Below are 115,343 nucleotides of genomic sequence, written 5' to 3'. Positions count from 1 at the left end.
CCCAAATGGCGCTTCCCAGCCGCCAAGCTGTAACGCTTGAATCCCGCTGTTACTCACGCGACTGACTAGCATTACAGCTACGACAGTAGTTAAGCATAAAGCGATCAGACTAAGCGTGCGTTGAAGATAAATATTTTTTTGAAAAATGATAAGGGCCATTCCCGCTAATAAAGGGATAACGACCGGAGCAATTAACAAATTATTCATACTCATTTCCCCTTAACTGTTCCATGTCATCACTCCCAAAGCTTTGATAAGCTCGATAACCTAGAACTAATACTAATGCGGTGACCGCAAAGTTGATCACGATCGCCGTCAAAATTAAGGCTTGTGGGATCGCATCAGTAAATTGCTGTGTTTTCTCACTCAGCAAGGGAGCTGCACCTGTCTTGAGACCACCAGAGGTAATGAGCAACAAGTTAACAGCATGGCTGATGAGAGAAGCTCCGAGTACGATTCGTAGCAGCCGTCTGGATAAAATCAAATAGGTTCCGATCGATACAAGTACGCCAACCAACAAAATAATTAGAGTCTCCATATCAGCGGTCCTCACTTATACTCAAAATAATATTTACTGCAGTACCGATTACCGCTAAAGCAACCCCAGTGTCAAACACCATAGCTGACGCAAGCTCTGTATCTCCGAAAATCGGTAAGTTTACATGCCCAAACGTTTGGGTTAGAAACGGTTGACCATAGACGATACTTACAAGACCTGTACCTACGGCGATAAATACGCCAACAGCAGCAAGTTTTTTGAAGTCGACAGGAATATTCTCCCGAACTTTCTCAATCCCAAAGGACAAGTAAAGGAGTACAATTGCTGCCGCAGTACTAAGTCCACCGATGAAGCCACCACCTGGCTGATGGTGACCGCTCATAAACAAATAGATGGAAAAGGTGAAAATAATAAATACAGCTACACGGGTTACCGTTTGTAAAATAACATTATTCGGTTTCATCCTGTTTCCTCCTTTTAGAGCGTTGATGGATTAGTACATATACACCCAATCCCGCAATAGTTAGAACGGAGATTTCAAGCATCGTATCAAATCCACGGAAATCAACTAAAATTGCATTGACGATATTTTTAGCGCCAGCCAGCTCATAAGCCCTTTCGAAGAACTCAGTAATAGGCTCAAACAATTTGTGACCATTCGCAGACAGAGCTAGCAAGGTGACGGTTAGGCCAACAGAAATTGAAATGATGAGATTACTCAGCTTAAACGGTATTCGTTCAATATCCTTTTTGAGCTTCGGCAAATGATAGAAGCAGAGTAGGAAAAGCACGGTAGTTACTGTCTCTACAACCATTTGGGTTAAGGCTAAATCAGGTGCTCTGAAGATAACGAAAAACATCGAAACCATATAACCAACTGCCCCTAGAGCGACAATGGCTACAACACGGTGATTCGTAAGTAAGACCGTTAAGGCTGCTATCACCATCACTAGCACAAGTCCAGCATCAAATAATGAAATGCTTGCATCGTTAGAAAAATCAAATTTAAGTCCGTAGTTCAATAGAAGTGAGCCTAATAGCAACATGACAAAGAAAGAAAAAATATAGCTTAAATAATGTCTTAATGAACCTGTCATGTAACGGTTAGTTAGCGAAGCAGCTCTCTTTTCCATACTTGGTAGTGATTTATTAAATAGATGATTTAGAGTTAGCGTTTGTGGATAATTACGGAAAAGCCGAATCCAACGTTTCGCTGTTCTAAATAGTAGGAAGCCAAGCACAACCACGCCAATCGTCATCAGCAATTCAGCATTTACACCATGCCATGCACTGATTTTTAGATCAGTTGAAGAGATTGGCATCATTGGCAATACTGAGGTCAAAGCAGGAATTAAAATGTACTTTCCAAGCACATTTGGGAAAAAGAAGGTTAACACGACAAACAAGCACAGCACGATGGGTGCAAATAACATGCCAAATGAAGCCTCATGTACTTTACGCGTTAACTTTTCAGGGTGAAATTTCCCACCAAACGTTTTGAATACAAAAATCATACAGTATACAAACGTAAATACGCTGGCGATCCAAGCGATGACAGGGAATATTACACCTAAACGGTCTAGACCAAATGCGCTAACATGCGTTAGCTCTGTCATTGCGGCAAAAAACATTTCTTTACTTAAAAAACCGTTAAATGGTGGTAATCCAGCCATTGAAAAGGCACCAACCATCGCAATGGTAAATGTCACTGGCAATACCTGCATTAGCCCACTTAAATAACGAATATCACGCTTTCCTGTCTCATGATCAATAATTCCTACTACCATAAACAAGCTTCCTTTAAAGGTAGAATGATTAAATAGATGGAACAAGGCAGCGAAGGTCGCTACAGTAAAGAGACTACCGTTTTCGCCAGGTCCAAAATACACGGCAAGTGAACCTACGCCAAGCAAACTCATAATTAAGCCCAATTGGCTAATCGTTGAGTAAGCAAGCAATGCCTTTAAATCAGTCATACGTAATGCAGATAATGAACCGTATAAAAGTGTAATGATACCTACACCAGTGACGAGCCAAAACCATACAGAGCTGCCCCCAAAGATAGGGGTTGTGCGTGCAACTAAATAAATCCCCGCCTTCACCATCGTCGCAGAGTGCAGGTAGGCACTCACTGGAGTTGGTGCTTCCATCGCATCAGGTAACCAGATGCCAAACGGAAATTGTGCAGATTTCGTAAAAGCTCCCAGCAGGATACACAGCATAGCAGGAATAAATAAAGCATGACTCTGAATCACGTCCACTTGGGCAATGATTTCCCGAATGCTGTAAGTATCAGCCATCATAATTAGCATAATAAATCCGGCAAGCATCCCGAATCCGCCAATTACGGTAATGAGCATGGCTTTTAAGGCACCCTGACGCGAGCTCTTACGCTCATACCAATACGCAATTAATAAGAAAGAGGACACACTCGTTAACTCCCAGAATCCATATAAAACTAGAAGGTGATCAGAGAATACGAGTCCAAGCATTGCTCCCATAAATAGAAGCAAATAGACATAAAACTGATGAAGTGCCTCACGGGTTTTAGACATATAAAAAATAGAGTAAATAATGACAAGTACTCCGACACCTGAAATGAGTAAGCCAAACAGTAAGCTTAATCCATCCACATAAGTAACGATATTAATGCCAAGGGTTGGAATCCAGGATAAAGTATATTGGTACGTTTCACCCGCCGCTATTGAAGGTATATATTGAAGTAAATAGATCAATATGAATAAGGGGGCGAGTAATACGAACCACCCTGTATGTACAAGGCGATTGAGATATTTATACAAAAATGGTACAAGTATGGCGCTTAAAAATGGAAGGAAAATGAAAATATAAAATATAGCCAAGCGACCTCCTCCTTACTTTACGGGTAATGTTGTCCTGTTGTTGACTCTTTATGAAACTTCAATTATAGTCTTACGTAGTTTAATTTAACGATCTACTATTTAACCCTGAGGTGAAGTATTAAAAAATGGATATTACAATGATGAATGAAAGTATTCTTGTCTGCGTTTATTATGGACCTAACGGCGAAAGACTAATCAAACGCGGTTGTAAAATTGCGAATATGATGAAGGCTCCCCTTTACATTTTAACGATTGATCCCAAGCCCTTTGATGAACTGGATGCCGAGAAAATATTTTATATCGAAAAATGGAAAGAGTATGCAAACTCTCATAGTACAGCACAATTTATTATGAAAGATAATGAAAGTCGTCCTGTCACAAAAATTATTGCTGAGGTTGCTAGAGAAAAAAATATTACGCAAATTATTTTAGGTCAGACGGCACAAAGTCGATGGGAGCAAATTACTAAGGGCTCCATTGTTAATGCTTTGGTGCGTGAAATTCCTTTTGTTGATCTACACATCATTTCGGTCTCCCGCTATATTCGTGATGGGGAAGGGATGTATAGAAATGGAACAAGAGCTTACTTAATTAAGGAAGATCAGCATTATAGATTAAGCTTTAATCATGAAAAGGATACGGAATTTGAAGGCATCTTCTTTAAAGAAGTTGATACGGATTTTGATAATGGAATTTTCCGTTTTATGAAGGATGCCGAAACTTTGCAGGTCCTGGTTGACGATGGAATCGTCACTGAACTAAAAAACGTAGAAATTGATACCGCATTGGGTCTGGAAGACACCGATGAATAATTAGGACCACATATATAGAATGTATTTAATACTCTCCATCTTTATAGGAGGGTATTTTTTTATAAATTCACATCTACTTTAATAGGTAAATCTGCATTCTTGTCAATTCCTAAATACTTCAAGGTTTCCGAAGTGGAGTGGTGATTCAAAACGGATTTAATAATTGAAATGGCAATACCTCTTTGATACGCATGATACCCAAATGTTTTGCGAAGTGTATGGGTGCCGATCTTTTCTGTAATTCCTACCTCCCTTGCCGAATGGTTAATAATACGGTATGCCTGTTGACGGGTGATGGGGCGACGATCCTTTTTTGATTTAAATAAATAATCATCTCCGCTCCAGTCCTCGCTAGATAAATACTCAATCAGGATTTGCCGGATTTTGCTATTTAAATAATACGCCTTCTCTTCCCCAGCGTGTGCATCCTTTAAATAAAGGAACTGCTTTGGCTGCTGACCATCCCAGACGTCTTGTATTGTTAGGTTCAGCATATCAAGAAGACCAATTCCAGTGTTGATTCCGAGTACAAACAGCAACACATCTCTGAGTGATTGCTTTCTCAGTACTTGCTTCATGGCTTGTATCGTTTCAATATCTCGAATCGGATTTACATATTGCACAAAATATCCCTCCCGACATGTTACTTAATAATACATTAACATATATTGAGTAACATCACAATTGAAAAAAACGTTTTTTTGGATAAATAGGCTAGTATGTATTTGTAATTTAGCGTGCAAATAAATATAGCTGAAGAAGGCATAAAAAAGGATAGCGAAATAGGGATTAACCTATACTCACTATCCTTTTTGTTCTCAATCATTCATTCAAAATACATTCTAAATAAATAACTCAGCTCATTATTATGTTGTTTTGTATCGTACTTTTCTTCGAGATTGAAAACGGAAGATCTCCCTCTTCATAGTTTCGATAGGTGGGGGCAAGCCCCAACGCGAAGTTTAATGCTTTACCTTCTATAATATCATCATGCGTAATAAACAACTTAGTATATTGCTCTCCATTTAAAGTGAGCTTGCTGACAAAGTTAGATTGTGGGTTGTTGTTATCAGTTTGAATTTGCATCTGCTTGCCGTTTGGAAGCTCAATCGTAACAGTATCAAATAATGGAATACCAAGCACATACTCTTTACTTCCAGGGCAGACTGGATAGAAGCCCATCGCACTAAACACGTACCAACCTGACATGCTGCCATTGTCCTCATCCCCAGGGTAACCACTAAAGCCATTATTAAATAACTGAGTCATGATTTGCTTGACGACAATTTGCGTGGAGGCAGGTTGCCCGACGTAATTAAATAAATAAGGAATATGGAAGCTTGGCTGGTTCGAGATTGCCACTTGTCCAAAATCTACAGCCGACATTTCGCTCATCTCATGAATTTCAAAGCCGTAACCTAGCACATCATAGTGGGGAGGAGTATTGCATAGGTCAGTGATCTTTTGAAAAAACTGCTCCTGCGAACCGTAGGCTTGAACTAATCCTCCAAAATCATGAAAGACCGCAAAGCTATTTTGCCATGCACTACCTTCAGCATAATCCTCACCCCATGTAAAATGGTTAAAATCTGCACGGAACTCACCATGACTATCCTTTGCTCGCATAAAACCGGAATTTGGATCAAAGATGTTACGGTAATTGAGGGCATTTTTACGATAATGCTCCGTCACTTGTTCATTACCCAGCACTTCTGCTACAACACTAATACAATAGTCGCTATATGCGTAATCAAGCGTATGGTTAACGCTTTCATGATAGTGGTTTGGAACATAACCATGCTTAATATAGTCTAATGTACCTCGTCTACCGTAGCAGTCCTGCTCACTTTGTGTCGTTGCCCCGGTCAGCATAGCTGTAAGCAATTGGGGCATGAGCTTCATTCCGATTCCTTTGGATGCGGCGTCAGCTATAACTGCATCTATGAGTGTACCTGGCATAATGCCACGCTCATCTGGCGATAACCATTTTGGCAAAAATCCTGTTTCAATATAACTGTTCAAATATCCTTCTAGCATTTCCTCATATTCTTTTGGCGCGATGATGGAATACAGCGGATATACCGTCTTATATGTATCCCAAAATCCATTGTTTGTGTACAATACTCCACTTTTAACCGCTTTTGCTGTTGTGTCATAATGAATAGGTTGCATAGCATCGTCTAGCTCATAAAACTTTTGTGGAAAGAGGAACATTCGGTACAAACAATTGTAAAAGGTTCGTATATATTGCTCGTTTGAATGCGTTACTTTTATTTTATTTAAATAATAATTCCAGTCGTTAGCCGCTTGCTGTTTGAGCGTATCAAAGCTGTCATTTGCCTCCCGGCTATAATTAAGCTCTGCTTGCTCTAAGCTAATAAACGAAGTAGCCAGCTTCACCTCTAGTAGCTCTTGTTCGCAATCTTTAAATCGGATAACAACATGCTGATCAAGCCCACTGATATCAGTTTCATTACATAGCTGTCCGTCCACATCATAGTAACCAGAGCCACCTAAATCGATCTCCTTACTAAATTGCATCACGACATACATTTTAAACTGATCATCATGACAGCCTGAGAAATTACTAACATAACCTGTGACGCGACGTCCCGTAGCATCAATGTGAAATTCACTACGATTTTTAATATTTAATACAAATCCTGCTTGCTGCCTTGAATTGTATTGGATCTGTAATGTAGCACCATAAGTAGAAGGGACAAGCTCTGTGACAATATTGTATCGTTGTTGCTTTACCTTAACGTGATGTGGTTTAAAGATCGCTTCCTCAGGGCGATAAGAGCTTTGGCAAGAAAAGAGGGAGCCTTTAATTTTGTCGTCCGCTATGGGTGTCATCACAAAATGAGAGAAATCTCCCATCCAAGGACTTGGCTGATGACTTAGACGTATCCCTTGAAAAATCCGATCATAGGGATTAAAAAACCAACTACCCTCATCACTGCTTTGGACTACAAAATGATTCATGCCAAACGGAACAGCTGTAACGGGTAATGTGTTGCCATTTGAAAATGTATATTTGCTGTTGGTGCCTTGTCTAGTATCAATATAATCTAGCATGTAAAACCTCCAACGTTTTTTAAAAACGGGTTTAAAGTTTTTTGACTGTCTGTCGTTCAATGAGCTGAACGGGAACAACTATATTTTCCTTAGGTAAATCCTTAGATAAGTCTTGTTGCTGGTTTTCAATCGCTGTAACTAGCTGTTGCGCCGCTAAATAACCCATCCTTTCAAAATCCTGAGAGATGGTTGTTAATTTAGGCTCAACAAAGGTAGACAGATGAATGTTATCAAAACCAACGATGGAAAAGTCCTTAGGAATGGATAAACCCATTTCCTTGGCGATTTGTATAACCTCGATCGCAATCAAATCATTTTCAGCAACAATCCCTGTAATACCTTGCTCCATAATGGACTGAATAAACTGCGAATAATAATCCCTGCCGTTATCACTATCATGGGTTAAGAAACGTGCTGTTAAATCATGGACGCTATAATCGATTAGGTTATGGTCATATAGTGCACTCAAATAACCAAAGTATCGCTCGCGAATAGAAGAAGAGGTTTCAACCTTCAACGAGGAGAGATAGGCAATTTTTTTATGGTTATTGTCAATTAAATGCTTGCAGGCCATATAAGCACCGTTCAAATTATCCGATACAACGGATGGAAACGGAATGCCATCAATCGTTTTGTCCATCGTAATCAGCGGGTATTTCAATAAGTGATATTGATATAACATACCTAGGTCGGAATTGCTGCTGACTGGGTACAAAATTAAACCTGAGTTCGAGCTTTGTAATGCACTTTGCAAAAGCTTATGTTGGCTAATTCTCGTATTCGACTGGATGTTTAACGTATAATCTGTAGTTGCTAAAAATTCATTAATGCCCTTTTCGTAGTCACCAAGCCCAGGGTTATGCGTAAAGGGAAGAATGAGCAAAATTTCCTTACTTGCTTTTACTACTGGCCGAAGAAACGGTTGAACCTCATTTACAAAGCTCCCCTTTCCTTGTATTCGGTAAATTAAACCTTCATTCTCTAGCTCTGTTAAAGCTCTTTTTGAAGTAATACGGCTAACCTTAAATTGCTTCGAAATTTCAGCTTCGGTAGGAAGCTGGTCCCCAGGGTGAAGCTCTCCTGAGTTCATCTTTTGCTTAAGCGTGTTTACAATGTGTTGATATAGAGGAATTTGTTCCATTTTTGATTCTCCTTGCAAATATGATATATCATTTATTGATTGATTATGTCAAGTTTCATGGATAGTGTTTAAATTTGGATTATCGACAAACATTACGTTGAATATACGATAGATTCACTTAATGAGCAATATAAATAAATACAATGGACTACTTCATGTAAATCAGGAGCCTTATCGCTATTGATACTGTTGCTATACTACGAAATTAGTTACAGAAATCTATGAAAGTTTGAAAAATAAAAAGGACTATGCATAATTTGTAAACGTTTTCTTTTCTTTGATTATAACTCTTGACAAATAATATGGTATACCTCAAAATATGTTTTGTTTAGATATTTGGTATATCAAATTAGAGGGAGGTTGATCAAATGAATCATTTTAGAAAAAGAGGGCTTGCAATCATTAGTATTTTAGCATTGGTTTTAATTGTGACAGCCTGTGGTGGTAAAACAGAAAGCTCAAAAAATGATAATGGACAACAATCTGAAAATATGAAAGCGATATCAATGCTTAGACCTAGCTGGAATAATTTACGACCTGCATCTAAAGATTTATGGATGTGGAAGGAATACGAGAAAATGACAGGCATTAAGGTGGAGTGGGAAGAGCTTAGTGATATTGGGGAAAAGAAAAATGTCATACTTACCCGTAGCAAGCTACCAGATGCCTTTTACCAAGTGGATTGGAATAATGGAGAGTTGTTGAAATACGGACAGCAGGGACTCTTTATCCCATTAGAGGATTTAATTAAAGAGCATGCACCCAATTTGCAAAAATATATGGATGAGCATGAGGACGTGCGTAAAGGGCTAACAAGTGCGGATGGGCATATCTATGCGACACCTTATCTTGATCCATATCCAGAGGGCAATCGCACCATTCGTTTATATATTAATAAAAAATGGTTGGATAAGCTGAAGCTAGACGTCCCTAAGACAACAGCAGAGCTTGAACAAGCATTAAATGCGTTCGTTACCCAAGATCCAAACGGCAACAATGTGAATGACGAACAAGGTTGGTATATGCCAAGTGGTTCTTTAGGCTGGACATTTGAACAAATGCTGATGGGTTCCTTCGGCATTGGTAATGGCGGACGGAAGGCATTAGGAAACTTTATTTATGTGGATGACAGTGATGAAATTCAGCTTACGATCATGTCTGATGGCTATAAAGAGCTTTTAAAGTATGAAAATCGTTTATATAAAAGTGGTGCCATTCATAAGCAATCTTTTAGTGGAATTGATTATGACAAATGGACCGCAGATGCTGCTAAGGATACGGTGGGTGCTTGGAACTGGGCGGCACCTGATTATATCGGACAACAAGTAAAGGATGATTTTGTTCCAATTAATGTGCTTGCAGGACCTGGGGGACATACTGCTTCACTAACAGATTCACAGGTTGCGGGTGCATCTAGCTTAGTCATTACGAAGGATGCCAAAAACCCTGCAATGATTCTAAAATGGGTGGATTATTTTTATAGTGAAGAAGGAAGTGTATTTGGATATTTAGGGAAGGAAGGCGTCACCTATAACGTTGAAAATGGCAACAAAGTATATATTGATGACATTTTAAATTACAAAGATGGGGTTGGACTTGGTGCATTCCAATATGTAGATAACGTATATGGCGGTTATTTCCCTTACATTGAATTGTCGCCAGAAATTCGGGCAGCCGCAGGACGGCAGAAAGCGCCTGTGTATACCGACCTAAATGAGAACACATTACCACGTGTCATTTTACCAGATCTACCTGCAACGATTCAGGAAGCCAATGAATCCTCTTCGATTATAGCGGATATCGGTAACTATGTTGGGCAGATGCGAGTGGAGTTTGTGACAGGGACTAAGGATATTGATCAGGAGTGGGACAATTACATCGCTCAGCTTAAAAAAATGGGTGCAGAAAAATATTTGGAAATCAAACAAACACAATACAAACGCTATAAAGATAGCTAATGCTTAAAAAGCGATAATCAGTCGATAGGGGATTCTTATGAATCTCCTATCCGTTTATAGAGAGGAGCATAGTATGGGACGGCTTGTAGCGAGGAAGCATTTTACAAAGTCAAAGGGTCAAGCTGTGATGAGACACAAGTGGTTGTACATTATGATGCTGTTGCCACTAGCCTCGTTAATCATTTGGAATTATATCCCGATGTATGGGGTTATTATTGCCTTTAAGGACTACTCCCCAGCGTTTGGAATCTGGAATAGCCCTTGGGTGGCGTTTAGCCATTTTGAGCGGTTTTTTAATGCGTTTTATTTTAAAGATGTCATTATTAATACGTTAAGAATAAGTCTATATAGCCTGTTGGTGGGCGTTCCACTGCCTATCATTTTAGCGCTGATGTTTAACGAGCTTAGGAATAAGAAGTTTAAATCCATCGTTCAGACGATTTCATATATTCCAAACTTTATTTCTGTTGTCATTATTGTTGGGATGGTTATGTTTTTTACTTCACCCGTAGATGGTGTAATAAACTCGGTCATTCAATATTTTGGTGGCACACCGATTGATTTTATTGGCAATCCCAATCTATTTGCTCATGTTTTTGTATGGTCAGGAATTTGGCAATCTGTCGGGTGGGGCACGTTGATTTATACAGCGGCGATGTCTGGGATTCCTCAAGATCAATACGAAGCTGCAGCGATTGAAGGAGCGTCACGGTTGAAATGTATTTGGTATATTACGATTCCTGCCATTATGCCAACGATTGTGATTTGTACAATATTAGCGACTGGCTCTGTCATGTCCGTTGGCTTTGAGAAGGTTTTGCTGATGCAAAACGATGCAAATCTAGCCACGTCTGAGGTTTTATCTACCTATATGTATAAAGCAGGGATTTTAAATGCTGAATATAGCTTTTCCGCCGCCGTTGGACTGTTTAACAATTTAATTAACTTTATCGTGCTGTATCTTGTCAATAAATTTGCTCAGAAATTCAGCGAAACAAGTCTGTGGTAGGGAGGGGAAGCGCATATGCAATTTCAGTTAACGAAGGGCGATAAAATATTTAATTGGGCGAATATAATCATCGTGAGTATATTTACGCTACTTGTATTATATCCACTATTATTTGTGGTGTTTGCTTCCCTTAGTGACCCAAGGCAAATTTTTGATGATGTTTTGCTGTTATGGCCAAAAGGGTTTACACTTGATGGTTACAAACGGGTGTTAGGCAACATGGATATTTGGATGGGCTTTAAAAATGCCGCTATCTATACAGTGTTAGGTACTGCCGTAAATGTGATAATGACGACACTAGCGGCATATCCGCTATCACGAAGGGACTTTAGAGGACGTCATGTCATCACAATTTTGTTTACATTTACGATGTTTTTTTCAGGTGGCCTTATTCCTACGTATATCGTCAATCAATCTCTTGGCATTGTAAACACTGCATGGGTTATGATTATTCCTGGGGCAATTAGTGTATATAATATGATTATTATGCGTACTTATTTTCAGCAAAATATTCCGCTGGAGCTGGAGGAAAGCTCGTTTATCGATGGGGCAACAGATTTACAACTATTGCTTAAAGTTGTTCTTCCATTATCTACACCTATCATTGCCGTCATGATGATGTTTTATGGTGTAGGTAGATGGAATAGCTATTTTGATGCAATGATCTATTTGTCAGATCGCGAGTTATTTCCGTTACAGTTAATTTTAAGAGAAATACTTGTGCAAAATCAGATGGGGGACGCTGTAAACCAAAGTATGATGAACGCCAATCAAAGTGAAGTGAATGCACTTAAGCAATCTATTAAGTATACGGTCGTTGTCATCTCAAGTGTTCCAGTGCTCATTTTTTATCCAATTGTCTCTAAATACTTTGAAAAAGGGATTATGGTTGGTGCGATTAAAGGTTAATATATAACAGTAAGGAGGCGTGTGGATGATTCGTGTGACAGTATGGAATGAATTCCGTCATGAGCAAAGTAACCCTGTCGTACAGGAAATGTATCCAGATGGGATTCATGGACAAATCGCTAACTTTTTAGTTGAAAGCAGTCTTCTCGCTAGTAGTGAACCTAAGGTTAACATGTTAGCGCACGAGCAATTTAAGGTAAGTACAGCCACCTTGGATGAGCCGGAGCATGGCTTGACACAGCAGGTGTTAGAGGAAACTGATGTTTTAATCTGGTGGGGACATATTGCTCACGACGAAGTCGAGGATAGCATTGTAGAACGTGTGCAAAAGCGGGTTTTAGAAGGAATGGGTTTAATCGTACTTCATTCCGGACACTTTTCTAAAATATTTAAAAAGCTAATGGGCACCTCCTGTGATTTAAAGTGGCGTGAGGACGGACGAAACAGTGTGATTTGGAATGTGAATCCTAGTCATCCGATTGTTGAAGACATTGGAGATTTTATTGAATTGGAGCAAGAGGAGATGTATGGGGAGCATTTTGACATCCCAACGCCCGATGAATTGATTTTTGTGAGCTGGTTCCCTGGCGGTGAGGTATTTAGAAGTGGTTGCACGTTTAGACGGGGCAAAGGCAAAATCTTTTATTTCCAGCCTGGTCATGAAACGTATCCAAGCTATTACAATGAAAAAGTACAGCAGGTTATTAAAAATGCTGTAAAGTGGTGTGCACCAACACAAAACATAACGCCAACCTATGGACATTTTGAAGCCAGACAAAATTAGAAACCTAAAGACAAATAATTAAGTATTATTTTCAAGACAAGTCTTGTTAGATTGAATGATTTTTTAAGAAGAGCTAATTTATCACTTTGGGGTGATGAATTGGCTTTTTTAGGTTTTTCCCTAATAGTAGCGACTTTTTGTATATGTTACGGTTATATTGCAATGTAAACAATATCCAATGGGAATAGTCGTTTTAATTTTGGCTCCAGCTACGATCCAGAGAGTTCTTGCGATTGTTGTTAAAATCAACTTCCTTTTATCAAAGTAATTTTATGGATGGAATTTGATTTTAAGAGACAACCTTCAGAATCTCTCTGTTTCTTCGCAAGTTGGGTTAGTGGTCAAGCACTGATTTCAAGATAGAGCCTTAATTTATTATTTTTTTAGGGAGGAAGTTTGTAATGGAGAAGGTCAAAGTAGACTATAAAAAAATGTATTATGCTTTTCCTGTTTTACTTATTAGTTTTTATGACGAGCAAGGAAATGTGGGGATCACGCCAATTTCATCTTCTTATTCTTTAAAAGATATGGTGATGCTTGGCTTTAATAGTGGCGGATATGGTGTTAATCAGCTGAAGAAAGTAAAGGATTTTGTTATTAACATTCCTAATCGTGAAATAGAGGAGCAAGTAGTTGCAGCAGGCTCGGTATCTGGTCATGAGCATAATAAGCTAGAGCACGGGCAATTTACACTTGAGTCAGCATCTGCCGTTCATGCTCCCATAATTAAGGAATGTCCAATCTCGTTTGAATGTACTGTATCAGAGGTGATAGAAAGTGCCAATCATCCTGGGATTACAAATGTGATTGCCACAGTGAAGGAAAGATGGATCACTCCTGATTTGATGAACGATGAAGGCCTGCTGATTGCAGATAATTATAATCCAATTCTAAATGTTAGTGATGGCATTAAGCGAACCTTTAAATATATTAAATGAGCTTGATTAGAAAAAATGATTAGAAAAATTTCCCTTACTAAATTCCTATATGTGGTATACTAGTGTTAAATTTCACAGTAAAGGAGAAATTTTTTTGATCGGACGTAGTGGGAATCCAACATTAAGAGAAAGAACCTTTGAAAGACCTGAGTCTTATCAAGGTGGCAACACGATGACATTAGGTGGTACAGTGAATAAATCTTTTATTACACTGATCATTTTGTTAGCTAGTGCATTTGCTACGTGGATGCGGTATTTTGAAGGTTATGAAGTAGTACAATTAGCTTACATAGGCGGGATAGCAGCATTTGTTGTAGCATTAATTGTTTCTTTTGCTCCAAAGTCTTCACCATTTTTAGTTCCTGTTTATGCTGTTTTAGAAGGGATGTTTTTAGGAGCAATTTCAGCCACCTATGAATCGCTTTTTGATGGCATTGTAATGAAGGCAGCTTTACTGACAGCTTGCGTATTTTTGGCGTTATTGCTCATTTATAAGTTTCAAATTATTAAAGCAACGGAGAACTTTAAGTTAGGTGTTTTTGCCGCTACTGGTGGTATCGCACTTGTATACTTAGCTTCCATGGTATTACGGTGGTTTAACATTGAAATGCCTTATTTACATGAAGGTAATTTGATTGGGATTGGGATTTCTGTTGTTATTGTTATCGTAGCAGCCTTAAACCTAGTTCTGGATTTTGATTTCATTGAAAAAGGTGCTGAAAATGGCTCACCTAAATATATGGAATGGTACGGTGCGTTTGGTTTAATGGTTACTTTAGTTTGGTTGTACTTAGAGCTATTGCGCTTGTTAGCCAAAATTAATAGTCGTGATTAATCTGATCGCATAACTATTGACTTTTAATTAGATTTTATGAATAATGCAATTAAAGAAGTGCTTCGTAAAAGGGCTGCCTTTATGTCTATTGTGACTTAGAGGACAGCCCTTTAAGTGCTGATTAAAATAAAAATAGGTTTTATTGATATAAAATGGTTTTTATTGTTATAATTTCAATTGAAGTGGGGATAATGAAATGGAACATATTTATTTAGACCACGCCGCTTCAACACCGGTTCATCCTGATGTTGCAGCCGAAATGGTAAAGATAATGACAGGCCATGTTGGGAATGCATCTAGCATTCATGCTTATGGTCGTGATGTGAAGAAGCTAATCCAAAATGCGCGTGATCGTATTGCAAAATTTGTGGACTGCTTGCCCGAAGAGCTTGTCTTTACAAGCGGGGGCACTGAAAGCGATAATTTGGCACTGTTTGGGGTTGCGACAGCTTTTGCTCATCAAGGCAAGCATATCATTACAACCCAAGCAGAGCATCATGCCGTCTTACACGCCTGTGAGCAATTAGAGGCTAAGGGTTATGAGGTTACTTATTTACCTGTAGATCATTATGGTCGTGTGACACCTACAGGGGTGTTAGAGGCAATTCGTAAGGATACAATACTCATTAGCATTATGTACGCGAATAATGAGACCGGCACGATCCAACCCATCGAGGAGATTGGAAGGATTGCAAAGGAACATCACGTTTTATTTCATGTTGATGCGGTTCAAGCGATGGGTATTTTACCGATTTCCTGTAGTCAGCTCCCAGTAGATTTGATGAGCTTTTCTTCACATAAAATGAATGGTCCTCAAGGGATTGGAGCACTATATGTTCGTCAAAAGCTACAGCTTACCCCACTGCTATTTGGGGGCTTGCAAGAAAAAAAACGACGTGCAGGAACTGAAAATGTTGCAGGTATTGTTGGCTTTGCTACAGCAGCAGATATTGCATATCGGGAACAAGGCGAAAGATACCAACATTATGAGTTACTACGTGCTTTATTTTTAGCCGAGCTGGATGAACGAGTTGGACATGAGCGGTATATCATTAATGGACATCCAGAGCATAGATTGCCTCATATTATAAATATTAGCTTTCCTGAGTGTGGAACAGAGACCATGCTTATGAACTTAGATATGGAAGGAATTGCAGTAGCAAGTGGTTCTGCTTGCACTTCAGGTTCTTTAGAGCCATCTCATGTTTTAAAAGCAATGAATTTGTCAGAAGAAACTTTATCGTCTGCGATTCGTTTTAGTATGGGAATGGGTAATACTACTGATAATATAAAATTTACGGCGCAAAAAATTGGAACCATCTTGGAGCGACTTCGTAATAAAAAATAATAGTTTACTTTTGTGTTGGGGAGGAGGCTCTCAGTTTATATCGAAGTTAGGACAAGGAGGACTAGCCTATGAGATTTCACGAAATGATCGGTTTGCCTGTATATGATGTAGAGACAGGTAAACGTGTTGGTAAAGTCCTCGATTTAATGTTAAACGATGAGTGGGTTTTGCAAGGGATTTTATTAGAAAGAAAGCATCTGTTTTCTTCAACTAAAATCGTGCTATGGCAAGATATTGTAGCCTATGGCGAAGATGCTGTAATGATAAGTAATCAACAGGCGATCCATAAACAAGATGCCGACAACATAAACTTAACTTTTTTGACAGGCAAAGAGAAATTGAAAGAACTTTCCGTGTTAACCGAAGATGGATTAATGATTGGACATGTTAGTGATGTTTATTTTGACCAAAAAAAGGGAAATACAATTACAGGAATTGAAATCAGTGATGGATTTTTTGCCGATCTGATGGAAGGTAGAAAGATGCTACCTTTAATACCGGGTATGTCAATGGGCGAGAACGTAATCATGGTGCCCTCTCTGAGTGAGCAGCGACTAGAGAAACCCATGAATTATTCTGATGGATAGGTGATGTAAATATGATGAAATGTCCAAACTGCAATTCCAAGGATATCGGTAAGATTGGTTCACATCAATTTTATTGCTGGGGTTGCTTTATCGAGCTAACTGTAAACGGCGAAAAAATGTCAGTTTATCAAGTCGAAGAAGATGGCACATTAAGTTCATTGGATGATTTGTTTTTTAATGAAAACTTACCAGAAGATTTTTCTTCTATTCAAGCATCCTCTTAATAAACATGATATGCAAAGGGCAATCTTATTCACTTCAAGTTGAAAGTGAAATAAGATCGCCCTTTTCTGTGTTTTTAAACATAAATCCCCACTATTTAGCGCATACTTAGTTTTATCTTGTTAATTGAAGGTTAGGAGGGCAGAATGGATGCCTATACATAAAACTAAGCTCTTTCAGACTACGCTATGGATTTTATTAGCGATGCTTATTTTGTTTTTTGGCTGGATGCTTCGTCCAATGTTTGGGCATGTTTATGATTTTTTCAAGGCGATTCTTGCCCCTTTTATCGTTGCTATGATTATTTCTTATGTACTCAATCCGATCGTAAGGACATTAGGAGGTCGAAAAGTTCCAAGAACCATCGCAGTATTACTTATTTATGCGGTTTTCCTCGTCATTGTTGCTGTCATTTTAATCAACTTAATTCCGATGATTATTAAACAGTTAGGTGAATTAGATGAGCATCTTCCTAAGCTCACCATGCACACGCAGCAGGTTATTAATGAAATTGATCATAGCAGTATGCCAGGTGGAATCCGCATGGGCTTAACGAATTGGTTTTTTGGTCTAGAGCAAAAGTTCGCCAAAGGGTTATCTGATTTCATGAATAATATTGGAGCAACCATTGAAATTGTGTTTAATGCATTTATTGTCCCGTTTCTTATTTTTTATATTTTGAAGGATTTTCAGTTTTTTGAAGATAAAATGATGCAATTTTTGCCTCGTGCACATCGGAAGCCAATCGTCCGTTTGATGAAGGAAATCGATGATGCGTTAGGAAGCTATGTAAGGGGGCAATTGTTAGTTTGTGTCATAATCGGGGTGTTTGCCTATATTGGTTATATTATTATCGGAATGCCATTTGCACTGCTATTAGCAGGCGTTGTATCCATTTGTAACATCATTCCTTATATTGGCCCCTTTCTAGGTGCCGCACCTGCCTTAGTAATGGCAGTAACGATGTCATGGAAGCAAGTCCTGCTTGTCATTGTTGTTAATTGTATCTGTCAAACGGTGGAAAGTAACATTGTATCACCACAGGTGGTTGGGCGTAGCCTTCAGCTTCATCCGATGATGATTATATTTGCCTTGCTTGTTGGTGGTGAAGTGGGTGGTGTTGTGGGGTTAATTTTGGCTGTTCCTTTCTTCGCTGTATGCAAGGTTGTGATCCAGCATGTTTTTGTATATTATATTCGGCGAAAGTCGGTATAAATAAATAAACGGAAATAAAACTTGGATTTCAAAATTGTGACGTTCGCCAATGGAAAGGTTGTTCAATATTCTAATTAAGTAACAATGACATTGACAGCCTCTGTTGTGCCTTATATACTTGAATTAATTTGTCTATAAAACAAAATCGGTGATGAAATAAAGTAAGTTTTAGACGGTTTTTAAAGAGACGGGTTTCCGTTGTACTTATATTTTTAACGATAAAATAAGTACATAGGCTGAAAGAAACCTGATGATCGCTTAAGCTGAATGCTAATTTCAGAGTGTGAATGCTAAATTCAACGGGTTGCCACCGTTATCGGGCTTTCAAGGAGATCGCGATAAGCAAAAGTTTTAAATACTTAGCTTGCAAGATGGCGATAACCAGGGTGGTACCGCGATTGATTTCGTCCCTGATTTTCAGGGACTTTTTTGCGTTTTTTTAATTTTAGGAGGGTTAATGATGAAATCGAATCAGATTCGTGAGAAATGGTTGCAGTTTTTTGAAGGGAAAGGACACAAAATTGAGCCAAGTGCTTCTTTAGTTCCGCACGATGATCCTTCTTTGTTATGGATTAGTGCTGGAATGGCGCCACTAAAGGTTTATTTCGATGGACGAGTGAAGCCTGAAAACCCTCGATTAGCGAATGCTCAAAAGTGTATTCGTACAACTGATATTGAAAATGTAGGAAAAACACGACGTCACCATACCTTTTTTGAAATGCTAGGTAACTTTTCTTTCGGTGATTATTTTAAAGAAGAAGCAATTACGTGGGCATGGGAGTTTCTGACGGGTAAAGATTGGATTGGGTTTGATCCAGAGCGCTTATCCGTGACTGTATACCCTGAAGATGAAGAGGCTTTTAAGCTTTGGAACGAAAAGGTTGGTTTGCCAGCAGAGCGCATCATTAAGCTAGAAGATAATTTCTGGGATATTGGCGAAGGACCATGTGGACCATGTTCAGAGATTTTTTACGATCGTGGTGAAGCTTATGGTTCTGATATGTCTGATCCTGAGATGTATCCAGGTGGGGAAAATGAGCGTTATCTTGAAGTGTGGAACCTTGTATTCACGCAATTTAATCATAATAAAGATGGTAGCTATACACCGCTACCGAACAAAAATATTGATACAGGCGCAGGGCTTGAACGGTTTGCTTCTATATTACAGGATGTTAATTCTAATTTTGATACAGATTTATTCCAACCGATCATTCAGCAAACGGCTAAGCTTGCTAACGTGACCTATGGAACAAATGAAGAAATAGATGTAGCTCTAAAGGTTATTGCAGACCATATTCGCACTGTCGTATTTGCTGTCGCAGATGGTGTATTGCCATCAAATGAAGGACGGGGTTATGTAATCAGACGTTTACTTCGTCGCGCAGTACGTTATGGGAAAGTATTAGGTCTAGACAAGCCATTTATGTACGATCTTGTAGATGTGGTGGGTGTCATTATGGGTAACCACTATAGTGATGTGTTAACGAAACGTGATTTTATTGTGAAGGTCGTACTAGCGGAAGAAGAGCGTTTCCATGAAACATTAAGCGATGGACTGACTATTCTTGCTACGATTGCGGAAGAAGCGAAGGCAGAAGGCCGTACAGTACTGACTGGGGTAGAAAGCTTTAAGTTATATGATACGTATGGTTTCCCACTAGATTTAACCGAGGACTTTGCTGCTGAGCATGGCTTGACAGTGGATCATGAAGGCTTTGAGCAGGAAATGCAAGCACAACGTGAACGTGGCAGAGGTGCAAGCAATAAAGGCGGTAGCATGGCGGTTCAAGGTGGTGTATTATCTGACTTTACGACTAAAACGTCATTTGTTGGATATAATGAGCTTGTTCAGACTACTACAATTGTTGCGATAATTGCGGATGATCAGTTTGTAGATACATTGTCTGAGGGTCAGCAAGGACAAATTATTTTGGATGTGACGCCGTTTTATGCGGAAAGTGGTGGTCAAGTAAGTGATGCTGGCCATATTCATGGTGAGCAAGGTAGTGCAGAGGTGCAAGGCTTGTTTAAAGCACCACATGGTCAATTTGTTCATCATGTTGTTGTGACATCTGGCGAATTGGTGAAGGGCGCAACGGTTACTGCTCGTGTAGATGAAGGTAATCGAAGCAAAATTGAAAAAAACCACTCTGCAACACATTTGCTGCATAAGGCATTAAAGGAAACGTTAGGTGAGCATGTTAACCAAGCAGGTTCATTAGTTGATAGTCAACGACTACGTTTTGACTTCTCTCATCTAGGCAGCATTTCGGATGAAGAATTGGCTATCATTGAGAAACGTGTGAATGAACAGATTTGGAATGCTTTACCGATCATGATCGACAACAAGCCGATTGATGAAGCGAAAGCGTTAGGAGCTATGGCACTATTTGGCGAAAAATATGGTGACATTGTACGTGTTGTGCAAATGGGTGGCTATAGTCTTGAATTGTGTGGGGGTTGTCATGTCAATAACACTTCAGAAATTGGTTTGTTTAAGCTGATTAGTGAAAGTGGTATTGGTTCAGGTGTACGCCGAATTGAAGCAGTGACAGGCCAAGGTGCTTACGAGTTTATGGATAGTCAGCTTGAATTGCTGAAGGTATCGGCAGGTCTCCTTAAGAGTCATGTGCAGGATGTACCTAAACGGATCGAAGGCTTGTATCAGCAATTAAAGGAATTAAGTAGGGAAAATGAATCACTTCAAGCTAAGCTTAGCAACATTGAGGCTGGTCAGCTTACAGATCAGGTAACACAAGTAGGCAATACGAAATTGCTTGCAGCTAAAGTTGACGTCAATCATATGGATGCTTTACGTGGACTTGCGGATGAATTAAAGGTGAAGTTACCTGATGTTGTATTGGTGTTAGGTGCAGTGATGGAGGATAAAGTTAACTTTGTTGTTGCTGTTCCTGCTGAGGATATTAAGCGAGGACTGCATGCAGGTAAATTAGTTAAGGAAGTTGCTAGTGTTTGTGGCGGAGGCGGAGGCGGACGCCCTGATATGGCACAAGCAGGTGGTAAAGATATAAGTAAGTTAAATGAAGCGCTTGCTAAAGCTTCAGAACTACTGTCAGCACTGGAATAATGGATCTAATTTAATGTGCTGAGAAATTTCCTTATTGTCCGTTAGATATGGTATAGTATGGGTATAGATCCGCTATACAGTAGTAGCAGGTGCTTAGGTCTCAAAAGAAATGAGGTGTCGTCATGGACTCTATGGATAAAACTGTAAAGTTTAATGTCAAGGGTGATGAACATCAGGTCTCGTCACAAGAAATTTTGCTTACGGTATATGGTGCACTGCAAGAAAAGGATTATCACCCTGTAAATCAGATTGTAGGTTATCTATTATCTGGTGATCCGGCGTATATTCCGCGTCATAACAACGCAAGAAGCTTGATTGGCAAGAAAGAGCGTGACGAATTGATAGAAGAGCTAGTAAGGTTTTACATGGCTAATCACCGTTAGGAGCGTAGGAATGAAGATTTTAGGTCTAGATTATGGAGACCGCCGTATTGGAGTCTCTATTAGTGATGACCTTGGTTGGACAGCTCAAGGGCTTGAGGTGATTGAGCGTCGCAAGGAAGGGCAGGATCTACTGCGGATTGCAGAGCTAGTGAAGCAATATGGGGTAGAGGAAATTGTGGTAGGCTTACCCAAAAATATGAATGGAACTATTGGTCCACGTGGTGAATTGTGTCAAGCCTTTGCCAGTGAACTCAATGAAAAACTTCAGTTACCTATTCATCTATGGGATGAGCGTCTAAGTACAGTAGCTGCAGAGCGTACATTGCTTGAAGCAGATGTAAGTCGTAAGAAACGTAAAGGTGTCGTAGATAAATTAGCGGCGGCATTGATATTACAAAACTATTTGGACTCTAAGAGTAAAAGGTGAGGGTGATCGCATATGACGAACGAACGTAATCATGTAGAAGAACCGGAAATTATTTATATTCCTGATGAGGAAGGAAATGAAGAGGAATTCGAAGTAATTATGAAGTTCGAAGTGGACGGTTCTGATAACAAGTATATGATGGTCGTTCCTTTAGAGCCTGAAAGCTCTGATGAGGAAAGCGAAGAGGTATACGCATTTCGTTATGAGGAAGATGGCGATGACCTTAAATTATACACGATCGATAGTGATGAAGAGTGGGAGATCGTAGAAGAAACGTTTAATACGTTGATTGATGAGTTTGATGGAGAAGCTGATCATGACTGAGTATATAGCAAGTAATGTCGTTTTTACGACAAAGGTTAAAGATGCCATTGGTACGACACTTGAGCTTACAGATGAAGGTGGCAAGCCTTCCTATTATGTACTTGAACAGGAATTTGATATCGCTGGTAAATCCTATGCTGTATTAGTAAGTGATGAGCCATCTAGTAATCAGGAGCCTGAAATATTTCAAGTGATCCAAAATGATGAAGGTCAATTAGAATTAGTTACGATTGATGATGACGATGAGTGGGAAAATATTAGTGAGCTTTATGATGAGCTAACATTTTCTGAATAAGTAATAAGGTTGTAAAGTCTTATAGATCGGTCTAGGAGGGGCGGGACAACCGCCCTTTTTGGCTGTTAAGGAGGTTAATACTTGAAGAAGGTGTGGAGATGGATACTGAGTATCCTTTTACTATTTGTAATTGGAATTGGGGCTATAGCAGGGTGGGCTTATTACGGCATGCAGCCTGTCGCTTCCTCAGATCAAGCTGTACAAATTGAAATTAAATCAGGTACAGGTAGTGCTACGATTGCGGATAAACTTCAACAAGAAGGACTTATCAAATCTTCTTTTTTGTTTAAAGGATATTTAAAGGTAAAATCGCAAGGAAGTCATTTTCAAGCTGGTGTATATCAATTTAAACCTGGTGTCACATATCAGGAAATTATAGCGAAGCTAAATGCAGGAGAAGTTGTTGAAAAAGAAATGATCCGCTTCACGATTCCAGAAGGCTTCACGGTGGCACAAATTGGGGTCAAGCTTGCACAAGAAGGTTTTGTTGATCAAAAAAACTTTAAAGAACTTGTGAAAACAGGGAAAGGCTTTACTGGAAATTTAGTACAACGTATCCCTAATAGTTCAAATTTGATGTATACTTTGGAAGGGTATCTGTTCTCTGAAACGTACGAAATGAAAAAAGGCAGTACAGATCAAGAAATTATTGAACGTATGCTTGCAGAGACACAAAAAAGATTAGACAGCATTGCTGATTTAGATGCAAAATTAAAGCAACAAAATTTAACTCTAAATGAAATGATGACGTTGGCTTCTTTAATTGAACGTGAGGTTGTTGTGGATGCTGAGCGTAGTAAGGTTGCAGGTGTTATTTACAATCGGCTAGCAAAGGATATGAAGCTAGAAATTGATGCTACGGTTCAATATTTACTTGAAAAGCCAAAGGAGCGTTTATATAACTCAGATTTAAGACGTACGGACAGTCCTTACAACACATATTTATATGCGGGTTTACCCCCAGGTCCAATCGCAGCGCCAAGCATGAAGTCGATTGAGGCGGCACTTGCTCCGGAAAGCTCTGACTATTTATTTTATGTAACAAAAAAAGACGGTAGTGGCGAGCATTTATTCGCTAAAACCTATAAGGAGCATTTAAATAATATTAAAAAAAGTAAGGCAATGGCTAAATAGTGTGTGAATTAAGCTTAATAAAAGTGGCTCTATTAGAAACCAGTGCATGACAACGTTTGGAGGTTAGAGGCTACGATACAGAGAGTTCTTACGATCGTTGTTAAAACCAGATTCCTTTGAATGGAGATCTATAGTTAGAATCAGGTTTTAAATACGAACGCTGTCGCTTCTCCAGAATCTCTCTGTCCCTTCGCTAATGTGGCTGGGCTGTCAAGGACTGATTTTAGATTGAGCCACGAAAATTATTAAGCTTAATGGGCTTATATGCTCAGGTTTATAAAGCCATGCTTAATTAGATGGGTTTAATAAAGACAACGTTATCGTGTTGAAGGAGAAAGACGCATGAAAAAAACAATAGAATTACTTGCACCGGCAGGTTCATTAGAGGATATTAAGTTATATATGGACGCAGGGGCAACTGCGGTATTAATTGGTTCCTCCCCTTATGGTATGAGAATGCCTAATGATTTTAAGTTAGAGGAGATAGAGGATGCTGTAAAGGTTGTGCATGAACGTGCAGGGAAGATTTACGTTAGTGTAACTAACTTTGTTGATCATGGAGTATTACCTGCTTTATCACAATATATTAAACAAATTGCTGCTTATGGTGTTGATGGAATTCAGTTTGGTGATCCAGCGGTACTTAAAGTAGTACGTGATGTGGCTCCTCAGCTAAAGCTACATTGGAATGCGGAGATGACCTCTACCAACTATTCAACAGCTAACTTTTGGGGTAAGCAAGGTGCTACTCGTGTCGTATTAGCAAGAGAATTAAACATGGAAGAAATTACAGGCATGTACCCGAATTTGGAGCTTGAAGCAGAGGTACAAGTACATGGCATGACTAATATTTATCATTCTAAACGTCGTTTAGTACGTAGCTATATGTCCCATCAAGGTCGTGAATTCCCTGAGGGAGAGGATACAAGCAAGGAACGTGGTTTGTTTTTAGTAGAAGAGGAACGTCCTGGTGAACAATTCCCGATTTATGAGGATGAAACAGGCACGCATATTATGAGCTCAGATGATATATGCATTTTAGAAGATTTGCATATTTTAATGGCAGCGGGGATTCCAAGCTTTAGAATTGAAACCATGTTAAAGCCACAGAGCTACAATGTTGTTGTGATCCAAGCGTATCGTAAAGCGATCGATTGTTATTTTAATGATCCTGATAACTATGAGTTTGATGAAGCTTGGTTAGATGAAATTCGGAACGTACAGGACCCTCATCGTGAGTTGTCCTTTGGATTCTTTTATAAAGAACAAGTTTATTAATTTTTCGAGGTGAAAAAGGTGCAAACAGCGACAAAAAGTAAAGCAAAATATGTAGGTAAACGTTATCGATTGGACAAGCCAGAGCTGCTCGCTCCAGCAGGAAATCTTGAAAAATTAAAATTTGCAGTCCACTATGGGGCGGATGCCGTTTATATCGGTGGACAAAAATATGGTCTAAGATCTAATGCAGATAATTTTAGCTTTGAAGAGATGGCTGAAGGTGTTGAATTCGCTAAAAAATACGGCGCTAAGGTATTCGTAACGACAAATATTTATGCGCATAATGAGGATATTGACGGAATTGAGGATTATTTAAAGGAGCTAAGCAAAGCGGGAATTGCGGCGATTATTACAGCGGACCCAACAATTGTTGATATTGCAATGCGTAAAGTGCCAGAAATTGAAGTGCATTTAAGTACGCAGCAATCTACAATGAACTGGCAAGCGGTAAGCTTCTGGAAGGAGCTTGGTTTACCACGTGTCGTGTTAGGGCGTGAAACTAGTTTTGAAGAAATTCAAGAGATTAAACAAAATGTAGATATTGAGATCGAAGCCTTTATACATGGTGCGATGTGCTCCTCCTATTCTGGACGTTGTGTATTATCGAACCATTTTACAGATCGGGATAGCAACCGTGGTGGATGTTGTCAATCGTGCCGTTGGAAATATGATTTATTTGAAGGCGCAGTAGAGGAAGAAGCAAATCCTTTATTTGAACCTGAGGATAATCCGTTTACAATGGGCTCTAAGGATTTATGTATGATTCATCATATCCCAGAACTTGTTGATGTAGGGATTGATAGCTTTAAGATTGAAGGTAGAATGAAGTCTATTCATTATGTAGCTAGCGTTGTGAATGCTTATCGTCAAGCGATTGATGCTTACATGGAGGACCCAGAGCATTATGAGCTCAAGCAGGAATGGGTAGATGAAATTAATAAAGCAGCTAGCCGTCCTCTTAACACTGGTTTCTTTAATGATACACCAGATCATGAGGATCATATTTATGAACCTGAAGAAAAAGTAATTCCTTTTGACTTTGCTGGACTAGTTCTTGATTATGATGAAGCAACAGGTAGAGCATTAATCGAGCAACGAAATCATTTTAAGCCAGGAACTGAGGTTGAGTTTTTTGGTCCAGGAGGTCGCTTCTTTAAACAAACAGTTGGACAAATATGGGATGAAAAGGGAAACGAGTTAGATGTTGCTCGCCATCCACTACAACGTATCCAAATGAAAGTTGATCAACCTGTTGCTTATTTTGATATGATGAGAAAAAAGAAATAATTGTCGAAAAAAAATTAACAGGATTCCTGAATTGTAGTTCGGGAGTCCTGTTTTTATGTTTTTTTAAGTTTTAGGTCTTTAAGCTTAAAAGATAACAAACAATTTGCCGATAAAGATAGAGGAATATATTAACTTTTGTCGAATTGCATAATGTGATGGGAAAACGCTTTACTGACAGTAATTAACATGACTCAGAGCCTAGGTAATGAGCGTGCGAATATTAAAATGGGTAGGTGTTTAGTATGAGTCTAGGTCCAAAGAAAGGTTTCAAAACAGAGAAAACGAAACAGAAGGGAGAGCAGCAGGCAGGAGTTAATAAGCTTAAGACATTTCCATCGAAAATAGTTAAAAAAGTAACTTCCTATAACTATAAGAAGTTGTTTTCTGGTAAATATGCAAAAAAATCATTTGATTTTATGAAGGAAAGTACCAAGGATTTAAAATGGGCTGATCCTAGAAAGTCAGTTAGTATTCGCCTGTTTCTTATATTTTTTGTAGCTATTATGTTTTTTGTTTTATCGATCGGAATTATTTCTTATCAAATGGCTAAAGGCACCGTTGAAAATAATGCGGAAAAAGCTAACCTAGCCACTGTAACTCAAACAGCCCAAAAGCTAGATATTATTTTCGAAAAATTTCAAGACAATCTACAACAAATGTTTTTAGATGATGAAATGCAAAAGGCAATTATGGATCTGGCGTTAACAACTTCGACAGAATACGACAAGTTTACCGCAACGACAAAAATGAGAACTCGTTTGAACGCGCTTACTTTCTCAACAAAAGGGATCTCAGGTATTTATTTGGTTGCAGATGACCCCAATTTCACTAATGTGACTTCAGGTGCAGTTGATCAAAATTTCCTTGAAACCATTCATGATCAAAATTGGTTTAAAGAGTTGTCCAAATCGTCCAAGGTTATATGGCTAAATGTTCCAGAAGCAAAAGGTACACCTGTTTTCCGTTTAGCTCGTTCTGTGCAAAGTGTAAATACGATGAAACGTTTTGTATTAGTTGCAGATCTCAACCTAGATATTTTAAAAGGATATCTCCAAGAGCTTCAAATGGGTGAAGGAGCTAAGGTTCAGATTTTAGCACCTGATAACGTAATCGTTGCTTCTTCGGTAAAAGGAGAGGAAGGAAAACTTTCAGAATTTGATATTAGCAAAGCAGTTGAGCAAAAGCTGGAAAGCACTAAAACTAAAAATGCAAAAGGTGAATCTGTTCTTGCCGTATTTAAAGAGCAAGCAACCTCGGGCTGGAAACTTCTTGGCAGTATCCCAACAGCAGAGCTAACGAAAGATGCAAAAGGCATCTTACTAACTACATATATTTCAGCGGGTGTTGTCGCAATTATTGCTATTTTAATTGGAATGTGGATGGTCAATATGATTGGGCGTCCGTTAGTTAAATTAAAAGATTTAATGGAAGAAGGCGCAAAGGGGAACTTAAATGTTCGTATGGAGGTTACCTCTAAAGATGAAATTGGGCAGCTGACTGGCAGCTTTAATGTGATGATGGAGCAAATTACTACGCTAGTAGAGCAAACCAATCACTCTGCGCAAGATGTGTTAGAAACGGCAACAGAACTTACAGATGCCTCAAACAAGACAGCGATGTCCGCGAAGGAAATTGCAATTGCAACAGAAGAAATAGCGAACGGTGCTACAAGTCTGGCAAATGAAGCTGAACGTGGTAATGAGTTGGCGGATAATATTGGTCGTCAAATGGAAAAAGTGATTCAAGCGAACAAAGAAATGTCTACTTCTGCACATGAGGTAGAGCAATCTAGTCAGCTTGGTACAAAGTATTTGGATGGATTATTAAATAAAACAAATACGACAGTTGACATCATTCAAGCGTTAACCGATAAGGTAAATACGCTAAAAACAAGCACTTCTTCTGTCATGAAGGTGCTTGACGTGATGCAAAATATTACACAACAAACTAATATCTTGTCCTTAAATGCTACCATCGAAGCGGCTCGGGCAGGAGCAGCGGGTAGAGGTTTTATGGTTGTTGCAGATGAAATTCGTCAGCTTGCAGATCAATCTAGAGAATCGATCAAAATGGTAGGTAAAATAACCGATGAAATCAGTGCTGAGATGAACCAAACGGTGCAGGCTTTAATGGATGCTAATCCACTGTTTGAAGAGCAGATTGAATCCGTAAAAGAAACAAGTAAAATCTTCGTTTCCGTACAAGAAAAAATGGAAGGCTTCGTAAACCATTTAAGTATGGTAACGACCTCTATCGATGAGCTAAATCAGTCTCAGGCGGTTATGTCTGAAGCAATGACTAATGTGAGTGCTGTCGCTGAGGAGTCCTCTGCAACGTCTGAAGAGGTTGCATCATTAAGTAATGAGCAAGAAAATATCGGAAATCATTTAGTGAATCTATCTCAAAAATTAGAGCAGGTTTCAGTAGGGTTAAAAGAAACATTATCTAAGTTCACAGTATAAAGGGAAATCCATAAATTGTATATTTTTTAAATTATTTAAACTGCTTTTGTAGTGAAAACTATGAAAGCAGTTTTTTATTGTCTTGTAGTTATATGGTTTGAGAAATGTATTATGAATGTAGTTTGAAATGGTTTGAAATGTAGCGTGAAGTGTAGTGTGAAAGTTTATTTTTAAGGACATGCTTGTAATAACGACTAGGAGCTAGCTAGTTAGAAAGAAGGGACTCTATTTTGCATAGGTTATCATTATTAAGAAAACAACGCATATTTTATATTCTAATGCTCTTTTTATTTTTATTTCTAATTCTTATTTTTCGATTATTATGGATTCAAACTAGCTCTGGTTGGAAAATTATAAAGCCGAGTACATCTACAATTAATGAGTTAGCTGTTCGTCAACGACAAGAAGGAATTGAGCTTGATTCTGGTAGGGGACATATTGTAGATCGAAATGGAGTTGCCTTGACTGGTGAAGTAGTATGGACACCTGTATTATTTCCGCTTAAGCAGCTTCCATCTACTAAGGAGATGAATCGTATTGCTTCTTTGCTACATACAACAACAGCCAAGCTTCATGATACATGGGTGCATTTAAAAATACCACAAGCATGGGAAGAGAAGCAGTCAGGTGTTTTTTTTCATGTTAATCAGGATGAACTTCATCAATGGCGTAACTTGAAAGGGGTTATGGTCTTACCTTATATGAATCGTTATGCTGAAGGATTAAGAGGCAACCAATGGCTGGGTTATTTAGCAGAGCAGCCTGAATTAATAAAATCACTTGGTATCAAAAGTAGAGGGAAAAGGGACTTAAGCGTTTCATTAGGTGCAGCAGGGCTTGAACGTAGCTTTGATTTCTATTTAAGGGCAGCAGAAAAAACAGCAGCCTATTATGCAATAGACGGAAAGGGTAGAGCATTACAAGGGGTAGGAGCAACAATTAAGGGACAACCTAGTAACTATTTACCGCTCGTCGTTCATAGTACGATAGATAATACACTTCAACGTCAAATTGAGCAGTTAACAGAGGAACAACATATCGAGCAAGGTGCAATTGTTGTACTGGATGCTACCAATGGAGACGTTATTAGTATGGTTTCGCGACCTTTCTATGATCCAAAACGTATTAATTTAGAACAGGGTGAATGGAGCAATAGTGCGGTGAAAGCCGCTGTGCCAGGTTCGATTTTTAAAACGGTCATTGCTGCAGCTGCTTTAGAAAAGGGAGTAACACAGCCGAACGAAGTATTTCGTTGCAATAGGGAATATGGAAAATACGGCATGTCCTGTTGGTTAAAGGAGGGGCACGGTGACATCACGCTAGAGGATGGTTATGCACATTCCTGTAATATTGTATTTGCAACCTTAGGTGAAAGATTAAGTGAATTAGATATTATGAACACTGCGTATGGGCTTGGATTAGGCCGAAAAATAGGCTGGCAAGGAAATGACCTACAACAAATTGATCAAGAAGAAGCAGGTGTCATTTTTAAAGCAAAGCAAGTGGATGGTGGTGTACGCGCTCAAACTGCAATTGGTCAAAGAGATGTACAGATTACACCACTTCAAGCCGCTAATTTAGTAGTAACTCTATTAAATGATGGAAAAGTTGCTGCGCCTAGATTAGTGTCTGCGATTACCTATAAAGATGGCAGTCACTTTATTGATTTCGAACGAAAGGTAAGAAAAAATGAGCAACAAATTTCCCCCCGTACAAGTCGTCTGCTGACCTCATGGATGCGTAAGGTGGTTATAGAGGGAACGGGTCAATCATTGCAATCTGCGAAGTGGACACTTGCTGGGAAATCCGGAACGGCACAGGTTACCTTCGGTTCGGAGTCACGTAATCATCATTGGTTTATCGGTTATGGTCCAACCGAAAAGCCACAATATGCAGTCGCTGTTTTAATCAAAAATCAACCTATTGGGGCAAAAAATAAAGCGACCTTGCTATTTAAGGAAACCATGAATATTTTAGCAGAGCATTCTAAATTAGTACGCTAATTTACTTTCGAATATGGTAATATAAATAAGATGTTAGGTTTAAGCATGCCAGAGTAAGAACAAGAGATAAAGAGAGGGACCAGAATATGGAGACTTTGCTTCTGTGGATGTTCTACCTTACGTCACTGTATGCTTTTATACCTGGATTAATTAGTCGCTTGTTTGGTTTTAGAGTATTCCGGAGAGGGGTAAGTAAAGAGCATTTTGCACTTACCTTTGATGATGGACCTGACGCAACTTACACAACACAATTACTTGATTTATTAAAGCGTTACGATGCAAAAGCGACCTTTTTTGTTGTAGGTGCAAATGCGGAGAAACACCCAGACCTTTTGACAAGAATGCATGAGGAAGGGCATATGATTGGGGTTCACAACTATATTCACAAAACGAATTGGCTGATGAGTCCTAAAGAGGTCAGAAAGCAAATTCACAGTACAACAAAAATTATACGTGATGTAACAGGAACGAACACGCACTATTATAGACCACCTTGGGGAATCGTGAATATATTTGATTTTGCGAAACGAAATGAAACTCAAATTGTATTATGGTCAGCGATGTTTGGGGATTGGCGTTCACGACTAGGCGCTGATCGTTTGTGTAAACGAATGATGAAAAAGCTAAAGGGTGGCGAGGTTTTTTTGCTTCATGATTGTGGAGCTACACTTGGAGCCAATGTTGGTGCTCCAGGTCAAATGCTAATTGCATTGGAACGTGTACTGCAAGAAGCTGAGCAACGCGGTTTAAAGAGCATTCGGATTGATGAATTAATTACCGAAACAGAGCAAACAACAGGTAAAAAGACGTCTCTTTCTTCTTACTTAGAGGAAAAGGCATCGGGTAAAAGAACTTTACCTCGAATGAAAAGATTTGTTGTTTACTTATGGTTGCTGTGGGAAAAGGTATTTCATTATTTGTTCCATTTAAGGTCTACAAATACTGAAGATCCTTTCTTACATTTTAGAATTAGAACTTATCACGGTGAAACTGTAATGATGAAGGGGACAAGGGACAACGTCCCTTTGCAGCATGGGGATAGGGTCATGGAGTTACATTTTGACAACAAAAAGCTATTCCAGATTGGAATGTCCTCAAGAACCTCACTACAGATTGCCATTCAAATGATTCGAGGCGTAGAGAAGACCTTGCCTGAGCTAGCAAGTTATATTGCACAGCATCCTGAATTTGGGGAGATCAAAGCCTTATATGGAGTCAGTATGATTAATCGTGGGCCAGAGAAGTTTGGATTTACGGTAACTGAATTACCTAAAGGATTTTTTGCTAGATCTACTCGCATTTATTTAAAATTTTTAATGAGTATTATTCATCCAGACGGCTTTTCAAGAGTTAATAACAAAGAAACAGCACACCAGTTAGAGCCTAAAATGATTATGATGCCACTAGATGTATTATTCCAGAAATACTTATCTGACTCATCTCATTTTCGTTGGTACGATAATCAGCTTCAACCGGTTGCGACAACAGAGGAAGAAGAGGAAGCTGTGATGCAAGCTCATTTGCATTATCATTAATCCCAAAACTTACAATATAATATCAATAATATTAACAAAAGGGCATCGTAAGTCTTATTCAAGACTTGCGATGCCTCTTCTTAATTGGAGAAGCTTTAAATTTTTAAGACGCCACCTTGGCTTGCATTTGTAACCAACTTGGAGTAACGTGCCAAGTAACCTGTTTTTACTTTAGGCTCGAACTCTTTCCAGTTTTCACTGCGACGACGTGCTAACTCTTCATCAGAAACATGAAGCTCTATTTTACGATTGTTAAGATCAAGCTCAATAATATCGCCGTCCTCAACAAAAGCAATAGGTCCACCCTCTGCAGCTTCAGGAGAAATATGACCGATACTAATTCCACGGGATGCCCCTGAGAAACGTCCGTCTGTAATAAGACCAACCTTAGCACCTAAGCCCATGCCCGCAATTTGGGAGGTTGGAGCTAGCATTTCTGGCATACCAGGTCCACCCTTAGGTCCCTCATACCGAATAACTACGACATGACCTTCTTTAACCTTGCCATTTGCAATGCCATACAATGCTTCATCTTGTGAATCAAAGCAAATCGCAGGTCCTTTGTGATAACCACCTACAGAAGGGTCAACTGCACCTACTTTGATTACAGAACCTTCAGGTGCCAAATTACCGTAAAGAATTGCAAGTCCACCACGCTCAGAATACGGATTATCTATAGAATGAATAACATTATGATCCTTAATTTCATGTCCAGTTACATTTTCAGCAATTGTTTTGCCAGTTACCGTCATTTGATCACCATGGATCGCACCCGGCTTTTTGAGCAATTCGTTAAGAACTGCACTCACACCACCCGCATTTTGTACATCCTCGATGAAGTAATTAGATGCAGGAGCAAGCTTAGAAATATGTGGAACACGGTTAGCAACTTCATTAATACGCTCTAAAGGATAATCGATACCTGCTTCTTGAGCCAATGCTAACGTATGAAGAACTGTATTCGTAGAACCACCCATTGCCATATCAAGGGCAAATGCGTTATCAATCGATTCTTTTGTAACGATATCACGAGGCTTCAAATCTAGCTTAATTAATTCCATAAGCTGCTTCGCAGATTGTCTTACAAACTCACGACGTTCCTCAGCTACAGCTAAGATTGTCCCGTTTCCAGGCATTGCAATCCCTAATGCTTCGGCAAGACAGTTCATGGAGTTTGCAGTAAACATTCCTGAACAAGATCCACAGGTTGGACAACCAAATTGTTCTAATTCAAGTAGTTCATCATCCGTAATTTGGCCAGTTTGGTGAGCACCAACACCTTCAAATACAGAAGTTAAGGACAGTTTGTTCCCTTTACTGTCTACGCCAGCCTTCATAGGTCCACCACTGACAAAGATCGTTGGAATATTTACACGTAAAGCCCCCATCATCATTCCTGGGGTAATTTTATCACAGTTTGGAATACATACCATGCCATCAAACCAGTGAGCAGAAACGACCGTCTCTAAGGAATCTGCAATAATTTCACGGCTAGGTAAGGAATATCTCATCCCGATATGTCCCATTGCGATTCCATCGTCTACACCAATCGTATTAAATTCAAATGGAACGCCACCTGCCTCACGAATTGCATCTTTAACAATTTTCCCGAATTCCTGCAAGTGGACATGTCCTGGAACGATATCGATATAGGAGTTGCACACGGCAATAAACGGTTTGCCAAAATCTTCCTCCTTTACCCCAGCGGCACGTAGCAAGCTACGGTGAGGTGCCCGATCAAAGCCTTTTTTAATCATATCAGAACGCATTTTCTTGGCTGCCATGTTATTCAACTTCCTCCCATTTATATATATTGTAGTGAATTGTAGCTTTAACTAGCTAAAGGTTTTCTCAATAGTCTAACACATGTGGTTAAGTTTTTCTATCCATCCTTTTTGTTTATTGCATGAAAATATTGTTATGTTGAAATGTTATAATAAAAATGAAAGGAGTGGTGTGATTTGAATCAAGAACAGACATTAGCAAGCTGGATTAAGGAAAGCAGCAAAATTGTTTTTTTTGGAGGGGCAGGCATTTCTACTGAAAGTGGTATTCCTGATTTCCGTTCAGCAGCAGGACTGTATCAAGCCCAACATCAATCGCCATATTCCCCTGAGGAGATACTCAGTCGTCGTTTTTTTAATCGACATCCTGAAGTTTTTTTTGATTTTTATAAATCTAAAATGCTACATTTAGACGCGCGACCTAATGCTGCTCATCAGTTTTTAGCTAGACTTGAACAAAATGATCAATTGGAAGCGATTATTACACAAAATATAGATGGATTACATACAGATGCAGGCAACAAAAAAGTATGGGAATTGCATGGGTCAATTCATCGTAATTTTTGCATGGGTTGTGGAAGATTTTATTCTTTAGATGAAGTCGCCAATAGTAATGACATTGTTCCTCGTTGTGACGATTGCGGAAAGATCGTTAAACCTGATGTTGTGTTATATGAAGAAAATTTGAATGAAAATGTTATTTCGGGTGCGATTGAAGCTATGCAGCAAGGAGACTTATTATTGATCGGTGGAACCTCCCTTACTGTCTATCCTGCGGCTAATTTTATTCATTACTTTAGAGGGAACCGTATTGTTTTATTGAATTCATCCTCAACACCATATGATAATCAAGTAGATTTGCACATAAAAGAGCCAATTGGTGCTGTACTAGAAAGAGTAGGGAAAATCATTTTTCTTTAGCTATCTTTCACGTTATAATGACCTTATGAAAGCGTAAGCATGTTTGACCCAATTCGATATGAAAGAAGGAGCGCTTAAATGACATATACAGCAAATGAACATCGATATGATACGATGGCATATAATCGTGTGGGGAAATCTGGATTAAAGCTACCAGCAATTTCATTAGGGCTATGGCATAATTTTGGAGGCATTAATTCTTTTGAAAATGGGAGAGAAATGATACGCACCGCATTTGATTTAGGGATTACTCATTTTGATTTAGCGAATAACTATGGTCCCCCTCCAGGGTCGGCTGAAGAAATGTTTGGACAAGTATTAGACAAAGACCTAGCACCTTATCGAGACGAGTTAATTATTTCGACTAAGGCAGGTTATAACATGTGGCCGGGTCCTTATGGAGAATGGGGCTCTCGCAAATATTTAGTATCAAGCCTTGATCAAAGTTTAAAACGCATGGGCTTAGATTATGTGGATATTTTTTATTCACATCGCTTTGACCCCGATACTCCATTGGAGGAAACGATGATGGCGTTAGACCATATTGTCCGCTCTGGTAAAGCATTGTATGTAGGAATTTCAAGCTATGATCCTGCACAAACCGCTGAAGCTGCAAAAATTTTAAAATCACTGGGCACGCCACTGCTCATTCATCAGCCTGCTTATTCCATGCTTAATCGCTGGATTGAAGATGGTTTACAAGATGTACTAGAGGAGAATGGTGTCGGCAGTATTGCTTTTTGTCCATTAGCACAAGGCTTGCTAACGAATAAATATCTCAATGGAATTCCAGAGCAATCTAGAGCGAAAAGTGCAAGTGTATTTTTAAATGAACAAAATATTACACCTGAATTGCTTCGAAAAGTACATGCATTAAATCAGATTGCTGTAGCTCGTGGACAAAGCTTAGCCCAATTAGCGCTTGCTTGGGTATTGCGTAACGGTAAAGTGACCTCTGCTTTGATTGGGGCAAGTAGAGCTACTCAAATTGAAGAAAACGTTAGAACATTAGATAACCTAGATTTTTCAGCTGAAGAATTAGAGCGTATCGAAATGATTTTGAATAGTGCCGGAGAGCATTAATAAACGTATGTAGAGCCTAAAATCATAAATATAAAATTGTTAAACGCAACCTTGATACGGGTTGCGTTTTTTTTGAAATTTACTCTATTACGATTTTCTTGTTATCGATTTTCGATAATCACTAGGAGATTTCCCGTATATTTTACGAAATTGTCTTGAAAAATAAAGAGGATCGGTCATTCCCACTGAAGCCGCAATTTGCTCAATTGATAGTTCAGGTTTACCACGAAGCAATTGTCTTGATTTTTCAATTCGTAGCTTTAATAAATAAGACACAGGAGTAGTCCCTGTTTCTTTACGGAAAATGCGAGACAAATAGGCGCGATTGTAGCCCAAACTATGACACATTTGCTCAATCGAGATCGGATAAGCGTATTGGCTAGACATATAGTGAATCATCTGTTTTACAATACGTTGTACTACCGTCTCACCAACAGGTATTGGAGAGTCCTTAAGCAACGTTTCTTTCGCTTCACCCATAATAAGATACAAGTATCCGAGAGATAATAAATTAGCGCCTAATTTTCGGTTGTGAAATGCCTCTAGCACTTCAAAAAGCATTTTTGAGATTTCACTTTCTGCTCCAGGTGTAAATACGGTGATTTGTGGCGTAAATCCAGCCTCTTGAATCAAAGCTTCAGCGCCAGCACCTGAAAAGGCAATCCAGCGATAACGCCATGGCTCAATCGGGTCGGAAGCATAGCTAACTAACTGATTTGGTGGAATCAGAAAGCAATCACCTGCTTGTAATGTGTACACAATTGAATCGTTTACAAATTGCCCTTTGCCATGCTCGATAAAATGTAATAAATAATAATTATATATTTTAGGACCTAGCTTATGTTCGGCCTCAGTCTGACTAGCCCCTGCAAACAATACATGCAGGTTGCTGTTGCTACCAGCATCGCCTTCAGGATTTGCCGCCGAATAATAAGTAACATCCGCCATACCTTCTTCACCTCAACCTATAAATTTAGTTAATAAAGCTACTATTAAACAATGCTATTTGAAAAGGATAATACTTTGACTACCCACCTGAATTTGTGAAGAGACGGGGGGATTGTGAGAAGCGGAGGAGCAGAGAGATGGTGGAAAAGCGAAAGCGTCCGCCTTTAAAGACACACTTTTATTAGTTTAAGACATGTTATAAAAGAAAGTGGGGCTTTAACAGCGGTTGAAACCACTCTCTGCTACGCAGCTTCCCACCATACCTTCTTCAACTCTATAAATTAGTTGAAAAAGAATAAAACATTTAATGAAATACTTGTTAACCACCTGAATTTGTGAAGAGACATAGGGATTGTGGAGAAGCAAAGCGTTCGCATTTAAAAATCAAAATTTAACCTATAGCATTTTATTCAGAAAAAAATTTGATTTTAAGAGCGATCGAAACAACCCTCTGGAACGTAACGTCCACCTACCCTTCTTCACCTTTGAATATAAATAAGTTTAAAAATAATGCTTATTAAATAAAATAGTTGTTAACCAACTAAACCAGTGAAGAGACAGGGGGATTGTGGAGAAGCGGAGCGTTCGTATTTAAAATCAAATTTTAACCTATATAGTTTATTTAAATAAAATTTGATTTTAAGAGCGATCGAAACAACCCTCTGGAACGTAACGTCCACCTAGTTGGTATCAATCTTATTATTAAATAGTTGTTTAACTCATTTATATTCTAAACCTTAAAGTCACATAAATCCATATTCAACTAACATAGATGCATTATCATTTTTGAGCGTATTCTTTATACTTAAATCAAGAAGGATCCATCTTGAAATTAGTAGTTGAAAGACAATAATGCTAGCAAAGGGGTTATTTTCAATGAATAAACAAGAACTACAACAATTATTTTTGACACGTTATGAAGAAAATGAGCAATCCCTACATTATTACAATGCACCTGGTCGTGTTAATTTGATTGGTGAGCATATTGATTATAACGGTGGGTATGTATTGCCTGCTGCACTTGAATTTGGAACAACGTTAATTATCCGTAAGCGGAATGATGATATTGTAAATCTAAAATCTACAAATCTACCTTATGAAGCTTCAATTCAGCTACAAAATATCGGAGTAGAAAAAACAGGAGAATGGGTGGATTACCCATTAGGGATTATCGTTGAGCTTAAAAAAATGGGGGTTGAGCTGTCCTCTGGTTATGATCTATTATTCCATGGCGAAATTCCAAACGGTTCTGGCCTTTCCTCTTCTGCTTCTATTGAAGTGGTTACTGCTTACTGCTTGCTTGGGATGGAAGGTAAAGCACAAGACAAGGTAGAAATTGCGGTATTATCACAACGGACTGAAAATCAATATGTAGGTGTAAATAGTGGCATCATGGATCAGTTTGCCGTTGCAAACGGAGCAAAGGATCATGCGATTTTGTTAATGTGCGACACATTGGAATATGATCTAGTCCCTTTCCGCACAGGTGCTTATAAAATTGTTATTAGTAATACAAATAAGCGTAGAGGGCTTGTGGACTCAAAATATAATGAGAGACGTAGTGAATGTGATGCGGTGTTAGCCACGTTACAGCAGCAGGAGCCAGAACTTAACTATCTTGCACATTTAACACCAGAACGTTTTGAACAATTAAAAGGCTTAATTCAAGATGAGGTGCTGCTACGTCGGGCAACCCATGTCGTTGAAGAAAATGCACGTGTTTTAAAATCAGTTGAAGCTCTTAAGGGTAACGACTTGCACTTATTTGGCACCTATATGAACGCTTCTCATGACTCATTACGTGATCTTTATGAAGTTAGCTGCCTAGAGCTAGATGTGTTAGTTGAGGAAGCTCGCAAGATTAAAGGAACATTAGGCTCTCGTATGACAGGTGCAGGTTTTGGAGGTTGTACGGTATCTCTTGTGCATGAAGATGATGTAGCGCAGTTTGTAGCAGAGGTGGGTCCAGCATATGAGGCACGTACAGGACTCAAGGCAGACTTTTATATTTGTGGAGTAGGTCAAGGCGTACATGAAATAAAGGAGGACAAATAACATGGCTATTCTCGTAACAGGTGGAGCAGGGTACATCGGATCTCATACAGTAGCTGAATTACTTGATCAAGGCAAGGAGGTTGTCGTGATTGACAATCTGCAGTCTGGACATCGTGATGCGTTGCTTGGTGGAAAGCTATACGAGGGAGATCTTCGTGACAAAGCATTATTAGCAAAGCTATTTTCCGAAAATGACATCGAAGCTGTCATTCATTTTGCCGCAAATTCACTTGTTGGTGAAAGTATGCAAAAGCCAGTTAAATATTATGACAATAACGTCTATGGCACATTATGCTTATTAGAAGCAATGGATGAAGCTAACGTACGTAAAATTGTATTTTCCTCTACCGCAGCAACGTATGGCGAGCCAGATAAAGTGCCTATTGAAGAAAGCGATCCTACGAATCCAACTAATGTATATGGGGAAACCAAGCTGACGATGGAACGCATGATGTCTTGGTTTGATAAGGTGTTAGGGATCAAATATGTAGCGTTGCGTTATTTTAATGCAGCAGGTGCACATCCTAGTGGCAAAATTGGTGAAGATCATTCTCCAGAAACCCATTTGATTCCTTTAATCATCCAAGCGGCTCAAGGTAAACGTTCAGCAATTTCAGTATTTGGTGACGATTATCCAACTGCGGATGGTACTTGTGTACGTGATTATATTCATGTGAGTGACCTTGCAGATGCGCACGTGCTTGCTGTTCAGCATTTATTAGCAGGTGGAGAAAGTGATGTGTTTAATCTCGGTAATGGTCAAGGTTTTTCAGTCAAAGAAGTGATTGCAAAGGTACAGGAAGTAACAGGTCGCAGCTTCCCAGTAGAAATCAGTCCAAGACGTGCTGGTGACCCTGCGGTGCTCATCGCTTCCTCTGAAAAAGCTAGAAAGGTGCTTGGCTGGAATCCTTCTCGTAATCAGCTTGATGATATTATCGCAAGTGCTTGGGGTTGGCACGAGCAACATCCAGACGGCTACAATGACTAAGCTTGATGATAAAGGAGGGTGTTTAAGGTGACAGCACAAGATGAACTAAAAAATGAAGCGCTTTTTGCAATAGAGCAGCTAGTTCGTTACGCATTCGAGCAACGTTTAATCGGAAATGAGGATATTGATTTTTCTCGCAACCAATTGTTATCCCTTTTTCAAAGTGATGAGCCGTATTTAGGAAATCAGTCTACAACGTCGATATCTAGTCCTGAAGCACCTCTTGATGTATTAATGGACTATGGCTATTCTATTGGACTTATTGCAGAAAATTCAGATACGTATCGCGATTTGTTAAATGCAAAAATTATGGGTTTGCTTATGCCTCGTCCATCTGAGACGATTGCGGCTTTTAAGCACACCACTGAAACAAAAGGTATTGAAGCAGCTACGGATGAATTTGTCCATTTATCTACGGCAAGTAACTATATTCGGATGGATCGGATTTCTAAAAATATGTATTGGGAGCAAGAAACGGATTTTGGCACGATGGAAATCACTATTAATTTGTCTAAGCCAGAAAAAAATCCTAAGGAAATTGCAGCGGCAAAGCTGTTACCTCCGCCAATCTATCCAAAGTGTCAATTATGTCGTGAAAATGTAGGTTATTCAGGGCGACTTAATCATCCTGCTAGGCAAAATTTAAGAGTCATACCGATTGAACTAAACAATGAACCTTGGTTTTTCCAATACTCCCCTTATGTTTATTACAATGAGCATTGTATCGTGTTCCATCATGACCATGTTCCTATGAAGCTGACGAAGGAAACGTTCCAACGTTTACTTGATTTCGTTGAACAGTTTCCCCACTACTTTGTAGGCTCAAATGCAGATTTGCCGATTGTAGGGGGCTCAATTCTCACACATGATCATTTCCAAGGTGGACGTCACACCTTCCCACTGGAAAAAGCACCAAGTGAAGCAACGTTCACCCATGCAGATTATGCAGGGGTAACTGTAGCGATGGTGAAGTGGCCTATGACCGTCATCCGCTTACAAGGTGACGATAAGCAAGCTGTGCTTGAGGCAGGGAATGATCTCTATGAAAAGTGGAAGCAATACAGTGATCCAGATGTAGAAGTATTTGCCTTCTCCAAAGGGGAAGATGGGACTACGGTTCCTCATAATACCGTAACACCGATTGTGCGTCGTAGTCAGGCTGGGGGCTATGAGATGGACGTGGTATTGCGTAATAATCGTACCAACGAAGAGCATCCAGAAGGGATTTTTCACCCACATCGTGAAATGCACCATATTAAAAAGGAAAATATCGGCTTAATCGAAGTGATGGGCTTAGCTATTTTACCCGGTCGCTTAAAGGAAGAGTTAAACGATATTGCTTCGATTTTGAGTGGGAATGTGGTGTTGTATAAAGAAGCAGTGGGAAATCAAGGTCATCCGCTAGCTGTTCATAAAGAATGGATTGAGCAATTAGTTGGACTGCATGGAACAAGTCTTACCTTTGATGAAGCGCAATCTTTGCTGCAAAATGTAGTTGGCATAAAATTTGCAGAAATTTTAGGTCATGCAGGGGTATTTAAAAATAATGAAGTAGGACGTAATGCCTTCCGTAAGTTTCTGTTTGAAGCAGGGTATGTGGAAAGTAAATAATTTTTAGACCTAATGTACTTGATTTGAAGTAGTGGTTGATCGGAACAAAAGTCGAGGAAATTGCAGTACACCTCAGTTGTTCCATCAGCCTCTATTTTTTTATAATGATGTCATTTGTAATTTAAGGTAGGACAGCCCTATAATATATAGTGGTAGTTACAAATTTAAAGCGGAGGTACAATAAATGAATACTTTTACTTTTCATAATCCCACCAAGTTAATTTTCGGGAAAAATACATTATCCTCATTAAGTAAGGAAGTAGAGCAATATGGACGTAATGTGCTGCTTGTTTACGGTGGGGGAAGCATTAAGCGTACTGGCCTATATGATGAAGTAATGACTGAATTAGGTAAAATTAATGCAGTTGTGACAGAACTAGCTGGTGTTCAACCTAACCCTCGTTTATCCACTGTACATGAAGGTGTAGACCTTTGTCGCAAGCATAATATTGACCTGGTTCTTGCCGTTGGCGGAGGCAGTGTTATTGACTGTGCTAAAGCGATTGCTGTTGGTGCTAAATATGATGGAGATATGTGGGATTTTGCAGAGCGAAAAGCTGTTGCGCAAGGTGGACTTCCACTAGGTACCGTATTAACGATTGCCGCTACAGGTTCAGAAATGAATGCAGGTTCTGTTATTACGAATGAGAAAACAGAAGAAAAATTAGGTTGGGGTAGCTATTACGCATTCCCTGCTTTTTCAATTTTAGATGCGACATACACAGCAACATTACCTAAGGATCAAACTGTATACGGTATGGTTGATATAATGTCTCACGTATTTGAAACATATTTCCATCCAGACAAAAACACGTTGCTACAAGATGAATTTTGTGAAGGCTTGTTGCGGACAGTGATTGAAACAGCGCCTAAGCTTATTGCTGATCTTCAAAGCTACGAACATAGAGAAACTATTTTATTAGCTGGAACAATGGCTTTAAATGGCGTATTAAGTATGGGGGTTCGTGGTGATTGGGCGACACATAACATTGAGCATGCCGTATCCGCGGTGTATGATATTCCGCATGGTGGAGGACTGGCTATCTTGTTCCCACATTGGATGAAATACAATATGCATCATGACCTTGCACGTTTTAAACGTTTGGCTGTTAAGGTGTTTAATGTGGATCCTACAGGTAAAAGTGATGAGCAGGTTGCAGAGGAAGGCATTGCAGCACTTCGTGCTTTTTGGGATTCCATCGGAGCACCAAGCCGCTTAGCAGATTATGACATTGATGATAGTAAGCTTGAGCTTATGGCGGATAAAGCAGTTCGCTTTGGCGCATTTGGTAATTTTGCGAAGCTGGAAAAAGAGGATGTTATGGAGATTTATCGCAGAGCGCTATAAGCTTTGTGACTGACCTTACTGTAATCACAGAAGCGACTAATGAGGGTTGTCCCAAATTAGTCGCTTCTTTTTTTACATCTTTTAAGCAAATTTTGAATTTAGGTATTGAATTGCTTTTTTTAAGTATGAGTGAATATGCCAAAAATGAAATAATTAGTGCCAGTATTGATGGGATGAACGTATATGTCTACCTTCAACAGTTTGGCTTTTGTTACCACAAGCACATGCGTATGTTTTGGACTCGTACCAGTTTGTGATTTCACACATAACAGCCGTTTCAGTCCCATTAGATTCTCTAATCCATATAGAATGAGAACCCCCTGGACGTGATACTTCTGTTTGTCCTACAAGTCTAAGTGAATGTTGACCACTAGGATAATAGCCACATGCCTCGGCATGCAATTCAATTCCCGATGATGGTGAAATACTATTAGGTTGAGTATCAACTGCAATCCCCTCTGCTAGCGCAGTATTTGAAAAACCTACTAATAGAGTTAACGTAACAACAATTGATAAAAATCGTTTTCTCATTTTTCCACCTCCTTTCAAATTCTATCATAATGGATGTTACATTAATCTAAATATTATATATTTTGCTAAAATATGATATTATTATCCTACATTTTGATAAAATAGGAGGATTATATGAACACTTGTGGGACCAATAAAATTATAATGGCTATACTTGCCTTATTCTTTGTTTTTTCATTAACTTTAGTTGGTTGTCAATCATCTAAAAGTAAACCCTCAGAACCGATGGAAGTAATAAAAGAATTAACTAGTAATAAGATGATGGGACGGTTGCCAGGAACGGAGGGTAACGTAAAGGCGAGTGAATATGTAGAAAAGCAATTTCAATTAATTGGGCTTAAACCTTTTAAGGGAAATTCATTTAAGCAGTCCTATCAGCAAGATTTCTTTGATCCTAATAAGCAAAAGTATATGATGAAAGTAAAACTTAAAGACGGGAACAGCAAGGAATTTAAATATGGACACGATTATGTAGAGCAAAGAGTGAATTTTAAATTTAATAATGAAGCTGACATTACTTTTGATATAAATGATGTGGATTTAGGAGAAAAGATTTTGGTACTTGAGGATATAAAAAGCTTTGACATGACAAAGCAGCAAATTCAACCCCAAGCTATATTAATATCAACCTCTAATTTTAAAAAGCTTTTACCTACAGAATCGAAAGAGCAGCCGTTTTATCAAATCAGCCCAGATACATATCAATGGCTTTATACCCATAGGGATCAAATACAAAAAATGCAACTATCTATGGAATTAGAACAGGGGGCTATTTCGGTTAACAATATCGTTGGTTTGATTACTGGCAAGCAAAGCCAAGATCAACGTCGGGCTATTGTTATTTCAGGTCATTTTGATCATGTTGGTTGGAATACTGGCAAAAAGGAAGAAATTTATCGAGGTGCCGTAGATAATGCATCTGGTGTTGCTGCTATGTTAAAGCTTGCTTCATTATTACAAGAGGATGCTAGTAAAACCCCTTTTGAAAGTGATCTTATTTTTGTTGCATTTAATGGTGAAGAGTCGCATTTTCAGGGTAGTAAAAACTTTGTAGCTCAATTAGGTAATACCTATGACAATGTGTTTAATATTAATTTAGATTGTTTAGGTGTTGTAAATGGTGGAAAAGTCGTGCTTGATGGGGAAGAAAATGATGGGTTAGTGAATAGTATGTTAGATTTCTTTAATGAAAAAGGAGTTTCAGCGATAAAAAGTAATATCATCGGGAGTGATCATTTATCCTTTTCAGCAAAAGGAATCCCAGCATTAACAGTAACCCAAGAAGAATATAACTTTATTCATACTAAAACAGATACGTTAGAGCGTATTGACGAGGGTATGTTAACTAAGATGATTACGATTGTGCATCAATATATATTAAAAAATGAGCCTACCTTGGCTCAACTGAAGGAGCAGGTAAAAACTGAACAGCGGGTCAATTCAATCTTATCATCAGAAGAAGAAAAGTATTATGATGAACTAGAGGAACAAGCGAAGCAAGAGCGCAAAAATATGAAATTAGGACAATACATGTATAAAGGAACAAAGGAAAAGTCTCTTGGTGTAATAAAAGAGTCCGAAGGTTATTCTACAATAGATCAGATAAAAAAAGACTTTGATAAAATGATTGTGTTGCCTAGTCTAGCCAACTATGTCTTTGATTCAGCACGTATACGAATTAACTGGGATAATGACAAAATGTTAGGATTCGATAGTATTGAGTTTAATAAAAAATATGAAATACAATTCAATACTCAAGATATAGTTGATTTATTTCTCACATACCGTACCAAGGATAACAAAGCGTTAAGAGTTTTGCTAAGTAAAGAAAAAATACAGTATTTAGAGGGAGAGGGCGTCACAATAGCTACTAAAACTTATGGTGAACAGGAGTACACAATAGCTTCTACTGAAAAAAATATAATGTTATATACAGATATAAAAATAAAGGATACAACCTATTTTATTCAAATATATGGTGAACAATTTAATATCTCTGAGCAAAACGGAGTTAAGGAAGAAATTTCTATTTTAGACTGGCCAAAGGATGAATCAGATCAGCATATTAAGTTCACTCATGAGCTACCGTGGAAGGATATAATTACAAAACTAGGGTTCTAAAAAACACCCTAATTTAGTATTACATGAATAATTTATGAAACGAAAATGTAAATTGACCGTATAATTAGTTATATTAAGGCAGTCCGAAAGGGGGGAGTTAGATGGAGTCGTTGTATTGGGGCTGTCTCATTGGTGGCAGCGTTTTTGCAATTGTAAGTGTGGTTTTAGGTGATCTGATTGGAAGCTTTATTGATGGGGTGTTTGATTTTTTTGCAGTTGATTTTCTTAAGCCAATCATATTGTCTTCCGCTGTAACCTCGTTTGGAGGTGCAGGTATTTTATTAGGTCGTTATTCTCCACTTACTACATCTGTTGTACTTATTTTTTCCATCGTTATTGCGTTATTGTTATGTGTTGTTATTTATTTTGGTTACGTTAAACCGATGGAAAATAGTGAAAACTCCACCAGTTACTCTATAAAAGAGCTACCTGGTAAATTGGGCGAAGTGACTGTACCTATTCCAGAGCAAGGTTTTGGTGAAGTCATGATTAACTTTGTTGCTGGCAACACGCTACATATTGCATCTAGTTGGGATCAACGGCAAATTCCTGTGGGGACAAAGGTGGTCGTTATTGATACCGAAGATGGTGTAGTCAAGGTTTCAGAATTAGAGCCAGCCTAACCTATTTTTAATGTGTAGTACAAACTAGCTTTTTAACTCACAAATATAGACGAAGAGGAGAGGGTAAGTTTGAATTTAGAAAATATTCCTGATTTTTTATTGATTCCTGGTATTGTTATTGTTGTAATCGTTGTAATGGGGTTAGCATTTTGGGCAAGATATAAAACAGTAAGCCCAGACGAAGCGATGATCGTAACGGGTTCATTTTTAGGTAATAAAAATATTTCTGATGATGATACAGGCCGTAAAATTAAAATTGTTCGTGGTGGCGGTGCGTTTATTTGGCCGATTTTCCAAAAAGCTGAGTTTATGTCGCTATTATCACATAAGCTTGATGTTATGACACCAGAGGTTTATACGGAGCAAGGTGTTCCGGTAAGTGCTGACGGCGTTGCGATTATTAAGGTGGGCGGTTCCACAGAAGATGTAGCAACGGCTGCGGAGCAATTTATGGGCAAACCAATTGAAGCTCTAAAGGGTGAAGCGCAAGAGGTATTAGAAGGACATTTGCGTTCAATCTTAGGTGCGATGACTGTTGAAGAGGTTTACCGAAACCGTGATAAATTTGCGCAAGAGGTACAAGGTGTAGCTGCACGTGACTTAAAGAAAATGGGTCTACAAATTGTCTCCTTTACGATTAAGGATGTACGTGATAAGCATGGTTATCTAGAAGCCTTAGGTAAACCAAGAATTGCCGCTGTTAAAAGAGATGCGGAAATTGCTGAAGCTGATGCAGTTAGAGATTCCCGTATTAAGAAGGCGCTAGCAGAAGAGCAAGGACAAAAGGCGGAACTACTAAGAGATACAAATATCGCTGAAGCCTCTAAAGAAAAAGAGCTTAAGGTTGCTTCCTTTAAAAAGGAACAGGACACTGCCAAAGCGGAAGCTGACCAAGCGTACCATATTCAAGAAGCACGTGCCAAACAAACGATGGTAGAAGAACAAATGAAGGTAGAATTGGTACGTAAAGAACGTGAAATTGATTTGCAGGATAAAGAAATCACCGTTCGTCAAAAGCAATATGATGCTGAAGTAAAGAAAAAAGCAGACGCGGATCGTTATGCGGTAGAGCAAGCGGCTGAAGCGGATAAAGCGAAGAAAATGAGAGAAGCAGATGCACTTCAATATTCCATTGAAACTCAAGCAAAAGCATCCGCAGAGCAAAAACGTTTAGAAGGTTTGGCGATTGCAGATGCAGAGCGTGCTAAAGGTACAGCAGATGCTGAAATTATTCGTTTGCGTGGTTTAGCTGAAGCGGAAGCAAAAGAAAAGCTTGCTGAAGCCTTCCAAAAATTTGGTGAAGCAGCCGTTCTCGATATCGTCGTTAAAATGTTGCCAGAGCTTGCTGGTAAAATTGCCGCTCCGATCTCATCCATTGATAAGTTAACTGTAGTGGATACAGGTAAAGGTGAAGGCGCAGCTAGAGTCAGCAACTACGTTACAGAGCTAATGGCAACTGCACCTGAAATGCTTAAGGATGTATCAGGAATTGACATCAATAAGCTAATTCAAAAGCTAACTGGTGATAAATCGGAAGCAAGTAGCCATAATTCCAGTGTAGCTGTACCGGCTGCTATCGCAGCAGCGTTGGGGACCAAAAAAGTTGTGGATCAGGCGCAAGTCAAAATTGACGTCCCAAGTAATGTAACAAAAGCAAATAGTACAGATTCTGACACAGTAACTGACGCAGAAAAGTAATATAATATATAAGATGAAATTAGTGAGTATTATGATAGGTTAGTATTACTCGTATGAAGCGTTCGGTAAAACCGAGCGCTTCTATTTATCTATAGAATACTGGTATTGCTATAGTAGAATGATTTATAATATGAATTATTGAGCCTGCTACGCTTCAGGTCTATGACATTATGAAATTGTATGCAGAAAGGGTAACGCTATGAAAAGCCTGCACGTAAAAAAGGCATTAAATAATAATGTTATTATCGGTAACCATCCTGATCATGGTGAGGTTGTGGTAATTGGTAAAGGCATCGGGTTTAATGCTAAATCAGGAGATCAGCTCTCTTTACAATCCATAGAGAAATTATTCATACTCACCAATGAACAGGAACGGAAGCAATATATCCAGCTCCTGCCCGAAATCGATGAGAAATTGATTGAGGTTATTGGAGAAGTGGTTATGTATATTTCTCAGAAGACACAAACAGAATTAAACGAACATATTCATATTGCGTTAACCGATCATATTGCGTTTGCGTTGAAGCGATTAGAGCAAGATATTGTATTCCATAATCCATTTCTATTTGAAACCCAAGAAATATACCCTGTTGAATTTGAATTTGCTAAGTATGCAATTGATTTAATTCATGAAAAGATGGGTGTGGACCTAGGAGAAGACGAAATTGGTTTTGTAGCCTTACATATTCATAGTGGTCTTACTAACCGCCATATTAATGAGGTAAGGGAGCATACCCAACTGATTGCAGATTTAGTGGGTCTAATTGAACAAGAGCTTGAATTTACAATTGATAAGACTTCGCTTGATTTTTCTCGTTTGCTTACTCATTTGCGTTTTGCGATTGAACGTGTTCGTAGAGGAGAGCAGGTCAGCGATATGGGGAAACTGGAAAGTATTTTAGAACAGGAATATCCAACCTTGCATACGCTTGCTGTGAAGTTAACCAAGTTAATGGAGACACGTTTGAGTCTTGCTGTCTATCAAGCAGAAGTGAGTTATCTGATTGTACACTTACACCGTGTCGCACCAAAAGGGACACACTGATTTTCAAGGAAGTAAAAGATTAATCTATAAGTTAAGTATTAAGTGTTGAATCTGAATTATAGATTTGTTATACTGCTAATTAAGTAAGACAACAAAATAGTTCAATGTGTTACTGATTCGATCAGGCATGAGTTGTTTAAGTATTGGTTTATATGATCACTTTTGGGGTATTATATCCATATAAAGTGTTGATATTTCCATGCTTTATTCGCTTATGCCTTTTTTGCATGTATTCAGAACGTTGTTGTTTTAATGTATGGCAAAACGTTATCTAGTCTTATCAAGTTGACGTGCTTGCTCCACTGGGAATAGAGGCAAGGAGAACGCATATGAATAAAATTTTATTAGATGCACGGATTGCTGAGCTTGGTATGGATGAGTTTGTTTTTCGTATTTTTGAGGCTTTGGGAGGAAAAGCTAATGTTATCGCAGTGGATTCCTGCATGACAAGGCTTAGGACGACCTTACAAAACCGAAATGATTTTAGTACAGAAAAACTAACTGCATTAGGTGCCTTTGCCGTATTTGATATGGGAGATCAATTACATATTATGTTTGGTCTGGAGTCCTATCAAATTATGAAGGTGATGGAAAAGCTTATTTAATGCAACATCTTAAATGCCATCTCGTAAGAGGACAGCTAATTTGATTTTTTCAAATTGCTTAACTTGAACTTCCCCAACAAAAACTAATGAAAAGAGAGTGACTAAATATGGAAAGAACATTTAAAATTACTGATGAAGATGGTATCCACGCACGTCCAGCAACAGCGATCGTAAACACAGCTGGTAAATTCAAAAATGCTGAAAGCTTTGCAGAGGCTGGCGGTAAAAAAGTAACCCTTAAATCCATCCTAGGTGTGTTATCTTTGGGCTTGGAGCAAGGTGATACAATCAAAATTATGACTGAAGGCGACGAAGCTGAAGCAGCTCTTCAAGCATTAACAGATGTAATCGTCAAGGAAGGTTTGGGCGAAGTTCATGCTTAATATTACCGGTATTGCGGCATCTTCTGGTGTAGCAATCGCTCCAGCTTTCAAACTGGAACATCCCGATTTTACAGTAACTAAGCGTGAAGTAGCAGATTCAGCTGCTGAATTAGCTCGTTTGGAGGATGCTCTAACGAAATCAAGACAAGAGCTTGAGAGTATTAAAGAGCGTACACTACAAGAGCTTGGTGAAAAGAAAGCTGAAATTTTTGCTTCTCATTTGCTTATTCTGGATGACCCAGAATTGCTTACACCTGTTCAAGACAAAATTGCAAATGAAAAAGTATGCGCTGAGTTCGCTTTGAATGAAACGGCTCAAGAGTTTATCTCCATGTTCGAAAACATGAAAAGTGCATATTTACAAGAACGTGCAGCTGACATGCGTGATGTAACAAAACGTGTTTTAATTCATTTGTTAGGTCTTTCTTATGTTAATCCTGCTGAAATTAGCAATGAAGTTATTGTAGTTGCAGAAGATTTAACTCCTTCTGATACTGCACAATTAAACCGTAAATACGTTAAAGGCTTTACAACAAACATCGGAGGTAGAACTTCTCACTCTGCGATTATGGCAAGATCTTTGGAAATTCCTGCGGTTGTAGGGACAAAAGATGTGCTTGAGCAAGTGAAGGACGGCGACCTTGTAATTGTAGATGGCTTGGAAGGAACAGTGATCATTAATCCTGATGCTGAGACTGTAAAGCAATACGAAGCTAAACGTGACGCTCATTTACGTCAAATTGAAGAGTGGAGACTTCTTCGTGAAGAACCAACGACTTCAAAGGATGGCGTACATGTAGAGCTTGCGGGTAACATTGGTACACCTAACGATGTAGAAGGTGTTAACGATAATGGTGGCGAAGCTGTTGGCTTGTATCGTACAGAATTTTTGTACATGGGTCGTACAGAAATGCCTAACGAAGAAGTACAATTTAATGCTTACAAAACAGTATTAGAGCGTATGGAAGGAAAACCAGTCGTTGTTCGTACTTTAGATATCGGTGGAGATAAGGAGCTTCCTTATCTTGATATGCCTAAAGAAATGAACCCATTCCTTGGTTTCCGTGCAGTTCGTTTGTGCTTAGATCGTACAGATATTTTCTCAACACAACTTCGTGCTTTACTTCGTGCTAGTGTATATGGCAACTTGCGTATTATGTTCCCGATGATTGCTACATTAGACGAGTTCCGTCAAGCTAAAGCTTTACTTATGGAAGAAAAAGCGAAGCTTATTGCTGAAGGTATCGAGGTATCTGACAACATCGAGATTGGAATCATGGTAGAAATTCCTGCTACAGCGGTTCTTGCAGATCAATTTGCCAAGGAAGTTGATTTCTTCTCTATTGGTACAAATGATTTGATTCAATATACGATGGCGGCTGACCGTATGAATGAGCGTGTTTCTTATTTGTATCAGCCATACAATCCATCCATTTTGCGCTTAGTTAAAATGGTTATCGATGCTGCTCATAAAGAAGGTCGTTGGGCTGGTATGTGTGGAGAAATGGCAGGCGATACAACTGCGATTCCTTTATTGCTAGGTCTTGGACTTGATGAGTTTAGTATGAGTGCAACTTCCATTTTACCTGCTCGTTCTTTAATCTCTAAGCTTTCTAAAGCGGAGATGGAAGAGCTAGCAGCACAAGCATTGCAAAAATCGACAGCTCAAGAGGTTGTTGAATTAGTGAGAGCAATTAAACTTTAAGATTATATATAATTTTAAGTTTAATTTCTTTAATATTTATGTAGTTCAGTTTTATTTATCGTTATTTGTTTTATGCGAATTTAAGTTTTCTCCGTTATTGAAGGTTATCCCGTTTATTCCTAGGAATAAATGGGGTAGCCCTTTTTTGTTTTACTTTGATTTATCCAGCCAACAACATATAATGAAAGTAATATTTTATCCAAAACAAACAAAATGGGTTATCTACAATGGTCTTAGGGAGGACGGGGATCCTAATCGTGGATATTGGGGAAACGACAATAATGAGCACTGAAAGACTAATTTTAAGATTATTTCAAAAATCTGATGCAAAAACAGTGGTTACTCTCTGTAACAATTATAATATTTATAAAAGCACGTTGTATTTGCCGTATCCGTATCATATAAAAGATGCTCTAACTTGGATCGCAACCCATTACGATAACTTTATTAATGATAAATTATATGAATTTGCTATAACTGATAAGCAAACAGGAGAAGTGGTTGGAGCAATTGCACTAAGTAACAATAAACTCTTTAATCATGGAGAACTAGCTTATTGGATCGGTGAGCCATATTGGGGAAGAGGATATGCTACCGAGGCATCTCAAGCGGTATTACAATTTGCTTTTAAGGAAATAAAACTAAATAAAGTATTTGCACGTTATTTTTCTTCTAATATTGGTTCAGGAAAAGTTATGGAGAAAATAGGTATGAAGCAAGAGGGAATCTTTAAGGAACATATTGTGAAAGAAGGCAAGTATGTGGATTTAGTATATTACGGAATACTGGAGAAGGAAGCAAATTAAAGTAAGGAGAAATGTTATGCATGATAGCCAGACTACCTTAGGCGTTATGGACATCGGGTCCAACTCGATTCGTTTAGCGGTATATGAAGTGACGGATTCTAAAGCGTATCGCTTAATTTATGAAAATAAGGAATCTGCTCGATTAAGTCAAAAGATCAATGAGGATGGTGCAATTTCACATCAGGACATTTTAACGATTACACCTATTTTGGCGCAATTTGGCCTGATTTGTAAGAAGTATGGTTGTCATGAGGTGATTGTAGCGGCAACTGCCGCCATACGTAATGCCACAAATCAAGAGCAAATCATTAAAGTGATCTATGAGGAAACAGGGCTAAAGGTAAAAGTGTTAACGGGTGAACAAGAAGCGTATTATGGATTTCTTGGTGTAGTGAGTACGATGGATATTAATGATGGCTTTATTATAGATATCGGTGGGGGAAGCAGTGAAATTACGTTGTTCCGTCATCGTAAGGTCGTTTCCAGCGTATCCTTACCCCTTGGTGCTGTAAATGGGCAAGAACAGTATAGCAAGGATGGCGTGTGGGATGAACAAAGCATCAAAGCGTTACAAGCAAAGGTAACACAATTAATAACTCCCCATGCTTGGATAAAAAACAATCCACATTTGCCGTTAATCGGTCTCGGTGGAACCTCGCGTACGCTCGCTAAAATGGATCAACGTCGAGTCGACTATCCGATGAATGTGGCACATTATTATAAAATTGAAGGAAATAGCTTAAAGCATTATGAAAAGTTGTTGCCAGAGCTTCCTTTAGAGAAACGTAAGGCAATCGATGGCTTAGCAAAATCTAGAGCTGACATTATTGTGCCAGGTATTATTATTTTGAATACGATTTATAATTACATTCATGCCGAGTACTATTTAGTAAGTGGGACTGGGTTAAGAGAAGGCTTAATGCTTGAAGCGGAAAAAATCTCTGTTCCTGCTAAAGGCGAAGTGGTTCCTTTTCAAATTAAAAATATATTGGCGTTTGATAACTCCAGTTCAAAAGAACATGGTGAACAGGTGCAGCACAATGCCGAGCTGTTATACGAGTCATTGTATTCGTTAGGAAATAATAACCGTGATGATGAAATTTTGTTGTATACAGCTGCGAAGCTATATCAGATTGGGATGAATATTCGATATCATCAATACGATAAGCATACCTTTTATTGGCTGACTCATGTTCCGATGATTGGTTTGGATCATCATCAGGCTTTGATCTGTGCTTGTATTTCAAGTGGAATGATGCCTAACAAAAAGGCACTAGCTACTTATAAAAGCATGTTAAATGGAGAGGACTTTGATCAAATCGAGCGACTAAGCACTATTTTACAGCTTGCGATTGCACTTGATGTAAGTCGAACCCAATCGTTAGAGGTAGAGCATGTTGTACGTAATGAAGATACACTCACCTTACGATTGCTTGCAAAACAAGAAGCTCCCTTGGAGCTAAGGGAGCTTGAAGGTTTAACAAAAAGCTTTAAAAAAGCTTGGGGTGTTAATCTAAAGGTAAAGCTTGAACCTTCTTCCATGCCTTAATATCTAACGCATCAAATTGACTTCGGCAAGGTGGTGCCTGATTCGTGATTTTCTCATATTTTCCATTTGGTAGCAGCTTTTTTGCTTTGACGTTATCTTTCAGTGATAACAACAAAATACCGATGATTGTGTCTCGTGTATACTCGTTATGGACGGGACACATCAATTCTAATCTACGTGTAAGATTCCGCGTCATCCAATCCGCACTAGATAGCCAAATTTCTGGTTCCCCTCCATTTTCAAAGTAGTAAATACGTGAATGCTCTAAAAAACGATCCACAATACTCCTTACTGTAATCCGTTCACTTAACCCCTCTACACCTGGGCGTAAGCAGCATACGCCTCGAATGATAAGCTCGATATTTACACCTTGCTGTGAGGCTACGTATAGCTTGTCTATCATTTCTGGACTGGATAATGAATTCATTTTTGCAATAATTTTTGCAGGTCGACCTGCTGCTGCATGTTCTGCTTCACGCGAGATCAGCTCAAATAGCTTGTCCGTCATATTGGTTGGTGCAGGGGTTAGCGATTGCCAGTGATCCGCAGTAGAATACCCTGTAATTAAATTAAATAGCTCTGAGGCATCTTCACCAATTGCCTTATCCGTCGTAAATAAACCGATATCGGTATACAAGGTAGCAGTAATATCGTTATAGTTGCCTGTCCCCACATGTACATAACGCTTGAGCTGATTGCCTTCTTGCCTTACAACAAGCAAGATTTTAGCATGGGTTTTTAAGCCAACTAAGCCATAAACGACGTGACAACCTGCTTTCTCTAGCGTTCTCGCCCACGCAATGTTTCGTTCCTCATCAAATCTTGCTTTTAGTTCAACTACTACAGTAACCTGTTTGCCCATTTCAGCGGCTAACGCTAAGGCACGAATTAAGGGTGAGTTCCCACTGACACGATATAACGTCATTTTAATCGCCATAACGCTAGGATCTTCAGATGCTTTTGTAATGAAATCAGTTACGGCGTCAAAGCTTTCATAAGGGTGGTACACTAATACATCCTTTTCAGTTAACACCTCAAAAAAGTCATCATTCTCCTCAAATTCAATAGGGTATTGTGGCTCAAGCTGAGGAAATCGTAAACGGGAGTAGCCTTTTAGCATCCCTGGCAGCTTGCCCAGAAATCTTAAATCTAACGGCCCATCGATTTCAAAAATTGTATCCTTAATTTCAAATTCGTCAAATAACATTTCCATTGCAAAGGGATGAATATCCTTTTGAATTTCCAGTCGAACGGGTGCACCCCAACGACGCTTGCGTAATTCCTTTTCAATCTCCTCTAGTAAATCCTCTGCACCTTCCTCATCAATGCTCAAATCTGCATTACGTGTTAATCTAAATTGATGTGCAGCTACAGGCGTATAACCATTAAACAACGTCTGCATATGATGACGGATTAATTCATCTATTAAGATAAACGATTGCTTTTTACTCGTAGAATGATGAGGTAAGGCAAGAAGCCGTGGTAAATTCGAAGGGATTTGTATAATTGCAAAAAAAGGCTCCTCAAGATTTTGTGAATGGCTAGTGGATAGAGGTTCTAATACAACCGCGAAATAAACAAAACCAGTATGAACAAGTGGGAAGGGACGACTTTGATCCACTGCCATCGGTGTAAGCACCGGGAAAATAATATCGTGGTAATACTTTTCTGTATAACGTTGTTGTGTAGCATTTAAATCCTCAATATTTAAAATCATGATGTTTTCTTTACTCAGTTGTCTTACTAATTCTCGAAATGTACGGTATTGCTCCGTAACCATGGTGGAAGTACGAGAAATGATTCTTTTATATAATCCTGATGGTGTATAGCCGGAGAAATCTTTTTTGGTATAGCCAGCACGAATCTGATCTTGAATTCCTGCTACACGCACACTCATAAATTCATCCAGATTACTAGAGACGATGGAAAGAAATTTCAGTCGCTCCAACAGTGGTGTGCTGATATCTTTGGCTTCAAGCAATACACGTCGGTTGAATTCAATCCAACTTAAATCACGATTTAAATAGGTGGGATGAGTATTTTTTAATTCTGTATCTGTCATGCGCGTTTGACCTCCGATAACGAATATGACCGTTTTAATATAGGCTTTATCATTTTAGACATACCCTAGTATAGTCTTAACATTTCTAAGTTAATAACGTTTTTTGTTAACGCAGTGTAAAATTTGCAAAATGAAATCTTGACTTAACAAATATTTGTAACTAGAATGGTTGCAGACAAAGTAAAATGATATAAATGAAAGGTAGGAATGATATGCCTCCTAAGAAAAAAAGTAATGTTATGGCACAGCGCAAGGCAGAAGCGATCCAGCAACAGAAAAAACAGAAAACTAGACGTATTATTTGGTTTTCTACCATTGGAGTCGTATTGCTAGGACTGATCATCGTACTTGTAATTCAGACAAATAAGGCAGATGCTTTTGATTATAATAACTTACCTCGTTTAGGAGCAGCAGATGCCAAGGTGAAAATTGTAGACTTTTCAGATTTAAAATGTCCAAGCTGTAAAGTATTTAATGAATCTGTAAAGCCACACATTTATGATGATTATATTGCACAAGGTAAAGTAGCACTTTATTATGTTCATTTTCCTTTTCTTTATGAAGATTCTACAACGGCAGCGTTAGCTGCACAAGCGGTTTATCGTCAAAATCCTGACGCTACCTGGAAGTACATTGATTTGATCTTTAAAAATCAAGGTGAAGTGAAAAAAGTATGGGCAACGACAGATTTTTTAGTTAAGCTTGCAGGCGAGGCAGATGCTTCCTTAGACCTTGAGCAGCTAAGAAAAGATATCGATAACCAAACCTACGCTAAAGAGGTACAAGCTCAATATGATTTAGGAGACAAGCTTAATATCGGGGGAACCCCAACACTATTTATGAATGGAAAAGAAGTTGGCGAGGCGGAATCTGAGGATTATAGTAAATTACAGCCTTTGATTGAAGCTGAGCTTAAAAAATAAAAAATGAGTGGTTGACAAAGATGGAGATGGAAGGCTACAAAACAGAGGGTTCTTCCGATCGTTGTTAAAACCAGATTTCTTAGTATCCGTGTAATTTGTTGTTGAAATCTGGTTTTAAATACGAACGTTCCACTTCTCCAGAATCCCCCTTTTTTTCGCTTGTTGGGTCGTTTGTCAACCACTAATTTAAGTGAAAACAAACATAAATTATTAAAATATAAATACCGTTTTTAATCAGGGTTCTTGCCCTCGGTTAAAGGCGGTTTTTTATTTAGGAAACCTTTTTTAAAGGTTCAATCTTGAAATCAGTGCTTGACAGCCAACCCGTACTAGCGGAGGGACAGAGAGATTCTGAAGATTGTCTTTAAAATCAAATTCCGCCAAAATACTTACTCCAATAAAAAGGAATATGATTTTAACAACAATCGTAAGAACTCTCTGTATCGTAGCTACCAGCCCCTATGGCTGTCAAATACTGATTTATAAAAGAGCCTTTTTAAAAGGTTGAAATATTTAAAATTATGGTTGCAATTCAGAATTCCCTTATATTTCTTAAATGGTATCATATTTTATGTAAGCGGTTTCTTTTTTGTTTGGAAAAGTATACACCATTGACTTAAGAACAAGGGGGAAAAGACATGAAGTGGTTTAAAAAGATGGTTAGTGTAGCATTATGTATCACCTTGATTGGATTAGTATTGGCTGGATGTGGGAGTACATCGAACCAAAACAGCAAAACAAATAAGACTGCGAATTCTACGGATGACAAGGAAGCATCAGAAATTACACTAGAATTGTTGTATTGGGGAGATGATGTTCAGAAGAGGCTTGTTGAAGAAACATTGGCGCGTTATACAGCCGATACTGGGGTTAAAGTGAATGCACAGGTTTTACCTGCGGATGGTAGCTTTGACACCTTCATTCAAACAAGGCTTGAATCAAAGCAATTACCTGATATTAGCTATATGGGTGAAGCAGATATACAGAAATATAACGAAATGGGGATTCTGGCTGACATTAGCGACATGCTGGAAGATGGTAGCATTCCCGCTAAATTAGATGCCATAACGATTCATTCCCCAGAAAATAAAGTGATTGGTGTTGGCTTATCTAATCAACTTGAATTGATGTTTTATAGTAAATCTAAATTTGATGCTGCGGGCATTCCGTATCCGCCTTCTAAAGTAGAGGATGCTTGGGATTGGGCAACCTTTGTAAAAAATGCACAGCTACTTACGACAGATACTAAAGGAAATCATGCTGGAGATCCCGCCTTTAATGCAGCTTTGACAGAAAATTATGGCGTTGGTTTTACGGCTGGTCGTGAGTTTCATCATTTTTGGGCTGCTTATGCTAACGGTGGTGGGGTTGTATCTCCAGATGGCAAGCAATTTTTATGGGATTCTGACAAGTCTGTGCAAGGGATTCAAAATATTGCGGATTTAATTCAAAAGGATAAAGTCACCTCCTCATTTAGTTATACATGGAATTCTGGAATCGGATCAGCGATTGATGCGTTAGCAGGTGGATATGCCATGGTCATTAGTGGCTCATGGGACTTAGCCAATATTAATGGCAATGACGATATTGGTGTAGGTGTGTTACCTAAGATGGAAAAGGCAGTGACGATGAACTGTGGTGCACCACTTGTTGTTTATAATACCTCCAAGCATATTGAGGAAGCGAAAAAACTGTACGCGTATTTGGTGAATCCGGAAAATAGCTTAGATTTACTAAAAACAGGAGCATGGCTGCCTAATCAGGCGGATTGGTATACAGAACCAACATTAATTGAGAAATGGACGGCTGAGCTTCCTGTAAGTGCAAAGGAAACCATTCTTAGCTATTCCAATACAAAAGATGCAATTGTACAATGGCCTGCTTATTATGTTCCTGCCTACATTAAAATGAACACAAAATATGAGCAAAATATTGACCAAGTGCTTGCAGGTAAAAAAACAGCACAAGCGATGTTTAATGAAACGATGCCTAGCATTAAGCAGCTATGGGAAAGTGGCTCTGTTTCTGAATAACTTGGCGGAAAGGGTTAATGACGATGCAAATGGAGACTGAAATAAAGAAGACGAACCTTCCAGTTAAAAGGCAGATGAGAGGGACGAGAAAAGAGGCATTGGCAGGCTATTTATTTGCTGCTCCTGCGATTTTAGGCTTCTTAATTTTAACGTTATATCCGATGATTGCCAGTTTAGTGTATAGCTTTCATAAAATAACGATCGTCAATGGTGCTCAGGTCATGAAGTGGATTGGGCTTGATAATTTTAAATATTTATTTTCCAATCCAAACTCTGAATTTCAAAAATCGATGATAGTAACCTTAGTCTATTCATTTATTAATGTTATCTTGGTCATTACCTTTTGCTTAATCATCTCTTTACTGCTGAATCGTAAGTTTATTGGACGCAATTTATTAAGGGGAGTCTTTTTTCTCCCCTCTGTCATTCCGATGCTTGCAACGACAATTGTGTGGCAGATGTTGTTACAAAATCAGGCAAAGGGTGGGTTAATTAATTGGTTGCTTCTCAAGCTAGGCACAACACCAATCGACTTTTTAAATGATCCGTATCATATTTTTGGAACGTTATTTTTGATGAGCTTATGGACGTGTGGAGGCACGATTGTTGTTTTTATAGCGACTTTACAGGATGTTCCTGGAGAGTTGCTTGAAGCGATCGAAATGGATGGGGGAAATGCTTGGCATAAATTTCAGAAGGTGACGTATCCAACGATTAAGCCTGTCCTCTTTTTCCAGTTAATTATGTGTATGATGACCTCGATCCAAATATATACGCAAAGTGTGGTTTTATCGCGAAATGGAGCGCCAGATCGGATGACCTATTTCATTAATGTGATGATTTATGATCATTCATTTGTACAGACAGGAATGCGTGGTCTTGCCTCTGCTGAGGCTTGGGTAGTCTTTGTGGTCACTTTGCTCATTACCACTGTATTGTTTTATTTCCAAGGAGCACTAAAAAGAGACGATAGTATGGGTAAGAAGCGGAGGGGGAGAAAATGACCACGATAACAGGTACAGCAAGTATATCCAGAGCGAAAACAAAAGGGAAGATGATTCATGTGTTGTTAATCGCCTTGTCTTGTATGTTGGGCTTAGTGATGGCTTTCCCGTTATATTGGCTATTGCGTGGTGCATTTGTGAGTCATAGTGAAATTTTAGCGAGACCCCCTGTGTTTTGGCCAGCTATATTAAACTTTGACAATTTTAAACTCGCATTAGGTAGAATCGATTTTTCGCGTCAGCTATGGAATTCGGTATCGATTGTTGTTCCTTATGTCATTGGCAACATGATTACAACTAGCTTTGCAGGGTACGCATTTGCGAAGCTACGTTTTCCGATGCGGGGCATCTGGTTCATGTTAGTCATTAGCACAATGATGTTACCCAGTGCAGTGACCTTGTTACCCCAATACTCCTTATTCACGTCACTTGGACTTGCTGGAAAAACAGCACTAATTATTCCTGCGTTCTTTTGTGCAGGGGGAAATGCTTATTTTGTGTTTTTGTTACGTCAATTTTTTATGACCATTCCAGATGAACTACTCGAAGCCTCAAAAATAGATGGAGCAGGTTACTTTAAAATCTATTTAAAAATTATGTTGCCGTTAATTAAGCCAGCGATGATTGTGGTTGCTTTATTTAGCTTTATTAACTGCTGGAATGACTTCTTTTATACGATGATTTACTTAAAAACAGAAGCGGATTACACCTTGCCAATGGGATTATATATTGTGAACGGAATGCGGATTCCAAACTATGAGCAGGTGATGGCTTTAGCTTTCATCGTGACTGCACCTTGTCTATTATTCTTTTTTATTGGTAACAAGTATTTTGTTGAGGGGATCACTTTAACTGGCATTAAGGGATAACACAATAAAACAATAAAACAATATCAAGGAAAAAGGAGGCATTATGTATGAAAAGTAAGCCTTGGCTGAGGAAAAGTCTAAAAAAAAGTATGAGAAAAAGTATAGCGATCATTGGATGTATCGCACTTGCAACAAGCTTAGTTCCAGCATCAACATCAGCAAACTATACGACAAGCTATGAAATGCCAGGGGTAGGCCACGATCATGGTACGGCACAATGGAATGATAGTAATGTATTTGTAAAAGAGGGTGTTGATTTTAGTAGTGAAACGGTAGGGCAAATGATGAAGCAGATTGAAGGCTTTGATTTTGCTGCATTTGCAGACAATCATCAAAACCTACCTTGGTTAGATGAGCTGCTAGTGAACAAAGGGGTTATTCCTGACGATATTGCAGATGAAGGTTCCGCAAATACGTTATTTAGCCGAGGAAGCGCCCTTTATATGAAAAGTCAGGACAATTCTAAGCTTGGTTTTGTTGGACAGGTGCATTATGCAGATACTTTAAATCAAGACAAAATGTATGAGATTAGCTTATCTACTGGGGCGGTGACCGAAAATAAAGCAGAGCGTAAAAACTATCCAAGTCATGGAAACTATACTTACAGTAGTGGGGCATTACAAATTAATCAGCAGAAATTTATTACCTATGGCAATAGTGCCGTTACCTTGTTGGAATTCACAAATCCAAGTAGTCAGCCTATTACTTTTACGCTAACCGTAAAATCTCCCTTTGTAAACAAAGTGGATGGGGAGGAGCTAATTGGAGAGCGTGTTGCGGCACCATTAATGATTAGTACAGAGGGTGCTAAGGTTGTAAAAGCAATGTCCTATGTAGATGTACATTTAAGTGGAAATGGGTTAAATCCAGTGGAGCAATCCAAAGCATTAACAAAGGAAATCACCGTGCCAAGCAACGGTAAAATAGAGCAACGTGTAGTGATGGGCTGGTTAGCCGAGGAAATCCCTGCGTCCAAAACAGAATATGAGCAGTGGAAGGAGATGCCAAGCAATGCCGCTTCGTTTGAAGCACAGGTGAAAGCCTATAATGCGTGGTGGGCGGACAACATTCCTTATATTGATATTCCTGACGAAAATGTAAAGAAAGTGCTTTATTATCGGTGGTGGTGTAATCGCTTTAACATATTAGATGCTAACATACCGGGTAATGATTGGCAGTTTCCGATGAATATGGAGGGCGTGTTAGGCTACAACAATGGGATTACGGTAAGTGTACCTTGGGCTCTACAGGATTTGAAATGGCTTCGCAACCCTGCTTATGCTTATGGGACATGGCTCGCTCAAGGCGAATATTCTGAAAATAAAAATTATAAAAATAATCCAGGTCGTCCTAATATTTGGACTTGGGATATGATGCAAAATACGTCTCAGGTTGGCTGGGAGGCTTATAAAATTTATGGTGGCGGCAATAAAATACTGAAGAAATTTGCCGATATTGCAGCAAATGATGTGACAGGCACATTGGCTCATTTTAAAGGGACAGATCCTTCGCTTGTTTATTATAATCACGGTCCAATGACAGGTAATGATGGGGATACTGTGTCTATGCATTGGAATGGTGGCGGTAACTACGCAAGGCTAGATGGTTCTGCAACTACGTATGGCAATGCGGTGGCAACTGCTGAAATGTACCAAGAGCTAGGTGAAACAAGCAATGCCAGTAATATGGAAACGATTAGTGATCAAATACGTCAATCGATCTTAACTAAAATGTGGTTTGATGGTAACGACTTTGATGGCGATGGTAAGCCAGATAGTAATGGTCAAGGTAGCTTTTTACACAAAAAAACGGTAGGTGGTCAAGACGTTTTTGTGCCTTGGCGTGATAACAATCTATTTGTGTTTAATTTTGGGGTTGTACCTACTGCACTTGAAGCTAACTATGAAGCTAAATATTTAAGTCAGCTTGCAGACTATGGCGATCCGAACTATTATCCTATTTTTCCTTTCTTTACAGCAGATCAGCATAGCATTATGAAACGGGTTCAGGATTATGTAGATGGAAAAACCAATGCGTATGGAACTGACCAATTTGCTTGGTGTAATTTTGGCAATTATATTAATACGATTACGGCTTCATTAAGACAATATCCTGTGCAAAATATTAACGCAGATACGTATAAGCAATTGTTTGATTGGGGTGCTTGGTTACACACTGTTGAGCCGGGGAATACCGATCATTTAGATTCAAATGAATTTTTCTGGCTAGAGGATTATTACTTTGGTACACCTTGGACTAAAGATAATCCACCTAATCCAAGCGGAAAAATGGTTAGAGCATGGATACACCATGATACGTTAGGGATGATGAATTATACGGTAATGGAGGATATCGCAGGCCTGCGGCCACGTACGGATGAGAAAATTGAGTTGTGGCCAATAGGCATCAATTATGATTATTTTGCGGTAGACAATGTACGTTATCATGATGCTGATCTTTCTATTGTATGGCAAGACCCTGCAAAGTTCAGTCAACAACCTCATTATGAAGGCATTCCAGCAGGGTTCTCCTTATTTATAAATGGTGAGCGCGTAATGACCACAAATGAGCTGTCTCATGTTATTTTTGATACGGCTACTGGGAAGGTGATCTTGCCAGAGGGAGATATTGTGGGTGCTGTCGGCAGTAATGCTGAGACAGAAGTGATTTATGAGAAGGGAAGTAGTGTCACGTTAGCGAGTGCAAGTGCTACTTCATTATCAAGCGTATCCAAAGTAGTAGACATGTTCAATAAAGCAGGGATTGATATTGTTCATCATGGTACCAATCTAGCTACGTTACCAACGACGCAGATTACATCTACTTATATTAAGCAAGGCTCTGATCTTGCCGCATTAGTGGATGGTTCGACCATTGCATCAACAAAGCATACTTCAAATACAGCGTTATTTGGGGGATCACCCAATAGGGAAGATACGATTACGTTTAATTTTGAAGAACCTCAAATGCTAGATAACGTTAAGGTATATTTTTTTAATGATCGTTTGCAAGCAGGGTACGGCACACCACAACAATTTGGTGTGGAGTATTTAGCTCAGGATGGGGTAACTTGGAGACCCGTTGAAGGGCAATTCCGTTATCCAGAGCTGATTGCATCTAACTATAATGATGTGCAGTTTACTGCTGTAAATACAGCTGCAATTCGTATTACTGTGACACATAGTCTGGAATTTGCAACAGGAATTAAAGAAATTCAAATTTACAATAACCAACTCGCAAATGTACAACCAGCGGTAAATCAAGCGCCACGGATACTGTTAGAGCGAACGACTTATGCAGTAGGAGAAGGGGAAGAAATTAAGTTAATCCCTACAATTTATGACGATGGTTTGCCTAATGGGAAATTAACATATCAATGGAGTAAAGTGTCAGGAGAAGGAGAGCCAGAACAGCTTGATGTGAATGAGCCGATTTTTAAGGCTGTATTCCCTGCGGTTGGCAAGTATGTGTATAGACTAACAGTAAGTGATGGCGAGTTATCTTCATCCATTGATATTGAATTTAATGTTGCTGTGGCCACACAGGATATTGAAAACATGCTTGCTCCATATGCTTCACGTGATGGTGGGAAAATTGTTCGTAACGGGGATGACTTTACGAGTGAATCATGGGCTGCATTGGAGGAAGCGATTGGGCAAGCGAAGGCATTACTTGCAACAGAAAACTATACTGCGGAGCAAATCAATGCTGCTCGCACAGCTCTACAGTCAGCAATTTCAGGCCTAAAGTATAAAAATCTAGCCTTGCTAGCTAATGCGAGCACATCTTATGTGTCCCCTTGGGAATCGTTAAAGGGTATTAATGATGGATTTATTCCTTACACATCTGGGAATATCGGTAAGCCAGAGGATGAAGTACAATATGGCAACTGGGCAGATGCCGCAGACCAGCATTTTCTCCAATATGAATGGAGTCAACCTGTAAAACTATCACAGAGCTCGATCTATTTTTTTGACGATGGTGGAGGTGTTCAGCTTCCTGCTGATTATACCATTCAATATTGGGATGATCGTCTTAAAGATTTTACGCCGGTTGCTAATGTACAGGGAAAAACGATTCAGAAAAACAGCTTTAATACGGTAAGTTTTGATGAAATAACAACAACGAGACTTCGTCTTGTATTGGTAAGGCAACCCTCCGTTTGGACGGGAGTTAAGGAGTGGCGTGTCTGGGGCTCGCAAGCGATTGGTAGAACTGACATTATAAGCGCTGAAAATGTTGAGGTGGATACCATTGTAGGTACCTTGCCTACCTTGCCTGACAAAGTGAAGGTGACCTATTCTGACCATACTATAGGATTTGCTGATGTAACGTGGAATGAAGTCCCATTTAATGAAGTCACAACGGCTCATACATTTCAGGTGATAGGCAAAATAGGGGGAACCTCAATCAATGCAACGTGTCTAGTTACAGTGAAATATGATAAGCGTGAGTTAGTCACAGCCATTGAGCAAGCCAACGAGATAGTAGAGAATAAGGCACAATATGAAGCGACGGAACAGCAATGGGAAAGCCTTGAGTTAGCTTTAGCACAAGCAAATCAGGTTAATGAACGGGCTTCTGCTACAGAAGGTGAGATTACGAGTGCATTACAGCAGCTTCAAGCAGCAATTTTGGTAATTCAGCAAGTTAATTAAGGCGCCTTAGAAGCTTTTTATCTAGTGGGTTATTCAGTGGTTAAAAAGGTGACGCTTTAAAATTGACTAACAAATTTGGAGAGGAGCTTCACTGTCATGACGCTAACTAATACGTTAAGTAATATGTCCAAACCCCCACTTCATCAAGTTAAAATTATTGATGCGTTCTGGGGTTATTATATCAATCTGATTAGAGAGGTTGTTGTACCCTATCAATGGGAGGCGTTAAATGATCGGGTAGAAAATGCGGAGCGTAGTGGTGCGGTAAATAATTTTAAAATAGCTGCAGGTCTTGCGGAGGGTGAGTTTTATGGCATGGTATTTCAAGATAGTGATGTTGCAAAATGGCTAGAGGCAGTAGCATATTTGCTACATGTTCAACCTGACCCTAAGCTTGAGGAAATCGCAGATGAAATGATAGATATTGTTGCTTTAGCTCAACATGAGGATGGCTATTTAAATACGTATTATACTTTGAAGGAGCCAAAAGGAAGGTGGAGCAATTTAGAAGAATGCCATGAACTGTATTGTGCAGGACATATGATTGAAGCAGGTGTAGCTTATTATCGAGCTACAGGCAAAAGAAACCTTCTTAATGTCGTGAGCCGGTTTGCAGATTATATTGATAGTGTGTTTGGCCCAGAAGCAGGGCGTTTGCAAGGATATGACGGACATCAGGAAATTGAACTGGCGTTAGTTAAGTTATATGAAGTGACTGAAAATGAGCGTTACCTTTTGCTTAGCCAATACTTTTTGAGTGAACGAGGGCAATCACCAAGCTTTTATGCTGAGCAGCTAGAGCAACGTGGTGGACAACGTCACTTTTATCCAGACCATACGTCCATTGATTTAGCATATAGTCAAAGCCATAAGCCTGTAGTGGAGCAGGATACAGCGATAGGACATGCGGTTAGATTAGTGTATATGCTAACTGGAATGATTGATGTGGCTAACCAAACTGGAGATCGAAAGCTATTAAAAGCTGCTAAACGACTATGGGAAAATATTGTACATCGTCAAATGTATATTACAGGTGGCATCGGTTCAATGGTGCATGGGGAAGCCTTTTCTTATGACTATGACTTACCCAATGATACAGTTTATGCCGAAACCTGTGCGTCGATTGGCTTGATTTTTGCTGCACAACGAATGCTTATGATTGAGCCGAATGCCGAATATGGGGATGTGCTAGAACGAGCTTTATACAATACAGTTGTCGCAGGTATGTCTAGGGATGGCAAGCATTTCTTTTATGTGAATCCACTTGAAGTAAATCCTTGCTCATGTGGGGGAGCGAATCACAATTATGATCATGTGAAGCCTGTTCGACAAGAATGGTTTGGCTGCGCCTGTTGTCCGCCTAATGTGGCTAGATTGATATCTTCATTGGGAGAATATGTTTATACAGTTCAAGAAGATATCATTTATCAGCATTTATATATTGGTGGGGAAGCCAATTTAGTAGTTGGAGGCACGCCTGTATTGCTCCAGTCAAACTCCAATTATCCATGGGAGGGAGAGATTACTCTTACTGTTACACCACAGCAAGCCTGTGTATTTACATTAGCGCTTCGTATTCCACAGTGGTGTAAGCAATTTACCATTATAATAAATGGGGAGGAAATTAAACAGGATCAGCTTACAACAGTTGCAGGTTATGCTCAAATTACACGCCAATGGCAGCAAGGCGATCAGGTGACGCTAAAGCTGGATATGCCAGTGATGCGTATGCATAGTCATCCACATGTTCGTGGAAATATTGGCAAGGTTGCCATTCAGCGAGGCCCCTTCGTATATTGTCTAGAACAAGTCGATAATGGTGCCCACATACATGAAATCGTAGTACCACAAGATGCCGAGCTAACGCCTCGTCATGACGAGCGGTTACTCGGGGGAGTTACGGTGATTGAAGGGAAGGGATATCGAATAAAAGAAGGTGCATGGTCAGGGGAATTGTATAGTGATGAGCCCTTACCTGAGCATACTGAGACACATGTTAAGTTTATTCCTTATTACGCATGGGCAAATCGTGGTGAAAATGAAATGAGTGTATGGGTGAGAGAAAAATAACTTGATGTATTAAAAGTATAACTAGGGTGAGCAGATAACTCATTGCTTAAACTATGATTAGATGAGGATTCTCTTATTTATAATAAATAAGTAGGATCCTCATTGAATTTCTAAGCCATATTCGTATATTTGCGTCTAAAATTACTTGGTGAAATCCCCTCTCTACGTACAAAGCAAGAAGAAAAATAAGAGACATGATGGAAGCCTACCTCTTCAGCAACTTTAGCAACTTGCCAATTCGTTTGTAATAACAACTTTTTTGCTTGTTCAATGCGATAATACTGCAAATATTCTATAGGTGTCATGCCATATACCTTGAGCATATTTTTAGCTAAATAATTAGGATGATAATTTAATTCTTTATGTAGGATGGCATTACTAATTTCACGCTGATAGTTACAATGAATAAACCACTCAATTTTTTCTGCTAATTGAATCGCGGTTGTATCTGAAAGTGAAGCAAGCTCTGAATCCAAATGCTGTAACAAGCGTTGAAAAGTAGATTGTCTTTTCCAATTTCTCAACGACTTTGGCTCCTGCTCTAATTGGTGAAGGAACTGAATATCCTCCAAGCTTTTTCTAGAGAGCTTCATATATTTTGGAATAAAAATAGAATTAACATCACAATGATTTAAATAAGCATTTTTTTTATGGTTTGCAATCAGTGAAGGTTGATTTTCTAAGCAATCATCCATGGAGGAACCTTCTCTCCAGCTTCCAAACGTTTGAAAATGAATCCACGTAATTTCTGTTTCCTCTTGACAGGAAAGAGTACCATAATGACTACAATCAGGTCTTAAAATAAGCAACTCTCCCTTTTGCACACGCCACTCCTTTTCATTTTCTCCCACAGCCAAGCTTCCTTTCGTAACTGCGATTAGATCAAATACACCAATACAGCTTCGATAAACATGCCTTTCACCACGGGCATATTTCGCATGACCATAGTCTATAAAATATGGGATTGGGGGGGTTATAAAATGCAGAATAGGTGATTGCATAGCTGCCTCCTAGTGTTTAAGAAAGGTTAAGTGCCATGTTTCTATAGTTGAATCCATCTTACCACTAACAATGTATCCAAATAAACCGCTTTCTTTCTATATGTTTAATCTTGAATGAGCTGTCAGACACACCCTAATTATTTGCTTGTGACAACAGCCTACTTACACGCATATGATAAGCTAGCAGATTAAACGACGACAAAAGGAGAGAACGTTGTGAAGAAAAAAACGTCCTATTCGTCACATAAAAAGAAAAAAACTCTTTATCATGTGGACGATCCTGAAATGAATGAGCTTTTGTTGCTTGAGAAGCGTAAAAGTAGTTCTAATCCACAGACTACGTTACAAGCACAAATTGCCAGTCTTACAGAAAGTGTAGTGTTGGATGAAACGAAGGAGAATGAACATCAATTAGAAAAAGATGAGCCAAAAAGTATTCAAGTAAGTATTAATGAAGTAAAAACGAATAAAGTATTGCAAAATGGAGGAAAGGATAGCGAACAACAGGATGACAAAATAAAAGTGAAGCAGGATCATAAAGTGAGTGATGAGGTAACAGAAGCTAGCTCGCTAGATAATCAAGTGACTGCTGAGGAGGTTTTAAGTGAGCGTAACCCCGTTTATCCCACTAAGCAGGCTGTCATTTATAGCGATGATCTTGTGGATGCTAGCATAACGACAGAAAAAATAGCCCCCTTTGCGATTGATGGGACTAAAATTAAGCATGGCTCTATTGGAACGGCATGGCTTGCCGATTATTCAGTTCAAAGCATTAAATTAGGTGAAGCCTCGGTCACCTCGTCTAAAATTGCACCTAACTCTATTTCTTCACAACATATTAACGAGGATGCAATTGAAGGCAAAATGATTCGTAATGACTCAATTACGGGAGATCAACTTCAAGATGGTAGTATTACATCCCAAAAGCTAGCGGATGGCGTTATAGATGGGGATAAGTTAGCAAAAGGATCGATCGAATCTAAACATTTAAAGGAATGGATTGTCACTACTGACTTAATCCAAGATCAAGCTGTAACTGGGGAAAAAATTCAAAGTGGTGTTATTCATTCTGTTCATCTTGCCAACGACATTATTGATAATGCCAAATTAAGAGATCAATCGGTCACAGCTTCAAAAATTAAAGATGATTCAATTACAGGGAGTAAGCTACAAAAAGGTACGATTGAAGCGGAGCATCTTGCTCCAAATGCCATTCAAGCCACCCATTTGGCTCCAAATAGTATTGGAAAAGATCAATTGGCAGAGGGTAGTGTTGGTGTAAAGCAACTTGAAACGGGTTCTGTGAATTCTGTACATCTTGAAAATAACATTATTGAAGCTAGACATATAGTTGAAGGTGCGATTGAAGGATACCATTTAAAAGAAGGTACAATTACAAGCGCGCAAATTGCTACCGGTGAAATTAAGGGAAATCATTTAGTGGATCGTAGTGTATCCGCAAGTAAATTAGCTGATCAATCTGTAGGAACCATTCAACTTATTGAACAATCTGTTACCTCATCCAAAATTGCTGATCAAAGTATTTTATCTAAAAAAATTGCGGATGCAGCAGTGCTAACTCATCACTTGGATAAAGAAGTGGTCACTAGTGAGAAATTGGCAAGTGGAAGCATAACCTCCAAACATCTGCAAAATGAAGTGATATTAAATCAGCACATTGCAGATGGCAGTATTAATGAATTTAAGCTAGAAGAAGGCAGCATTACATCCAATAGCTTAGCAGAAGAAGCTGTGCAGGCTAGTAACATTGGGCGTGGGCAGGTTCTAGGTATGCACATAGCACCAGGTGTAATTGGTGAGGAGCATTTGGCGGATGCCAGTGTTAGCGCTGAAACGTTACAAAAAGGAGCTGTTCGTGAAGAACATCTTGCAAAAGAAAGTATATCCTCACAACACTTAAGAGATTATACGGTAACTTCATTGAAGCTTTCACCAGAAAGTATTACGAGTGATAAAATAAATGATTCTGCGATTACGACCTCGAAATTAGCAGAAGGCAGTGTTACTTCTAATAAAATTATGAATGATTCCATTCAAGCTAAGCATGTTCAGGATGGGAGCATTAATAATCAACATCTTGCAGAAGGCAGTGTAGATAGCAATAAGCTGGCGAAGCAAGTCATTCTCGGACAACATTTAACAAAAGAGGTTATCAAAGAAGAACATCTTGCAGATGGCAGTGTGACCACTTTTAAAATTGAAGAAGGAAGTATTACAAGCAGTAGGTTAGCAGACGGAGCAGTAAGTGCTGGGCATATTGGAAATCATCAAATTACAGCTAACCATGTGAAGCCAGGTGTGATTGGGGAAAAGCATTTAGCTGATCATTGTATAAGTGGGGCTAAGCTCCAAGCGGGTGCTGTAAATGAAGAACATTTGGCGAATGAAGCGATATTTTCACAGCATCTACAGGATTACGCAGTTACGGCTCTTAAACTATCTCCAGAAAGTGTAACGAGTGATAAAATAAACGATTTGGCTGTTACATCAAATAAACTCGCAGAAGGTAGTGTGACTTCATCTAAAATTTTACCTTCTTCCATCCAAGCTACGCACCTGCACGAGGACATTATTGATACAAAGCATCTTAAAGATCAAAGTGTTACGACGAAAAAATTGGATGAAAATATTATTCGATCATGGCATATTACAGATGATGCAGTCCAAAGTAATCATCTTGCCAATGGGAGTGTGACAGGAGAAAAGCTGGCTGAAGCCAGTGTCACTAACGACACTCTTGCCAATCAAAGTGTGACTGAAACTAAAATAGCAAGTGGTTCAATTCAAGCACATCATATAGTATCAGGTGCTATTACGAGTGAAGCTTTAGAAGAAGGGATTATCCAAGGCCACCATCTTGCAGATCATGAGATTGAGAAGAAAAGTTTATCGTTACAGCTCCTAAAGGAGGGCTTATTGCCAACTGAGGGTGTGAATGAACAGCAAATTGCTCCGTTAGCAATTAATCGCTCACATTTACAAAATAATATTGTAGATCAAGCTATACTGCAGGATGAGGCTGTTCAAACTCGTCATCTTAAAGATCAGAGTGTCACGGGTAAAAAGCTGGATGAAAATATTATTCGATCATGGCATATCACAGATGATGCAGTCCAAAGTAATCATCTTGCCAACGGGAGTGTGACAGGAGAAAAGCTGGCTGAAGCCAGTGTCACTAATGCGAGCCTAGCTAATCAAAGTGTGACTGAAACTAAAATAGCAAGTGGTTCAATTCAAGCACATCATATCGCACCAGGTGCTATTACGAGTGAAGCGCTAGAAGAAGGGATTATCCAAGGCCACCATCTTGCAGATTTTGAGATCGAGAAGAAAAATTTATCCCTACAATTGCAAGGAGAGGGCTTGTTACCTGCTGGTGGTATAAATGAACGCCAGATTGCCCCATTATCGATTAACCGCACGCATTTACAAAATAATATTGTGGACCAAAGTGTGTTGCAGGAGGGCGCAGTCCAAACACGTCATTTAAATGACAAGAGTATAACAAGTAGCAAGCTTAGTGACAACGTCATTGGTTCTGATCATATTAGTGAAGAAGCTATTCAACAAAAACACATTGCGGATGGCAGTATTACTACAGAGAAGCTGGCATTTGGCAGTGTAACAGCAGCTACATTAGCGAATCAAAGTATAACTGAAGGTAAAATTGCCCAATATGCGATTCAATCTCATCATATTGCTCCATCTGCGATTACGAGTGAAGCACTGGGCGAAGAGATTATTGGCTATGATCATATTGCACCTAACGAAATCAGCAAAAAGCATCTCTCGCTTGAGTTGTTACAAGAAGGGCTACTTCCGTTAGGTGGAATTAATGAACAACAGATTAGACCGGCATCCATCACACGTGCCCATTTACAAGAAGATATCGTGGATCAGAGTGTATTGAAGGAAGATTCGGTGGGGGCGAATCAACTTCAAATGGATGCAGTGCAAAGTGAGCATTTGGCAGCTCGTTCTGTATGTGGATATCATTTAGCAGAACAGGTTATTGATTCTACACATATTCAACCTGGATCAATTAGTTCTGTGCAATTGCAGGAAACACCTGTTCATACACTAAAGGGAAAACCAGCTCTTCAACAATTTGGGATGGTACCATTCTTACATCAAAATACAGCAACAGCTTCAGAACTCGTCATTCAATTTGAACAGCCTTTTGAGCATTCACAATATGTGTTAGTTGCCATGTCTAATCATCCTAGCTATTATGTCACACTAAAAGAACAATCTACCCATTCAGCCACACTTACACTTTCCCGTATAAATACCTTCCATATTGAGGGGAATGGTTTTGGGTTCATATCTTGGATTGCAATTGGGGCAACCTCTGATAAATGAATTTAATCCATACTTGATAACGATGCGCAAATGGGGATTGGTTGTCAAGTTCTGATATTAAAAAAGAGCCGACTGGTTACCCAGCCTGTTTGATCCAAAGGATTAACAGGCTGGCGATACAGTACGACTCTTTTTTATTTCTATACAGATATATTTAACCCAGATACCTAACTTAAATATTAGCGAGCCATCCAGCCACCATCAACGCATAAGATATGCCCATTTAAGTAATCAGAAGCTGTTGAAGCTAAGAAAATGGCAGGACCTTTAACATCATCTGGTGTTCCCCAACGACCTGCAGGGATACGTTCGGTAATCGACGAAGTGCGGTTTTCGTCTTGGCGAATAGGTGCCGTGTTGTCTGTTACCATGTAGCCTGGAGCAATACCGTTAATTTGGATGCCGCTACTTGCCCATTCATTAGCTAGAGCCTTTGTTATCCCTGCGATACCATGTTTACTTGCAGTATAGCCTGGAACGTTAATTCCGCCCTGATAGGAAAGCATCGAGCAGATGTTAATAATTTTACCACTTCCTCTTTCAAGCATATGTCTACCAGCAAGCTGGGATAGTAAAAATACAGTGTTTAAGTTTAAATTAATGACATCAAACCAGTCCTGTGCACTGTGATCCTTAGCAGGCGCACGGCGAATAATACCCGCATTATTCACTAAAATATCGATTTGTCCTGTTAGTTTAAGCGCTTTCTCAAACAGATCACCAAGCTGACTATGATCGCTTAAATCGGCTTCAATGCTAAGCCCTTTCACACCGTGAGCTGTTGCACGCTTTATTGTATCTTCACTTGAAGACAAGGAGGCGGATACGATGTTAGCCCCAGCTTCAGCCAGTGCTAGTGCAATGCCTTGTCCAAGCCCACCTGATCCACCAGTGACAAGTGCAGTTTTGCCTGATAAATTAAATAAGTCCAATTTAGTCACTCCTTAGAATAAATATTGACTCGTAATAAAATCATGCTTAATTGCTTAATAAGACCGCTACGGTACAGAGAGTTGTTTCACTTGCTGTTAAAACTGGATTCTTATGATGAAATTAAAGATAAGGTGAGAATCCAGTTTTAAAGGCAACCATTTCATTGTTCCACAATCTCTCTGTCCCTTCGCTAATCCCTGCTTTTAAGCAATAAATGATTTAAAATATAGCCAATCTGTTATTTTAAATCCTTCATATTTACAGCGTCCATATCGGAATAGATTTTGTTATCGCCAGCCATTCCCCATATAAACGTATAATTGCTAGTACCTACACCGCTATGAATTGACCAGCTCGGTGAAATAATGGCTTCTTCATTTCTTACAATGAGATGACGGGTCTCCGTTGGCTCACCCATAAGGTGGACAACAACCGCATCCTCAGGTAAATCAAAATAAAGATATGCTTCCATACGGCGAGGGTGCACGTGAGTTGGCATCGTGTTCCACATATTGCCTGACTTCAATTGAGTTAAGCCCATGACGAGTTGCGCACTTTGAATGCCTTCATTATGAATCAGACGGTGAATAATTCGATCATTAGAGCTTGTGATGTCACCCAAAGAAGAGGAATCAGCTTCTCCTAAGGACGTTTTTGCAGTTGGATAGCTTTGATGTGCAGGCGCACAGTTTAAATAAAATTTAGCAGGCTGTTTCGCATCAGTGCTGTTGAAAATAACCTCTTTATTTCCCATTCCAACAAATAAGCATTCCTTATTGTTGACCTCATAAACAGTGCCTTCTACAGTAACCGTCCCTGGACCTCCAATATTAATAATGCCAATTTCACGGCGTTCAAGGAAAAATCCAACACCTAGCTCCTTTAAATCTGTTTCTAATGGGACAGCTTGGTCTACAGGATTAGCCCCCCCAATAATCAAACGGTCCTCATGGGAAATGACAAGCTCAAGCTGATTTGGTGTAAATAATTTTGGAATATGAAACTCTTTTCTTAGTCGATCTGTATCAAATTGCTTAACCTCATTAGGATGTGAAGCATAACGTCTTTCCATGATAACGCTCCTTTTAGTTTGATTTTAAACGCATTTTACCCCAAAACGACATAGTCACTATAATTTTATAGTTTCTAAATGTTTATTTAGGTTTGTATTTATGTTTAATTTACTCCATTTAGGTTTATTTATCAAGTTCATTTATGAATATTTGTAAAATTTATGATATTTTTGTATAACTTTTACGATATTCAGCAGGGGTAACACCAAAGTTTTTCTTGAAAATACGATGGAAATAAGAGCTGCTCGTATATCCACATTGCTCGGCAATCCCTGTAATCGCTGCATTACTTTGAGTTAGATATTGTTTGGCATGTTCTAGACGAATTTTATTTATGACATCGATAATTGTTTCTTGTGTATGTTGCTTGTATAAGCGACTAATATAAATTGGTGATAACTGAAACTTATCTGCAATCATATTTAGACATAACTCGGGATCACTGTAGTGCTCTTCAATGAGCAAGTTAATATCTTCTACGAGATGGCTTTGCTTTGTACTTCGTCTTTGACTAAGCTCATGTTGGACATGTTCAAACAAGGCGATATGAGCCTTAATAAATTGTTCGATGATCTCGCAATCCTCTAATCTTGGGATTTGAGTGGAGATGGTTTCACCTAACATATTATTTTTTTGAATCGTCGCTATAGCATTTTGGATCGTCATGCTGAGTCTAGTTAACGCTTGCGAAATTTTAGAATAGTTCATATCCTTCATTTCTAGCACAATATGATTTAACAGCTCTGTTGCATCTTCTATTTTGAGACTCATTAGCGTTTCTATTAATTTTTTTTCTTTTTCTTTTGGATACTGATATTGCTTTGTTTTTAGTGTAGCGATTTCCCGGGAATTAATTCTACAGCCATGACCATAAAACAAACGATGTAAGGAAGCTTCCTTTACCTGAGAGTATAAGTCACTTAATTCATTATGATCATTACTGATTGGATAGTAAGTTGCAGATAGGCTAATACGTAAATATTCAAGGCTTGCCGCTTGAATTTGTGCTGCAAGTAATTCCATATGGTCATCAGGTAAATTCTCTAGTTTTCCATCCGTACTTAAAATTAAGACAATATCATCTTCCTGCATATCAACAGATTCAACCTGAAAAGCTTTGGAGCAAATTTCACTACTAATATTCATAATAGCGAATTTATATACGACTAAATCTTGAAGACGCTCTTGTTTCAAGCTAGCAAAATGATCGATTTTAAGTAAAATCATGCCATATGGGGCAGTGAGAGGAATGGAAACTCCCAAAGACAAGGCGCGTTGCATTTGTGCCTTTGAAGTAGGAGAAGAAACTCCTTGTAGCCATTCCTTTAACAGATGCTGACGTAGCGTATAAGAATGATTACGTTTGTCTGACTCCAATGCCTTCATTTGCTTTAACATATGCTGAATAGGTCTATAGATTAAATGTGAAGCTCCCCAAGACAATAGTAAACCTACAATTAGAATAATGGCTGCTGTTGTAATGGTTGTATTACGAATAGAAGCAATTTTAGATGTAATCAGCTCATAAGGGGTAATGCGTATATATTGCCATTCCAAGGAATCAGGTGATGTAAAGGAAATCAAAGATTTATGTCCCTGAAATTCATCTACAAAATAGTTAGAGCTTTGATTTAAAATAAGTTCCTTTACTAGGGCTTCATCCTCTTGGCTTAATTCAGTTGGCTCTAGACCATTACGATTTAGCAATTTGCCTTGATCATTCAAAATAAATGATTGTCCCATTTGGGCTTGACGGCTAACGTCCTTGTTAATCCAATCTGATGAAATATTTACGATTACAGCAGAGTTAAGGCTTTGGTGATTACCAATCGCATCAAAACATAAGTAGCTATACACACTTCGTTTTTCGTTTTCATGTAGCGTATCGACATAGGTTCTCGGGATGGGCGTAAAAGCTTTATAATCCTTGAAATTTTGTAAAATATTAATAATTCCTTTATCCGTAATTTCATTTGGCTTGTAAATGCCATTTTGCCCATTCGCAGATACAACATAAAATGCGTCCCCAGCAGGATTGTACACATAAATGGAATCAATATAAGGGATTGAATTAATATAGTTGGATAACTCCCCCATAGCAGTTGTTACATCATAAATACTTGGCTTAGCATAAAACATCAGCTTTGAAATCAGATAGCTGCGATAAATTTGAAATGATAAGGTTTGTGCACTTTCCCGCATATGAATCACTTCACTACTGTTTTCTGTAAGGCTGACAAGATCGTTTTGATACGTTTGCTTTAGGTCTAGTCTGACATAATTAATGAAATAAAAAGTAGAGGATAACACTAAAGTTACAACAATACATAAGGTGATGCTGAGTAATAACCGACTGTACATTTTGCTACGTGCTTGAAGTGTATTGTTCGTCAATGTAAGTCTCCCCCTTAATGACATTTTCTCTCTGTATGTAACCGAAAGCGTTTACATTTTTAATCATATTATAATTGTTCACTGCTCAAAAGGGATAATGAAAAAATTTCCTATTACTGAAATAATGATCACAAACCTATTGAACAAAATGTACCTAAGTGAACTAATTTAATATTTATTAAACATAGCTGTTATATATGCCAATCACATATGAACAGTTCATATCTAGGAAATTGTTTCACTATGCCAATGACAAAAAAGTTCACTCATGCTTTAAAGTTACTCTAGCGGCTCATTTAGCCCCACCTATACAATAATGACACAGCCTTACAGATGACACACGATATTGATTAAGGGGACGGATGAGAGATGAACAAGAAAAAAGGTTTTGTACATGAGCTTGTGACCAACCGGATTTTGTTTATCATGTTGTTACCAGCGGTGCTTTTCTTCATTATTAATTCTTATATTCCGATGGTCGGTATTTATTATGCTTTTACGCAATTTGATTTCAACACAAGTCTGTTTGATAGTGTGTTTGTTGGCTTGGATAATTTCAAATATTTATGGCAATCGGGATTGTTAACGAAGCTGACCTTAAACACCGTAGGCTACAACTTAGCGTTTATCGTGCTAGGTAATGTGCTTGCAATCGCTTGTGCTGTTCTACTCAGTGAGCTTAAATCAAAATGGTTCAAAAAAATTACGCAATCCGTAATGTTCCTACCTTACTTCGTATCCTTTGTTATTTTAAGTGTTATCGTTTATAACCTATTTAATTATGAAAGCGGATTCTTAAACACGATGCTAAAAGGTTTGGGGATGCAGCCATTAGATGTTTATAACACGCCTTGGATGTGGGTATTTCTTATCATCATTTTTTATCTGTGGAAAAATCTTGGATACAGCATGGTCATCTATTTAGCCGCCATTACTGGGATCAGTGATGAGTATTACGAGGCAGCAAAAATCGATGGGGCCAACATCTTCCAACGGATTTGGTATATTACGTTGCCAATGCTAAAGACAACCTTTGTCGTATTATTACTGTTCGCACTTGGCAGCATTATGAAAGGGCAATTTGATCTGTTTTACCAATTAGTTGGTAATAATGGGTTGTTATACAATGCAACAGACATTCTTGATACGTATGTATATCGTTCCTTAAAGGTGACCTTTGATATTGGGATGGCAACCTCTGCAGGGCTATATCAATCGTTGTTTGGTTTTGTACTTGTCATGACAGTGAATTACATTATTCGTAAAATCAACGACGAATACGCCTTATTCTAATGCTGTGGAGTAGCTGGGGTAACATTTAAAACCAATTAATGGGATGTATAGAACTTGAGGAGGTCTTGGTGGGTATGCGTATTAAAGATGAAAAATATGCGAAATCGTTCCGGCTTTTTGCTTACCTTTTAATTACACTGATCAGTTTAGTTTGTTTGTTTCCATTTTTATTAGTTATCTCTGCTTCCTTTACTTCAAATGAAGCGATTGTCAAAGATGGCTTTCACCTTATCCCAACTGTATTTTCGTTAGAGGGTTATGCAACCGTCTTTCGTTTTCCGAAGCAGGTGTTAACTGCGTATGGAGTCACCATATTTACAACGGTGGTGGGAACGGCACTAGGCTTATTCATTATTACGATGACAGGATATGTGCTTCAGCGTAGGGATTTTAAATACCGGAATGGCTTTGCCTTCTTCATTTACTTCACGACCTTGTTTGGTGGTGGATTAGTTCCTTGGTACATTTGGTTAACAAAATATTTAGGACTGACAGATACGTACACCGTATTAATTTTCCCAGGGTTAATGACACCGTTTCTCATTATATTAATGAAAAACTTTATCCGCTCGGCGGTTCCGGATGAGGTTGTGGAATCAGCAAAAATTGATGGGGCAAATGATTTTAAAATCTACTATCGGATTGTTTTACAATTGTCGATGCCAGGTATCGCTACTGTAGGTTTGTTTCTTGCCTTAGCCTATTGGAATGACTGGTTTACATCCTCATTGTTCATTAATACGCCTGCAAAATATCAGCTTCAATATTATTTGTACAATGTGGTAAATGCGATGAGCTTTATCTCGCAAATGGGTGCAGGTACAGGGGTTTCACTGGGTACAGATTTACCTACGGAATCTACTAAAATGGCCATGGCCATTATCGTTACAGGTCCAATCCTATTCTTGTATCCATTCGTACAACGTTATTTCGTCAAAGGCTTAACCATTGGCGCTGTAAAAGGTTAGAACCGGAGCATATAAAATATATCCGGCTGACATATAGTCACATAAATCAAGGGGAGGATGAAAGTATGAAGTCTCGTAAAAAATGGATGTTTACCATGGTTGCAATTCTTTTATTGTCGACAATACTTGGTGCATGTGGGGGAAACTCTGGGAACTCAGGGGGAGATAAGGGAGCAGGAGGAGACAAAGGTGGAGCAAAAGTCACTGCAAGCGGCTTGGATATCTCTAAGAAAGTAGAATTACAATTTTACATGCTAGGGGATGCACCTAAAGATTTACCAGCCATTGAAGAGATTATTAACAAGCTTGCGTTAGAAGATTTAAATGCAACCGTGAAATTTAATTTCACAACGTGGACAGACTGGGATCAAAAATATAAATTACTTTTATCCTCTGGTCAACCCATTGATTTGATCTTCACCGCAGATTGGACACAATATCAAGCGTATGCGAAAAAAGGTGCATTTAAGCCGCTAGATGAGTTATTACCTGTGGCTGCACCAGAGCTGCAAAAGTTTGTACCTAAAGACATGTGGGAAGCTGTGAAAATTGATAATAAAATATTTACGGTTCCAGCAACGTATAAGGAATACGTTACGAATGGTTTTGTATGGCGTGAAGATTTAAGAGAGAAATATAATCTGCCTAAGCCGGTAGATATTCCAACCTTTGAAGCTTACTTGGATGGAATTAAGCAAAATGAACCAACAATGACACCTCTATCTATGAACTCAGATGTTAAAAATAACTTGATGTATGTATACCGTGAAATTGCACATGAGCAAATTGGTGCATTGCCATATGGCTTGGGAGTTAAATATAAAACACCAAGTGATATATACTCCTATTGGGGTTCAGATGAACAAAAGGATGATTTAACAACATTCAAACGTTGGATGGATAAAGGCTTTATTCAGAAAAACGTATTAAATTCGAAGGATACATTACAGGATCCAATTAATAGTGGGAAAGCCGCTGCGATTCTTGGTGATAACCCAACTCGATTTAATGATATGGTAATTAAGCTACAATCTACGCATCCAGACTGGAAGCTTGGCTATTATCCATTCCCATTAAAGACAGGCGTTGCGACACCAGTGCATCCGATTCATAACGGCTTTGCAATTCCGAACAGCAGCAAAAATCCTGAACGTGCATTAGCTTTTTATGAAAAAATGGTCACAGACAAACGTTACAACTTACCTACGCAATATGGAATTGAAGGTAAAAACTATAAAGTTAATAGCGAAGGCAAGTATGAAATGATTGGCGATAGCACTTCCAATGGCTTCCCGCGTGAAGGCATGAATGGTTGGGCGTGGAGAAATCCTGAGTACATGTTATTTGATAAAAACTTTGATGGTGTTCAAGCGATCTTTGATGAATTAGACAAAATACAGGTGCCTGATAAGTTTAATGGATTTGCAGAGGACTACACAGCGTATCAAGCAGAACGTGCCGCATTAGAGCAGGTAGAAAAGCAATATTTATATCCATTGCTTGCTGGACTTGTAGATAATGTAGATGAAGGCTTAGCTACGTTTATGGACAAAGCAAAAAGCGCGGGTCTTGAAAAGGTACAGGAAGCGTATAAAAAACAATGGCTTGAATATGTACAAAAGCAAGGGTTTTAATATTGTAATAATGATATAAAATGACGTTGATATTGAGCTAATTAGGTTGCTATGATGGCGATCTGATTAGCTTTTTTTATGCCCTATTAAACTATTTTTATATCGACTTTATCAAATTAATAGTCTCAAATGACTGATCGTAGTATAATAGAACGGATCACGTCTACAGAATATAGTGCAGTTAGACTATAGTCTGCTGAGGAGGAAGTCATTTGACCAAAGTTAAAGAAATGATGAATCAAGAAGAATTCATCGGATATTACTTACTAAAAGAATTAGAAATTAAACAAACGAATAATACACCCCCTAAAGACTACATGGATATTGTGTTAAGTGATGCAACTGGACAAATATCTGCGAAGTTATGGGATGTATCATCATATGATAAAGAAACTTTTTTTCGAATGGGGCTTGTGAAGGTTAAAGGGATTGCACATACGTATCGTGAGCGCCTACAAGTGAAAATTATTCAAATGAGACCCGTTAAAGCGGAAGAAGGTATAACGCTAACCGATTTTATTAGTGCTGCGCCGATCCCTTCGGATCAATTGGTAGATATCATTAAAATGACAACCGATCAAATTAATGATGATATAATGAAAGGCATTGTACAATTTTGCCTAGATAAAATAGGGGATAAGTTAGCTCATTATCCAGCAGCAAAAAGCCATCATCATAATTATTTTGGTGGATTAGCGTATCATACTGCACGTATGTTAGAATTAGGCAAGTTTCTGACTCAGCAACGCCCATTTTTAAATAAAGATTTATTGTTGTCAGGTATCATTTTGCATGATATTGCAAAGCCAGAGGAAATGCTTGCTGAATATGGGATTGTGTCGGAGTACAGTACTCCTGGTAAATTAATTGGGCATATTGCAATGGTGGCAACTTGGATTACAGAAGCAGCGATTAAGCTTGATATTGATTTAGCTTCGAACCAAGTGTTAGCCTTGCAGCATCTTGTATTATCGCATCATAATTTAGGTGAATGGGGAAGTCCTGTACAACCACAATTACCTGAAGCTGTTGCCTTACATCATATTGATGCACTTGATGCCAAGCTACAAATGGTAGAGGATGCACTTGGGGCACTACCAGAACATGAAGTATGGACACCATTGATACGAGGACTAGAGAATAAACCTGTATATCGTATGAGTTTTAGCGAGGATGAATCCTGATTCATGAAAAAGTTTAAGAAGGAGAGAACAGGATGTCGCCACGTACAGGATTAAAAATTAGTGTTATTTTACAAGCAGCAGAAGAGATCGCAAACGCAAAAGGGCTAGGTGAGGTAACCTTAACTTCGTTAGCACAAAAGTTAGGGATTCGTCCCCCTTCTTTGTATAATCATATTGAGGGTTTAAATGGTTTACGTAAAGTCATGGCGTTAGATAGCTTAGAGCAATTAGAGGAGCTTCTAGTTCTTGCATCTAAAGATCAAAAGGAGGATATTGCCCTAATTCATATGGCAAAGGCATATCTTTCTTTTGCTAGAGAACGTCCGGGCCTATATGAAGCGATGTTGTATGCGCCAGGTGCTGAGGATGAGGAGCTTCGCCATGCAGGAGATGGCGTTAATTCCTTGATTACTTCTACGATCCAACGGGCGTTTCATCTAAATAATGTTGAAGCATTACATGCGGCTAGAGGTTTTCGTAGCTTGCTTCATGGATTTGCTTCGTTAGAGCAACAAGGAAGCTTTGGAATGATATATGAAATTGAAGATAGTATTGAATATAATATAGAAGCATTTTTAGCAGGGCTACATGCAAAAAATGAATCCAAGCAAGTACAAGCTGACGCTACTCTGTGAGAGGTGTCAGCTTTTGTGGTTTTTAGTATAACAAGTTAGGAGAGAGTAAGATGTCAGGAACTTTATATATAAACGGAATCTTTCCAATGCTCTGTGGTGAGAGTAAGCTTGCTAGCAGTTTTGTTGATGCTATTTATGTAGAGCAAGGAAAGATTGCTGCGATCGGGACTAAATCTGATTTAAAACTCCAACTAGGTGCTAAAGTGTATCAAACTGTTGATTTAGCCGGTGGTGTGGTATTACCAGGCTTAGTGGACTCTCATATGCATTTGTCTATGCATGGGATGAAGCTCAGTATGCTAGATTTTAGTGGCGTTACTTCAAAGTCTGAAATGTTAGCTATGGTAAGAGAGCAAGTACAAAAAACACCAGCAGGACAATGGATTGTTGGACTTAATTGGAATGAAAATGAGTTTAGACAACCTGAATTGCCTCATATGTCTGAACTGGATGCCATTACGATGGAGCATCCCATTTTCTTAACGCGAGTTTGCTTTCATGCTTATGTTGGCAATTCGGTTGCATTTAGGCTTGCTGGTATTAATCAGGACATACAGGACACTCCTTCGGGCTCCTTCGGACGAGACGAACAGGGAAAATTAAATGGGATGGTATATGAGGAAGCTCATTTTGCTTTTGCTAAGGCACAACCAGAGCCCGATTATAGTACCAAAAAGGAAATTATAAAACGTGCTTGCCTTGATGCCTTATCGCTTGGACTTACTAGTGTGCATACGGAGGATTTACGCTTTATTGGTAGTGTAGACACGATGCATCGTATTCATCAGGAGCTACACGAAGAAGGAATCTATATTCGTACCCATCAACTATTGTATCATCCCTATATGCAAGAGCTTAAGGAGCTAGGCATTAAGGCTGGTAACGGTAATGAGTGGTTTAAGATGGGGGCAATTAAGTTATTTGCGGATGGAGCAATTGGTGCGAGAACAGCGCTTTTACAGCAGCCTTATAGTGATATGCCTGAGGTAACGGGTACAGCGATTCATAGTCAAGTGGAATTGGAGGAACTCACTACACAGGCACGGAAGCTTGGCTTTCCTATTGCTGTACATGCGATTGGCGATGGAGCAGCCCAGATGGTGCTCACTGCGATGGAAAATTGTCCACTTTCACCTGATATTCCTTTGAGAGACCGTTTTATTCATGCGCAGGTGTTAAATGAAGACTTGATTAAGAGAATGAAAAAGCTGCCACTCATTGTAGATATTCAGCCTCGTTTTGTTGTGAGCGATTTTCCATGGGTGTTAGATCGAGTAGGAGCAGAGCGTACTGAGTATTTATATGCTTGGCGGAAGCTGCTGAACGCAGGTCTCATTTGTGGGGGTGGAAGTGATGCACCGATTGAGCCATTAAATCCATTTTTAGGAATTCATGCGGCAGTAACAAGAAAAAAACCTTCACAAAATCAACAATTTCAGTTTCAAAGTGAGGAAGGGTATCTACCTCTTGAAAAGTTAAGTATATCCGAAGCGCTTTCATTATTTACAATGGGGGGAGCCGCAACGGTAAATGAAGCGGATGACCGTGGCTCGATTGAGGTTGGAAAAGCCGCTGACTTCACTGTCATTAATGATAATCCACTTCAGTTGGATCACCCTGATCAGCTATTAGATGTTCAGGTTCAAATGACAGTGGTCAATGGCCGTATTGCCTATCAAACGATGTAGAGCTTATCTGAAAATCCGTTTAAGATCATCTATTTACCAACTTTTTGCCTTTGCTGTATTCATATAAGTCTTCCAAAGTCACGAGCTATCATCAGATGCTTATTGGCATTGGAGGCTTATTTTTTATTTTATCCTTCTTTTGCACTACATAATATGCAGCAAATAAAATTAACAATGACATATTAGGGTAACCATAACGGCTAAAGGCGATAAAAGGCATATAAATTCCCGTTAAATAAATTAGAATTAAATAAAGCGGAAGCAAGCCTGTCACCCGATTGCGAACTGTCTTAAATATCCCTACAATACTAACACTAGTTAAAATAATTTGTAGAACATACACTACAGGAATGCTAATTCCGAAAATAGCTTTCCAATAAAAAGGCTGCATATACAAATCTACTAGTTTACCTATTGTGTACCAATAAACATATTTAAGTGGCTCATGAGTAAAGCCATATATCAGAATATCTTTCCCCTTAGCAATTGCAGCTTTGTCTGCACCATTAAACAACGTATCAGGAGAATATTGTGGATGAGCAGCAAAAAAATCGGCTGGTGGCATCATATTATAAATGCGAGTACCTAATAAAAACGGACTTCCACCCGAATTTGTGAAAATAATCAGCTCATGAAAGACGTTATAATTTCGAATCCACCATGGTAATAAACATACGATATATACAGCTCCAAGTAGACATATAAATTTGATCATCTGACGCCAAGGCAGACGGTCCCTCCACCAAAGTAAGAGTAAAATGGCTGGATATAAACTGATTTGTGGCTTCAAATAGGCGGCAAGAGCAACAATAAGCCCAATCCACATGTACCATATAGCTTGCTTGCGTTCTAGTGCAATTACGGTTGCACAGATTAATAGTAGTAACAATGTACGAAATGTCATTTCAGATAAAATAACGCCAGCCGTAAAGTAATCTGGTAAATAAAAAGCACTTACAATACTTGCAATAACACCTACACGAACATTAAAAAATCGTTTACCTAACCAATAGATTAAATAGATGCATAACGCTTGCTCCAACACCTGAAATAAACGAAAAGCAATGATTGCTGCCTCACCTTGTCCGAAAATGCTCATAAAGCCTGCCAAAACTAAAGTCATGCCTGGCATAATAAAAGCAGATGGTAAATTGCCTGTATTGTAGGCTAATACACCTTCATTTAAAAATAAACGAGCAGATTGGATGTATTTCACATCATCATTATTTGGACGAAGGGGATCACCTAATAGAAAATAATTGCTATAACTTAGTACGATAATGCTTGAAAGTAGGACTACAAAGATCATTAGGAGCATTACGATTTTTTGATGGTGTGTATCAATTTTATGCCAAAACACAAAGGTTTATCTCCTCTCGGTCGGAACGCAAAAAGCAACATCTAATGTTATTTTGCTTTTTGAATCTATATTAATGTAGCAAGGGACTGTCCGCAAGCTATAACGGATCCAGTCCCTTATTGTTTGTTCTAAATTTACGAGGGGTTAGCCCAACCTCTCTTTTAAACATATTGCAAAATTGCGCATCATTTACGAACCCAGACACAGAAGCAATTTCAGAAATGGGAAGCTGTGTGTGGCGAAGTAACGATTTAGCATAATCTAGACGTTTTAGTAAAAGATATCGTAGAGGAGACAACGCGTAACGTTCTTTAAATACATGTCGAAAACGGTCGTAGCTGTACCCAGACAATTCAGCCAAGCTGGCTATCGTTAATCGTTGCAGATAATGCTCGTCCATATAATTTAAGACATATTGAATGCGGTCCTCAGCAGGAGAAGGTGACAGCCCCTTATCTACATTTCGAAGTAAATGAACAAGAATTTCGCCAAGCTGGAGATTCATGAGCTCAGTAAAACCTTCACGCTTACGCTGAAACTCACCCTTCATTCGTAGCAACGTTTGATACACGGTATGCTCCTTATCATCATCATGAACACCGGCAAGATTAAGAAGACTTTTATTATCACAAATGAAGCCGATAAATAACACCTCTGCTTCTGGTGTATGTTTTTCATCGTGCTTGAAGCCAGGCGGAATAAGCGCAAAGGAGGAAGAGCGAAAATGGAAATTTCTCGTCCCTACATTGGATGAGCCTAACGCACTAACATAATAAACAAGCTCATAACATTCATGCTGGTGAGGTGGAATATACGTATTAGGGTCATGCACAGCATTTACGATATATAATACACGATCCATAACGTGACACCTCCGACAATTAATGATTTGATTCGACAAAATCTATTTGATCAATCAGATGATTTAGCCGAATCGTGCAAAAAATTGACCGAAATCATATAATTTTTTGCAGCTATATTTGTTATGATCTTATCAATTAAACGGAAGTTTTTCAACTGGATTGGCCACCATGTTCGGAATTCGACTGTTTATTTCCATGAAAGTGTTATGAAATGTACGTTTTTTTCTGAAAATAATCAGAAAACACGATTGTTAGGATGGTTTTACAAATTTTTCAATACGTCTTTAACGCAATTTTGGCAATAAACTACAAAAAGGGAGCGAGACAATAGAGATGAAAAAAAATATGCTGATTTTATTGTTAGCTGCGGTCATGGTATTGGTCACTGCGTGTGGAGGTAAAGGTGGAAATCAAGCTGCAACAGACAACAAAGGAAATAACGGTGCTGTGAAGCAAGAAGGAAAATTAAAGGTTGTATTGCTTATTCCAGGTGTACTTGGAGATAAATCATTTTTTGATGCTGCAAACAGCGGCTTGCAAAAAGTAAAGGAATTTCTTGGTGCTGAAACAAAGGTTATTGAAATGGGAGCAGACAAAACAAAGTGGGAGCCAACCTACAACGATATTGCATCTCAAGACTGGGACATCATTATTTCTGGTGGCTCTGAAATTACCGAAATGTTTAATGCAACAGCAGAAGCAAATCCCGACAAAAAATTTATTAACTATGATACCGATATTGAAGAAGCTCCAGCTAACGTATACAGCATGACTTATGCGACAAATGAGGTTTCTTTCTTGGCAGGAGCAGCAGCAGCCTATGCGACTCAGTCTTCTATGCCAAATGCAAATAAAGACAATGTAATTGGTTTTGTAGGTGGAATGGACATTCCGGGCATTAACGCATTCCTTGTTGGGTACATTCAAGGTGCACAATATGTTGATCCTAATGTGAAGGTTGCAGTTTCTTACGCAGGAGATTTTGTTAACCCAGCCAAAGGCAAAGAGTTATCCCTCATTCAATATAACTCTGGTGTAGATATTATTTTTAACGTAGCAGGTGGAACGGGACTAGGTATTTTCGATGCTGCGAAGGAAAAGAAAAAATATGCAATTGGGGTTGACTCTGACCAAGGGATGTTGCTAAAGCAAACAGATCCTGAAAAGGCAAACCTCATTGTAACCTCAGCAATTAAAAAAATTGATATGGCGATTCTAGGCGCTGTGAAAAGACTGCAAGAAGGTACACTTGAAATGGGTAAACGTGATGTACTTAGCTTCGTAGAAGATGGTGTAGGTCTTGCAGAAAATGAAATTTACAAAAGTGCTTTCCCAGAAGACATTCAAGCAAAAATTGAAGAAGTTAAACTAAAATTGATCAAAAAAGAAATTAAAGTAGATAATGCAATGGGTATGGAAACTGCTGAAATTGAAAAAATTCGTAACGCAGTTAAGCCATAAAGCTATAACTACTTGACTCATTATATTGTAATGAAGGCATCCTATGCTTTACGTTGCAATCAGTATAAATGAAACGCAGCAAGGAGTCCTTCATTTAAGAGGGACTTTAAGCTGCATTTTTTTACGAAACTTCAAGCTAGAAGGATGTGGACTGAACATGGAAACCCCTTTGCTGGAAATGCGAGGCATTACAAAAGTATATCCCAATGGTGTTGTGGCGAATCGAGATGTTAGCTTTTCATTACGTGAAGGTGAAATACATGCGCTTGCAGGTGAAAATGGTGCAGGCAAATCAACATTAATGAAAATGATCTTTGGGATGGAAGAGCCAAGCGAAGGCGATATTTATATTTATGGAGAAAAGGTTAGACTTTTATCTCCACAAGATGCAATTGATCGTGGTATTGGGATGGTGCACCAGCACTTTATGTTAGTTCCTTCATTTACTGTCGCTGAAAATATGGTGTTAGGAATGGAGCCACGTAAAGGGTTTGGGATTCATTATGCTGAAGCGATTCAGATGACAGAGGAAACCGCACGTAAATATAATTTAGCCGTGAACCCTAGAGCAAAGGTTGAAGATTTAACAGTAGGGATGAAGCAAAAGGTTGAAATTTTAAAGGCACTTATTCGTGGGGCAAAAATTTTAATTTTAGATGAGCCAACTGCTGTATTAACCCCGCAAGAAACAGAAGAATTGTTCCGAGAGTTAAAACAGCTCAAGGAGCATGGTCATACGATCGTATTTATTTCGCACAAGCTGAAGGAAGTTAAAGCGATTTGTGATCGAATTACGATTTTACGTGGTGGACGTAGTGAAGGTGTGTTTGAGGTAGCGGATGTAACAGAGCAAGAAATTTCTAGACTAATGGTTGGACGAGATGTAGTGCTGAAATATGATAAGCCGAAATTGGATATTCAAAAGCCTGTACTGACAGTGGACAACTTAAATGTTAATGATCCGCTAGGTAAACCGCTTTTATCAGATATTAATTTCTCTGTTCGTGGTGGACAAATTGTAGGGATTGCTGGTGTTGAGGGCAATGGTCAACGTGAACTTGTCGAAGCCTTAACGGGTGGATTGGTAGGTGTCACTAGCAGTGGGACAGTGGAGGTCAATGGAACACAGATCCGAGAGTCTAACATTTTAAATATACGTAACCTTGGTGTTTCTTATATTCCTGAGGATCGGATGTCTCAAGGCTCCGCGGGTGAAGCAAGTATTTCTGATAATATGATCTCCACACATTATCGTTCTAAAACGATAAATAATGGAGTATTCCTTCGTGGCTCACGAATAGCAAGCTTAGCAACCAAGCTAATCGAGGATTTTAAAATTCGATGCTCAGGACCTAAGCAGCAAATTGGGATGTTATCCGGTGGGAATATGCAAAAGGTGGTTGTTGCTAGGGAATGCTCGACAGAGCCACAGCTTTTAATTGCAGAACAGCCTACACGTGGGGTCGATGTTGGTGCGGCACAGCTTATCCATCAAAAGCTGTTAGAGCTAAGAGAAAACAAAGGAGCCATTGTGCTTTTATCCGCAGATTTAAATGAAGTGCTAGAAATTAGTGATTGCTTGTTAGTGATGTATGAAGGTCAAATTGTTGCTTATATTGAAGATCCGTCAAGCATGAGTGAAGAGGAGCTAGGTCTTTACATGCTAGGAAGTAAACGGCAGGATGCAGCGGACATCAGGAGGGCGATGAACCATGTTTAAGTCTAAATATTTTGAGGTTATTCGCACAGCAGCGGTTATTTTGATTGCACTTGTCATTGCATTTCTTATTATTGCGCTTGTTAGTGAAAATCCTTTAAAAACGATCAGTATTTTTTTGCTTGAGCCGCTAAACTCCAAGGGACATATCGGAAATGTGATTGAAATGGCAATTCCCCTAATGTTTACTGGACTAGCTGTTTCCTTATTATTTCGTGCCAACATGTTTAACTTGGGGGCAGAAGGTATTTTCTATTTCTCAGGTGTGGTCGCTTCAGCAATTGCGATTCATTGGTCGTTAGGTGGCTTCTTACACCCGATTGTTGCCATTTTGATCGGTTCGATTGTAGGTGCCATTTTATCAGCAATTCCTGGGATATTGAAGGCAAAATGGAATGCTAATGAGCTCGTTACTTCCCTCATGTTTAACAATATTTTGTTTGGGGTTGGCTTGTATTTATTAAATTATCAATTACGTGATGCGAAGGCATTTGCCAATGTTTCGTTTAAATTTGAGAAAACGTCATTGCTGGATAAAATTATTCCAGGGACACGTATTCATACTGGGTTAATTATCGTTTTGATCCTTATCGTACTTGCTCATTACTTTCTTTATAAAACCAAATGGGGTTATGAGCTACGTATGACGGGAGCTAACCGTAAGTTTGCACAGTACTCTGGGATGAAAACAGCAAAGGTAATTATTCTCGTCCATCTTATTGCAGGTTTTATTGCAGGGATGGGAGGTTCAGTCGAGGTGCTTGGGATGTACAGTCGCTTCCAGTGGACCGCCTTACCTGGTTATGGACTTGATGGAGCCTTAGTTGCCATGTTGGCAAAAAATAATCCTTTGTCTGTTATCGCTTCAGCGTTGTTTTTAGCTTATATTCGGATTGGAGCAGATCTTATGGCTCGTTTGTCTGATGTGCCTGCGGAAATGATTTCGATTATCCAAGCGGTCATTATTTTGTTAATTTCAGCAGAGCAATTCCTGAAGTTCTGGAAAAACCGGATGCTACTGAAGGAGGCGCGTGAGTCATGAGTGGTTTAGATAGCTTATTAAATGTTATTTTTACAACTGATTTTGCCTTTTCTGTGTTACGGGTTACTACGCCAATTTTGTTCGCTGCCTTAGGCGCATTGATCTCGAATCGCGCCGGTATTATCAATATTGGGATGGAAGGGATTATGCTGGTATCTGCTTTGGCGGGGGTCATTATTAGTGCCTATACGCAAAGTGCATGGATTGGTTTACTTGGTGCCGTGATGGCAGGAACTTTAATTGCAGGCTTACTTGCTTTCTTTACCTTGAAATTTAAAACGCATATTATTCTTGGTGGGATAGCGATTAACATGTTTGCTTCGGGAGGGACTGTATTTCTACTTTATTTATTGAGTGGGGATAAAGGGTCATCTACTTCTTTGCCAAGTAAGGTTTTACCGAGTATCGATATACCACTGCTAAAGGATATTCCAGTATTAGGACCTATTTTTTCAGGACACCATATTTTAACCTACTTATCCATTATTGCAGTGTTTGTTGTTTATTATATGCTTAAGCGTACACCACTGGGCTTACGAATTCGTTCTGTAGGTGAAAACCCACATGCGGCACAATCTGTAGGGGTTAGTGTTATAAAAATTCAGTATACTGCGTTATTGCTTAGTGGATTTTTTGCTGGCTTAGGTGGTGCATATATGTCTATGGGTTACTTATCGTTGTTTACCAGAGATATGGTTGCAGGACGTGGTTGGATCGCGATAGCAGCTGAGTCAATGGGACGTAGCACAACGGTGGGAACAGCCTTAACTTCATTGTTGTTTGGTGCGGCCGATGCATTAGCGAATGCATTCCAAGTATTGAAGATACCCGCAGAGTTAATTGCAACCTTACCTTATGTAGCAACCGTATTTGGTTTAATAATCTATGCTGTAAGTGAAACACGTAAAAAAAATAGAAAGCTAAAAAGCCCGCTTGCTAAATAACTAGCAGAGCACACACGACAGGTAGAGACTAGCGAGGAGCGTGACATTGAGATGGCGACACCAATTATTATAGATTGTGATCCAGGGCATGATGATGCGATTGCGATATTGCTTGCTTATGCCCATAAGGATTTGTTAGATATACGAGGAATTACTACTGTAGGTGGTAATCAAATTTTAGATAAAATTACGGATAATGCACTGAAAATATTAAGCTTTGTTGATGCTGATATTCCTGTGGCAAAAGGGGCTGTAGGCCCACTACTTGGCAAGCTGGTAACGGGTGAAGAGGCACATGGTGAATCAGGCATGGATGGTCCAGTACTTCCACCAAGCAAGTATCGTGCCGTAGAGCAAGGTGCAGTTGAATTTATGCTCGATATTATTAGATCGTCGGAGGAAAAGATTACGCTTGTTCCACTGGCGCCACTGACGAATATTGCATTGTTAATTACGGCATATCCAGAGGTGAAGGAAAAAATTGAACGTATCTCCTTAATGGGTGGCGGAGTTGGCTACGGCAATGTGACGAATACAGCTGAGTTTAATATTTATGTGGATCCAGAGGCAGCACGAATTGTATACGAATCTGGCATCCCGATTACGATGAGTGGCTTAGATGTAACGGATAAAGCAGCTATTTTTGAGGATGAAATTGAGGAATTGAAAAAGCGGGGACCTGTCTCAACGTTGGTTGGTGAACTGCTTGATTTTTATTCGATTTATGGCAAGAAGATGGGTTATGTAGGTAATGCACTTCATGATCCATGCGCGGTTGCTTGGCTGCTTGCGCCTGAGTTGTTTACGTCAAAAGATTTATATGTAACCGTAGAGACAGAAGGAAAGTTGACTAGAGGAATGACCGTTGCGGATCAACGTAAAAAACCAGATTTTGCCCCAAATGTTCAGGTATTAGTGGATGTGGATAGAGAAGCATTTATGAAGCTATTGTTTGATGCATTAGCACGCTTGGACGAGCAACTTACTGCTCCGAAAGGAGAATAGCTGTGGCTGGTTGGGAAAGATTGCAGGAAACGTTGTTTTTTGAGCTGATGCAGCGTAAGGAAGAGGGCTGTATCGTCGATGGTTTTCCAGAAAAGCTTGCACAAGCTGGTGAAGATGAAGCGAAGCTGATGCAAATTTATTATGAATTGATGGCTTTACCCATTGCAGACGATTTTCCATTTCAAGAACCATCTACATTCCAAGAAATTAGAGCGTTAAGACCGGAGGGACCACGTGAGCTTGTGGCGAACTTCACTGAAGCGCAGTGGCAAGATAAGTTTTATGGGGCTTGGTTAGGTCGCTCTGTAGGTTGTGCACTTGGGAAACCACTTGAGTATTGGGATTACCTTTATGGTAAGGATGGTCGTCCAGGTTGGGAAAATATAGAGTTGTGGTTTAAAGGTGCGGATGCTTGGCCCATCAAAGGGTATACACCTGGGCATTCCCGCGCAGAAGAGCAATATGGTCTTAAACTAAGTGATTGGTCATTTGTAAGCACCTCTGACAAAATCAAATATATGGAAAGCGACGACGACTTGCGCTATACCATTTTGGGCTTATTGTTGCTAGAAGAAAAAGGTTTGAATTTTGATTCATGGGATATCGGAAAGCTATGGCATAGCCGTCTGACTTATAGTCAGGTATGTACAGCGGAGACGCAAGCTTATTTGAATTTTGCGCACGAGACATCTCATTTACATGGTGACAAACCTGCAGATTGGGAGAAACGTCAAGAGCGTGTACGAATGCACTTAAATCCATATCGTGAATGGATTGGAGCGGCAATTCGTGTCGATGCACTTGCTTATGGTGTAGCAGGACGACCTGAGCTGGCGGCAGAGCTAGCTTACCGTGATGCTTCCTTTTCTCACGTTAAAAACGGGATCTATTCAGCTATGTTTTACTCCGCGATGATTGCAGCAGCATTTGTGGAGCAGGATAATGAAAAAATGATCGAAATTGGACTTAGCGAAATTCCTACGACATGCCGTCTTGCAGCAGATGTACAACGTGGGATTGAAATTGCCCATAAGGCAAAAGATGAACGTGAGCTTGTGAGCAAAATTTGGGATGAGTTTAGTCATTATGATGCGGTGCACAGCAACAACAATGCAGCTTTAGTTGTAGCTTCGCTTGTGTATGGTGGGAACGATTTCGAGAAGGCGGTCGTCACCTCCGTTTATGGCGGGATGGACACAGACTGTAATGGGGCTACTGTAGGTTCCATTATGGGAGCAAAATTGGGTGCTAATCAACTTCCTACAAATTGGACAAAACCACTTAATGATACGCTTTATGCTGATCTTATCGGTTTTGATCCGGTTGCTATTTCAACGCTTGCAGAGCGGACTTATCAGTTATTTCGGAAGCTGCAAGGGTAGTTGAATGAGTGAGAAATGAAATGCTCTCTAAATAAAAAAACTAATCCATACCTTTTAAGTGTATTTCACTTAATGGGTGTGGATTTTTTTGAGGCTAGGGCTTAGAGGTAGACAGCTGCACTAGCTTTTTTGTCGTATTGGCATTTCTAATTGTGACATGATTATAAGCAGATTTGCCCACAATTTTAGCCCATCTTGTTTTTGAGAACGTATCAAGGGGAGCAGACCAAAATATAATTTGTCCATAGTGATCTACTTGCTCATATTCTGGCTTAGCAATGCCAACTTGCTCCATGATCTCTATTGCAGTCGCAGGCGGAATTACAAAAATAGCATTATGCTTGGACTCTGGGTTGGTGTCCCACCAAGTTGGAGCATGATCTAAAGCTGAAGATAAATCTTCTACGGAGATGATAGTGACAGTAATGTTTAAGTTGAATTTTTCCGATATCGCTCGCTCGCATTTCCCTCTGATTTCTACTTGATCCTCATGACTACTTGAAAATATAACATTACCACTGTTAATGTACGTAGTCACCTCTTGATATCCAATTTCCTCAAAAGCCTTTTTCAGTTCCGGCATGGAAATTTTATTTTTGCCACCAACATTGATACCACGTAGTAGTGCGATATATTTTTGCACGTAATTAACTCCTTTATTTGCTGAATTCGAATAATAGTATTTGTCATAGTATTTATGAAACTAACCATTTATATTATTAAGGCTGACTAACACTAAAAGGAAAATTACATTTTACATAGAATATAAGGTTTGTCAGATACGCCTTAGTTGAATATTATGTTATTTTGAATGTTGTGTAAATGGGTGATGAGCTGGGAGTGAAGGGATATGAGCAAGGTTGCATTAGAAATCAAATCGTTAAGTAAAAGCTTTGGTGACTTTAAGGCTGTTGATGATCTCTCTATCGATGTGATGCAAGGTGAAATTTTTAGTTTGCTTGGGCCTAATGGGGCAGGGAAGACAACAACGATTCATATTATTAGTGGTATGTTAGGGATGGATGAGGGAACCATCAAGTTTAATTCTACCAGTCATCACCAAGGACTTTCCCCCACTCATAAAATAGGTGTCTGTACTCAACATGTACAAATTTGGCCTCTGCTCACTTGTGAGGAACAGCTACATTTTGTAGGAAGCATGTACGGAATGAGCAAAAAGGAAATAAAGTCTCGTGCATTAACTTTGTTAGAATTGGTTGGCTTATCTCAAAAAAGAAGGGTACTCGCTAAACATCTTTCTGGTGGTATGCAGAGAAGATTGCACTTAATTATGTCCGTGATGCATGATCCAGAAATTGTTATATTTGATGAGCCTGAGGCAGGACTTGATCCGCAAAGCCGAGTGCTAGTGAGAGATTTTATTAAATCTTTAGCAGGAGAAAAAACGATTTTATTAACGACACATAACATGGATGAGGCGGAGCGTTTGTCATCGAGGGTAGCAATTTTGGACAGAGGCAAAATACTTTTGTGCGACACACCAGCTAAGCTACAGCAGAAAATTTGTCCAGAGGAAACTTTAGAAATTCAGTATTTAGAGGAGCTACCTCCAATTGAGCGGTGGGATTCTTCGAATTATCATATTCAATTAGAGGGCAAGTATATTAAAGTCACAGGCACTAATCTTAGGACCTTTGTTCCGCAAATACTTCAAAAAGCTGAGGCACAATATGGCACTCCTATAACGTTTAGCTTACGACAAAGTACATTGGAGGATGTATTTATTAAGCTGACTGGAAGGAGCTTAAGAGAATGAAATTAATCGCTGTTTTCAAAAAAAGTATGATTGAGCAGTTTAGAGATTATAAAGCTTTAATTTTGACCCTCCTTTCCCCTATTGTTTTTATCGTGATTTTTGGTTTAGCTTTTGGACAAGGCTTTTATACATACACACTTGGAATTACAAATAAGGATCAAGGGACGTTGGGAAATGTTCTGATTCAAAATATACAAACTAGTCAATATCCGAATGGAAATAAAATCTTCGAAACCGTAATCGTTGATAATCAACGGGGAACCTTTGATAAGGCAATTAAACAGCAAAAATACGATGCACATCTTTTAATTCCAGCGAATTTTAGTGATTCATTTAAAAGTAGTATGAGTGCCTTTAATAATTCTAATAGCTCTAATAGCTCTAATAATTCTATTGATTCTAGTAGTTCAAGTCGTTCAAGTCGTGCTACTCAGTATCGTCAAGCGGCTATCGTTATTTCGGGCAATCCCTCTAACCTAACTTATAACCTAATTAGTAGCTTTGTGGAGAATCAAATTCATAGCTTTGTATGGGAAAATGTAAAGGTCAAAAATCCGACCGAAATTGTATATGATCATACAGGATTCCAGCAAATACAGGTCAAATCAGAGTTTGATAACATGGCTCCAGGCTTAATTGTGTTTTCAGTATTTTTTCTTATGATTTTAAGCGCGATGATGATTACGAAGGAAATTGAAAATGGAACTATTCAACGAATTATATTAGCTAAAACTAAACCAATCGAGTTTTGTGGGGGAATTAGTTTAGCACAAATGGTGTTAGCGGCAATAATGTTACCGCTTGTATTTGCTTCGAGTATGTTGGTAGGCTTCCACACATCAGGTTCGTTTCTGCTTGCTTATGTAGTGAGTCTCATTGCTACGTTTTCTGCGATCGGAATCGGATTGATGATTGCTGCTTTTTGTAAAACCTCATTAGAAGCATTTATTATAGGCAACGTGGTACTTACACCTATGATGTTTTTAGCAGGTATTTTCTTTAAAGTCCCCCCGATTAAACTATTTACAATCATGGATAAAGAGATCGAATTACTGTCATTGATGCCGACATTAGATGCTGTAAATGCTATGAATAAAATATTGCTTCAAAATGCTGATTTTTATAGTGTTGTTCCAGAGCTGATTGTGCTTATAATTTTATCTGCTTTTTACTTTCTGTTGGGAGTTGTGTTGTTTAAACGGCGGTATATGGCAAAGGGATGACCAAACAAGAGGGCTAACTTATGTTAGTCTTTTTTTCTTTCTAGGAAATGACTTATTTTTTATTCCTTTTATTGACAAAATGTAATGAGGTGATTACAATCATAGTGTAACGTGTTGATTACATTTTGGAATGAGGGAATTACATTGATTGAAAATCGAATTAAAGTTTTGAGAGCTGAACGTGACTGGACACAAGCAGATTTAGCAGAGCAAGTTGGGATTTCCCGACAAGCGGTTATCTCCATCGAGAAATATAAGTATACGCCTTCGCTGGAATTAGCCTTTAAAATTGCACAAGCTTTTAATGTATCAATTAATGAGGTATTTACAATGAGAGAGGATGAGGAAAATGTTTAGTTATCAAATAGTAATGGCAGTTGTGCTTGTTGTATTGGGTCTAGGACTTTTTGGTAATGTATTTTACAAAGCTAATAAAAGCATAAAATATAAAAATGATGAACGCTGGCAATTCATTCAGAATAAAGCGAGCAGAGTCATATATTGGTATCAAGGTTTAATTACAGTAGTACTTGCAGTTATATTGGGTGTAGATTTATTTCATCCTTTTCAAAATTCTATTAGTATTGCAGATGCGGCCTCTTATATATTTATGGTACTGTTTCTTCAGCATGGATTAGAGTTGATTGCACTAATGTATCTTGATAAGAAGTTATAATAGGATAGCGTTTAAAATTTTAATAAAATCTTTACTAGGAAATAATTGAATTGTTTTTATATTGACTATTTTCTATGAAGCGGTTACATTATATTTATAAGCTTATACATGTATGATTTTTGCTAGCAAATCAAATGTAACTTTATTTAGAACTAATTATTTTATAAAATTAAATACAAAAGGATTGTAACCGCCACAAGCGGGCAATACCTAAATTCTTTTAGCGCAGTGTTGATATCTGCCTATTTGAGTTTAGGTATTTTTTATTTCTATTGTCAAGAATACGAGGAGTGAGCATATGAAACACCAACAATTAGTAGAGGATATTTTAAAAAATATTGGTGGTTCCGAAAATATTAGCCGAGTGACCCACTGTATGACACGATTACGCTTTAATCTCAAGGATGACAGTAAGGCGAGTATTGATGCAGTCAAAAATATATCAGGTGTAGTTGGATGTGTGAATAAAGGGGGCCAATTTCAAGTTATTATTGGTCCACATGTGGAACAAGTATTTAATACGATGACAAAAACTGTGGATATCAAAGAAAGTGAGCCTAGTGATAATGAAGTAAAAGGCAAGAAGAAAAACCCGATTGCGATGTTGTTTGACATCATTGCGAGTATATCTCAGCCAATCATTGGTGCATTAGCTGGAGCGGGGATGATTAAGGCATTACTTGCGGTCTTAGTTGCTTTAAAATGGATAACTACGGATTCACAGCTTTATGTTATTTTGTTTATGATTAGTGACGTCGTATTTTATTTCATGCCATTTTTCTTTGCAGTATCTACTTCAAAAAAATTAAATACAAATATTTATATTTCTCTGATTTTTGCAGGAATGCTGCTACATCCCACACTTATTGGACTTAAAACAGCAGGTGATCCCGTATCCTTTCTAGGATTGCCGATCACTTTAGCAACGTATTCCTCAAGTTTAATTCCGATTATTATGATTGTTTACTTCCAATCTGTAATTGAGAAGTGGGCGAAAAAAATATCTCCAGATGCAGTGAAAATCTTTTTAGTTCCTATGTTAACTATTCTTATTGTTGCACCTATTGGCTTAATTGCAATTGGACCGATTGGCGTTATTGTCGGTAACTACGTTGGACAGTTCTTCCAACTTATTAACACCTATGCGAGTTGGTTAGTTCCTGCATTGGTGGGTGGACTTGCTCCATTACTTGTTATGACGGGTATGCACTATGCATTGGGTTCGGCTCAAGCCATTCAACGTGCATCAGTTGGATATGGTACTTTCCTAACTCCAGGCATGCTATCATCTAATATGTCTCAAGCAGCCGCTACACTTGCTGTTTCTTTAAAAACGAAAGATAAGAACCTTAAATCGTTAGCATCTTCTACTTCAATTAGTGCCTTTTGTGGAATAACAGAACCAGCTCTATACGGGGTTACATTGAAGTTGAAAACTCCACTATATACAACGATGGCGGCTGGTGCTATAGCTGGTTTATATGGTGGAATAAGTGGAATTAAGGCGTGGTCAGCAGGAACTTCAAATGTGTTCTCTTTACCTATTTACATTGGGGTTAATGATATCGGATCATTTTATAATGCAATTATTACAGCAGTGATCGCCATTGTTTTAGGTTTTGTGTTAACGTTTATTTTCTACAAAGACCCTGTTGTTACTCAGGGGAAATTAGTTGACGGCCAATCTCCAACAAAAGAGTCTTCACCTACACAACAACAGCTAACTCGTAAAATATATATTCAAGCTCCATTAGAAGGAAAGGTAGTTAAGCTTAAAGATACAGATGATGAAGCTTTCTCATCAGGTGCGATGGGCAAAGGTGTAGCGATCATTCCTACTAATGGTAAATTAGTTTCACCAGTGGAGGGTGAAATCAATGCAGTGTATAAGACAAAACATGCTATCGGAATTAAATCTGTTGACGGTGTTGAACTCCTTATCCATATCGGTGTAGATACAGTCAAGCTAAAGGGAGAGCATTTTATAGCACATGTAGCTGAGGGAGATAAAATTCAAATTGGTGATCCACTAGTTACTTTTGATCTCGAAGCTATTAAAAAGGCTGGTTATGAAATTACTACGCCGATTATTGTTACCAATTCCATAGACTATCTTGATGTGGTTGAAACTTCAGAACCGACGATTAAACAAAAAGAAACATTACTTACGGTCATCTAAATCGCATATACACACCCCTCTTTTATGAGTAAAAGCATAAATAGATGGGGTGTGATTTTATAAATGAATTGGAGGTATTAGAATGTCATTTCCTGAAAATTTCTTATGGGGCGGGGCTGTAGCCGCTAATCAATGTGAAGGTGCTTATTTAGAAGGCGGAAAAGGATTGTCTATTCAAGATATTATGCCAAAAGGTGTGCTTGGTTCAATTACAGAAGAGCCAACGGAAGATAATCTAAAGCTTGTTGCAATCGATTTTTATCATCGGTATAAGGAAGACATTAAGCTGTTTGCAGAGATGGGTTTTAAAGTATTTCGAATGTCCATTGCATGGTCTCGTATTTACCCGAATGGGGATGATACAGCGCCAAATGAAGAAGGCCTTACTTTCTATGATCAAGTATTTGATGAATGTAGAAAATATGGGATTGAGCCTTTAGTTACCTTATCTCATTATGAAATTCCTTTACATTTATCTAGAAAATATGATGGATGGAAGAGTAAAGCTTGTGTTCAATTTTTTGCTAAATATTGTGAAACGGTATTTTTGCGATATAAAGATAAAGTAAAGTATTGGATTACATTTAATGAGATTAATACTACGGTTCACTCTGGTTTGCTTGGGGGTGGCATACTGACGCCAAAGTCAGAGTTAACTAAATCAGAATTGTATCAAGCGGCACATCATCAGTTGGTAGCAAGTGCATTAGCGACAAAGATCGGAAGAGAAATTAACTCTAATTTCAAATTTGGTTGTATGGTTGCCTCTGCCCCCCGTTATCCAATGACTTGTAATCCCGTAGATGTTATGCATGCCTTTGAGGATCAGCAAGAGGTCACTTATTTTGTTCATGTTCATACTAAGGGAGAATATCCTTATTACGCTAAAAAAATATTTAAAAAATATAATGTTGAGCTTGAAATTACAGAAGAAGATCGTAAAATCTTAAAAAACACAGTAGATTTTATCTCTTTCAGTTATTACAATAGTCGCACCGTTGCCAAAGATGAAAGTAGCTATCAGCAAGCTTCAGGTAATATCTCAAGAGGGTTAGTTAATCCTTATGTCAATTACTCAGCATGGAATTATCCGATTGATCCAAGTGGGCTTAGGTATATTTTAAATCATTATTACGATATGTTTGGATTACCTTTATTTGTAGCTGAAAATGGGCTCGGGGCGATTGATGTCTTAGAAAAAGACGAACAGGGTAATATGATAATTGAAGATGGTTATCGCATTAAGTTTCACAACGATCACCTCGTTGAAGTAGAAAAAGCGATTGAGGATGGAGTAGAAGTTTTTGGATACACCTCATGGGGATGCATAGACTTGATTAGTGCAGCCTCTGCTGAAATGAAGAAGCGTTATGGATTTATATATGTTGATCGAGATGAACATGGGAAGGGCACCTTAGAGCGTTACCGTAAAAATTCATTTTATTGGTACAAGCAGGTAATAGAAAGTAATGGTCGTTCTTTGCTTCGGAATAACTAACAACAAATCCATACGGGACACCAGATTAGCCATACTTTAGACATAACACTGGGGGCCGTTTAAAATGAAAATTAAAAAAATATATAATAACAACATAGTGTTAGCTGAAGATGACAATTATGTAGAATACATTTTGATTGGGAAGGGACTCGCTTATCGTAAAAAGGTAAGTGATCCTATTGATGAAAAACTTGTTGATAAACGTTTTATTCCTGATGCTGGGGATAATATGACCATGTTCACCAAGCTTCTCAACGAGATTCCTATTCATCATATTGAACTCGCAAACAAAATTATTCTTATGGCTGAGGAAGAATTAAACACAACCTTTAACAACAACATTTATAATGGACTAGCGGATCACATCAATTACGCTATTCATAGGTACAAGGAAAATGAGCCTTTAAACAATGTTTTGTTGTGGGAAATTCAAAGGTTTTATCAAAAAGAATATGCTGTGGCTAAAAAGGCATTAGACTTAATTAAATATTATGAAGGTATTCAAATGAAAGAAGATGAAGCCGCCTTCATAGCGATGCATTTTGTAAATGCGCAAAACACAGAAGAAGTAACTTCTTTAGTAGCGAATACGCACATTATTAAAAATGTACTGAATATCGTGAAATATCATTTTAAAATTGAAATTGACGAAAGCTCACTTAATTATTCTCGTTTTGTTACCCATCTCAACTTTTTTATTCGTAGAGTTAAAAGTAGAGCACAAGTACATTCAGAGGAAGACGATTTCTTATTTATGCAGATCATCTCTAAATATCCAGACGCTTATGAATGTTGTTTGAGAATCCAGAACTATTTAGAGAACTTATATGAAATGAAGCTAACCAATGATGAATTGTTATATTTTATTTTGCATGTTGTACGTGTAACAAAGCGGGATAGCTCCTTATAGCTTTATTCAAAGCTATAAGGAGGTTTTTTTGTTTTTTACAGGGCTATTCTTTATATTAATCACACTTATTTTCCCCCGTACATGCACTTCTAGGCTCTCGCCCACATACAATAAGATGACCGTGAACGATTAGGAGCAGCAAGAGTTATTCCGAGTTCATTGTACATGTGCGGGAGGTGGCTTTAAAAATGCCTGGATTGTTCAGTGCAATCGCATTTTTCATTAAACAGCTTACATTACTTGTATCGTACGTGAAAAACAATGCATTTCCCCAACCCTTAACGGAAGAGGAAGAGGCATTACATCTAGAGCGTATGGCTGAGGGGGATCCCATTAGCCGAAACCTGTTGGTGGAGCATAATTTGCGGCTGGTAGCCCATATTGTGAAGAAATTTGATAACACAGGTGAGGATTTAGAGGATCTTATTTCCATTGGTACGATTGGATTAATTAAAGCCATTGAGAGCTTCCGTCCAAATAAAGGTACAAAATTAGCAACCTTTGCGGCGAGATGTATTGAAAATGAAATTTTGATGCACTTGAGATCGTTAAAGAAAACCCGCAAGGATGTATCGCTTCATGATCCAATTGGGACTGACAAAGAGGGTAACGAAATAACCCTTATAGATATTTTAGGAACAGAAACTGATGAGGTTGCAGACCGAGTTGAGCTTAAAATGGAGAAAAGTAAAATATATCAAAACCTAGATATTTTGGATGATCGCGAAAAAGAGGTAGTTGTGGGTCGATTTGGGCTTGAAGCAGGTGGCGAGGAACGGACGCAACGGGAAATCGCGAAGGAGCTGGGGATTAGCCGTAGCTATGTATCTCGGATAGAGAAAAGGGCGTTAATGAAGCTGTATCATGAGTTTTATAAGAAGAGATAACGCGGTAATGAGTGTTAAAGTCTTTGAGATCTGAAAGAAGTATGGAGATATATTAAGAGGCTATTTTCTTTTATTAAAGAAGATGGTCTTTTTTTGTGATTTTGTCCCTACCTAATACTGGATGGATTATAATACGAATAGGAAGTAAAAGGGGGATCGATGGTACAGTTGTGGCGGCATAGCATTCTCTTCAGTGCCTAAAGTAACTAAAAGCGTGAGAACGGCTCTAAGTTACAATTTAGAATTATTTGTATTGGGGGGAAGAATATTGTTAATAGTACTCAGTCGCCTTTTACATCTATTTATTTTTGGAGTGCTGATTTTTCGATATAGTAAGCACAGATTTAAAAAACATAACTTTGAGAATGCGGGTATGATAACTTTATCTGGAATATTACTTACAGGATTTGAAAGAGAATACATGTGGTTTTATCCGCTGCTCATTATAGAAATATTATTGTTTTTAAATTACATTGTTAGATCGTTCTCAGACAATAAATAGTTTTTCACTTATAAAGATATTTATCAGCAGGGAGGGGCATAGTTGGATTTTATTAAGAGGAACCTTTTCAATAGAACTTTTGTGAAATTAGGCTCTACTGTATATTCAGTTATGATAATCATATGCTATTGTGTTTATATTTTTTTGGAGCATTATAGAGTCACTAAATCCAATTTTTGGTTATCGAAGAGTAATCTAACTCAACAAGATTTTAAATCTATTGAACAAATAGGTAGATGGACCACGAGGGTTGAATTTCTTTTTTTTGTTTTATTTATAATTGGCTTTATCATCTTTAGATATATATTTCCAGAAAAAAATAAGAATATTAAATTGTTTTTAATACTTAATGTATCTCTATTTCTTTTAATTTTGATTATAGGTTTTTCATTCTTTACTGGTTCGTTGCCCATAGGCAATATAACTCAGCCGATCATTTTACCAACCATAGTTATGATTTTTATGTGTATTTATTTTCTTTGGAGACATAAGAAGCATAAGCTATAGATTAACAAACACCTTCAGGAGAATACCTCATTGTAATTGTGAAAACGAGGATGCTCTAGGAGGTGTTTTTTTATTTTTGGGTTATTTCAATACGTCTACAATGCACATGTTAATGAAATAACCCTTATAGATATTTTAGGAACAGAAACTGATGAGGTTGCAGACTGAGTTGAGCTTAAAATGGAGAAAAGTAAAATATATCAAAACCTAGATATTTTGGATGATCGCGAAAAAGAGGTAGTCGTTGGCAGGTTTGGGCTTGAAGCGGGTGGCGAGGAACGGACGCAAAGAGAGATCGCGAAGGAGCTGGGGATTAGCCGTAGCTATGTATCTCGGATAGAGAAAAGGGCGTTAATGAAGCTGTATCATGAGTTTTATAAGAAGAGATAAGGAAATTGGCATTGAAAATAAAAACGGACGAGTAAGCGGACAAAGGCCATCTTTTGGGCGAAAAAGATGGCTTTTTTGTATAGAGATTAGATTATAAATATAAATTAATTTTATGCTGTTTGTATTAACTTTTGTCCAAAAAATTTTAAAGATCGATATACACTATTTTCCCATTATCCAATTTTAGATTAAGCCCAGAAAATATTTCTTCTTTAGAAGCTTCTTTTGGTGTGGTGCTTTTTGGTTGCAACACAAAATCATCTACAATTTTTACTTTTGCTTGATTGGGAACATTTAAGTTAACTATTTTGGATGTAAGTACATCTATCTTTGATGCCATTAACTCATTTAAAACTGGTTCGACTTCAATAATTCTAATTGCCTCTTCGCGTTTATTTATTAATACTGCGGAATAAGATATTTTAGCAACATATTGCTGATCTTCTTCTGAAGTCACTATTGTAGTCGTAAATGTATCTGTTACCACCCCATTGTCATTTTCTTTAGAATTACATCCACTTAATATTGATATTGAACAAATTAAAAATATCATCATAAATCTGCGCATTTATATCCTTCTTTCAGTTTGTATTTTTGCTTAATTTATATTTAGTAGATTTGCTGAAGTTTTTGCTAAAATTTAAAATCATAGGTATATTGAGATTAAAACCGCGAATAGATTGAAAATATGTTCTAGGAGGGATTCTAAATGAAAGAAAATCGAACTAACAAGCCGCTATCATTTAAACGAATATTATTTTACATGGATTTGCTATTGTTTTTTATTGCAGGTGGTGTATTAATTAACTCTTTAAATACAGATCAAGAACAGTCTATATTAATATTAAATATTGTAGCAATGAGTTGTGTGATGTTGGCTAGTTTAATTCGTGTTGTCTTATATATAAAAGGAAAAAGTTAGCGTATAAGTAAATAAGTAGTAACCTATATAGTATAGCTTATAAAAGTGGGCATGTGTGAAATATGATATAAAACCATATCAAATAGAAATAAATAGAGAGGGAGTCCCTAAGGTTTTTTATTTTCCCCCTCCGTTTAATTCTATTTGGCAAGCTGTAGCTAAAATGCATTTGAAATTTTCTATCATTTATCATCCATCAATGTACAAAATCTAACTTTAACTAACTAATGAAATTGATATGATTATTTTGCGAAATAAATCCTTTACGGCAGTGACCTAGAAAAACAAAAAATTTAGATTAGAGGGTGATATTATCAATCATTTAAAAACAGATGTATTGGATTCTCAACTTTCTGAATTTATAAAAAACTGTATCGGACCATTTCAAATCCTAGCTAATTATAGACCCAATAGTTTAAGAACTGGAGTATGGAAAATTTCTTCAGATATAAATAAAAGCTGTTATTACTTAAAAACTTTTAGTCGAAAAGAACGATGGTCCCCCGAAGTCTATGCCTATACGAACTGGTTACCCCCATTAAAATCCTATGTCCCTAAATTAATTGATATATTTGAGCAAGAAGGACTCTACGCCATTTTAATTACTTCTATTGATGGTGTCATTATGAGAGAGGCAGATTTAGATATAAAGGCAACTACAAAAGCCTATCACCAAGCTGGGGAGTTAATAAAAATACTACATGATTCACAGAGTGGAGCATGGTTTGGTCGTCCTGATCTAAATGGGAACCCTATTGACCTTTCGCCTAGCAAAAATCCAATTAAGTATGTTTACGACTCAATTCAACAAACGTTTAATCGCTGTGAGGAGCAAAACTTATTGACGCCTATGGAAATAGAGCTTGCTCAGTGGGCACTTCACAATATTCAGGTTTTTGAGCATGTTAAGCCAGTTCCTATAAGCTGGGATTCTACGCCTGGTAACTGGTTAGTGGATGCAAGCGGGAATGTAACTGGTATGATTGATTTTGAAAATATGTTATGGGGAATAGATGTGGATCACTTTTCGATCTTATTTGAAAGATATTTTGTAGATAACAAAGTAGCGATGAATGCTTTTTTTAGTGGATATGGGCTAGAAGTGTTAAAAGACAAAAAGGAACAAATCCAAATTTGCTGTATCAAAATGGCGATTGCCGATATATATTATGGTACTCAAAATAACGCTGAGATCATCGTTAATTACGGACGAACCCTTTTGCAACAAATCTACGATAACAAACTAATATGATAAAGCAAAGTCCAATGCGATCCGAATCTCTTCATTAGAAGAAGAGGGGGAGATTAATTTGAGATAGAAATAAAGAAAGATGTCCTTAAGGAGGGGGAAAATGAATTTATTATCTGTGCTTAACAGCCAATTTGTAAGCTTATATAAGGAAAGTGAAATGCAACGGATTAAGGTGACGCCAGGAGACATACAAAAAGTTGCTGAATTAGCCCAAATACCGCTACCTAAAATGTTAATTGATATTTTGGAAGAGGGGATCATTTATGGATTTAAGATTAAGGGTACATCAATAGTTATAAACTTTCTCTATGTTAAAGATATTATTAATGTGGATGACAATTATCACTATTTTAAAGAAGATGTTAAGGAAGGACTGATTTTTGCTACAGATTTAGGTGGTAATGTGTATTATTATGGCAAGGGGAAAGAAGGGATAGGGTTATATGTTGTTGGAGCAGGTGATGGAAATTTTTTTGAAGAAGCTACTAAATTTGCAGAGGCATTTGAAGACTTTTTTATTGAGGGGAAGGGAATAGATATTTTAGAAATGCGTTAATAACGGATTATAGGGAATAGTCAAGTTGCTGAATTAATAGCTCAAAAAATATTTGAGTAGTACAGTTTCTTCCGATGAGACAGATATAAAGGAAAATACATATTAAAAATCTAAAAACGGAGAGTGTCTAAAAGCCACCTCCGTTTTTTTTGTTAGTAAGCTAATTCATTGGAAATGTGTAAGCAGAATAAACGTGCAACGTTTGGGGCTTTTGTACGTAAATAGATCAATACCAAGCTAATCCAGGCTAATGTGGGCAACAGTAGTCTATCGCAAAGGAGAGATTTTATTTGATGAATCCAGCAACGAAGTTAATCCAAAGCTTCAAAAATCGTGATCACAACCACAAACTAGCACAGTTAAAAGCGAAGACCAAACAGATCAAAAATCGTAATTTGGAAGCTTGGAATGACCAAGAGTTACAAGCGGAATCCCTTCGTTTAAAGAAGGAAGCAATAGAGGGTACACCTTTGGACGAGTTACTTGTAGATGCCTACGCACTTGTTTATGAGACAGCAAAAAGGAAGCTTGGCTTATGTCCCTACGATGTCCAGATTATGGCTGCGATTGCTTTGTATGAGGGATATTTAATTGAACAGCACACAGGAGAAGGAAAAACGCTCTCCGCGGTTATGCCTGCATATCTTCACGCCTTAACTGGCAAAGGTGTTCATGTGCTGACCTTTAATGAGTATTTAGCAAGTCGAGATTCGGCTTGGATGAGTCCTATTTATACTTTTCTTGGACTGTCCGTAAATGCAATTCAAGCAAATATGAGTTTATCTCAAAAAAGGGCTGCATATGGGGCAGATATTACTTATGTAACGGCGAAAGAAGCAGGTTTTGATTATTTGCGTGATACTATTGCACTTGATAAAGCTGAGCTTGTTCACCGTCTCTTTCACTACGTCATTGTAGATGAAGCGGATTCCTTGCTTCTTGATGAAGCGCGTGTTCCGTTAATCATTGCTGGGGATAGAGAAATGTCTGAAAAGGCGGAAATGGAATTGGCCGAGGTTGTGCGGCAGCTTAAGCTACATATGCATTATGATTTCGATGAATTTAAACGCAATGTGTATTTAAATGAAGAAGGTGCTACCAAAGTGGAAGAACTATTGGGATGTGGTGATTTATACGATAGTCACCATAGCCAGTTGTTGATGTCTTTAAATTGTGCATTACACGCGGAAGTTTTACTAAAAAAAGATGTAGATTATATCGTTCGAAATGGTCAAATTGAATTAATTGATGAATATACGGGTCGTGTAGCAGAAAATAGACATTTGCCTGACGGTTTACAAACAGCACTTTATGCTAAAGAAGGAATACAACCTAAAGCAGGTGGCAGAGTGTTAGGTACAATTACACTTCAACACTTCCTTAGCTTATATCCCAAAATTTCTGGAATGACAGCGACGGCTCATGCCTCAGCAATTGAGTTTAAGGCGTTATACGAATTGCAGGTTTTACAGATTCCCCCCAATCAACCTAATCAACGAAGGGATGAGCCGCATAGAGTCTATACGCATAAAGAGGCGAAGCTAAAGGCACTTGTACAAGAAATTTCTTCCGTCCATGCAACAGGGCGTCCAATTCTTATTGGTACAGCTAGTGTGGAAGAGTCGAACATCCTGTCTGAGGCACTAGAAGTTGCTAACGTGACTTGCCATGTTTTAAATGCCAAAAACGATGCCAAAGAAGCTGAGATTATCTCTAAAGCAGGGGAATTTGGAGCCGTAACCGTATCTACGAATATGGCGGGACGAGGTGTTGATATTCGGCTGGGAGGTGGAAATCCAGCAGAAGCAGAGCGGGTTGCGAAGCTAGGGGGCTTATACGTCATTGGTACACATGTGCACCAGAGCATGCGAATTGATGACCAATTACGTGGACGGGCAGGTCGCCAAGGTGATCCTGGAGGTTCCGTATTTATTGTGAGCTTAGAAGATGAGCTGCTGATGCGCTTTGGCTTGGATAAAATGATTTCTGTTCCAAGGCAAGAACAGGTGATTGATGAACCAATGTTAAGTAAAAAAATTGGGCAAATTCAGCGTATGATGATGGGACAAAACTTTGATATTCGTCAGGAACTAAACCGTTATTCCGATGTGCTCGAAATTCAGCGGCGGATGCTGTATAAGGAACGGCTTTCTATTTTAAAAGGGGAACTCCAAATGAGTCCTTCTGAGCGGAGGGTGCGACTTTATTATATAGACAAGCTTTGGGCGGAGCATCTAGCATACGTTTCATATATTCGTGAGAGCATACACTTGACTAGTCTTGGCAACCGCAATCCAATCAATGAATTTCATGACCAAATTATTCAAGCCTATAACGAAATTCCGCTTAAATTACAGCAAGAAGTAGATAACATGCTCATTCAGCTTGGCGGTTCTAACGATCCAGCAGTATGGGAGGAGTTTGGGCTAAAAAGCCCCACCTCCACACGGACTTATATGATGAACGATCATTATAACGAATACCTGCAAAACCCAAGTTCATGGGGGGCAGGTACTGTGCTTGCCTTTTGGTTGCGTAAAGCAATTAAACCAGTATTAAAGCGCTAGCTCTCAAACATTTTCCATATTAAAAATAAAGTCATCGTTAAGATCAAATGAAATGCAGGTGACAGCAACACCCACAGCTTTTTATGGAGCTTTCCTTTTATATTGTAAAAAATTAAAGAAAAAATATAAGTAAGTGGGTAAAGGCTAGTGGCAGTCACAAATGAAATAATGATGATATTTAAAAAGGGAGCCTCTTTTCCAGAACTCTCACCAGCAAGGGTCATGATGTTGGCTACGATGACCAGTGGATATATCAGTAATGGGATAGCAAATAAAATAAACGTAAGGAACACTAAAATTTTTTTATAATTCACAAAATACCTCCGCTAACATATATTTATTCATAAATTAAGGAAACCAGTAAATACATTATAGATTATAATAGGATGGAAAAGGGCAATTCTTACTGTCATACAAAAATATTACTATTTGATAAGTAGGTCTATAAATAAGCCTTAATGTAAATAGAAATTATATCTTACACAAAGAGGGGGATTTCATTGAGAAGAAGTGTTAAACCTGGGAGAGGGTCGTCTGCAATGGGGGGAGTAGCTAGTATTGCTGCTGGGATATTTGGTGTGTTTTGGACCATCATGGCTTCCAGCATGGGAGCACCAATTTTCTTTGTGCTTTTTGGGGTACTATTTGTGGGAGTAGCCATTGCGCAAGCCATATTTCATTTTATAAATGCAACAAGTAAAAATCGTATGTCGATGTATGATATCACTGAAGGTGATGAAGAACCGGATCCAATTGACCGATTTATTAGTAAAGCAGAATATGAAGAGGTCACCCATCAACGTAAAAACCCATATAAGGATACCCACTCACACCAAGCTCAAGCCGAAGGAGCTCTAAATTACTGCCCTTATTGTGGGAACAAAATAGAAAATGATTTATATATGTTTTGCTCGAAGTGTGGCAAGGAGCTATAAAATTAATAACATTGGGTATAGCATTGCATTTAAGACTTCCAAGATAACTACCCATTTATCTAAAGGAGGAAAAGAATGAATACGTATGCCCATTTTGTATCAAGAAAAACGCATGAAGGATTTCAAATTTTTCGTCATTCAACAGAATTTCATGCTGATGGTGGTGCAGGTAAGGTTATTGGTTTAGTTGTTATGATGAATCCAGGGGATGCAAGACCTGAGGATGAAAGTATTTTTGAATCACTACAAAATAGTGAATATGAAACGATAGAGCCTGTTTTAACTAAACAAGATAACACAATGAAGAAATTGATAGGGTTAATACAAAAAGCTTATAAACAAGATAATGAAACACTCCCTCCAAAGTATACTATTCATATTGAGAATATTTTTAATCTCAGGGAAAAAGATAGCGATCAGGCGAAAAAATATGTAAAAAGGATGACAGATTTTCAGGAGCTTATGTTTAAGAGAAGAGTCTATGAAGAAAAGTACGATTTTGTGTTTTTTGCTTGGGGCAAGTTGGACATTTTAAAACATCACCAAATTGAGTACCGAAGAAACTTTCCTAATGCAATTGTTGTTAATAAAAAAAATATTAAAGGAATAATTAGAGAAGTAGATTATCCTGTCCATCCGTTGTATATGAATACTGGCTTTTTCTTGGAAGCATCAAAAGGGAACATAAAGAAAGTGTACTCATAATGAAATTTAAAGAAAACCTTAATTTCAAGTATGATAATATTTAAGGTAAATAGAATTTTGGTATAATTAATTTTAATTATTTAAATAAGTGGGTGACAAACACCCCCAACTAGCGAAGGAGTCATGCCATGATCACACTAAAGTATTTTGAAGCATCAGATATTGAGCAACTGATTAGTTGGAGTGGGGATGAAGCCTTTTTATTACAATGGGCTGGGATACATTTTAAATACCCACTTACTAAGGAGCAATTAGAGGCTTATCTTGAAGATGCGAATGATATTGATACCTCTAGTAAACTAATTTATAAGGTATTAGATTCAGGTACAAATAAAAGCATTGGTCATATCTCAATTGGTGCAATAGATCGAGAAAATAGAACAGGGCGAATTGGAAAAGTACTTCTTGGCGATCCAGGTAGTAGAGGTAAGGGCTACGGTGAACAAATGCTTCTAGCCATCTTGAAGGTTGGTTTTGAAGATTTAAAATTACAACGAATTACATTAGGGGTATTTGATTACAATATCTCTGCCTTAAATTGTTATAAAAGCGTAGGTTTTATGGAAGATAAATTTATTCCAAACTATACCAAGATGAAGGATAAAAGCTTGAATTTGATTGAAATGCGTATTGTAGAGGATGAATGGAAAAGACGTAACGTAGAATAAAAACCAAATAGATTATTACAAATGTAAAACCCAAATTATTTGCGAAGCCTGCAATAGAACTTCGTGGATAGCTAGGGTTTTTATTATTTCATCCTTCAATTTCCGTGAGATTTTGAAATAAATCGTGCATTACTCATATACAAACTTGTTTTCATAATTGTTAATATAACGATGTAGGAATATTCACACAGATATAATTAGGAGGGTTAAGAATGTCTAAATGGAAGCGCTTTCTCTCGGTTTTAACTGTCATAGGAATAATGGGGACTTTAGTTGCATGTGGAAGTAGTGGAGACACAAAAAATTCAAGTAAAACAGCAAATGGCGACAAGCCTGCTACGTCCAGCAATGAGCCTGTCAAGCTACGTATTATGTGGTGGGGATCTCAACCACGTCATGAAGCAACATTGAAAGCACTGGAATTGTACACTAAAAACAATCCAAACGTTACTTTTGAGCCTGAATATTCTGGGATGGATGGGTATTTGGATAAATTATCGACACAAGCTGCTTCAAATAATGCACCTGACGTTATACAGCTTGATCCAGGCTGGATGCCAGATTGGATGGGACGTAACCAATTAACTGAGTTATCTCCTGAGGTGGATGTTAGTAAATTTGATACAAAATTGCTATCAGGTGGCCAATTAAATGGAAAGCAATACGCAGTTCCAATGGGTTCTGTAGCGTTTGGTATGGTTTATGATAAAGCAGCTATGGATAAGCTTGGCATTGCTAATCCTAGTGATGGCTGGACATGGGATGACTTCTTTGCTTTAGCAAAGGAATCCAAGTCTAAATTACCAAGTGGCCAATATTTCACATTAGACTATGCAGGTAACTACTTTATGTATTCAGCTTACCAATATGCTAAAGGTAAAGGGCAAGTGGTTACAGATGATGGACATTTCAACATCGATCAAGCTTCCTTCTTAGAGTGGACGAAAAAGTTTGAAGAGCTTCGTTCATTAGGACTAGTGCCTCCAGCAGATGTGAACGCATCTGATAAAGAGCATGATCCACAAATGGATTTATTGTCAGCAGGAAAAGTTTTATTCCGTTATAGCTTTTCCAATAACTTAGGTACTTGGGACAGCATCAAGCCGGGTGCATATGCCCTTGTCACAATGCCACGTGCAGAGCAAGCTGGCGGATGGTTAAAGCCTTCAATGTTCTTATCTGTTTCCAAAGATTCTAAGCATGCAGAGGAAGCTAAAAAGTTTGTAAATTGGCTAGTTAACGATCCAGAGGCAGGGAATATTCTGCAAACCTTCCGTGGCTTACCTGCGAATAAAGATATTTCAGCATCACTTGAAGCAAACATGAGTGAACTGGATAAGGTGGGCTTAGGTCTTCTACGTGCAACTGAAAAGGATGGTCAGGCGTGGTCTGCTGGTGCAGGTGGCTGGACGAACTTTATTGATAAAGACTGGGTGTTAGTACGCGATCAGCTTAGCTTTGGCAAAATTACACCAGAGAAGGCGTTTGAGCAGTTAAAGGATGCATCGTTGTCCTATGAAAAATAATTATTATAAATAGGTCTGAACAAAAATTAGTGGTTACCAATAATGGAGATGGAAGGCTACAGGACAGAGGGTTCTTGCGATCATTGTTAAAACCAGATTCCTTATTATTTCATGGCAACTTGAGGGTTGAAATCTGGTTTTAAGAGATGAACGTTTCACTTCTCCAGAATCCTTGTCCCTTCGCTTGCTTGGGATGTTGTCAACCACTAATTTAAACTATACCCCATTAAAAATTGAATCAAGAGGTGAACATAGATGAAAAGTTCCACAGCCACTGTAGTCCAACCTACCCCCAAAAAGAAAAAAGCATCTTATTTTCGGAGTAGATGGAACGCGCCCCTAGCAGGCTACTTATTTATTTCACCTTGGCTGATCGGATTTTTGGCACTTACAGCGTATCCTTTGTTTTTATCTCTTTATTATTCCTTTACAAACTATACGTTAATGCAGCCAATGGAATGGATAGGCACGCGTAACTACGAACGTATTTTTACTTCTGATCCTAATTTTATTCAATCTGCAAAGGTAACCTTTACCTATGTATTGGCCTCAGTGCCTTTAAAGCTTGCGGTAGCGTTATTTGTTGCTATCATCCTTAATAAAGCAGTAAAAGGAATTGGCGTATATCGGACAGCGATTTATTTCCCTTCTCTAATTGGGGGGAGTATCGGAGTATCGCTATTATGGCGTAACATTTTTGGTGTAGATGGCGTATTTAACAAATTGATTGCTGTGTTTGGGTTTGAAGGGAAAGGCTGGATTACTAGTCCAGATACCGCACTTGGGACTCTAATTTTATTAACCGTGTGGCAATTTGGCTCGACGATGGTAATTTTTCTGGCGGGCTTAAAGCAGATTCCTAACGATT

Annotated in this window: 93 protein-coding genes and 1 pseudogene (2 of these 94 only partly in view); 74 read left to right on the top strand and 20 right to left on the bottom strand. The window is 38.5% G+C overall.

Annotated elements, in window-relative coordinates:
* The 4 genes in view from ABE099_RS11370 to ABE099_RS11355 are tightly spaced (at most 1 nt apart) and all read right to left on the bottom strand, a layout consistent with a single transcriptional unit that may run on beyond the window.
* Nucleotides 1–207: the start of a Na+/H+ antiporter subunit D gene (locus ABE099_RS11370; RefSeq protein ID WP_430030395.1), read on the bottom strand. The gene continues 1,269 nt to the left of window position 1, outside the view; 207 of the gene's 1,476 nt are visible here — the first part of the coding sequence; it begins with the start codon at nucleotides 205–207; its stop codon lies off the left edge, out of view.
* Nucleotides 200–538, bottom strand: a complete 339-nt coding sequence (locus tag ABE099_RS11365) for a Na(+)/H(+) antiporter subunit C (protein ID WP_430030393.1) — start codon at nucleotides 536–538, stop codon at nucleotides 200–202. The genes ABE099_RS11370 and ABE099_RS11365 overlap by 8 nt, the downstream gene beginning before the upstream one ends.
* 1 nt (nucleotide 539) lies before the next feature.
* Complete coding sequence (locus tag ABE099_RS11360; protein ID WP_210088527.1) at nucleotides 540–962, bottom strand: Na(+)/H(+) antiporter subunit B; 423 nt, start codon at nucleotides 960–962, stop codon at nucleotides 540–542.
* Entirely contained in the window at nucleotides 949–3,360 is a 2,412-nt protein-coding gene (locus ABE099_RS11355) for a Na+/H+ antiporter subunit A (RefSeq protein ID WP_430030390.1), read from the bottom strand. The genes ABE099_RS11360 and ABE099_RS11355 overlap by 14 nt, the downstream gene beginning before the upstream one ends.
* A 125-nt stretch (nucleotides 3,361–3,485) precedes the next feature.
* Here ABE099_RS11355 and ABE099_RS11350 point away from each other — a divergent pair, with 125 nt between their 5' ends.
* Nucleotides 3,486–4,172 carry a universal stress protein gene (locus ABE099_RS11350; RefSeq protein WP_430030388.1) on the top strand — a complete coding sequence of 229 codons (687 nt, stop codon included), beginning with the start codon at nucleotides 3,486–3,488 and terminating at the stop codon, nucleotides 4,170–4,172.
* Nucleotides 4,173–4,231: 59 nt separating this feature from the next.
* Here the strand turns inward: ABE099_RS11350 and ABE099_RS11345 are convergent, their stop codons facing one another.
* The 3 genes from ABE099_RS11345 to ABE099_RS11335 all read right to left on the bottom strand — a co-directional run bounded on the left by ABE099_RS11345 (nucleotide 4,232) and on the right by ABE099_RS11335 (nucleotide 8,391).
* Complete coding sequence (locus tag ABE099_RS11345) at nucleotides 4,232–4,795, bottom strand: tyrosine-type recombinase/integrase (RefSeq protein ID WP_430030386.1); 564 nt, start codon at nucleotides 4,793–4,795, stop codon at nucleotides 4,232–4,234.
* A 232-nt stretch (nucleotides 4,796–5,027) separates the two neighbouring features.
* On the bottom strand, nucleotides 5,028–7,250 hold the full coding sequence (locus tag ABE099_RS11340; protein WP_430030384.1) for a GH92 family glycosyl hydrolase: 2,223 nt from the start codon (nucleotides 7,248–7,250) through the stop codon (nucleotides 5,028–5,030).
* A 31-nt stretch (nucleotides 7,251–7,281) separates the two neighbouring features.
* Nucleotides 7,282–8,391: a GntR family transcriptional regulator gene (locus ABE099_RS11335; RefSeq protein WP_430030382.1), complete on the bottom strand. Its 1,110-nt coding sequence runs from the start codon at nucleotides 8,389–8,391 to the stop codon at nucleotides 7,282–7,284.
* 368 nt (nucleotides 8,392–8,759) lie between these two features.
* On the opposite strand from ABE099_RS11335, the gene ABE099_RS11330 reads away from it, so the two are divergent.
* The 21 genes from ABE099_RS11330 to ABE099_RS11230 all read left to right on the top strand — a co-directional run bounded on the left by ABE099_RS11330 (nucleotide 8,760) and on the right by ABE099_RS11230 (nucleotide 32,412).
* A complete protein-coding gene (locus tag ABE099_RS11330; RefSeq protein WP_430030380.1) occupies nucleotides 8,760–10,349 on the top strand; it encodes an extracellular solute-binding protein in 1,590 nt (529 codons plus the stop codon).
* 73 nt (nucleotides 10,350–10,422) lie between these two features.
* Nucleotides 10,423–11,358, top strand: coding sequence for an ABC transporter permease (locus tag ABE099_RS11325; RefSeq protein ID WP_430030377.1), 936 nt, complete (start codon nucleotides 10,423–10,425; stop codon nucleotides 11,356–11,358).
* Nucleotides 11,359–11,373: 15 nt separating this feature from the next.
* Complete coding sequence (locus ABE099_RS11320; protein ID WP_430030375.1) at nucleotides 11,374–12,267, top strand: carbohydrate ABC transporter permease; 894 nt, start codon at nucleotides 11,374–11,376, stop codon at nucleotides 12,265–12,267.
* Between the two features lie 25 nt (nucleotides 12,268–12,292).
* Nucleotides 12,293–13,051, top strand: coding sequence for a ThuA domain-containing protein (locus ABE099_RS11315; protein ID WP_430030373.1), 759 nt, complete (start codon nucleotides 12,293–12,295; stop codon nucleotides 13,049–13,051).
* Between the two features lie 401 nt (nucleotides 13,052–13,452).
* On the top strand, nucleotides 13,453–13,989 hold the full coding sequence (locus ABE099_RS11310) for a flavin reductase family protein (RefSeq protein WP_430030370.1): 537 nt from the start codon (nucleotides 13,453–13,455) through the stop codon (nucleotides 13,987–13,989).
* Between the two features lie 94 nt (nucleotides 13,990–14,083).
* Nucleotides 14,084–14,824: a Bax inhibitor-1/YccA family protein gene (locus ABE099_RS11305; RefSeq protein WP_430030368.1), complete on the top strand. Its 741-nt coding sequence runs from the start codon at nucleotides 14,084–14,086 to the stop codon at nucleotides 14,822–14,824.
* Between the two features lie 196 nt (nucleotides 14,825–15,020).
* A complete protein-coding gene (locus ABE099_RS11300) occupies nucleotides 15,021–16,172 on the top strand; it encodes a cysteine desulfurase family protein (protein WP_430030366.1) in 1,152 nt (383 codons plus the stop codon).
* A 68-nt stretch (nucleotides 16,173–16,240) separates the two neighbouring features.
* A complete protein-coding gene (locus ABE099_RS11295) occupies nucleotides 16,241–16,759 on the top strand; it encodes a PRC-barrel domain-containing protein (RefSeq protein WP_430030364.1) in 519 nt (172 codons plus the stop codon).
* Between the two features lie 14 nt (nucleotides 16,760–16,773).
* Nucleotides 16,774–16,983 carry a hypothetical protein gene (locus ABE099_RS11290; RefSeq protein WP_210088592.1) on the top strand — a complete coding sequence of 70 codons (210 nt, stop codon included), beginning with the start codon at nucleotides 16,774–16,776 and terminating at the stop codon, nucleotides 16,981–16,983.
* A 148-nt stretch (nucleotides 16,984–17,131) separates the two neighbouring features.
* A complete protein-coding gene (locus ABE099_RS11285; protein ID WP_430030362.1) occupies nucleotides 17,132–18,196 on the top strand; it encodes an AI-2E family transporter in 1,065 nt (354 codons plus the stop codon).
* A 460-nt stretch (nucleotides 18,197–18,656) separates the two neighbouring features.
* A complete protein-coding gene (gene alaS, locus ABE099_RS11280) occupies nucleotides 18,657–21,284 on the top strand; it encodes an alanine--tRNA ligase (protein ID WP_430030360.1) in 2,628 nt (875 codons plus the stop codon).
* A gap of 122 nt (nucleotides 21,285–21,406) precedes the next feature.
* Nucleotides 21,407–21,667, top strand: coding sequence for an IreB family regulatory phosphoprotein (locus ABE099_RS11275; RefSeq protein ID WP_210088511.1), 261 nt, complete (start codon nucleotides 21,407–21,409; stop codon nucleotides 21,665–21,667).
* 10 nt (nucleotides 21,668–21,677) lie between these two features.
* A complete protein-coding gene (gene ruvX, locus ABE099_RS11270; protein ID WP_430030356.1) occupies nucleotides 21,678–22,094 on the top strand; it encodes a Holliday junction resolvase RuvX in 417 nt (138 codons plus the stop codon).
* A 12-nt stretch (nucleotides 22,095–22,106) separates the two neighbouring features.
* Nucleotides 22,107–22,418, top strand: coding sequence for a DUF1292 domain-containing protein (locus ABE099_RS11265; protein ID WP_210088509.1), 312 nt, complete (start codon nucleotides 22,107–22,109; stop codon nucleotides 22,416–22,418).
* Nucleotides 22,411–22,713: a DUF1292 domain-containing protein gene (locus ABE099_RS11260; RefSeq protein ID WP_430030354.1), complete on the top strand. Its 303-nt coding sequence runs from the start codon at nucleotides 22,411–22,413 to the stop codon at nucleotides 22,711–22,713. Before ABE099_RS11265 ends, ABE099_RS11260 begins: the two co-directional genes overlap by 8 nt.
* A gap of 81 nt (nucleotides 22,714–22,794) precedes the next feature.
* A complete protein-coding gene (gene mltG / locus ABE099_RS11255; protein ID WP_430030352.1) occupies nucleotides 22,795–23,847 on the top strand; it encodes an endolytic transglycosylase MltG in 1,053 nt (350 codons plus the stop codon).
* A 342-nt stretch (nucleotides 23,848–24,189) separates the two neighbouring features.
* Nucleotides 24,190–25,125 (top strand): peptidase U32 family protein, encoded by a 936-nt coding sequence (locus ABE099_RS11250; RefSeq protein ID WP_430030349.1) that lies wholly within the window; start codon nucleotides 24,190–24,192, stop codon nucleotides 25,123–25,125.
* A gap of 18 nt (nucleotides 25,126–25,143) precedes the next feature.
* Nucleotides 25,144–26,412, top strand: coding sequence for a peptidase U32 family protein (locus tag ABE099_RS11245; RefSeq protein ID WP_430030346.1), 1,269 nt, complete (start codon nucleotides 25,144–25,146; stop codon nucleotides 26,410–26,412).
* Between the two features lie 242 nt (nucleotides 26,413–26,654).
* A complete protein-coding gene (locus ABE099_RS11240) occupies nucleotides 26,655–28,874 on the top strand; it encodes a methyl-accepting chemotaxis protein (RefSeq protein ID WP_430030344.1) in 2,220 nt (739 codons plus the stop codon).
* 230 nt (nucleotides 28,875–29,104) lie between these two features.
* Nucleotides 29,105–30,877, top strand: a complete 1,773-nt coding sequence (locus ABE099_RS11235) for a peptidoglycan D,D-transpeptidase FtsI family protein (RefSeq protein WP_430030341.1) — start codon at nucleotides 29,105–29,107, stop codon at nucleotides 30,875–30,877.
* Between the two features lie 86 nt (nucleotides 30,878–30,963).
* The gene (locus ABE099_RS11230) at nucleotides 30,964–32,412 is read left to right on the top strand and encodes a polysaccharide deacetylase family protein (protein ID WP_430030338.1); all 1,449 of its coding nucleotides are present in this window, start codon (nucleotides 30,964–30,966) and stop codon (nucleotides 32,410–32,412) included.
* Between the two features lie 95 nt (nucleotides 32,413–32,507).
* Here the strand turns inward: ABE099_RS11230 and ilvD are convergent, their stop codons facing one another.
* Nucleotides 32,508–34,196, bottom strand: a complete 1,689-nt coding sequence (ilvD, locus tag ABE099_RS11225) for a dihydroxy-acid dehydratase (RefSeq protein WP_430030335.1) — start codon at nucleotides 34,194–34,196, stop codon at nucleotides 32,508–32,510.
* Nucleotides 34,197–34,373: 177 nt separating this feature from the next.
* Between ilvD and ABE099_RS11220 the strand changes: the two genes are divergently transcribed.
* Both ABE099_RS11220 and mgrA read left to right on the top strand, forming a co-directional pair.
* Entirely contained in the window at nucleotides 34,374–35,117 is a 744-nt protein-coding gene (locus ABE099_RS11220; RefSeq protein ID WP_430030332.1) for an NAD-dependent protein deacylase, read from the top strand.
* Nucleotides 35,118–35,195: 78 nt separating this feature from the next.
* Nucleotides 35,196–36,200, top strand: coding sequence for an L-glyceraldehyde 3-phosphate reductase (gene mgrA, locus ABE099_RS11215; RefSeq protein WP_430030329.1), 1,005 nt, complete (start codon nucleotides 35,196–35,198; stop codon nucleotides 36,198–36,200).
* 87 nt (nucleotides 36,201–36,287) lie between these two features.
* Here the strand turns inward: mgrA and ABE099_RS11210 are convergent, their stop codons facing one another.
* Complete coding sequence (locus tag ABE099_RS11210; protein WP_430030326.1) at nucleotides 36,288–37,148, bottom strand: AraC family transcriptional regulator; 861 nt, start codon at nucleotides 37,146–37,148, stop codon at nucleotides 36,288–36,290.
* Nucleotides 37,149–38,024: 876 nt separating this feature from the next.
* Between ABE099_RS11210 and ABE099_RS11205 the strand changes: the two genes are divergently transcribed.
* The 4 genes from ABE099_RS11205 (at nucleotide 38,025) to ABE099_RS11190 (ending at nucleotide 43,150) form a co-directional block, all read left to right on the top strand.
* The gene (locus ABE099_RS11205; protein WP_430030324.1) at nucleotides 38,025–39,203 is read left to right on the top strand and encodes a galactokinase; all 1,179 of its coding nucleotides are present in this window, start codon (nucleotides 38,025–38,027) and stop codon (nucleotides 39,201–39,203) included.
* 1 nt (nucleotide 39,204) lies between these two features.
* Nucleotides 39,205–40,191, top strand: coding sequence for a UDP-glucose 4-epimerase GalE (gene galE, locus ABE099_RS11200; RefSeq protein WP_430030321.1), 987 nt, complete (start codon nucleotides 39,205–39,207; stop codon nucleotides 40,189–40,191).
* A 27-nt stretch (nucleotides 40,192–40,218) separates the two neighbouring features.
* Nucleotides 40,219–41,802 carry a UDP-glucose--hexose-1-phosphate uridylyltransferase gene (locus ABE099_RS11195; protein ID WP_430030318.1) on the top strand — a complete coding sequence of 528 codons (1,584 nt, stop codon included), beginning with the start codon at nucleotides 40,219–40,221 and terminating at the stop codon, nucleotides 41,800–41,802.
* Between the two features lie 184 nt (nucleotides 41,803–41,986).
* Nucleotides 41,987–43,150: an iron-containing alcohol dehydrogenase gene (locus ABE099_RS11190; protein ID WP_430030316.1), complete on the top strand. Its 1,164-nt coding sequence runs from the start codon at nucleotides 41,987–41,989 to the stop codon at nucleotides 43,148–43,150.
* A 153-nt stretch (nucleotides 43,151–43,303) separates the two neighbouring features.
* On the opposite strand, the gene ABE099_RS11185 is transcribed toward ABE099_RS11190, so the two are convergent.
* Complete coding sequence (locus ABE099_RS11185) at nucleotides 43,304–43,681, bottom strand: hypothetical protein (protein ID WP_430030313.1); 378 nt, start codon at nucleotides 43,679–43,681, stop codon at nucleotides 43,304–43,306.
* Between the two features lie 114 nt (nucleotides 43,682–43,795).
* On the opposite strand from ABE099_RS11185, the gene ABE099_RS11180 reads away from it, so the two are divergent.
* The 9 genes from ABE099_RS11180 to ABE099_RS11140 all read left to right on the top strand — a co-directional run bounded on the left by ABE099_RS11180 (nucleotide 43,796) and on the right by ABE099_RS11140 (nucleotide 54,216).
* Nucleotides 43,796–45,802, top strand: a complete 2,007-nt coding sequence (locus ABE099_RS11180) for a M28 family metallopeptidase (protein ID WP_430030310.1) — start codon at nucleotides 43,796–43,798, stop codon at nucleotides 45,800–45,802.
* 101 nt (nucleotides 45,803–45,903) lie between these two features.
* Nucleotides 45,904–46,425, top strand: a complete 522-nt coding sequence (locus tag ABE099_RS11175) for an NfeD family protein (protein ID WP_430030307.1) — start codon at nucleotides 45,904–45,906, stop codon at nucleotides 46,423–46,425.
* A gap of 135 nt (nucleotides 46,426–46,560) precedes the next feature.
* Complete coding sequence (locus ABE099_RS11170; RefSeq protein ID WP_430030585.1) at nucleotides 46,561–48,123, top strand: flotillin family protein; 1,563 nt, start codon at nucleotides 46,561–46,563, stop codon at nucleotides 48,121–48,123.
* A 199-nt stretch (nucleotides 48,124–48,322) separates the two neighbouring features.
* On the top strand, nucleotides 48,323–49,168 hold the full coding sequence (gene glcT / locus ABE099_RS11165) for a glucose PTS transporter transcription antiterminator GlcT (protein WP_430030304.1): 846 nt from the start codon (nucleotides 48,323–48,325) through the stop codon (nucleotides 49,166–49,168).
* A gap of 329 nt (nucleotides 49,169–49,497) precedes the next feature.
* A complete protein-coding gene (locus ABE099_RS11160; RefSeq protein ID WP_210088490.1) occupies nucleotides 49,498–49,773 on the top strand; it encodes a PTS transporter subunit EIIB in 276 nt (91 codons plus the stop codon).
* Between the two features lie 107 nt (nucleotides 49,774–49,880).
* Nucleotides 49,881–50,156 carry an HPr family phosphocarrier protein gene (locus ABE099_RS11155; RefSeq protein ID WP_210088489.1) on the top strand — a complete coding sequence of 92 codons (276 nt, stop codon included), beginning with the start codon at nucleotides 49,881–49,883 and terminating at the stop codon, nucleotides 50,154–50,156.
* Nucleotides 50,149–51,861: a phosphoenolpyruvate--protein phosphotransferase gene (gene ptsP, locus ABE099_RS11150; RefSeq protein WP_430030301.1), complete on the top strand. Its 1,713-nt coding sequence runs from the start codon at nucleotides 50,149–50,151 to the stop codon at nucleotides 51,859–51,861. Before ABE099_RS11155 ends, ptsP begins: the two co-directional genes overlap by 8 nt.
* Nucleotides 51,862–52,142: 281 nt before the next feature.
* Nucleotides 52,143–52,667, top strand: coding sequence for a GNAT family N-acetyltransferase (locus ABE099_RS11145; RefSeq protein WP_430030583.1), 525 nt, complete (start codon nucleotides 52,143–52,145; stop codon nucleotides 52,665–52,667).
* Nucleotides 52,668–52,683: 16 nt separating this feature from the next.
* Entirely contained in the window at nucleotides 52,684–54,216 is a 1,533-nt protein-coding gene (locus ABE099_RS11140) for a Ppx/GppA phosphatase family protein (protein ID WP_430030298.1), read from the top strand.
* Here ABE099_RS11140 and ppk1 read toward each other — a convergent pair.
* Nucleotides 54,176–56,278, bottom strand: coding sequence for a polyphosphate kinase 1 (gene ppk1, locus ABE099_RS11135; protein ID WP_430030296.1), 2,103 nt, complete (start codon nucleotides 56,276–56,278; stop codon nucleotides 54,176–54,178). The genes ABE099_RS11140 and ppk1 overlap by 41 nt on opposite strands.
* Before the next feature lie 194 nt (nucleotides 56,279–56,472).
* Between ppk1 and ABE099_RS11130 the strand changes: the two genes are divergently transcribed.
* The 6 genes from ABE099_RS11130 (at nucleotide 56,473) to ABE099_RS11105 (ending at nucleotide 67,835) form a co-directional block, all read left to right on the top strand.
* On the top strand, nucleotides 56,473–57,201 hold the full coding sequence (locus ABE099_RS11130; RefSeq protein ID WP_430030293.1) for a DsbA family protein: 729 nt from the start codon (nucleotides 56,473–56,475) through the stop codon (nucleotides 57,199–57,201).
* 638 nt (nucleotides 57,202–57,839) lie between these two features.
* Nucleotides 57,840–59,234 (top strand): extracellular solute-binding protein, encoded by a 1,395-nt coding sequence (locus ABE099_RS11125; protein ID WP_430030290.1) that lies wholly within the window; start codon nucleotides 57,840–57,842, stop codon nucleotides 59,232–59,234.
* Nucleotides 59,235–59,263: 29 nt separating this feature from the next.
* Nucleotides 59,264–60,238 (top strand): carbohydrate ABC transporter permease, encoded by a 975-nt coding sequence (locus tag ABE099_RS11120; protein WP_430030287.1) that lies wholly within the window; start codon nucleotides 59,264–59,266, stop codon nucleotides 60,236–60,238.
* Nucleotides 60,235–61,107 carry a carbohydrate ABC transporter permease gene (locus ABE099_RS11115; protein ID WP_430030284.1) on the top strand — a complete coding sequence of 291 codons (873 nt, stop codon included), beginning with the start codon at nucleotides 60,235–60,237 and terminating at the stop codon, nucleotides 61,105–61,107. Before ABE099_RS11120 ends, ABE099_RS11115 begins: the two co-directional genes overlap by 4 nt.
* 47 nt (nucleotides 61,108–61,154) lie before the next feature.
* Nucleotides 61,155–65,765, top strand: a complete 4,611-nt coding sequence (locus ABE099_RS11110) for an Ig-like domain-containing protein (protein WP_430030282.1) — start codon at nucleotides 61,155–61,157, stop codon at nucleotides 65,763–65,765.
* A 96-nt stretch (nucleotides 65,766–65,861) separates the two neighbouring features.
* The gene (locus tag ABE099_RS11105; RefSeq protein ID WP_430030279.1) at nucleotides 65,862–67,835 is read left to right on the top strand and encodes a glycoside hydrolase family 127 protein; all 1,974 of its coding nucleotides are present in this window, start codon (nucleotides 65,862–65,864) and stop codon (nucleotides 67,833–67,835) included.
* A 110-nt stretch (nucleotides 67,836–67,945) separates the two neighbouring features.
* Here ABE099_RS11105 and ABE099_RS11100 read toward each other — a convergent pair whose 3' ends face one another.
* Entirely contained in the window at nucleotides 67,946–68,836 is an 891-nt protein-coding gene (locus ABE099_RS11100) for an AraC family transcriptional regulator (RefSeq protein WP_430030277.1), read from the bottom strand.
* A gap of 216 nt (nucleotides 68,837–69,052) precedes the next feature.
* Between ABE099_RS11100 and ABE099_RS11095 the strand changes: the two genes are divergently transcribed.
* Nucleotides 69,053–73,219 carry a WIAG-tail domain gene (locus tag ABE099_RS11095; protein WP_430030275.1) on the top strand — a complete coding sequence of 1,389 codons (4,167 nt, stop codon included), beginning with the start codon at nucleotides 69,053–69,055 and terminating at the stop codon, nucleotides 73,217–73,219.
* 179 nt (nucleotides 73,220–73,398) lie between these two features.
* Here ABE099_RS11095 and kduD read toward each other — a convergent pair whose 3' ends face one another.
* The 3 genes from kduD to ABE099_RS11080 form a co-directional block, all read right to left on the bottom strand.
* On the bottom strand, nucleotides 73,399–74,151 hold the full coding sequence (kduD, locus tag ABE099_RS11090; RefSeq protein WP_430030272.1) for a 2-dehydro-3-deoxy-D-gluconate 5-dehydrogenase KduD: 753 nt from the start codon (nucleotides 74,149–74,151) through the stop codon (nucleotides 73,399–73,401).
* Between the two features lie 239 nt (nucleotides 74,152–74,390).
* The gene (kduI, locus tag ABE099_RS11085) at nucleotides 74,391–75,224 is read right to left on the bottom strand and encodes a 5-dehydro-4-deoxy-D-glucuronate isomerase (protein WP_430030270.1); all 834 of its coding nucleotides are present in this window, start codon (nucleotides 75,222–75,224) and stop codon (nucleotides 74,391–74,393) included.
* Between the two features lie 160 nt (nucleotides 75,225–75,384).
* On the bottom strand, nucleotides 75,385–77,619 hold the full coding sequence (locus ABE099_RS11080) for a helix-turn-helix domain-containing protein (RefSeq protein ID WP_430030268.1): 2,235 nt from the start codon (nucleotides 77,617–77,619) through the stop codon (nucleotides 75,385–75,387).
* A 369-nt stretch (nucleotides 77,620–77,988) separates the two neighbouring features.
* Between ABE099_RS11080 and ABE099_RS11075 the strand changes: the two genes are divergently transcribed.
* The 6 genes from ABE099_RS11075 (at nucleotide 77,989) to ABE099_RS11050 (ending at nucleotide 85,021) form a co-directional block, all read left to right on the top strand.
* On the top strand, nucleotides 77,989–78,912 hold the full coding sequence (locus ABE099_RS11075) for an ABC transporter permease (protein ID WP_210088473.1): 924 nt from the start codon (nucleotides 77,989–77,991) through the stop codon (nucleotides 78,910–78,912).
* Between the two features lie 74 nt (nucleotides 78,913–78,986).
* Nucleotides 78,987–79,880 (top strand): carbohydrate ABC transporter permease, encoded by an 894-nt coding sequence (locus tag ABE099_RS11070; protein ID WP_430030265.1) that lies wholly within the window; start codon nucleotides 78,987–78,989, stop codon nucleotides 79,878–79,880.
* 65 nt (nucleotides 79,881–79,945) lie between these two features.
* A complete protein-coding gene (locus tag ABE099_RS11065) occupies nucleotides 79,946–81,514 on the top strand; it encodes an extracellular solute-binding protein (protein WP_430030262.1) in 1,569 nt (522 codons plus the stop codon).
* A gap of 212 nt (nucleotides 81,515–81,726) precedes the next feature.
* Entirely contained in the window at nucleotides 81,727–82,698 is a 972-nt protein-coding gene (locus tag ABE099_RS11060; protein ID WP_430030259.1) for a 3'-5' exoribonuclease YhaM family protein, read from the top strand.
* 32 nt (nucleotides 82,699–82,730) lie between these two features.
* Complete coding sequence (locus tag ABE099_RS11055; RefSeq protein WP_430030256.1) at nucleotides 82,731–83,333, top strand: TetR-like C-terminal domain-containing protein; 603 nt, start codon at nucleotides 82,731–82,733, stop codon at nucleotides 83,331–83,333.
* An 86-nt stretch (nucleotides 83,334–83,419) separates the two neighbouring features.
* Nucleotides 83,420–85,021, top strand: a complete 1,602-nt coding sequence (locus ABE099_RS11050) for an amidohydrolase (RefSeq protein WP_430030580.1) — start codon at nucleotides 83,420–83,422, stop codon at nucleotides 85,019–85,021.
* Nucleotides 85,022–85,112: 91 nt separating this feature from the next.
* Here the strand turns inward: ABE099_RS11050 and ABE099_RS11045 are convergent, their stop codons facing one another.
* On the bottom strand, nucleotides 85,113–86,381 hold the full coding sequence (locus ABE099_RS11045; protein ID WP_430030253.1) for an ArnT family glycosyltransferase: 1,269 nt from the start codon (nucleotides 86,379–86,381) through the stop codon (nucleotides 85,113–85,115).
* A gap of 97 nt (nucleotides 86,382–86,478) precedes the next feature.
* Nucleotides 86,479–87,243, bottom strand: coding sequence for a helix-turn-helix domain-containing protein (locus ABE099_RS11040; RefSeq protein ID WP_430030250.1), 765 nt, complete (start codon nucleotides 87,241–87,243; stop codon nucleotides 86,479–86,481).
* A 334-nt stretch (nucleotides 87,244–87,577) separates the two neighbouring features.
* Between ABE099_RS11040 and ABE099_RS11035 the strand changes: the two genes are divergently transcribed.
* The 6 genes from ABE099_RS11035 (at nucleotide 87,578) to ABE099_RS11010 (ending at nucleotide 94,795) form a co-directional block, all read left to right on the top strand.
* Nucleotides 87,578–88,705: a BMP family ABC transporter substrate-binding protein gene (locus ABE099_RS11035; protein WP_430030248.1), complete on the top strand. Its 1,128-nt coding sequence runs from the start codon at nucleotides 87,578–87,580 to the stop codon at nucleotides 88,703–88,705.
* A gap of 157 nt (nucleotides 88,706–88,862) precedes the next feature.
* On the top strand, nucleotides 88,863–90,425 hold the full coding sequence (locus ABE099_RS11030) for an ABC transporter ATP-binding protein (protein WP_430030245.1): 1,563 nt from the start codon (nucleotides 88,863–88,865) through the stop codon (nucleotides 90,423–90,425).
* Nucleotides 90,418–91,464 carry an ABC transporter permease gene (locus tag ABE099_RS11025; protein WP_430030242.1) on the top strand — a complete coding sequence of 349 codons (1,047 nt, stop codon included), beginning with the start codon at nucleotides 90,418–90,420 and terminating at the stop codon, nucleotides 91,462–91,464. The genes ABE099_RS11030 and ABE099_RS11025 overlap by 8 nt, the downstream gene beginning before the upstream one ends.
* Nucleotides 91,461–92,408, top strand: a complete 948-nt coding sequence (locus ABE099_RS11020; RefSeq protein ID WP_430030239.1) for an ABC transporter permease — start codon at nucleotides 91,461–91,463, stop codon at nucleotides 92,406–92,408. The genes ABE099_RS11025 and ABE099_RS11020 overlap by 4 nt, the downstream gene beginning before the upstream one ends.
* 51 nt (nucleotides 92,409–92,459) lie before the next feature.
* Nucleotides 92,460–93,413: a nucleoside hydrolase gene (locus ABE099_RS11015; RefSeq protein WP_430030236.1), complete on the top strand. Its 954-nt coding sequence runs from the start codon at nucleotides 92,460–92,462 to the stop codon at nucleotides 93,411–93,413.
* 2 nt (nucleotides 93,414–93,415) lie between these two features.
* On the top strand, nucleotides 93,416–94,795 hold the full coding sequence (locus tag ABE099_RS11010; protein ID WP_430030233.1) for an ADP-ribosylglycohydrolase family protein: 1,380 nt from the start codon (nucleotides 93,416–93,418) through the stop codon (nucleotides 94,793–94,795).
* A gap of 94 nt (nucleotides 94,796–94,889) precedes the next feature.
* On the opposite strand, the gene ABE099_RS11005 is transcribed toward ABE099_RS11010, so the two are convergent.
* Entirely contained in the window at nucleotides 94,890–95,438 is a 549-nt protein-coding gene (locus ABE099_RS11005) for a DUF1697 domain-containing protein (RefSeq protein WP_430030230.1), read from the bottom strand.
* A gap of 207 nt (nucleotides 95,439–95,645) precedes the next feature.
* Here ABE099_RS11005 and ABE099_RS11000 point away from each other — a divergent pair, with 207 nt between their 5' ends.
* The 9 genes and pseudogenes from ABE099_RS11000 to ABE099_RS10960 form a co-directional block, all read left to right on the top strand.
* Entirely contained in the window at nucleotides 95,646–96,572 is a 927-nt protein-coding gene (locus ABE099_RS11000; protein ID WP_430030227.1) for an ABC transporter ATP-binding protein, read from the top strand.
* Entirely contained in the window at nucleotides 96,569–97,795 is a 1,227-nt protein-coding gene (locus ABE099_RS10995; protein ID WP_430030225.1) for an ABC transporter permease, read from the top strand. Before ABE099_RS11000 ends, ABE099_RS10995 begins: the two co-directional genes overlap by 4 nt.
* A gap of 144 nt (nucleotides 97,796–97,939) precedes the next feature.
* Entirely contained in the window at nucleotides 97,940–98,152 is a 213-nt protein-coding gene (locus tag ABE099_RS10990) for a helix-turn-helix transcriptional regulator (protein WP_430030578.1), read from the top strand.
* Nucleotides 98,145–98,471 (top strand): hypothetical protein, encoded by a 327-nt coding sequence (locus ABE099_RS10985; RefSeq protein ID WP_430030223.1) that lies wholly within the window; start codon nucleotides 98,145–98,147, stop codon nucleotides 98,469–98,471. Before ABE099_RS10990 ends, ABE099_RS10985 begins: the two co-directional genes overlap by 8 nt.
* 298 nt (nucleotides 98,472–98,769) lie before the next feature.
* Nucleotides 98,770–100,650, top strand: coding sequence for a beta-glucoside-specific PTS transporter subunit IIABC (locus ABE099_RS10980; RefSeq protein ID WP_430030221.1), 1,881 nt, complete (start codon nucleotides 98,770–98,772; stop codon nucleotides 100,648–100,650).
* Nucleotides 100,651–100,726: 76 nt separating this feature from the next.
* Entirely contained in the window at nucleotides 100,727–102,148 is a 1,422-nt protein-coding gene (locus ABE099_RS10975; RefSeq protein ID WP_430030576.1) for a glycoside hydrolase family 1 protein, read from the top strand.
* 64 nt (nucleotides 102,149–102,212) lie between these two features.
* Nucleotides 102,213–103,058 carry a BglG family transcription antiterminator LicT gene (gene licT, locus ABE099_RS10970; protein WP_430030219.1) on the top strand — a complete coding sequence of 282 codons (846 nt, stop codon included), beginning with the start codon at nucleotides 102,213–102,215 and terminating at the stop codon, nucleotides 103,056–103,058.
* Nucleotides 103,059–103,246: 188 nt separating this feature from the next.
* Nucleotides 103,247–103,945 (top strand): RNA polymerase sporulation sigma factor SigK, encoded by a 699-nt coding sequence (sigK, locus tag ABE099_RS10965; protein WP_430030217.1) that lies wholly within the window; start codon nucleotides 103,247–103,249, stop codon nucleotides 103,943–103,945.
* A gap of 1,120 nt (nucleotides 103,946–105,065) precedes the next feature.
* Nucleotides 105,066–105,344: pseudogene (locus ABE099_RS10960) on the top strand (sigma-70 family RNA polymerase sigma factor); the annotation flags it as partial.
* Nucleotides 105,345–105,489: 145 nt separating this feature from the next.
* Here ABE099_RS10960 and ABE099_RS10955 read toward each other — a convergent pair.
* Nucleotides 105,490–105,912, bottom strand: a complete 423-nt coding sequence (locus ABE099_RS10955) for a hypothetical protein (protein ID WP_430030214.1) — start codon at nucleotides 105,910–105,912, stop codon at nucleotides 105,490–105,492.
* A gap of 141 nt (nucleotides 105,913–106,053) precedes the next feature.
* Between ABE099_RS10955 and ABE099_RS10950 the strand changes: the two genes are divergently transcribed.
* The 4 genes from ABE099_RS10950 to ABE099_RS10935 all read left to right on the top strand — a co-directional run bounded on the left by ABE099_RS10950 (nucleotide 106,054) and on the right by ABE099_RS10935 (nucleotide 110,641).
* Nucleotides 106,054–106,266: a hypothetical protein gene (locus ABE099_RS10950; RefSeq protein WP_430030212.1), complete on the top strand. Its 213-nt coding sequence runs from the start codon at nucleotides 106,054–106,056 to the stop codon at nucleotides 106,264–106,266.
* Nucleotides 106,267–106,603: 337 nt separating this feature from the next.
* Entirely contained in the window at nucleotides 106,604–107,518 is a 915-nt protein-coding gene (locus tag ABE099_RS10945; protein ID WP_430030210.1) for a phosphotransferase, read from the top strand.
* A gap of 100 nt (nucleotides 107,519–107,618) precedes the next feature.
* Nucleotides 107,619–108,074 carry an SMI1/KNR4 family protein gene (locus ABE099_RS10940; protein ID WP_430030208.1) on the top strand — a complete coding sequence of 152 codons (456 nt, stop codon included), beginning with the start codon at nucleotides 107,619–107,621 and terminating at the stop codon, nucleotides 108,072–108,074.
* 293 nt (nucleotides 108,075–108,367) lie between these two features.
* The gene (locus ABE099_RS10935; RefSeq protein WP_430030206.1) at nucleotides 108,368–110,641 is read left to right on the top strand and encodes a DEAD/DEAH box helicase; all 2,274 of its coding nucleotides are present in this window, start codon (nucleotides 108,368–108,370) and stop codon (nucleotides 110,639–110,641) included.
* On the opposite strand, the gene ABE099_RS10930 is transcribed toward ABE099_RS10935, so the two are convergent.
* Nucleotides 110,638–110,955, bottom strand: coding sequence for a hypothetical protein (locus ABE099_RS10930; protein WP_430030204.1), 318 nt, complete (start codon nucleotides 110,953–110,955; stop codon nucleotides 110,638–110,640). The genes ABE099_RS10935 and ABE099_RS10930 overlap by 4 nt on opposite strands.
* Nucleotides 110,956–111,141: 186 nt before the next feature.
* Here ABE099_RS10930 and ABE099_RS10925 point away from each other — a divergent pair, with 186 nt between their 5' ends.
* The 5 genes from ABE099_RS10925 to ABE099_RS10905 all read left to right on the top strand — a co-directional run.
* Entirely contained in the window at nucleotides 111,142–111,576 is a 435-nt protein-coding gene (locus ABE099_RS10925) for a zinc ribbon domain-containing protein (RefSeq protein WP_430030202.1), read from the top strand.
* Nucleotides 111,577–111,651: 75 nt separating this feature from the next.
* Nucleotides 111,652–112,281: a hypothetical protein gene (locus tag ABE099_RS10920; RefSeq protein ID WP_430030200.1), complete on the top strand. Its 630-nt coding sequence runs from the start codon at nucleotides 111,652–111,654 to the stop codon at nucleotides 112,279–112,281.
* Nucleotides 112,282–112,409: 128 nt separating this feature from the next.
* A complete protein-coding gene (locus ABE099_RS10915; RefSeq protein WP_430030198.1) occupies nucleotides 112,410–112,949 on the top strand; it encodes a GNAT family N-acetyltransferase in 540 nt (179 codons plus the stop codon).
* A 212-nt stretch (nucleotides 112,950–113,161) separates the two neighbouring features.
* The gene (locus tag ABE099_RS10910; RefSeq protein WP_430030196.1) at nucleotides 113,162–114,475 is read left to right on the top strand and encodes an ABC transporter substrate-binding protein; all 1,314 of its coding nucleotides are present in this window, start codon (nucleotides 113,162–113,164) and stop codon (nucleotides 114,473–114,475) included.
* 255 nt (nucleotides 114,476–114,730) lie between these two features.
* Nucleotides 114,731–115,343, top strand: the 5' portion of a protein-coding gene (locus ABE099_RS10905) for a carbohydrate ABC transporter permease (RefSeq protein WP_430030194.1). It continues 362 nt past the right edge of the window; only the first 613 of its 975 coding nucleotides appear in the window; its start codon is at nucleotides 114,731–114,733; its stop codon lies off the right edge, out of view.

Origin of the sequence: Paenibacillus turicensis, assembly GCF_050461185.1 — a bacterium.
Taxonomy (GTDB): Bacteria; Bacillota; Bacilli; order Paenibacillales; family Paenibacillaceae; genus Fontibacillus; species Fontibacillus turicensis_A.
This window is presented reverse-complemented; position numbering and strand designations above follow the sequence as displayed.

What these genes read in the sequence shown, in the direction of transcription:
- ABE099_RS11365 (WP_430030393.1), bottom strand. Translation starts at nt 538, where the DNA reads ATGGAGACTCTAATTATTTTGTTGGTTGGCGTACTTGTATCGATCGGA.
- ABE099_RS11360 (WP_210088527.1), bottom strand. Translation starts at nt 962, where the DNA reads ATGAAACCGAATAATGTTATTTTACAAACGGTAACCCGTGTAGCTGTA.
- ABE099_RS11350 (WP_430030388.1), top strand. Translation starts at nt 3,486, where the DNA reads ATGGATATTACAATGATGAATGAAAGTATTCTTGTCTGCGTTTATTAT.
- ABE099_RS11340 (WP_430030384.1), bottom strand. Translation starts at nt 7,250, where the DNA reads ATGCTAGATTATATTGATACTAGACAAGGCACCAACAGCAAATATACA.
- ABE099_RS11335 (WP_430030382.1), bottom strand. Translation starts at nt 8,391, where the DNA reads ATGGAACAAATTCCTCTATATCAACACATTGTAAACACGCTTAAGCAA.
- ABE099_RS11330 (WP_430030380.1), top strand. Translation starts at nt 8,760, where the DNA reads ATGAATCATTTTAGAAAAAGAGGGCTTGCAATCATTAGTATTTTAGCA.
- ABE099_RS11325 (WP_430030377.1), top strand. Translation starts at nt 10,423, where the DNA reads ATGGGACGGCTTGTAGCGAGGAAGCATTTTACAAAGTCAAAGGGTCAA.
- ABE099_RS11320 (WP_430030375.1), top strand. Translation starts at nt 11,374, where the DNA reads ATGCAATTTCAGTTAACGAAGGGCGATAAAATATTTAATTGGGCGAAT.
- ABE099_RS11315 (WP_430030373.1), top strand. Translation starts at nt 12,293, where the DNA reads ATGATTCGTGTGACAGTATGGAATGAATTCCGTCATGAGCAAAGTAAC.
- ABE099_RS11310 (WP_430030370.1), top strand. Translation starts at nt 13,453, where the DNA reads ATGGAGAAGGTCAAAGTAGACTATAAAAAAATGTATTATGCTTTTCCT.
- ABE099_RS11300 (WP_430030366.1), top strand. Translation starts at nt 15,021, where the DNA reads ATGGAACATATTTATTTAGACCACGCCGCTTCAACACCGGTTCATCCT.
- ABE099_RS11295 (WP_430030364.1), top strand. Translation starts at nt 16,241, where the DNA reads ATGAGATTTCACGAAATGATCGGTTTGCCTGTATATGATGTAGAGACA.
- ABE099_RS11290 (WP_210088592.1), top strand. Translation starts at nt 16,774, where the DNA reads ATGAAATGTCCAAACTGCAATTCCAAGGATATCGGTAAGATTGGTTCA.
- ABE099_RS11285 (WP_430030362.1), top strand. Translation starts at nt 17,132, where the DNA reads ATGCCTATACATAAAACTAAGCTCTTTCAGACTACGCTATGGATTTTA.
- alaS (WP_430030360.1), top strand. Translation starts at nt 18,657, where the DNA reads ATGAAATCGAATCAGATTCGTGAGAAATGGTTGCAGTTTTTTGAAGGG.
- ABE099_RS11275 (WP_210088511.1), top strand. Translation starts at nt 21,407, where the DNA reads ATGGACTCTATGGATAAAACTGTAAAGTTTAATGTCAAGGGTGATGAA.
- ruvX (WP_430030356.1), top strand. Translation starts at nt 21,678, where the DNA reads ATGAAGATTTTAGGTCTAGATTATGGAGACCGCCGTATTGGAGTCTCT.
- ABE099_RS11265 (WP_210088509.1), top strand. Translation starts at nt 22,107, where the DNA reads ATGACGAACGAACGTAATCATGTAGAAGAACCGGAAATTATTTATATT.
- ABE099_RS11260 (WP_430030354.1), top strand. Translation starts at nt 22,411, where the DNA reads ATGACTGAGTATATAGCAAGTAATGTCGTTTTTACGACAAAGGTTAAA.
- ABE099_RS11250 (WP_430030349.1), top strand. Translation starts at nt 24,190, where the DNA reads ATGAAAAAAACAATAGAATTACTTGCACCGGCAGGTTCATTAGAGGAT.
- ABE099_RS11240 (WP_430030344.1), top strand. Translation starts at nt 26,655, where the DNA reads ATGAGTCTAGGTCCAAAGAAAGGTTTCAAAACAGAGAAAACGAAACAG.
- ABE099_RS11230 (WP_430030338.1), top strand. Translation starts at nt 30,964, where the DNA reads ATGGAGACTTTGCTTCTGTGGATGTTCTACCTTACGTCACTGTATGCT.
- ilvD (WP_430030335.1), bottom strand. Translation starts at nt 34,196, where the DNA reads ATGGCAGCCAAGAAAATGCGTTCTGATATGATTAAAAAAGGCTTTGAT.
- mgrA (WP_430030329.1), top strand. Translation starts at nt 35,196, where the DNA reads ATGACATATACAGCAAATGAACATCGATATGATACGATGGCATATAAT.
- ABE099_RS11210 (WP_430030326.1), bottom strand. Translation starts at nt 37,148, where the DNA reads ATGGCGGATGTTACTTATTATTCGGCGGCAAATCCTGAAGGCGATGCT.
- ABE099_RS11205 (WP_430030324.1), top strand. Translation starts at nt 38,025, where the DNA reads ATGAATAAACAAGAACTACAACAATTATTTTTGACACGTTATGAAGAA.
- galE (WP_430030321.1), top strand. Translation starts at nt 39,205, where the DNA reads ATGGCTATTCTCGTAACAGGTGGAGCAGGGTACATCGGATCTCATACA.
- ABE099_RS11190 (WP_430030316.1), top strand. Translation starts at nt 41,987, where the DNA reads ATGAATACTTTTACTTTTCATAATCCCACCAAGTTAATTTTCGGGAAA.
- ABE099_RS11185 (WP_430030313.1), bottom strand. Translation starts at nt 43,681, where the DNA reads ATGAGAAAACGATTTTTATCAATTGTTGTTACGTTAACTCTATTAGTA.
- ABE099_RS11180 (WP_430030310.1), top strand. Translation starts at nt 43,796, where the DNA reads ATGAACACTTGTGGGACCAATAAAATTATAATGGCTATACTTGCCTTA.
- ABE099_RS11175 (WP_430030307.1), top strand. Translation starts at nt 45,904, where the DNA reads ATGGAGTCGTTGTATTGGGGCTGTCTCATTGGTGGCAGCGTTTTTGCA.
- ABE099_RS11170 (WP_430030585.1), top strand. Translation starts at nt 46,561, where the DNA reads ATGGGGTTAGCATTTTGGGCAAGATATAAAACAGTAAGCCCAGACGAA.
- glcT (WP_430030304.1), top strand. Translation starts at nt 48,323, where the DNA reads ATGAAAAGCCTGCACGTAAAAAAGGCATTAAATAATAATGTTATTATC.
- ABE099_RS11160 (WP_210088490.1), top strand. Translation starts at nt 49,498, where the DNA reads ATGAATAAAATTTTATTAGATGCACGGATTGCTGAGCTTGGTATGGAT.
- ABE099_RS11155 (WP_210088489.1), top strand. Translation starts at nt 49,881, where the DNA reads ATGGAAAGAACATTTAAAATTACTGATGAAGATGGTATCCACGCACGT.
- ptsP (WP_430030301.1), top strand. Translation starts at nt 50,149, where the DNA reads ATGCTTAATATTACCGGTATTGCGGCATCTTCTGGTGTAGCAATCGCT.
- ABE099_RS11145 (WP_430030583.1), top strand. Translation starts at nt 52,143, where the DNA reads ATGAGCACTGAAAGACTAATTTTAAGATTATTTCAAAAATCTGATGCA.
- ABE099_RS11140 (WP_430030298.1), top strand. Translation starts at nt 52,684, where the DNA reads ATGCATGATAGCCAGACTACCTTAGGCGTTATGGACATCGGGTCCAAC.
- ppk1 (WP_430030296.1), bottom strand. Translation starts at nt 56,278, where the DNA reads ATGACAGATACAGAATTAAAAAATACTCATCCCACCTATTTAAATCGT.
- ABE099_RS11130 (WP_430030293.1), top strand. Translation starts at nt 56,473, where the DNA reads ATGAAAGGTAGGAATGATATGCCTCCTAAGAAAAAAAGTAATGTTATG.
- ABE099_RS11125 (WP_430030290.1), top strand. Translation starts at nt 57,840, where the DNA reads ATGAAGTGGTTTAAAAAGATGGTTAGTGTAGCATTATGTATCACCTTG.
- ABE099_RS11120 (WP_430030287.1), top strand. Translation starts at nt 59,264, where the DNA reads ATGGAGACTGAAATAAAGAAGACGAACCTTCCAGTTAAAAGGCAGATG.
- ABE099_RS11115 (WP_430030284.1), top strand. Translation starts at nt 60,235, where the DNA reads ATGACCACGATAACAGGTACAGCAAGTATATCCAGAGCGAAAACAAAA.
- ABE099_RS11110 (WP_430030282.1), top strand. Translation starts at nt 61,155, where the DNA reads ATGAAAAGTAAGCCTTGGCTGAGGAAAAGTCTAAAAAAAAGTATGAGA.
- ABE099_RS11105 (WP_430030279.1), top strand. Translation starts at nt 65,862, where the DNA reads ATGACGCTAACTAATACGTTAAGTAATATGTCCAAACCCCCACTTCAT.
- ABE099_RS11100 (WP_430030277.1), bottom strand. Translation starts at nt 68,836, where the DNA reads ATGCAATCACCTATTCTGCATTTTATAACCCCCCCAATCCCATATTTT.
- kduI (WP_430030270.1), bottom strand. Translation starts at nt 75,224, where the DNA reads ATGGAAAGACGTTATGCTTCACATCCTAATGAGGTTAAGCAATTTGAT.
- ABE099_RS11075 (WP_210088473.1), top strand. Translation starts at nt 77,989, where the DNA reads ATGAACAAGAAAAAAGGTTTTGTACATGAGCTTGTGACCAACCGGATT.
- ABE099_RS11070 (WP_430030265.1), top strand. Translation starts at nt 78,987, where the DNA reads ATGCGTATTAAAGATGAAAAATATGCGAAATCGTTCCGGCTTTTTGCT.
- ABE099_RS11065 (WP_430030262.1), top strand. Translation starts at nt 79,946, where the DNA reads ATGAAGTCTCGTAAAAAATGGATGTTTACCATGGTTGCAATTCTTTTA.
- ABE099_RS11055 (WP_430030256.1), top strand. Translation starts at nt 82,731, where the DNA reads ATGTCGCCACGTACAGGATTAAAAATTAGTGTTATTTTACAAGCAGCA.
- ABE099_RS11050 (WP_430030580.1), top strand. Translation starts at nt 83,420, where the DNA reads ATGCTCTGTGGTGAGAGTAAGCTTGCTAGCAGTTTTGTTGATGCTATT.
- ABE099_RS11040 (WP_430030250.1), bottom strand. Translation starts at nt 87,243, where the DNA reads ATGGATCGTGTATTATATATCGTAAATGCTGTGCATGACCCTAATACG.
- ABE099_RS11035 (WP_430030248.1), top strand. Translation starts at nt 87,578, where the DNA reads ATGAAAAAAAATATGCTGATTTTATTGTTAGCTGCGGTCATGGTATTG.
- ABE099_RS11030 (WP_430030245.1), top strand. Translation starts at nt 88,863, where the DNA reads ATGGAAACCCCTTTGCTGGAAATGCGAGGCATTACAAAAGTATATCCC.
- ABE099_RS11025 (WP_430030242.1), top strand. Translation starts at nt 90,418, where the DNA reads ATGTTTAAGTCTAAATATTTTGAGGTTATTCGCACAGCAGCGGTTATT.
- ABE099_RS11020 (WP_430030239.1), top strand. Translation starts at nt 91,461, where the DNA reads ATGAGTGGTTTAGATAGCTTATTAAATGTTATTTTTACAACTGATTTT.
- ABE099_RS11015 (WP_430030236.1), top strand. Translation starts at nt 92,460, where the DNA reads ATGGCGACACCAATTATTATAGATTGTGATCCAGGGCATGATGATGCG.
- ABE099_RS11000 (WP_430030227.1), top strand. Translation starts at nt 95,646, where the DNA reads ATGAGCAAGGTTGCATTAGAAATCAAATCGTTAAGTAAAAGCTTTGGT.
- ABE099_RS10995 (WP_430030225.1), top strand. Translation starts at nt 96,569, where the DNA reads ATGAAATTAATCGCTGTTTTCAAAAAAAGTATGATTGAGCAGTTTAGA.
- ABE099_RS10985 (WP_430030223.1), top strand. Translation starts at nt 98,145, where the DNA reads ATGTTTAGTTATCAAATAGTAATGGCAGTTGTGCTTGTTGTATTGGGT.
- ABE099_RS10980 (WP_430030221.1), top strand. Translation starts at nt 98,770, where the DNA reads ATGAAACACCAACAATTAGTAGAGGATATTTTAAAAAATATTGGTGGT.
- licT (WP_430030219.1), top strand. Translation starts at nt 102,213, where the DNA reads ATGAAAATTAAAAAAATATATAATAACAACATAGTGTTAGCTGAAGAT.
- sigK (WP_430030217.1), top strand. Translation starts at nt 103,247, where the DNA reads ATGCCTGGATTGTTCAGTGCAATCGCATTTTTCATTAAACAGCTTACA.
- ABE099_RS10955 (WP_430030214.1), bottom strand. Translation starts at nt 105,912, where the DNA reads ATGCGCAGATTTATGATGATATTTTTAATTTGTTCAATATCAATATTA.
- ABE099_RS10950 (WP_430030212.1), top strand. Translation starts at nt 106,054, where the DNA reads ATGAAAGAAAATCGAACTAACAAGCCGCTATCATTTAAACGAATATTA.
- ABE099_RS10940 (WP_430030208.1), top strand. Translation starts at nt 107,619, where the DNA reads ATGAATTTATTATCTGTGCTTAACAGCCAATTTGTAAGCTTATATAAG.
- ABE099_RS10935 (WP_430030206.1), top strand. Translation starts at nt 108,368, where the DNA reads ATGAATCCAGCAACGAAGTTAATCCAAAGCTTCAAAAATCGTGATCAC.
- ABE099_RS10920 (WP_430030200.1), top strand. Translation starts at nt 111,652, where the DNA reads ATGAATACGTATGCCCATTTTGTATCAAGAAAAACGCATGAAGGATTT.
- ABE099_RS10915 (WP_430030198.1), top strand. Translation starts at nt 112,410, where the DNA reads ATGATCACACTAAAGTATTTTGAAGCATCAGATATTGAGCAACTGATT.
- ABE099_RS10910 (WP_430030196.1), top strand. Translation starts at nt 113,162, where the DNA reads ATGTCTAAATGGAAGCGCTTTCTCTCGGTTTTAACTGTCATAGGAATA.